Consider the following 115,343-nt stretch of genomic DNA (forward strand, 5'->3'; position numbering starts at 1 on the left):
CCATGCTTGACCACTTCGGCATCAACAATCGCTTCTGCCGCAATCACATCGGTACGCGCCACCTCGACCTGCGCCTGCACTGCCTGGACTTCCACCAATGCCGCATCAATGCCTGCCTGCGCCTCATTCTTGAGCGCTTCGGTCTGTGCTGCCGTCTCCTGCGACGGTTGGCGAACGCTATCCTCGGCAGCAGCGATCTCTGCCGCCAGAGCCTGCTCTGCCTCTTTGGCTTCTTCAGCGATTTCCGTCGCGCTGTCGAACTGTGCCTGCGCCTCTTCCAGCAATTGTTCGCTTACCGGAGCATAGTGGTCAACCACCGCTTCTGCTTCAGTACTCGCTTCCTGCAGTGAACCTTCCATATCGTCGAGCGCCGCGCCTGCACCATCAGCCACAGCTTGCGCTTCGTGCTTCATGCGGGTCATCGACTCTTCAATCTCAGTCACCATCGCTTCGATATTGACCGCAGCTTCGCAAGCGCTTTGTGCCTCTGCGCGCAGATTATCGGATGCCACCCTGACTTCAGCCAATCCCTGTGCCACCTCTGTAGACGCTGTGTCGATACTGGCCGCAATCACGTCATTGCATTGCCGCGCAATCGTCTGCCAGTCGTTCAACGAGCCGGCCTGGCTGGCAACCGTTTTTGCATCGGTCGTAATCTGTGCAGCGAACGTGGAAAATTTGCTGACGGCCGACTGAACTTCGACAGGTATATTCGGAACCTCAATCGTCAGGGCCGCGATCTTCTGCGCGATCTGGTCTACCACTGCCAATACTTTCGCCTCGGCCTGCGAAATCTGCTGTTTTGCGGCGCTGTTCAACGATGTAATACGCGGCTGCCAGGAGGTCATCATTTCCGCGAGCTGATGAATCGGTTTCTGCGCCTGCATTTGCGCACTGGTCAGGGCCGCGTGCAGGGTACGCAGGCTCTCCTGCGCAAGCTCTGCTGCCTGCCCGACGGCTTCCCGCCCCTGCTGCAGGGCTTTCTGCAATGGTGCACTGGCTTCCCTGATCTTCTGGTCCACCGTCGCAATGGTCCGGTCCAGCAAGGCGGATAACTCTTGCTGTAGTCGCTGCACCAGGGTCTCGCACTCCAGTTTTGCCAGACACTCCTGGACCGTGATACGGACTTTGTTCAGCACATCGTGCATGGCGGCAGCTGCGGTGTCGAGCTGTGTTGACAACTCGGGCGGAATTGCACCGGCCATCTCGGACACCTGTTGCAATGCCGCCTGGAGCTTGACCAGCAAAGCGACCAGCTTGTCGATAGCAAGCTGCACTTTGGCAATGGCCTGGTCAAGCAGGGGATTCAACACCTCGACTGCGGAAATTCCCTGGTCCATCAATCCACTGGCCTGCGACCCCGCTGCATCGACCGACTTGCGCGCGGTCGCGATTGCCGTCTTGGCGCCCGGAATCATGGATTTCACACCCATGAAGAGTGTGCGCGCCATCATTAGCGGCGGCGACTTCATCATGTGGCGGGTACAAATCTCGATCGCGCTATTGCACAGGCCCTCCGCCTGGTCGAGTTCGGCAGCGGCGCCATCGAGCGCCCGGTTGGCCTCGGCCACGAAGCCCGGAATGCGGCCTTTTATCTCTTCCAGCAAGGCCACCGCTTCCGCGATTTTGGCTCGCACGGGCGCAAAATTCTCGGGCAATGCAATCAGTGCAGCTTTGGCTTTTTCAGCGTCGTCATCTAGCTCCGCGAGCAATCCCTGTATCTGTTGTACTTCTTCGCCGACAACGCTCACCACATCGTCGAGCGCTTGCTTGATCGTGTCCGCCCGCGCTTCGAGCGCGTCAATCGGCTGCAGCGCCTTTTTAAGCATGGTATCGACGTTCGATGCCGCTGCTTTCAGCTGATCGATAACCGCATCGACCCGCGCCCGCGCCTCCGCCATGGGCTTCAACACGATATCTCCGACCCGGCCCAGTTGCGCTGCGCTGTCGTCAAACAGGGCGTCACAGGCCGCCGCCTCGTTGCTCAGTGCACCTTGCATGCGCTCGACGTAATCGATCTGCGCCTGCAGCGGCGCCATCAGATCCGAGCCTGTCTTGCGGACCAGATCTGCGGCACCGCCGATCATCAGCAAGGCTTTTGAGCTGGCGTCATCGACGCCGAATGTCAGATCGGCGACATTGGCCTGCAGCGTACCGCGCAGTGCCTGGACCTGTGCAAGCGAATCGCTCTGAAGCGCCTTTGCCTGCGTCACCACTGCCTGCGCCATCGTCCGCCCCGTCACATCCTGCGCTCCCAGCTGCGCCAATTGCTCCGACAGCGGAATCAGCATGCGGCCATAATGCTCGAACATTTCGGTGGTGCGGCGGGCCTGGCTCGCCAGGGCGTCGCCACGCGCCGGCAAGCCATGAAAGAACGTCAACTGGGAATCAAAGTCCGGTACCAGTTTCGACAGCGCCGGTATTGTGCCGGGCAAGGACTTTGCTGTTCTGGCGGCTTCGTCGACGACTTGCTGCACGGTGGCGACCTGCTCCAGCAGTCGCTGCGGTATTGCAGCCGCATCCGATCCCAGCTTGCGCAAATCGCTGGCAGCGGTATTGAGCGCCTCGGTGCAGCAGTCCAGGATCGGTGCCGGGTCGATCATCGCAGGAATCGCGGCCATCTGTTCCGCGATGGCTGACACATCGGCTTTGAGCGAATTCGCGCAGCCCACGACGTCGTCCGCAAAAGACTTTCCCTGCTCGGTTACCGTGGTGGCGGCAGTCTCCATGGACGACGCAATGCGCACCGCACTTTGTGGCAAGACCTCAAGGGAGCGTTCGATTACTTTCATTGCATCGTCCCTTTACCTGCCTACAGTTCACTGAGCTCAGTGGTGGTGCGCGTCGTCGCTTCGGCGATAGATGCGGTAATGTCCGCAACTTTGGCCGGTGCAGGCTCCAGTGACAATGAGGCAGACTGGACGCTCGAGATGGAGGCAGTCACCTGCTCCAGCGACTGATTCAGTTCCGGCAAGACTTCGGCACCTTCAATCCGGATATCTTCCAGAATCGGAAGAAGATTTTCAACCACGGGCAGCTTAGGCAGTGCGCTCAGGGCGGGCAGCGCCGACAGTGCTGCAGACGAGGCTCCGGAACTTGGCGGCGCGACCAGGCGCCCCGGCCGCGCGTGGCGTGCATGTTCTTCCAGAACGGCTACCGCGCCCGATTTCAGGCGCCCTGCCAGCGCGTAGAGCCAGCCATCCACGCCGCCGTGCGACGTGACAAGGGATGGGCCGGAACGCTGCAACACCCACTTGAGTTCGGCACGCGCGGCTGGCTCGCTGAGCCAGTACCGCAGATAGTTGAAGGCTTCATCCGCCGATGCGAAACTGCGCCGCGCGCCCAGTACATGCTGCTGACTTGTCAGACCCCGATTCTGGAACAGCGCCTCTGCCGGCTGGCCACCGGATTCGTAAAAGGTCACGCGGCAGGATTGCCGCCAAAGACTGGCCAGAGGATGAAGCATACGTGAGCAACTTGGTTGTGAATTGGATGGTTGTGACTACTAATAACCTCGATGGATAGTAACACTGCATTCAAGGAAATTTTTTGAATTACAGGTCATTGCCAGATGACGCTGTACTTTCACTTTCGCTTGCCGTTTTCATCTTTGCTGCAAGTGCCAGAAGTTTGTCGGTTTCTTCAATCGAGTTAACAGAATTACCTAACCGCTGGCGTGCCTTGCGCCTTATGCGCATAGGCAATGGATAATTTCTGATGAAGATTGCGCATGTAGTTCGAATCCTTGAATTTCCGGATCAACGCGGTAAAAAACATCGCGGTGATCACGAAATACAAACTGCAGTACAAATAGACCGGGATCATCACACTGGAGCCGGTTGCCGCGATCAGCACATTGCAACGGCTGACCAGCTCGCTTACACCGACTAATGATGAAGCGCTCGACGCGACAAATGAAATCAGAAAGGCGTTAATCCAGGTTGGAATAAACAACAACGCGGCGCCAACGTCACCTTTGGACCAGGATCGATAAGCGACCACCAGGCTTTCCGAAGTAAAGGCAAGGGGCGCGGCAGATAGCCCGATCACTGCCTTGATCCATTGGGGAATATGAATGACCATTTCCGTTCCAGGCAATGTGAATTCGGTTGGCAACACAAACACCGCATAGAAAATCAATGCAAGTGTCGGCACGCCGCGCATCAGCTTGGAAAGCTTTTCCGCGACAAAAGCAGGCTTACCCACTTTCTTTACGCGAACCCACGCCAATCCGGCACCGAGAAACGTCCCCAGTACTACAGCGCTCACTGCGATGAAGACGTTCCAGAAAAAGCCTTGCAATAGAAATGGCGTCCATGTGAACAGGAATACGATCGTATCAATGAGCATGGCGAACCCCCTTGAAAAGCAATTTCTTTTCTACATAGTTGAAAATTTGCGTCCATATACTCGTGATCAGATAAAACGTGATCAGCAATACGGTCATAATGAGGAAGATGTTGCCTTTTTCTGCGATCAGCAGGCTGCTGGCGCTAAGCAGCTCCGGAATTGCAATGGCCGATGCGATCATGGTTTGCTTGGTCAGGTTGATCAGGCCCTGCTTGATCGGCCAGTTTGAATATTCTGCGGTTTGCGACAGATTCTGATACGAAAGAACAAAGGTCGGCTCATAGGTCCGGATATGTTTGGCCGCCTCTAAAAATGCACTCATGATGAGGCCGGATGTGTAATACCCCAAACAAAATGCAGCAACGGGAAACGCCGGCACTTTCACGCCGAAGTCACGCATCAGCCAGCCGCCGAATCCAAAGAAAATCAGATACATCATCAATAGCGGCGGCGTCATTCTTCCGTAGGCCATGACCGCCGAGATCGTCCGGCTCATCCATGACGCTTTTCCATCGATCGCGACCGCTACCGCAATGCCAAGCATGAGACTGACAACAACACTGCAGGCAATCAGCAGCATGGTGTAAAACACACCCTGGACGAAATGCTTGCGGTCGTACGGATCATAAATGAAGTTCAGATCAAGCCCGGTCTGCTCCTTTATCCATAAGCCGATTGCCTGCAAGCCCTTTACTTCGGCACTCGATACGTACTCGGCGCTACGGCATTCCGCCGACCAGAGTCCCGAACTGTTCCGGACACAGGTGTACTGTCCTGCTGCATCACGCCGGGACCAGAGGTCTTTTTGTTTCAACAGCCAGTCGGTGGTTTCAATGCCCCATTTTTTATTGGCCTCGATCAGCCATCCGGTCCGGTGCAAGTCCGCAAGCATATCGCCCAGCTTGATATCAAGCTCGGTGCCTCGTTCAGCCCGCGCAATAAATACCGCCAGCGGCGTCACCAGCGCCTGGGCCAGCGGCATCTTGTAACCGGCCCATTCAGGCTGCTTCATGGTGTTTTTCAATGCAGGTGTCGCGTACAAGAAACCGGAACACTGCCCATCTTTTAACGCAAGATGCGCGTCGCGCACTGTTTTATAGTTTTGGAGTTTGAGCAGATAGCGTTCGGCCATCGGCTTATTGAAGTAACTTCCCTGCAAAGCGCAAATCGTATTGCCGCGAATTTTTTCCCAGGTGTCTACCGCCTGGTCTGGCCGGAACAGTACATTGACGCTCGTTTCGTTATAGCCCGGCTCGACTGCCGTCGCGATCTGCCGCCTGGATGCAGTGTCGCCCACGGTGGCAATCAGAACGTCTACGTCACCCAGCTCCAGCTTTTGGAAACGATTTTCCGTCGTAATACTGACCTTTTGCAGTTTCACGCCAAGCTTCGCGGCCATCAGTTCAGCAATGTCGCTCTCGTAACCGATCACTTCGCCCTGGGGATTGATCCAGTTATAGGGTCTGAAATCTGTTTTGACGCCGACGCGCAGTGTCCCTCTTTTTTCGATTTCTTCAAGTGCCTTACTGGGTGGCAACTGCTGCGCAGAAACACCAAACGTAAGGAGCAGCAACGCCAGGAAAGCAATTTTTTCAAAAAGCTTTTTAATTATCATTATTTCGCCTTGCCATGATGTCTCGCTTTATCCGGTGTTTTAGAGCAGATTGCATATCCATTTCTTACTGTTGAGTTGCTGCGCCTCTTTCGCAACTGCAATGTTTATTGCGCAAAATCATGGACAGATTAAAGAATATTAACGTTGCAAAGTTGCTTTTGCCAAACAGTATTTGCGTGTGGCAATAGCAAGCTCTCATAGAGTTGTACTAACTTGTCGAATAGGACAATTGAAAAATATCATGTCAGGTTTGCGGCCGGTTTACCGCGGAATATATTACAGCGCAGCATACAACGCTTCTAAATCATCGGGTTTTCACCCATAGTTGCTTTTTTATAAACGCTCGTGCGCTGTGCATATTTTTAAGGTGACTGCCGGAAATACCTCTGGTATAAGCTGACACTAATGGTTTCCATCCGGAAAAGTATTTTCCGGATGGTTTGTTTCAGACCCATCACATCTGAGAGGCACTTTGGCATGCCCAAGAAGCTCACCGCAGCCTTTGTAACGTCACAGCGCGCACTGGCAGGAAGCAAATTTTCTCTAGCGACATTTCCCGATACCGAAATCACGAGACTATGCGCGTTTGAACCACCGCAGACCTATGAGGCATGGCTGGCGGCGACCAATGTGGACGGCTTTTTGTCGAGCAAACTGCTGCACACGACAAAGGCACGCGGAGAACGCCTGCAAAGGGTAGATCGCGCCTACAAGGCATGGATCGAATACGCGGGTGCCGAAGGAATCACCCATGCCGGCAATGCTGAGAACCTGATGAACGCGCTGCAGACATATATTGGCGTTACATACCGACTCAATGGCACGGTCGCACAGACAAGCGTCATCAGCGGGGATTACCGGGATGCGCGCAATCGCAACAATGTCATCACCGACACGCTCAAGCTGACCCACCTGATTCATGCGCTCAGCAATGCCAGCGCCGCCTCGAATGAGGAAGCGCGAAAGATGACGCGCAAGATGATGCTGACCCTGCTCGCCAATATTCAGGTCGATTGGGATTGGAAAACAGATCTGATCGGCGGTGTGGTGAGCGTGATCCCGGGCGTCAATGACGTTGTCGACAAGTCAGGTCAGGAAATGGCCGCCGAAATCATGCAGGTAGTGGAAGGTAGCGTTGCCGGAACCGCAGGCGCCATCTATGCCGGGTATACGCAATACGAGGAATATAAGACACAGGGCGGCGGGGCAAAAAGGTTTTTGAAACAGCAGTTTGAAAAGTTCAAGACTTGGGTGGTCGAAAAACTGAAAGACAAGTTCCCAGGGAGAGTGTCGGAACTCATTGAACTCGTTGGCAAAGCACTTGGCGTTGTATTCAAGTTCGTGTGTAAAGCCGCCGGGGACTTTGTCGGGGCCGGCGCCGATATAGTGCAAGGTCTCGCCAGTCTGATCGAGGATGCATGGACCCGGCGCAGCATCACGATTCAGCAGTCCGAACTGGTGACCAGTGATGGCGCATTTGCGCTGATCCGTGCAGGCATTGACAGCGGCATCGCGCAGCGTCAGGTCGTAGCGGCATGGAAGATTATCAAAGGCACGATTTCCATCGCCGTGACCGCCACGACCGCTGCGCTGGCAAACAAGATTGCTGATCTGGTGCTCGCTGGTTTTGAGTTCATTTTCAAGATGCTGTACACCTTGTTTGAAGAAAAGCGCATTAAAGCGTTTCTGACAGAAGCGAAAACCCTGTGGCGCAACCTGAGCAATACGCCGGCCACGCCAGTCGCACCTGCCACGAGGGCGACTGCTGCTACGCCGCCAACCGAGGTACCGACATTTGAAGTTCCGCTCGTGTCGCGCGGCACCATGCCGGAGTTCAAGGCGGCGCACTATACGCCAGAAGATTTTCTGCATAATAAGAAAGCAGCTTATCTTAACTTCTTGTACTCCATGACCAAGGCAAGTCCAATCATGGCAGCCATCGTCATGAACTCTGGCGTAATCTCCGAGCCCGATGATGTCTTTCATTCCGCTACGCCGCGCAGCACCGATGATGTGCAGCGTGCTGCAGACCACATCACCAGCCTGAAAATCGAGGCAACGCGGTTGTTCAAGGAATGCAGCTTCAAGGTGACGCCAGCGCCGGTGACGGTGTTGTCAGGCGACTCCAATGAAGTCTATCAGCGGCTCTTGAACAACGCGAGAGGAGCTACTCAGCCAGTGCTGGTTGCCGCCTGACGTTTACCAGGTTCACGCGGGACCTCATGCATTGTGTGACTACCGCACACGACAGCGCTCTCCAGCCACGATTCTCGATACTGGCCTGGATTGGGGAGCGCAAGCGGATCGCCTGTACAAATAGCGTCTGAAGACTTGGGCCGCATGAGGCATGCAGGTATAGTAGGCGCCATATACCGTCGCCATCGCCATCGCCATCGCCGCCAACCTATGTGGACCTGCATAACACGAAGCCTCCTTCTTTCCTTCCTCCTTCTCGGCCTTGCCGGATGCGGTAGCGCTCCGCATGCTCCGACTGGCCGCGGCACCATTGACACATACCAGAATGAACGTGAAGCCTCGCCGGCCGCGCGGGAAGTGGCCATGTATGCCTTGATGCTCCTGAAGACCGGATACCGGTTTGGCGGGAAAAACCCGGAGGCCGGGCTGGATTGCTCGGGAATGGTAACCTACGTGTACCGGGAGGCCGCCGGCATGCCTCTGACAGGAAATGCAGCCTCGTTCATCCGCGAGGGCCGGGAAGTGGCAGTCGACCAGCTTCGGGCTGGCGACCTAGTGTTCTTCAATACCCTTGGCCGACCGTTCTCCCATGTCGGCATTTACCTTGGCAAGGGGGAGTTTATCCACGCGCCGAACTCGCGAGGACGGGTGCGTGTGGATAAACTCACCAACCGATATTGGTCAGAGCGGTTCGAGACGGCCAGGTCGCTGCTGAACTGATCTTCGGACAGCCGGACCAACAGATAAACACGGTGGTCAAGCCGCACTAGGAGTCTGCGCGGCAGAAGGCGTCGAAGCGAAATGAGTGGGAAAAGATCCCAGTTTGATCCCGCTTTCGAGGACTGTAGCCGTAGCTACAGCCGGAGAAACGGGGTCGAAGTGGGACTTTTCTCCGCCCATTGCAGCCGACGCATTTCTGCCGCGCAGACTCCTAGCCTAAGCCGGGCAACGGCCGTCCGCCGAACGGATTGGAACGCATGCTGCGAATCCACTTCCTGCAGCACTGGTTCAACCTGGCGGATCAGGCGTGCGAGGAAGCGTTGTACGACAGCATCAGCCTGCGCCGAAATGCGGCCTCCAATAGGTGTCACTACTTCTTGGATAAATCGCTTTGGCTTATCCAAGCTTACTTGGTTTCTACTGCAACACGTAACTTCCGCTCTTGGAGAAGACGCCACGCTGCCGGAATAACGAAAAGCGACAGCAAGGGTGCGGTAACCATGCCACCCACCATGGGAGCTGCTATTCGTTGCATGACTTCTGAACCTGCACCGCTTCCGTACATGATGGGCAGCAGACCGGCAAGAATCACTGCCACGGTCATCGCTTTGGGGCGAACGCGTAACACCGCCCCTTCACGAATTGCCTCGAGGATCACCTCTTTGCTCAGGGGATGCCCTGCTCGCAGACGTTCATCAAGAGCGTTTCGCAGATAGACCAGCATCACTACACCGAACTCGGCAGCCAAGCCCGCCAAAGCAATGAAACCAACCGCAGTCGCGACAGACACTGCATGGCCTAGACCCCAAATAAACCAAAATCCCCCAATAAGTGCAAAAGGGACCGTCAGCATGAGGATGAGCGCCTCGGACGCTGAGCGGAACGCCAAGTAAAGAAAAAGAAAAATGACAGCAAGCGTCAATGGAATGACCGTTTGCAGCTTGGCCGCAGCGCGCTCCATGTACTCGAACTGCCCTGACCAGCCTATCGAATAGCCTGGTGGAAGCTTCACCTCCTTCTGGACCATGGTCTGCATGGAGCCCACAGCAGAGCGCAAGTCGGTCCCCCGTACGTCGACGTACACCCAGCCGGAAAGCCTTGCGTTCTCGCTACGAATCATCGGCGGTCCATCGGTTACCTGGACTTGTGCCACGTCGCCCAAGCGAATCTGTGCGCCACGCTCCGTCACCAGGGGAAGCTCTCGCAGGTTCTGTACCGAATCGCGGTAGTCCCGCGGGTACCGGACGTTAATCGGAAAGCGCCGTCGCCCATCAACCACCTCCCCAACGTTTTCTCCACCAATGGCAGAAGACACCACGGACTGCACATCCGTCACTGCAAGGCCATAACGTGCCGCCTGCCTTCTATCAATCGTGACGTCGATATAGCGTCCACCACTCAGACGTTCGGCCAGCGCCGACGTTACTCCCGGCACCTTCTTCACAACTGCCTCGATCTGACTTGCTATTTGGTCGATCTGATTCAGGTCGGCACCGGATATCTTCACGCCGACAGGCGTTTTTATGCCTGTCGAGAGCATGTCGATGCGGTTGCGGATAGGGGGTACCCAAACGTTCGACAGGCCCGGCACCCTCACTACTTGGTCCAGTTCCTCGACCAGCTTTTCCGGCGTCATGCCCGGACGCCATTGCTCCCTTGGCTTGAACTGAATGGTGGTCTCGAACATCTCCAGCGGAGCCGGATCTGTCGCGGATTCTGCTCGCCCTGCCTTGCCGAAGACTGTTTCTACTTCAGGCACTGTCTTAATGAGGCGGTCGGTCTGCTGTAACAGCTCACTGGCTTTGGACGCCGACAAACCTGGAAGTGCGGATGGCATGTACAGCAAATCTCCCTCGTTCAACGGCGGCATGAACTCCCCGCCGAGCCGAGAGGCCGGTATCGCAGTAAGGGCGAGCGCGACGACGGCACTCACGATGATAGCGACCGGGTGCCGCAGGCTGCCTTCCAGCAATGGTCGATATGCCGCTATGAGTATGCGATTGATGGGGTTGGATGCCTCGCTTGGAATGCGGCCACGAATCAGGTAACCCATTAGCACAGGAACAAGCGTGATAGCCAAACCAGCTGCTGCAGCCAGCGTATATGTTTTGGTGTAAGCCAATGGCGCAAACAGTTTCCCCTCCTGTGCTTCAAGAGCGAACACTGGCAGGAACGACAAGGTCACGATAAGAAGGGAAAAGAACAGTGCTGGGCCAACCTCAGTTGAGGCGTCTGTCACAATCCTCCACCGTTCATGGGCGGTCAGCTCGTTGTCCGGATGGGCATGCTCGTATGCTTCGAGATGCTTGTGCACGTTCTCAATCATTACAATCGCAGCGTCGACCATGGCTCCGACGGCAATCGCAATACCTCCGAGAGACATGATGTTTGCATTCACGCCTTGGTAGCGCATGATGACGAACGCGGCAAGAATACCCAGTGGCAGGGAGACGATTGCCACGAGCGCGCTGCGAAGGTGGAGCAGGAATATCACGCATACGGCGGCGACGACGATGAACTCCTCAACCAGTTTATTCCGGAGGTTATCGACGGCCGCGTTGATCAGGTTCGAGCGGTCGTAAGTGGTGACCACCTCGACTCCCTTCGGCAGAGAGATCTTGAGCGTGTCGAGTTTCTCCTTCACCGCTTCAATTGTCTGCAAGGCATTTTTCCCTGATCGCATCACGATGACACCACCGGCGACCTCGCCCTCCCCGTTGAGTTCGGCGATACCGCGGCGCATTTCCGGGCCTAGCCGGACAGTGGCGACATGGCGCAATAGGACCGGGGTTCCAGCTTCGTTTGCATTTAGAACGATGTCCCGGAAATCCTCCAGCGAGCGCAGGTATCCACGCGAGCGCACCATGTACTCCGTCTCGGCCATCTCGACCACGGAGCCGCCGGCCTCCTCGTTTGCCTTGCCGAGCGCCTCGAGCACCTGAGCATGAGAGATGCCAAAGGCGCGCAATTTATCCGGGTCCAAGACGACCTGATACTGTCGGACCATTCCTCCGATACTCGCTACTTCCGCCACATCTGGTACGGTCTTGAGCTCGAACCTCAGGAACCAGTCATTCAGCGCCCGCAGTTGGCTCAAGTCATTCTGTCCCGTGCGGTCGACCAGAGCGTACTCGAAAACCCAGCCTACCCCGCTCCCGTCCGGCCCCAATTCGGCGCGCACGCCTTGCGGCAAACGGCCTTGCACCTGACTGAGGTACTCCAGGACGCGGGAACGAGCCCAGTACAAGTCCGTTGCGTCGTCAAAGAGCACGTAAACGAATGAATCGCCAAAGAACGAATATCCACGTACGGTCTTGACGCCAGGGACGGACAGCAGCGCTGTGGTCAGCGGATACGTCACCTGGTCTTCGACAATCTGGGGTGCCTTGCCCGGGTACTGAGCCCGGATAATGACCTGTGTATCGGACAAGTCGGGTAGCGCATCCAGGGGTGTTTTACCCAATGACCACAGGCCCCAGACTGCTAAAATCACCGTCGCAAGCAATACCAGGAAGCGGTTGGCGATGGAGTGCCGAATGATTTGGGCAATCATTTCTTTCCTCCTGCGGCCGGCTTCACATTTTCAAGCATGTAGCTGCCGTCGCTGCCTTCCTTGAACGAGAACTCCACATCCTGCCCCACTTTGGCATCCGCAAAGGCGTTGGAATGCGGCTTGCCAAAATCCATCGTCATCGAAGGCCACTTCAGTTCAGGGATGGGCTTGTGGGATAACGTGAGACTTTCCGGGGAGATCTTCTCTACCTTGCCTACACCGCGATAGATCCGCGCAGCAGCCGATGTCGATTGCGAAGACGCTTGGCCTTCTATCTGCTCGTTACCCGCAAACTTCGGCCAAACTGATTTCAGCTTTGCCTCGGAGTCGATGAGGAATTGTCCCGAGGCGACGACCATTTGGCCTTCCTGCAGACCGCTCAGGATTTCCGTGTCATCGCCGATATCCCGCCCGGTAGTTACCTCAACCGGCTGCATGCTGTTGTTTTCCCCTGCGATTAGAACGACTGAACGTTTGCCGCTGGTGATGACTGCTTCGGTCGGAACAAGCAGGCGCGATACTGCCTTCGCAGCGCCCACCTGGACGCGCATCAGCATCCCCGGGATAAGGCTGCCATCACGATTGTCCAACTCCAGTCGAGCCTGGATAGTTCTGGTCGTAGTGCTTACGCTTGGGAGGATTTCCCGTACTTTCCCCGAATGCTTCCGGCCCGCGTTACCCGCGATCGTCGCTTCCACCTGCATTCCTGGATGGACGGAATTGGCTTGCTGTTCCGGAATTTCGGCCAGGAGCCATACCTTGTTGAGGGCAGCGACTTTCGCGACTGTCATCCCCGGCGACACCATCGCACCGTCCCGGACCGCGAGTTCAGTGATGACACCGGTAATAGGAGACGTGAGCGTGAGCTTGTTTTGTGCTTTTCCGGTCCGCTCTACCTGCGCAACCAAGCTGTCAGGAATTGACAGCGCCCGCATACGGTCACGCGCAGCGGATGCCAAAGCATCGTTACCGCTGCGCTTTAAGGCCAGATACTCCTCTTGTGGTGCAATCCAGTCCGGCACGAACAATGTTGCAACAGGGTCCCCGCGTTTGATTCGCTGCATCGGCGCCCGAGCATGGAGTCGCTCAATATAGCCGGTGACACGGCTTTGCACGACTTCAGCGACGCTTTCGTCGAATTGCGTGGTGCCGACCAGCTCAAATGCATCCCTGGTTTCTTCACGACGGACAGTTGCAAATCGAATGCCCAGATTCTGCTGGATCGTCGGATTAACTGTCACGCCCCCGGCGCCCCCAGCTTCATCCGCATAGACCGGAACCAGTTGCATATCCATAAAGGGACTCTTACCCGGTTTGTCGAATTTCTGGCCAGGCACCATCGGGTCATGCCAATAAAGCACCTTACGCCCGGTCTTTGGGTCAACTTTGTCGCCGGCTACGTCCGAGTTCGCCGCAGTGGCCGATTCTGTATTTCCTTTGTCCTGAGAACCAACCCAGTAACCACCGATCGCCAAGCCGGCGCCAGTCAGTGCCAAGGCAATTGCCTTTGATGCAAACTTTGTTTTCATTGTGCTGCTCCCTCTGCGAATGCCAGTTCGTGCGGTAACACGTGATGCTCGAGCTTCGCCCAAGTCAGTGCAGCCTCTTTCTCCAGATCCATAATCTGTAGCCGCTGCTCCAACAGCATCTTTCTGGCGTTAAACACGGCACTTAGGCTGCCCGTGCCCGCTCGGTATGCAGCAATCGAAAGTTCGGCCTGCTGGGTGGCGGCCGGCAACAGCTCCGCATTAAGTTGCATCAGGCGCTCTTTCAAGCTCTCCAGCGTGAAGGATAGGCTCTGTATCTCGGTCTGCGATTCGCGCACAGCGTCTTCGTACTGAAGACGCGCCTTCGTCCCCATTGCCGCGCGTTCGGCAATATCGCGGTCTTGTCGCTCGGACCGATTAAACGTCAGTGGGATGCTGACGCTGACCGAGAGCATGTTGGAAAATTGTGGCCGCTGGCTGAAACCTGCTTCAATAGTCCAGTCCGGATAACGTTCGCGTGTCGCCACCGTGGTTTCTGCGTCAGCGAGGGTAATGGCGCGTCGAGCCGCGATGACCGTGGGGTGGTACTTTTCCAGGTTCTCCAACGTCAGATGCGGGACGTGGGAGACCAGCGAGAGGGTCTCGTCAGCAATGGATTTCACCGGCATGGTGGTCCATCGAGCCAAGGCCAGTTTGGCGTTCTTCAGTTCTTGCTCACGCTTGCGGGTCGCATCCTTGGCTTGGGACAGGGCCAACTGGGCTTGCACGACGTCCCCGGCGGCCGCTTTAGCTCCCCGGTGCGACGCCTGGACGGCAGACAAGTCTCCGGCAGCCTGTTGCTCCAGTGTCTGCACCAGAGCCAGTGAGCGCTGTGCGTACAGAACATTCACCCATGCTTTGGCAGTTTCTTCTCGTACCCTGGCGACGTCGGCCAGGTAGTTACCTTCTTCCATCTCGGTCGCACGGCGCGCGCGTTCTGACCGTGCAACTCGCTTGTCGGCAGACACCCATTGCTGCTCAATGCCAATTCTGCGCATGCTCATGAAATCACGCGTCGTACTCCAGCGGTCAGCGCCGTTCACCGGGACATTTTCGATGCCGGCCTTGAGCATCGGGTCAGGTAGCTGACCAGCCTTGGCTGCTGCTTCTCGGCTAGCCTGGACTGACGCCTGCGCCGCCTTGGGCAAGGATGAGCGTTGCAGTGACAGTTGCAGTGCCTCATTCAACGTCAGTCCGCCCGGCTGGGCTTGGACCATCGTTGTGCCAAACGCCAGCACGAACATAACGCTGAAGTGGCATAGTGTATGCGCCCGATTAGCTGGGATCGGGCGCACCTTGATATGCGAAAACATGAAAACCCCCGTAGTTGAGACGAATACCGGCCTCGGCTAGATGCCGGCCAGTGAAGCAACACAGGGTCAGGTCAAATACGCAGTCGCTGCGTTCGGAGGTAAGGCGGGTCGCTTACTGGCGCCAAAGGAAAATCGGACCAGAAAGCTGTTAGGAACAGGGGAACAACCGGCGTAACTGCCGGCATTGCAAATAAAATCGTTGGCGGCGTAAGGCTAGGGATTGATGCAAGGTGTTCCAAAGCCAGCTCGTCGCCCGCTTGGAACTCCGCGCAATGGACCGGCTTTTCCTTGTCCATGTCGGCACAAGGCATACCTTCCATCATTTCCGTCATCGGCGGTTTTACCAGCTCCGGACAAACGTACGCAGCCATGGCAATTCCCGACGAAAAAATCGTCACAAGAAGTGCGCGCGCCACGAACAGAAAAATTGATGAAAAGAACTTATGCATCTACTGAGAATAGTTAGTTCACACTAGTTTAGCTTATAAAAGCTAGCCGACGTTAAACCTCATCGAGCCGGACTGCCATTCCATGAGAGTATGTTTCGTTCCAATGGCAAAGTTTGCGACAGGAATCGTTGCTTGAATGTCCATTTAATTTCCAAACCAAATAGGTAGGGGCATGTCGATTGTTTCACTGCTCCCGAGTGCGGCAGCGTCACCAGCGCAGAAGCCTCGGTCCCATGATGGCACCTATTGCAGTTGGAATCATCATTCCACCCACATACCAGATGCCAATAAATGGCGCTGTCATTTCCGGACAATGCAAAGCATAAACTGTGGATGCTGCACCGCCGGCGAGCAGGCCAGCCGCGGCACCTGCCAGCGTCAGCCGTGTCGGGGCCAGTCCCTTAATAGCCCACATGGTGGCGACGAACAGCGGCACCGAAAGAAGCGTGATGCTGAACGGGCAGGTGGCCCATGATTCACCGAAGACCAGTTCGCTACGTTTGGAAACGTCGGCCTGTGCAACGACAAATACTCCCAATAGCCATATCGCGATGAACAGTCCGGCCAGTATGGCGGGTAGCCATCCGAGGCCTGCGCCGGGTCTGGACAGCCTTTGAGCAAGGCCGAAGGATACGAGCGCAACCGCTGTCGGAAACAACACTTTGAGCCAGAACATCGGAATCGTCGCGGCTTGCCAGATGTCAGGGCGAACGCCAAGGATAGTTGCCATCAGTAACAGGGCGCTGGGAATGCCCCACGCCAATGCATAGCGCAATCGGCGCGAGGCAGCGCCGGTTTTAACCGGAACGGCGACAGCGGCGATCATGGCAATCAATTCATCCGTTTTCATTGCTGACCTCTTATCATTGCCGCCAGTGCCTTCAAGCCGCGATGCACGCCAACTTTAATGGCAGACTCAGACATGCCGGTCGCATTTGCGGCCTCGGCGATCGACAGTCCATTCAATTTGACATACTGGATAGGTAAGCGATGTCGGTCCGGTAACTGTTGCAGCAGTTTGGCCATGTCGCGGTGGGCGTCCATCGCTTCCTCATCGCTTCTAGACAGAATTTCCGTCTCGTCGTCCAGCGGGTCGTTCAGTGCATCATGGTGTGCACGACGGCGCAGCATATCGATCAGCTTGTAACGTGCAATTGCATGTATCCAGGCCGTGAGCGGCTGGTTGAACTCATAGGTATGACGCTGGTTGTGCACGGCAAGCAAAGTCTCCTGGACCAGGTCTTCCACTTCATCCGGCAGACGAGCAAGCCGACGCCGGAAAAAAGCGCGCAGATGGGCACTTAGCTCCTTCAAGAACTGCTCATAGACCGCGCGGTCGCCAGCCAGTCCCCTGACCATCAGATTGCGTAAATGCTCCTCGTTCATGCGCGCGCCAGTTGACTATTCATTCGTTGGAGAGGGTTATTCGGTTACAACGCGGAAGAAAAAATATCCAAAAATCTTTTTTGCCATCCGTGTAACCACCTTCTGTTTTTTTACGAATTAGCATGCAGACCGACTAGCTGGAACGATCCCGGCGATGGCGGTCGATATGTCAATTCATTTTACAGGAGCACCAATCATGCAAACCCGTTTTTTCGCCGCAACCGCCATTACCCTCGCTGCACTCTCGTCCGGAATCGCTAGCGCGCAAGACAAAATGGAGAAGGAAAAGCAGATGATGGACAACAAGCCTGCCATGGAAAAGTGCTACGGCGTGGCAATGGCCGGCAAGAATGACTGCGCCGCTGGTGCCGGGACCACTTGCGCTGGCACGTCGAAGGTCGATTATCAGGGCAACGCATGGACGAACGTTCCCGCCGGTACCTGCACGTCGATCAAGACTCCAAAGGGCAGCGGTTCTCTCTCGCCGATCAAGTCCTGACGCATGGACCGCCGCCATGTCGATGTGTCAATCGCTCACCGTTGGCCTCGGCCTCAAGCCCGCCCACTACGAAGAGGCCCTTGCCTGCTCGGTGCAAGGGCTGTGGTTCGAGGTCCATCCGGAAAATTATTTCGTTGACGGAGGACCACGCATCGCATGGCTGCAAGCCATTCGCAGCCGACACCCGATATCACTGCACGGTGTTGCCCTTTCGCTAGCGGCGGATTGCCCGCCTGACCCGGCGCACCTGCAGCGGCTTCTCGATCTTGCGCGGCGCGTCGAGCCGACGCTGATTTCCGAGCATCTGGCGTGGTCGAACTGGCGCGGCACCTATCATCCGGATCTGCTCCCGTTTCCGCGTTCCGGCGAAGCGCTTGGACGCATAGTCGATAACATCGGACGCACGCAGGATGTGCTCGGATGTCGGATCGCCGTTGAAAACCCCGCCCACTACCTGCGTATCGATGGCCACGCTTGGGACGAGATCGATTTTCTAGCCGAGATAGTACGCCGGAGCGGTTGTGGCCTGCTCCTCGATATCAACAATGTCTATGTGGGGGCATGCAACCTTGGTTATTCGGCTGCCGATTATATCGACCGTTTTCCCGCCGAGGCGGTGATGGAAGTGCACCTCGCCGGATACACGGAAGACAGGCAGTTTGGCGCTGACTTGTTGATCGATTCGCATGATGCTCCGGTTGCCGAAACAGTCTGGAATCTATATGAACGCTTTATCGCCCGTGCCGGCAGATGCCCCACGCTAATCGAGCGCGACGACAAGTTGCCCGAATTTTCCGTCATGCTAGCCGAACGCGATCGTGCGCATGCCGTGCTGCAGCGAGCGCTGGAGGAGGCTAATCGATGAACATCCCGATGAACATCCACTACACACTCAGTGGCTTTCAGGCAGCCTTGTCAAATGCATTGTTTGCGTCCGATACGAATACCGAAAACGGTACCGCGCTGGCAGCGCTGACAGAGCAGCCGGGTTTTTCCGTCTATCGCAATACGGTCAACAAAGGCTGTATCGACGCGATGCAAGCCAATTACCCCACGGTGGCGAAGCTGGTGGGAGAGGAGTGGTTCCGTGCCGCTGCCGCGCTTTATCTGCAAGAACACAAGCCACAGGACGCTCGCCTCTTGTTTTACGGTGAGCATTTCCCGCACTTCCTTGAAAACTTTCCGCCCGCGGATGACCTACCCTACCTTTCCGGTGTCGCGCAACTTGATCGCTTTTGGATCGAAAGTCATACCTCCGCGGACGATACGGCGCTCGATCCAGTCTGCCTGTCGTCCCTGAAGCCGGATACGCTGGCGCTTGCCGTTTTGCAACCGCGCGCTTCATGTCGCTGGAAATGGTTTGACGACATCCCCGTCTACACGATCTGGCAACGCAATCGCGAAACTGACGACGCCGGCAGCGATCCTGTCTGGCAGGGCGAAGGTGCTCTACTCGTCCGCCAAGCGGCCGCGGTTCGCTCGACTGCAATCAGCGCAGCCCACTGCTCGTTTCTCGATGCCTGCGCAGCAGGCGAACCACTGGCAAGCGCGGCAGCAGCAGCCCAGGCGAAACAAGGCGATGTCGATCTTGCGAAACTGATCGCGACGCTGCTGGATGCAGGGGCATTTTGTATTCCTGCACCCTATGTACCCACGACGAAAAAGGAGACACCATGAATACGCCGACATTGAACGCAATGCAAACCACGCGACCGGACGGCCTGCCAGCACGATGGAGCGGTATGATAGACCAATGCGAGAGGCTGGTTGGTCACTCCCTGCTGGCCCTCATCAACCGCGTTGCGATCGCGTCGATATTCTTCCTGTCCGGACGCACTAAAGTCGATGGTTTTCTGATGGTAAATGAAAGCGCAATCACGCTTTTCCGGGACGAATACAAACTACCGCTGGTACCTCCCGAGCTTGCCGCACATGCGGCAGCGTATGCCGAAACCGTATTTCCGATCTTACTGATCCTGGGATTGTGCACTCGGTTGTCCGCACTCGCATTGCTCGCCATGACGGCTGTCATACAGATTTTTGTGTATCCGGATGCCTGGCCCACCCATCTTTCCTGGGCCGGCGCTTTGCTGTATCTGCTCGGCCGCGGCGGCGGATATTGGTCCCTTGATCGCTTACTTGTCTTGCATCGGCGATAAGCATAAGCGATTGATCGCTTCGCAATGATGGGGAGCGCTGACAAAGATGCCGGCCTGACCGAGACAGGCCGGCATCCTGTATTTCGGCGAGCCGTTCAGTCCCGTATCCGCTCCAATTATTGCAGCAAGCCGAGATTGCGCAGGATAGTCTTCGTAATCCGGTGCCGTGCCGCTGCATCTTCATCCTTCCGAATTTCGATATTAGTCGCGTAAAAATATACTTGGCCTTCCCGCTCCAGATAGCCGACAAGCCATCCTGTTTGCGGCTTGCTCTTGTCTTCCAGTGCAGCCCATCCGGTCTTGCCGCTCAGCCGGTATTGCGGCGTATTTTCGAGGACCAGGAGATCCTTGACCACGCGCGTCGTGCGTTCCGATACACCCAGCTTTCCGAAATAGAAGCGATGCAGGAAGTGCACTTGTTCCTCTGCCGAGATACCCAGGCCCCCACTAAGCCAGAACTGGTCAATACCGCCGGATATATCCCCGTTGCCATAGCCCATGCGATTCAGGTATGACTGCATGCGTTCTGGACCGACACGCCGTGCGATTTCCTTGTAGAACCAGACCACCGAATTCGGCAGTGCCGTTCGCAGCGTGTGATCCTGCGCCCAAACGGCCGGCCACCACGACTGACGCGGGTCGGCTTGGGCGTTCCAGGTCAGCGCGAAATCAGGCCCGATTGCGACGCCAGATTCCAATGCGATCAAGGTGTTCGGGATTTTGAAGGTGGATGCCGGAAGAAAGCGTTGCCTCGACCTTTCAGGGTTGTGTCGTACGATCTCGCCGTTCTGGGCGTTCAGGAGCACAAAGGTCCCTTCCAGATTTTCCTGCTTGAAGACGGCGGCAATATCGGTTTGCTGCAGTGGGGTTGCCGCATGAACGGCGGACACTGCGAGCGCGATGCAGCTAACTGCGATTGCCCCAAGCAATCGGATCAGTGGTTTCATGGTAAATCCTTTCGGAAGCGGTTCGGTTGATTAAGGCGATTGAGCTCAATGCGAACGAGAGAATAGTTTTTTTCCGGCCCCCGGCCAACTTGCGCACTGTAACCGCTGTAACATTCCGATGCATCAATGCCTTCATTTAAAGATTCCATGACTTCCATAGACGCCACCGACATCGAACTCGCGCCGCCATATCGCGTGAATGGACAGCGGATGCGCTTTCAGTCGCTATGGCTGCTGCTGCGTATTTATTACGCTCAGCGGACTGCCGGTGTCAGCGTTTCTGTCGCCACGGTACAAGCCCGTTTTCCGGGTAATGCCAACGTCCGCATGACGGTTTCGCGCGCTTTCGCGGACTTCAGGAATTGGGGAATTGATGTGGGTTGGGGACATGAGCGTAGCTGTGAACCGGCACTGCTGAACCCGGCACGGCGAAGCCAGGGGCCGTTCTGGATGGATGCCGCGACTGCCGCACGGCTACGTTTGCACCTGAACGGCGTCGAAGCAACGCCGGAGTCGCTTGCCCATTTCCTCGGGCTGGATGCAGCCGAGCCGGTACCGCGCGATCCCGTAACGTATGTGATGCAGGACATCACATACTGGAATCATTTGACCCAGGCGATGCGGGTCGCGCAGGATGGATTTCCGGTAACAGCCAGCGCCAGCGTGGCTGAAAGTTTTCGTGCTGCCCAACATGCCGCGCAAGACGGTTTCCAACTCAGTCTCGCGCTGTTGAAGGAAAGTCTGGCATGGCGCAAGCACGGTCATTCAAGGCAGAGCCAGAAAACCTTGGGACGGCTCGACGAATTCCTCAAACCGTCCGCTTCCGTCGCTTCCATACCGACCATCTCGGCAATGGCGTTCGTCGCACGAGGATGGAACTATTACACCAGTGGTAAAGCGGTTGCCGCACAAGCCGAGCTGGAGCGGCTTGCAACAGATCCGGCATTGCAGCCGGTGGTGAGGTATAACCCGCGCGTGCGTTTTGAGTATTTGAATCTGCGCGCCCTGATTCATAAAGGCATGGCCTTGAATCCGAAAGGACTCAAGCGAACGGACCGCATGCAGTTTGCAACGCAGGCGATCGCCGATCTGTCGGATGCGCTGCAGGCGGCGTATGAAGCGGATTCGATCGACGCAGCGCAGGACGTTGCCGCAAACATAGGATTAACCATGTGGCTATGCTGGCAGAACGGCGTCATCGATCCGAACCGCGAGCAGGACGAGTATACGGTGCAGACCCAGGCGCTACGCTGGCTGGGTCTGTCCGAGTGGATCTGCGACCGCTTCGGCGTAGGAGGAAATTCGGCGTGGAACACGATCTTCCTGCTACGCATTGCGCGCGGCAGTTGCCAATCAAAAGGAAGAAATGATATCGATCACTTTCGCGCCCAGTCGCCATTGAAGGTCGAACAAGTAATTGATGCGGTTCGTCCCTTTCACGCGCCATTCTCCAAGGCCAAGGGATATGGGCGATGGTCTACCGTTGCCGCTTTTGTGCTGGAGGAACACGACACCGGACGGACGCGTTACGGTGCATTGCAAATCGCCAACCTGCTTCTGGAATACGCATGGTTCAGCGCGCATGAAAGAGGATTGTGCAAGGAGGCTTATAGTGCGGCGGAGCGGCTGACACAACTGATGATGACACTGCAGCCCAAGGAGCGATCCTTTTTCCGCCAAAGCATAAAGAGTCTTCCGGAAGAACTGCAACCAATGCAAAGGAAGTAATTCCTAGTCCCGCCCGCAAGGTGAGCCAGATCACCGCTGGCGGACTTGTACTTCTGCTATTTTGAGTTCCTGCTCTTCCGCGATATAATTGCGCCTTCGTCTATGCCATGAAATGGCCGCCGAAGTGGCTCAAATTCGCTAGAGCAGGACCAAAATGAGTGTTCATGCGGATAGCGGCGTGAACTATCAGCCCCCTGCCTTTTTCGATTTTGATTCCACCTGCATATGACGCGAGCATTAGCGCGTACAAATTTCCACAGTTCGAAGCTCATTCGCTGTCTCGCTGACCTGGCCATTGTAGATGCTGGCGGTGGCGGGAATGCATTTGCAGAAAAGCTGGGCCAGTGGATCCACTTTGCCGACGCAATCACCCTGTCTGCCGTGCACAACGACAGCATTGCAAGGCCGCCAAAAACGCAGCCCGAAGCGCAATCTGCGGAGGGTGTCGCCGCCGGTGTCGAATTCGACCGGATACAGGCGATCCTGGTAAATTCGATCACGAAGAGTTTCTCGCCCAACCTGGGCAAGACGCACATACAGTTGCCCACCCCTACACTTGAGCTTCCGATGGACCTCGGGACTGCGTATGTGCCGTATCGTCGGTTTTACGAAGCGCATCAGCGCGACATGGAATTGGGCGTTCAGCCTCTGCGGACCAACGTCCGGGAAGCGCTGGCAAAGGCGTCGCCAAGGCTCAGGAAACTTGCCGACCTGGACGCGACGCTTGAGAAGATACTGCGCGAGCGCGAGAGTAAGTTGCTCTCGAAGGTGCCAGCGCTTCTTAAAAAACGTTTTGAGCAATTGTTCAAAACACATCAACAGAACCTTATTGATACTCAGCAGGCAGACAACCCTGCCGGTTGGACGCAAGCAGGAGGTTGGCTGGCGCGCTTTTGCAGTGACATGCAAATGCTGTTGCTGGCTGAAATAGAGCTTCGCTTGCAACCGACGATGGGCCTCCTTGAAGCATTCAAACAAGATACGCAATGAATAGACATTTATTTACAGTCGCCTTCTTCCTGGGCGCACTTGGGATTGTTTGGGTCGGTGCCGGATTTATCGACTCCAGTTTTCTGGCGCTGGCAATGACAAGCATTATTGGCGCAGTCTATGTATTTGGCGCGCTCGAACTGCGCCAGTTTCGTCAAGCGACATCCACCTTGACAACCGCGCTGGCGGCGATTCCTGCAAACCTCACCGACCTCGCAGGCCTCGATAAGTGGCTGGTCGGCGTGCATCCTTCACTGCAAAATTCCGTGCGATTGCGCATCGAGGGCGAACGTGTCGGCTTGCCCGGCCCCGCCCTCACGCCATATCTGGTCGGGCTGCTCGTAATGTTGGGGATGCTCGGTACGTTTCTGGGAATGGTCGTCACTCTCAAGGGTGCAGTCTTTGCGCTCGAAAAAACAACCGATCTGCAGGCGATCCGCTCCGCACTTGCAGTGCCGGTCTCGGGATTGGGGTTGGCGTTCGGCACCTCGGTGGCGGGGGTTGCCGCATCGGCGATGCTGGGCTTGATGTCGGCGTTCAGTCGGCGCGAAAGAATGCTGACAGCGCAATTGCTGGACACCAAAATTGCCACAGTGTTGCGCCGCTTTTCACTCATCCATCAGCGTCAGGAAACCTTCAGGGCGCTGCAGTTGCAATCTCAGGCCTTGCCCGCGGTAGTGGATAAATTGCAGGCGATGATGACGCAGATGGAAGGCATGAGCAACCAGTTGAACCAGCGCTTGCTCAGCAATCAAGAAGCTTTTCACAGCAATGTCAAAGGCGTCTATACCGACCTGGCATGCGCAGTGGATAAATCCCTGCGCGAGAGCTTGAGCCAAAGCGCGCAGGCTGCCGGCGAAAGCATCAAGCCCGTGGTCGAAGCTGCGATGAGTGGGATCGCGCGTGAATCGACGGCGATGCACGAACGCATGGCCGATACAGTGCAGATGCAACTCGACGGACTTTCTGCGCGGTTCGGCGCTACCGCCGCTACCGTGGCCGAAACCTGGACGGCGGCACTCAATAGTCACGAACAGGCAAGCGCCGGCATCGTCACGGGTGTGGGCCGCGCGCTGGAGGCATTCAACGAAACATTCGAGCAGCGTGCAGGCGCTCTCGTGGCCACAGTTGGCGAGGCCTACGCCAGCCTGCAGACCGATCAGGCAGAACGCGACAAACAGCGACAGCAGGCCTGGGCGCAGTCGTTGGAAGCAGTGACGGCGGCGCTCACTCATGAATTGCAGCAAACGAGCGCGCAAACGCTTTCTCAACAGCAGAAAATCTGCGACACCTTGACCCGGACCGCGCAAGACATTACCGAACATGCGCAGATCAGCGCCAGCAATACGCTGGTCGAAACAACGCGCTTGATCGCGTGCGCCGAAGAATTGATGCGCGCCCGCATTACCTCTGAAACGCAGTGGATGGAGCAACATCGCGAACGCATGGATCAACTGACTAACATGTTGCGTAGCGAACTCGGCGCGCTCAAAGATGAAGAAGCCTTGCGTGGCAATGCAGCGGTTGAACGGCTGGATCAATTGCAAAATGCGTTGCAAACTGCGCTGACAAGTCATTTGACAACCCTTGGCACCGCGCTGGAAGAACCAATCACGCAGCTCATCCAGACAGCCTCGGAAGCGCCACGTGCCGCGGCAGAAGTGATTGGGCAATTACGTCAGGAAATATCCAACAGTGTGGCACGCGACAACGAACTGCTTGAGGAACGCAGCCGTATTATGGAAACACTCAACGCACTGCTCAATGCGATCAATCATGCTTCCCTTGAACAGCGTGGCGTGATCGATTCCCTGGTCGCGTCCTCCGCGGCGGCACTCGACGCGGCCGGCAGCGCGTTTTCAGACAATGTAACCACCGAAGCCACCAAGCTGGCCGACGTTGCCGCACACGTCACCAGCAGCGCTGTCGACGTATCGAGCCTGAGCGAAGCCTTTGGTTTTGCCGTGCAATCGTTCAATGACGCCAATGAAAAACTGATCGCCAACCTGCAGCGCATTGAAGGCGCGATGGACAAATCCATGTCGAGAAGCGACGAGCAACTCGCCTATTACGTGGCCCAGGCACGTGAAATCATTGATCTGAGCATGGCGTCGCAAAAAGAAGTCCTTGAAGAGCTGCGCCAGTTGCCGGCAAAGCAAACCATGGTTGCCGAAGAGGTCAGGTAATGAATGACAGCGTGGATGACAGCGATGCTGGCGTGGAACACGCCGCGCAGGTCTGGCCCGCTTTTGGCGATCTGATGTCGAGCCTGCTGGGCGCTTTTGTGCTGCTATTGGTGGGTGTGGTGGCCGTCCAGATGGAATTGACATCGCATCTTCAAGACGAAGTGAAAAAGCGCCAGCTCGAAGAACAGCGCCGCATGAGCCTGGAAAAAGCGCTGGCGATTCCGTTGGCCACGGGGCGCATCACCTTGAACAATGGGCGCATTGGCATCAGCGGCCAGGTACTGTTCACGCCCAATTCAGACCAGTTGCAGCCTGATGGCCGGCAACTGTTGAATAGCCTTGTCACACCACTGCGGGCTTATCTGGCGGCACGTGATGAAATGCTCATGGTGAGCGGTTTTACCGATGACAAGCGCATACGGAGCGGCCCGTTTGCGGACAATTGGGAATTGTCCGCCCAGCGCGCTTTGACAGTCACCCGTACCTTGATCGAGGAAGGAATGCCGTCTTCCATGGTATTTGCAGCAGCCTTTGGTTCCGAGCAGCCGGTACAGCCAAACACCGATGACGCGGCGCGTGCGCAAAACCGACGAGTGGAAATGGCGCCCGTGCCGAAAACCGCCAATGCCAAAAATGCCGCTACATGAATGAGTCGGATCTCAGAGAAAGCATGGATGCGCCACTGGAATCATCCGTTGATTTCAACGCGCTGATCGCTTCCCTGCGCGCGGCAGGTGCGGACCGGTTTGACCCTGTGCGCTTGCACTATATTGAAGTGCTGGCCAGGCGCGCAAGTGCGCATCGGGGAAGCGTCAAACGCATGCTCGACGCCAAACTGGCGCAAGCGCTGGCGGTGTTTAAAGAACGCTTTGATCAAGCGCAATGCGAAGCCAGCGAAACCGTCGCCCGAAGTGTGCAGCAATATCCGCATGCGGCCGACGATCTGCAGCGTCTCTTTGTCGCCGGTGATTTCAAAGGATTACGGCAATTTATCGCCACTCTGCAGGCCCGCGAACAATCCGCATCTTTGGGCGCGCTGGTGCGCCGGCTTGAGCGACATTCTCCGGAAAATGCGGATGCGCGTCTGAGGGGGAATGCCGGATCGCGTCCCGAACTGAAGACCATACGGGATTTCAGAAACACCTGGTCAAAACTGAGCGTTGACAAACAGGTAGCACAGGCACTTGAGCAAGCGCCAACGAATGCCGGACCGATTAATTCCCACATGCTGGTGCTGCGCTCACTAGCATTGATGCGTGATATCTCACCTGATTATCTCAACCGGTTTATGTCTTATGCAGATACTTTGTTATGTCTCGATCAATATGAGAAGGAAAAGCTGGGAAGTCCTAAAAAACATCAGATAGCGAAGGCGGCAAAAAAATAAACTGTCGTTATGGACGATGATCCGTCGTTATCACGCTGCCCTTGCCTGCCATAGTGAAAGCAGTTGGTTACCCTGCTTTCACTATGGCTAGCTTGTAAAGGGAATCACATTCTCACACCCGACAGTATCTGCATCGCCCGCTGCATCTTTTCCGGTCCGATCTGCGCACGTATGCCGTCGAAGTTCGGCCCACGCGTGGCATCCAGCCCCATCCGCGAGGTCGTGCCGGCACCGGACGCCGAGGGATCCAGCGCACTGCCTGGCAAGCCATCCACGATCACCACATCTAAATGTGGCTGCAGATGGGTTGCGACCGCCCACAGGACTTCTTCGTCGCGCGTAATATCGACGTCGGAATCGACCGCGATAACCGTCTTCAGATACGGGTCCCAGCCAAGCAAACCCAACATCACCTGACGTGCTTCGCCGGCGCGCATCTGCTTCAATGCGACATAGGCATGAAAATGCGTGCCCGAACTCGGATAGTGGACAGCCGTCACGCCCGGGAAGCGTTCCTTGAGCTTTTCAACCATCTCGGATTCGCGCGGCACCCGGCCAAGATTGAGGTGCTCGGCAGAATTGCCTCCGACCACGTCCACCAGGATCGCATCGCGCCGGCGCAGCACGGATTCGACGCGGAACAGGTTATTGGTCGAGCGATCCGACGAATAACCGGTGAATTCTCCGAACGGTCCCTCTTCCACCTTGGCTTCGGGATCGATCACGCCTTCCAGCACGATCTCGGCATAGGCCGGGACGGCAATCCCATATTTCGGCGTGCGGATCACGTCCAGCGGGGCACCGAACAAGCCACCCGCGACATCCCGTTCATCAACACCGAACGGAAGACGGGCCGCGCCGGCCAGCATGAATAAGGGATGCGCCCCGATGACCATCGCCACTGGCAAGGGTTTGCCGCGTTCCTTCGCGATCTGCAACAGGCGCCACAGATGGCCGCGCGAATGCAGACTGGTCGCAATCTCCGTCTTCGAATGCAGCATCGAACGATGGTAGCTGACATTACCGACGCCGGTATCCGGATGTTCCGCTACCAGAATGGAATTGGTGATGTATGGGCAGCGGTCAGTTGCAAAATGCTTGATGATGGGTAGCGTAGTCAGATCGATCTGGCGTTGCTCGACGGTATCGACGATGGGGCCGCTTTGCACCAGGCGCGGCGGCATCATACGCCGGCTGCGTGCCTGATATTCCTGGTGAATGCCGGCGGCGTCGACACCGAGCATGCGGCCTATTCTTTCGCGCGACGCAAAGATATTGGTCACCAGTTGCGCGCCCAGATCCTTCACGTTTTCAAATACGAGCAGCGGATGTTTTCCTTGCGACGCAAGTTCCCACACGACGGCGGTCGCATCCTGGTCGGTACTGATTTCTTCCTTGACGGTGAGTACGTCGTCGGAATGCTTGTCCCGGTAATGCTGCAGGAATTGATGAAAATCCTGGTGGCCTGGAGAAGTTGACAGAGTCATTTTGTTTTCTCTTTAAATCGGCTCGACGGCACGCAATATTCATTTGCGTGCCGTCCACAGCACAGTTACCTAACTTACTTGACGCCGGCGTAAGTGTCGGTCAATCGGACTTGCGCTTCGTCCGCATTGCGTGGCGGCGGCGTGGTCTTGAGACCGATCAGGCGCGCGATATTGTTGCCCATGTAGTCTTCCAATCCATCTTCATCGAGGTCCATGCCCTGCGGCGCGGGGCCGCACAGCATCTCGAGTTCGCGCAGCCACATGCCGGGTTCGTTCGGCGGTGTGTCGGTACCAAACACGATCTTGTTGCGCGGCAGCTGCTTGGCAAACTCGACGATGCGCGACTGGAAGCACCATCCCGATTCGCAATACACGTTAGGCGTATCCATCGCCATCCAGAAGGCTTCAAACGAATAGTTGCCACCGGTCTGGATGCCGAAGTGACCGATGATGAAATTGACCATCGGGAACTCACGGATGATCGGATAGAACATGGTCGGAATGGTGTACGGGCCGTCACCGGTGTGGATCAGCACCACCACGTTGTACTTCGCGCACATCTTCATCGCCGGACGCAGCCAGTCCAACGCGCGGTCGGGACGGTAGCCGTGCATGTTGGCATGCAGCTTCAGCATCTTGAAGCCGTATTCCTTCACATGATGTTCCAGTTCGAGCGCGCCTTCTTCCGGGCCCCAGCGCGGGTTGAAAGTGAAGTTGCCGATGAAACGGTCCGGATACTTCTGGCACAGTTCGGCGATATACGACATGTAGTCGCGAATGCCTTCGCGGCCGCGGCGGTTGCCGTCACGGTAGCCGGTATTGCCCGGCGGGGGTTGGATGAAACCCATGTCGATACGGCGCGGTTTGCCGTTGATCATGTATGGACCGTCCATGATCTTGAGCATGCGTTCGCCAGTAAACGGGGTGCCGGTGTGTCGCCATGCCTCGTCGACGAGATTGGTCGGGTGCAGGTGTGTATCGATAATCATTAAAAATCTCCGAATTCAAAAAGGGAACGCGTGGGACCGAAGTCGCTCACGCCGCTTTCGCGAGGCGGGCTTTCGCTTCGTCGAGGCTGCGGGGTACCGGTGTCGGCTCAAGGCCGATCATGCGGGCGACGTTGTTGCCGAGGTAGTCCTCAAGCGTGTCCTCATCGAGGTTCAAGCCTTGCGGCGGCTCCATGCAAAGCACTTCAAGCAGACGCAGCCACATGCCGGGTTCATTCGGAGGCGTATCGGAACCGAACAGGATCTTGTGCGTCGGCAGGACCTTGGCGAATTCGACGATACGCGATTGCAGGCACCAGCCCGATTCGCAATACACATTCGGCAGATCCATCGCGAGCTGGAACGGTTCGAAGCAATAGACGCCGCCGGTCTGCACGCCGAAGTGCGCCATGATGAAATTCACCGTTGGGAATTCCTTGATCATCGGAACCCATTCGGTCGGAATGCTGTATGGGCCGTCGCCGGTATGCAGCTTGACCAGCACGCCGAGCTCTGCGCATTTCTGCAATGCCGGGCGCAGCCAGTCCAGCGCGCGGTCCGGGCGATATGCGTGCATGTTGGCCTGGAACTGGACCATCTTGAATCCGAGCGTTTTGACGTAGTATTCAATCGCGTTGACGCCGTTCTGCACGCCGCAGCGCGGGTTATAGACGAAGCAGCCGATGAAGCGATCCGGATACTTTTTCACCATCTCGACCGTATAGGCCATATAGGCATCGATCGATTCGCTGCCGGATTTTTCGCCGTCGGTATAGGTGTAAATCGTGTTGCCTTGCGGCGGCTGGATGAACGCCTTGTCGATGCGGCGCGGCTTGCCATTGATGGTGAATGGACCGTCCATCATCTGGATCAGGCGTTCGCCTGTGAAGGGTTCGCCATCGTGGCGCCATGCCAGATCGACGAGATTGGTCGGGTAACAGCTGGTGTCGATAATCATGAGGGTTTCTCCTCGCAGTACTTCAGGTTAGGGAGGCGCATGTCTCTGGCGAGACCTGCGTTCTGCTTTCTGGAGGACTGTCAGGAGTGTCGATATATCGTTGAAACCCACTGACGAGTACTCCGCCAGTGAGCAATCTCCAACTGAACTGATGTGGCATTGCACCACGGATTGTTCAATCGACCGCTTCTACCCACTTACAGTTTCAATTTATACAGGCCAACGCAGAACACTGTCAATACCTGCCTTGCAGTTACATATAAGCGAAACCGTATACCCGCATTCAGCATTTGCACATATTGCAATGAATACTCGTGTGCAGTTTGCTTTGTATCGACGCCTTCACCCACACCATTTACCGACGAGGAGAGCCCAGGTATGCGACAGGAAGACCTAACATGCAAGCCGCATTTTAACGCGCGATCTCGATCAATCAAGGCCGCTGCTTGTCGTTGACTCCATCCTGTATACCAGATATAAATGCCGACGTGAGTGGGTAGAAGCGATCAGCTTGGCATCTATCGACGGCGCAACGCCGTTGGTGCCTGGTGGGAGATTGCTCACTGTAAAGCCGCCGTTCGATACGCATGCGTTAGTGATGCATCGGACGTCCTACAGTGACGCAAACTTTCGGCCGGACCTGCGATGCAAACACCATTCTCCTGCTTCGGTAGTTTTCCCGTTGGAGCCCATACCTTGAAGGGCTCTTCCGATGTTGGCGTCGACACTTCACCAGTAGTTTGTTCTTGTCTCGCAATATTCAGAGACGACTCGTTCCCAGCCCTTGCCTTCCGCCCTACCCGCAGCCTGCATCCGCACGGCGGCGGTGCTATTTCCTGATTCCCTCGCTTCGACATTTACATGAGGAGTTCGACATGCAATACAAGTTTGACGTCAATGGCGCCCCGCACACGGTGGACGCCGATCCGGACATGCCGCTGCTTTGGGTGCTGCGTGATTACCTGGGTTACAACGGCACAAAGTTCGGATGCGGCGCCGGACTTTGCGGCGCCTGCACTGTGCACGTGGACGGCAAGGCCGCTCGTTCCTGTATCACGCCGGTCGGTTCAATAGGCAAGGCAAAGATCACCACGATAGAAGGACTGTCTGCAGATAACAGTCATCCGGTGCAGCAGGCATGGATCGCCGAACAGGTGCCGCAGTGCGGTTACTGCCAGTCGGGCATGATCATGGCCGTTGCCGCGCTGTTGAAGGAAAAGCCCCAGCCAAGCCGTAGCGATATTGCGGAGGCGATTACGAATATCTGCCGCTGCGGCACCTATCCGCGCGTCGAGCGCGCAATCCAACGCGCGATACCAAAAATCTAAGGAGCGGACCATGCAAGAAATCACAATGGACCGCCGCAGCTTTCTCAGGGCCGGCAGCGTACTCGCCGGCAGCCTGGTGCTCGGCTTCAAACTGCCCACCGCGCTTGCGCAGGCTGCGCCCGCCCAGGACCCGGACAACGTCAACGCATGGCTGCGTATCGCGCCTGATGGCACCGTGACCATCATGGTGCCTTCCGCTGAAATCGGACAGGGCGTGTATACCTCCGCTCCGATGCTGGTTGCCGAAGAACTTGAGTGTGACTGGAAACAAGTCCGCGCGGAGCTGGCGCCAACCGATCCCGTCTATGCGAATCGTATGTTCAAGGTGCAGGCCACTGCCAGCAGCACCTCGGCGCGCTGGTCGTTCGAGCCGCTGCGTCGCATCGGCGCGGTTGCTCGGATCATGCTGATTGACGCCGCTGCGCGTACATGGAACGTGCCGTTGGCCGAATGCCATGCGCAGCTCGGCAAGGTCGTGCATTCACCGACCGGTCGCGCATTGGGATATGGCGAGCTCGCACCCAAGGCGGCGCAGTTGCCCCGCCCCACCGAGGTGAAACTCAAGGACCCGGCACAATGGACGCTGATCGGCAAACCGGTGGCACGGCTCGATATCCCTCTCAAGACCAATGGCAGTGCAGGCTTTGGTGTGGACGTCCGGGTGCCCGGCATGCTGATCGGCACGGTTGCATCATGTCCCGTACGCGGCGGCAAGCTGAAGCGCGTCAACGGCAAGCCGGCACTTGCCGTGCGCGGCGTCAAGCGGGTCGTGCCGCTGGAAAGTGCAGTGGTTGTGCTCGCCGACAGCTATTGGACAGCCAAGCAGGGATTGACTCGCCTGAAGCCGGAATGGCAAACGCAGACCGGCTCAATGCTTGACAGCAAAACTCTGATGGCGGGATTCAAGAATGCCCTCGCTGACGCCGCTGTTGCCAAGCGCGTCGGCGCACCGGAGACTATCCTGTCCGGTAGCGGCACCCGTGTTGAAGCGGACTATGAAGTTCCCTATCTCGCGCACGCCACGATGGAGCCGATCAATGCGACTGCCGATGTACGCAGCGATCGTGCGGAAATCTGGGGACCGACCCAGGTATGCGGCGAAATCGCGCACAAGCTTGCGCCCTACCTGGGTTTGCCGGAAGAGCGGATTGTGGTGCACTCCACATTCGCCGGGGGCGGGTTCGGTCGACGCGAAGAGTTCGATGTTTTCATTCAGGCGGCGCTGGCATCGAAAGCCGCGCAGCGACCGGTCAAGCTGATCTGGTCGCGCGAAGAAGATATCCAGCAGGATTTTTACCGCCCCGCCGCAGCAGCGCGCTTTGCCGCGGTCCTGGACGAGCGCGGACACATCGCTGCATTGGAGACGCGGCTTGCCTGTTCATCGATCTACATCCGCAATTTTCCTGCTCGCGTAAAGGATGGCATCGATCCTAAATCGGTGGAAGGCACGGTAGACGTGCCCTACGCGTTGCCGAACTTTGCCGTGCGTTATGCGATGGTCAATACCTCGGTTCCGGCCGGCTTTTGGCGTGGCGTAGGGTATACGCAAAACTGCTTCTTTTTCGAGAGCTTTGTAGACGAAATCGCTCATAAGGCCGGACAGGACCCGGTCGCGTTCCGACAGTCGCTGCTCAAGGACAAGCCCCGCCATGCCGAACTGTTGTCACGGCTTGCCAGGCGTTCCCGATGGGGCAATGTGCCGGCCGGACATCATGTTGGCGTCGCGTTGTCCGAAGCGTGGGGTTCGATTTCCGGCGCAGTGGTCGAACTATCGGTAAAGGATAAGCGCATCACAATCCACCGCATCGTTTGCGCGGTGGATTGCGGCACGGTCATTAATCCCGCCACCGTCGAGCGCCAGATGGAAGGAGCTACGATCTGGGCGCTGACCGCCTCCATGTTCGGCGAGATCACCATCGATCAGGGGCGCATACTGCAGTCCAATTTCCACGACTATCCCATGCTTCATCTGGCCCAGACGCCGCCCATAGAATGCGAACTGATCGAAAGCGGCGCGAAGATCGGCGGGGTCGGCGAATCGGGCGTTCCGCCGTTGGCGCCCGCCCTGTGCAATGCATTGTTTGCTGCCACGGGTGAACGCCTGCGTTCCCTGCCTTTGGCGCGGCATGGGTACGTGCTCGCGTAAATTGCCAGCGGCCCGGCTACATCCTCACGTAGCCGGGCACGAGATGATGCGGGAAATACAGGCTGATTGCATGACAGGTATACGGTTTCTCGCATAGACACCTCGATAAAAAGCCGTAAGCTTGATAGCTCGTTATGCCGGAACTTTAGTATCCAAAGGAGCACATCATGTCCGCAGGCAGCCGCAGTGAATGGTCTCAGTTGTCCCGCATCGCCCCGTCCGTCGAAGCGGCGCTCATTGCACTTGGAAAGGCCGCAAGCGATAAGGACATGGAGCCGGCGTTACTCGAACTGGTCAGCCTGCGTGCGTCGCAGATCAACAATTGCGCGTTTTGTGTGCAGTACCACCTGAACGCGATTCGCCAGTGGAGACTGGCTGTGCCGCGCGAAAAGATTGATTTGATCTCGGTATGGAAAGAAGTGGATATCTATTCCGAGCGAGAGCGGGCCGCACTCCAGTGGACTGAAATCATTACTTCCTTGCGGGAAAATTCCGTCACCGATCGTGACTATGCTGCGGCGCTTGAACACTTCAGCGAGAAGGAACTATTGCTGCTGACCGCCGCAATCGGCGCGGTCAATGTATGGAATCGGATTGGCGTGGCCTTCAGGTTTTCGCCGCCGATTCCAAAGCCGGATGTGGAAAGCTGACTTCCGCAAAGCAGTATCGGCCGGATTGCTGTGCGAGGTGGACGAGCTGGGCGAGACCGTGAAGGCTTGCTTCAGGCCTCGCCTGGGAGTGCGCTACTTCGCCGCGTAAGTTGCCGGGTCGCCGGAATCGGTCGGCTTGGCGATCACCGCCTTCAATGCCTCGCTCATCGGAATATTCAGGTTGACTCCCTTGGGCGGAATCGGCGACTGGAACCATTTGTGATAGATGCGATTGATTTCGCCGGATTTCGACAGCGCGACCACGGCATCGTCCACTATCTTCTTGAACTCCGGATCGTCACGCCGCAGCATGATCGCGTACGGCTCGATCGACAGTGCTTCGTCGGTAATCGTGTAGTCGGCAGGCGACTTCGAGCTGCTGGCAAGCGAAGACAGCAATACGTCGTCCATCGCGAACGCGACCGCGCGTCCGGTTTCGACCATCAGGAAGGCTTCGGCATGGTCTTTCGCCGCCTGGATGTTCATGCCGAGATTACGCTCCGAATTCAATGCGGTCACCTGTTTGATATTCGACGTGCCCGAGGTGGACACCAGGGTTTTCCCCTTCATGTCATTCAGGGTCTTGATCCCAGCCGATTTCTTCGCAAGTAGCCGGTTGGCGGTGACGAAGGTGGTAGGAGCAAATGCCACCTGCTTCTGGCGTTCCAGATTGTTGGTGGTGGACCCGCATTCAAGGTCGATCGTACCATTTGCCATCAGGGGGATGCGCGTGGCCGAGGTCACCGGGTTCATCCTGACGTTCAGCGATGTCAGACCGAGGTGCTTCTGTACGGCGTTGACCACCTTCATGCACAAGTCCACCGAGTAGCCCTGATAGGACTGCTTGTCGTCGAGATAAGAGAAGGGAATGGAAGAATCGCGCACGCCAAGCGTTATGACGCCAGTGTCCTTGATTTTTTTCAGTGTGCCGCTTTCCTGCGCATGGACGCCGCCGGTTAGGCACGCGGCGACCAGCACTGCCGTCATCGTCTTTTTCAGTTTCATGCTATCTCCTTGACATTGTTTTTCATTGTTAAAAGGACTTTCTGCGTGACTTGCTGCGCCTGCTCCAACATTCACTACATTGTTTCTTCTTCTCCACCGTTAAAAAAGTCATGCTGCCAGCTGAAATGCGCGTGTATCCAGTACCGTCGTGTCGCCACCAATCTGCTGCGCGAGCAGAGACGCGCTTCCGCAGGCGAGCGTCCATCCGAGACTGCCATGTCCGACATTCAGATACAGTCCCTTCAGCGGCGATGGCCCGATGATGGGAAGGCCGGTCGGTGTCGCCGGGCGAAACCCTGTCCACGGCGACAGTGCAGTGGACACAACGCGGTCTGCGGCATGCGGAAAAAGTTCGCCCGTACTGGTTTTGAGTTCCTCGATGGCGCGCGCCGGGATATGCTTATCGAACCCGACCAGCTCTACCCGGCCGGCAACGCGCAAGTCGTCACCGATGCGCGCATACACGACTTTCCTGGAAAAGTCCGTGATCGAAATGCTCGGCACCTCGCTTACCGATAAGCCGGCCACCGGAACCGTGATGCTGTATCCCTTTAGCGGATAGACAGGCAGGGAAAAACCTGCCTGCCTTGCAAACCCGGCACTGCGGGCTCCCATCGTCAGCACGAAGGCATCGGCATCCAGCTTGCCCTTGCGGTTGATTTCTACGGCAGCCAGTCGCCCGTTGCGCACACTTGCCCCGGTCACCGTGGTTCCGCTCTGGAAACTAAAGCGCGCATTCTTCCGTAATTCATTCAACAATTCTTGACAGAACAGCGCACAGTCGCCGACTTCTTCGTCGGCGGTATAGACGCCGCCGGCCCAATCCCTTTGCGAAGCTCCGAGCGCGGGCTCGAGCCGGATGCATTCATCAGCGCCAAGAATCTCCTGATGGCAGCCGTGGCGTGCCTGGATGGCGACTTGCCGGCGCGCGGCGTCGAGAGAGGATTTTTCCGTATACATGACCAGCTTCCCGGAGGTCCGATGCTGAAACCGGAGCGGAACGGCGGCGCGCAGCCGCGCCATTTCGTCCCGGCTTAAGAACGCAAGCCGCAGCAGGGAGACGGTGGTCTGCCTGACGCATTCGGCATTGCACGCCTGCAGGAAATGCGCCAGCCATGTCCATTGCGCAAGCTCTGTGGTCGGCTTCACCGCCAATGGCGAATTGCGACCGAACAGGTAGTGCGGCCATTTGGTCCAGACCGAGGGATCCGCAAGCGGCGCGACATAGGAATAGCTGAGCTGTGCGCCGTTACCGTAGCTCGCGCCAAGTCCCGCGTCGTCCATCGCATCGACCAGCGTAACTTCATGACCTGCTGCCAACAGAGAATAAGAGGTCGTGACGCCGATGACGCCGGCGCCTAGAACGCAGATATGCATTGTTTCCCTTCATGTTCCTTGACAGGCTGCCGGGCGGCATTGCGCAACAGATGATTCCAGACACGCTCTACTGCCGGTCTATTGTTTTCGCGGTCGCGATAGATGCGGATATCCATTTCGCCGCACCAGGAAGCGGAGCCGGGTTCTGCGCCCTGCTCCGGCGGCTCGGCCGCAAGCGCAAGCACGCCATCCTTCAATTCTCTTCTTACCGTGCTCTCCGGCAGCCAGGCTACGCCATGTCCGTGGATGGCCATCATCTTCAAGCCTTCTGCCAGGTCTCCCTCGAAACGACGGAAAAGATGAACCTGCGCCGGCCCGTCTCCCAAGATCTTCTCGACGATGCGTCCGAGCGAGGTGCTGGACGAATAGCAGAGAAAAGGCACCGGCCTGGCCTCCGTTCCCGGCAAACCATGCACAGGCTTGCCGGATGCGTCGGCCTTCGCATAGGGCCGGATAAATTCGGTGCCGAGCTTCAGCGTTTCATAGCGCTGGCTGTCCAGCTCCACAGACTGGAACGCATGGTGGTAGCACATCAGCAGATCGCAATTGCCGCCCACCAGCTCCATCACCGAGTCATGGACATTGGTCGCCACCATCCGCACCGCCATCATGCCGACGGTATGCTCCACATCGCTAAGCCATTGCGGGAAATACGTCAGCGACAACGTATGCGGCATCGCGAACGAGACGGCCGACTGCACATCCGCCGTCTGTCCCCTGAGGACGGAGCGGGACTGGATCGCCTGCGCCAGCATGTCGCGTGCATGCACAAGAAAGGTCTCGCCGGCCGGCGTCAAGCGCGTGGGATAGACGGCGCGGTCGAATAATTCCGCCCCCAGCCAGTTTTCCAGCGCCTTGATGCGTCTCGAGAAAGCGGGCTGGGTCATGTTGCGAAGCTTGGCTGAACGACTGAAGTTCAAGGTTGCAGCGACGGACAAAAAATCTTCGATCCACTTGGTCTCCATGTGCTTCCTCTTTTGTCGCTAACGCTGCGTTTGGCATGTAGAAACTATACAAAATAGCAGACTACATGTCGCATGCTGTTTTGGCACCGGCCGGAAGATAAAATCGGGCAGGTTTTTCCGAAAATCGCGTGGCTTCCCCTGAGACTGAAGAACAGCCAACAGGTCTCGGCAGGACCGGTGCTTTTATTGCATAAGGCCGGCTGAAAATCGGAAAGCCGCGTCTGGCTTGATGCCATACGATCCAATGAACCAACAGGCAATTGAGCGCCGATTCCTACTTACAATCTCATTTCTCAGGGTATATGATGAACTCTGCGCCCGCTTGAGGCAGCGTCTTCATGGTAACTTGCTCCACTACGATGACTTTAGAGTAATAGGGCCAACAGGGATTAGGGCGCTTGGAAGACCGGCCCATCTTTATCAACGCCGATGCTTATAAGAAAGAACGGGATGAGCATTTCATCAACCGAGAAGGGCGATCCCGGGGAGGGAAAAGAAAGAATCCTGATTATTGACGACACGCCTGCCAACCTGCAACTGCTCGTGCGAATGCTGACCGCGCACGGCTATATAGCCCATCCCGCCTCTAGTGTCCTGAGTTAGAAGTTCGTTGAATTATTCTGCGTATCAGTTGTCCGACGCCTATTGGTTTTCATGGCGAGGACGGCATGGCAGGCAGACCGAAAGCGGAACTGGTGTTGAGCGCGGCGGAAAAAGAGCAATTGCATGCCTGGGCGAGACGGCGTAAGACGGCGCAAGCACTGGCTTTGCGTTCGCGCATCGTCCTGGAATGTGCCGGCGGAGCGGAAAACAAGGCGGTGGCGGTCAAGCTGGCGGTGACGCGCCAAACGGTATCGAAATGGCGCGCCCGCTTTGTTCACATGCGCCTGGATGGTTTGCTCGATGCGCCGCGCACGATTGATGATGCGCGTGTTGATGTTGTGATCGCCAAGACGCTGGAGGAACAACCGTCGAATGCCACACACTGGAGCACGCGGGCTATGGCGCGCGAAGCGAAGCTGTCGCAAACGGCGGTCAGCCGCATCTGGCGCGCCTTCGGTTTGCAACCGCATCGTCAGGAAACGTTCAAGCTGTCCACCGACCCGCTGTTTGTCGAGAAGACCCGCGACATCGTCGGGCTTTATCTCGATCCGCCGCTCAAGGCCATGGTGCTGTGCGTTGACGAGAAGAGCCAGATTCAGGCGCTGGACCGGACCCAGCCTATCTTGCCGCTGGCACCCGGTGTTCCCGAACGGCGCACGCATGACTACCAGCGCCATGGCATGACGACCTTGTTTGCTGCACTCGACATTGCCACCGGTGAAGTCATTGGGCAACTGCATCGACGTCATCGCAGCAGCGAGTTTCTGAAATTCTTGCGTACGATCGAGGCGTCGGTGCCGAATGACCTGGACATTCATCTGGTGATGGATAACTATGGCACGCACAAGACCCCCACCATCCGCAATTGGTTCGCCCGCCACCCGCGTTTCCACGTGCATTTCACACCAACTTCGGCTTCGTGGCTCAACCAGGTCGAGCGCTGGTTCGCCACGCTGACTGAAAAACAAATTCGCCGTGGAACCCATCGTTCGACCCGTCAATTGGAGGACGCCATTCGGCATTACCTGAAACTCAATAACGCCGATCCCAAACCGTTTGTCTGGACCAAATCGGCCGACGACATCTTGGCCAGCATCGAACGCTTTTGTCTGCGAATTTCTAACTCAGGACACTAGCGGAGAATTGGCTTTGCAGTCCACTCAATACGTCCTCCCCGATCTTGTATTGCTTGACGTTCGCATGCCAAACATGAATGGCTATGAAATTTGCGAGCGCTTAAAAAAGAACGAGCGCACACGTAACATTCCCGTCATTTTCATCAGCGCGGCCGATCAGGAACTCGACAAGCTCAGGGCGTTCGCCAGCGGCGGCATTGATTACATCGTCCGCCCGCTGTTTGAAGAAGAGGTGCTGGCGAGAATCAGGACGCATTTATCCTTGCGCAAGTTGCAGAAGAACCTGGAGGAACTGGTACAGGAGCGGACCGCTGAACTCATCGAAGCCAACGCCAAGCTGAAGGCGGAAAACCGGGAACGGCAACAAGCCGAAGAACGCATCCGTTACATGGCGCACTACGATGCGCTTACCGGACTGCCCAATCGCATATTGCTGCAAGACCGTATTGCTCAAGCCATTGCTTATGCGCACCGCAACAGCTGGCAAATGGCTGTGCTGTTGATTGACCTGGATTATTTCAAGCATATCAATGATTCGCTGGGCCACTATACCGGCGATCAATTGTTAAAACTGGTTTCACAGCGGCTGCGGCAGTCCATGCGCGAAGGCGACAGCCTTGCTCGGCTTGGCGGTGACGAATTTGTCCTTTGCATCAGGGGTGACAGCAAGGACGCTGCACATGTCGCGGGCAAGATCATCAGCGTGCTGGATCAAGCTTTCATTGTCGACGACTGCGCATTGCATGTCGGCGCAAGCATAGGGATAAGCCAGTACCCGAATGATGGCGACAATGCGGAAGCGCTGATGCGCGCCGCCGATAGCGCCATGTATCACGCGAAAGAGAACGGCCGCAAAAACTATCAGTTTTTCAGTCAAGAACTCAACCAGCGCGTGCACCAACGCTTGCATTCCGAAAATCTGTTGCGCCAGGCATGGGCCCGCAGAGAATTTTCCGTGCATTACCAACCTCAGGTCGACATGGAAAGTGGAAAAATATTTTCGGCTGAAGCGCTGTTACGATGGCATCCTCCCGGCAAATCGCCGATGTCCTGCGGACCGTACATGACGATCGCGGAAGAAACCGGGCTGATACTGCCTATTGGCGAATGGGTCCTGCATCAGGCATGCCGAGATCTGAAGCGGTGGCATTCATTGGGGTACCCGGATTTGCATATCGCGGTCAATTTGTCACCACGTCAATTCACGCAAGGCGACCTGGTGGATACCGTTGCAAAAATTCTGCAGGAATATGACATTCCCCCAGGCGCGCTTGAACTTGAAATAACTGAAAGCGTGCTTTTGCAATGCAATGACGGCAATACGTCAATGCTCAAGCAACTGAGCGATCTGGGAGTGCAACTCTCAATCGATGACTTTGGGACCGGATATTCCAATTTGGGCTATTTGCAGCGATTCCCGGTGCACGCGCTCAAGATCGATCGGTTATTCGTGAATGGAATCGGACAGAATGCCAACGACACGGCACTGATTTCAGCCATCATCGCGATGGCCCATAGCCTGCAACTGAAGGTGCTGGCCGAGGGAGTGGAGACCGCCGAGCAAACTGTCTTTCTGCTTCAACATGGCTGTCTTGCGGCGCAAGGTTTTTACTACAGTGAAGCGGTATCCGCGGACGTATTCCCGGAATTGCTGCGCAAGCAGACGCCAAGCTTTTCCGGATACGAGAGCGATCGTTAAGGCAAAGGAGTTCATCGTTGATTCCGCCCTGCCGGGATCACGTGTCACTCAAACGAAAAGAATCCCTATGCACTCTCAGCCGAATCAATTATCAAGCAGAGGTCACAAAATACCCCCTTCGTGCTGACGTTAACCATCCATGAACCATGCCCCATATCGTAAGTGAAGATCGGTAGAATTTGTTCGTCAGCAAAGAACCGATGAAAGCAGTTCCTTTCATATTCCGTCCCACGCCATCATCAAGAAGTTGCTCGATTATGCGGAACGCTACACCGACGACGCGAACGAGCAAAGCCGCGTCGGACTGCGAAATTCGGCATGCAGCTTGGGCATTTTCATCTTCCTTACCTTTCTGGCAAGCTTCGGCGGATGTGTGGTGATCGAGCGTGCGTGGGGCAGCAACCGCAACCTGACGATGCAACTCAAGCAGGACGCACTGCATGATCAACTGACAAAGCTGCCGAACCGCCGTCTGCTGATGGAGCAGCTTCCTGCACACTCCGACGCCTCGGCGCGGCATCAACAGAAATTCGCGGTTATGTTTCTGGACCTCGACGGATTCAAGACGATCAATGACCAGTGCGGCCATGACATCGGCGACAAGGCGATGTACTGCGCAAAACGTGCCGGCAAGGGAAATGCCCGTGTTTCGCGCGACGATCAGTTGAACACTGAACTTCTTTCCGCCAGATTTTCCGGTCCGAGGACTGGGCACATCGGAGAACGTCGAATGTGATCGGTTCGACATTCGCCACCATTCCTTGCCTGTCCATTCACACAATTTGATGAAGCCTCCCGCTCTCGTCTTAGGGTGCCACGATGTAGACTGGCCAGGACATTCCCATTGACGAAAATTATTATAACTGGCATATCGTCAGTTAGAGCATTACACTGAACGGAGATTACCCTATGCCGATATCGCTTCAACTTGAAACGAGCAGGTGCAGTCGGTGTAAGCAACTGAAAAAATAGTCCGCACAGACGCTTAAAGGACATTAATGAAGACAGAAAATAGCAAGCCTTGGAGCATGGGACACCAGGACACGGTTAATGCGGTACTTCGCCGCGCTGCGGAAAAGCATGGCGAACGAACTTTCCTTGACTTTCTCGGCGATGAATACTCGTTTACGGAAGTCAACCGGCGCGCCTGCCGACTGGCGCATGGCTTGAGTGCGCTCGGTGTCGCCAAGGGGGACACGGTGGTGACCGTGCTCGACAATTCCGCCGATGCGGTATTTATCTGGCTGGCAATCAATAAGCTGGGAGCCGTCAGTGTACCGGTCAACACAGCGCTCAAGGGCGAATTCCTGCGCCATCAAGTCGGCGATGCCGGCGCCACCGTCATCATCGCGGAACACGATTATGCAGAACGTGTCGCCGCCATTGCCGAGCGTCTTCCCGAGTTCCGGACGCTGGTTTATCGCGGACCGCAGCCTGCGATCAATGGCCTGCGGCAAGATCTGCTTCCATGGGCAACTCTGCTCTCCGACAACACCAGCGAGCCCGATGTCGAGATCAAACCATCCGACCTGGCGATGCTGATCTACACCGGCGGCACTACCGGCCCCTCCAAGGGTTGCATGATCAGTCACAATTATGTGTGCACCATGGCACATCAGATGGTGCGCCTGACCGGACGCACCGAAGAGGCCATCACCTGGACCCCGCTGCCGCTGTTTCACTTCAATGCGATCGGGTCGACCGTGCTTTGCAACCTGATCGTTGGTGCGCGCGTCGCGCTATACACCCGCTTTTCGGTCAGCAACTTCTGGCCGGAGATCGAACGCACCGAGGCCACCGATGTCGCCCTGCTCGCAGCGATGTTCCCCATGCTGGCCAAGGCGCCGGACAACGATGCGATGAAGTGTTGCCATGGCCAGTTGTTCGCCGCCTGGGGTGCGCCATTTCCACCCGATATCCAGGCGATCTGGAAAGAACGCTTCGGCTTGAAGTACACCGTCGCCGGCGGTTTCGGCTTGTCGGAATGCTCGTTGCTCACGCTGCTGCCCTTCGGCACCGAGGCCAAGCCGGGCAGCTCCGGCCTGCGCAATGAATGGTTCGATGTGCGTATCGTCGACGAGAACGATCTTGAACTGCCGCCAAACACGCCCGGAGAGATCATCGTCCGCCCACGCATGCCGCATATCATGTTCGAGGGCTACTGGCGAAGGCCCGACGACACGCTCAAGGTGATGAAGAACCTGTGGTTCCACACCGGCGACATCGGCAAGTTTGACGAGGACGACTATTTCTACTTTGTCGACCGCAAGAAGGATTACCTGCGCCGTCGCGGTGAAAACATTTCCAGCTTCGAAGTCGAAAACGCATTTCGCGCACATGAGGCAATTGAAGATGTCGCTGCCCATGCGGTGCTCGACCCGATGGGAGAAGATGAACTGAAAGTGACCATCGTACTCAAGGCTGGCGCGCAGCTGAGCGAGGAATCCCTGTGCAACTGGTCGATCGACCAGTTGCCCTATTATGCGGTGCCGCGCTATATCGAGCTCCGTAGCGATTTTCCACGCAGTCCGGTGGGACGCATTCTCAAGTACGAATTGCGCGATCAAGGCGTCACCCCGATGACCTGGGACCGGGAAAAATCGGGCATCGTGCTGAAGAAGCGTTAATGCTGCGATAGCGGCGTGACCGGCAAGGGAGCATGGCTGCATGCGCCCTTTTTTGTGCCAGTCGGGACTATCGCAACGTTCCAATGTCTGCAAAAACAATGCGGCCGGGCGCTTGTGGCACCCGGCCGCATTACTCCTGGCCGATCCGGTCGAGAGTATTTTGAGTCGTAGTATGTGATTAACGCTTGAGCACGGTTACCACGCAAGCCCCGCCCAGGCCAAGGTTATGCTGCACGCCGAGTTTCGCATTTTCGACCTGACGTTCGCCGGCGAGGCCGCGCAGATGCCATGCAATCTCGGTGATCTGCGCAAGACCGGTGGCACCGAGAGGATGTCCCTTGGACAACAGACCACCCGATGGATTGGTGACGATCTTGCCGCCGTAAGTGTTGTCGCCGTCGTGCACGAATTTCTCTGCGCCGCCTTCCGGGCACAGGCCCAGCCCTTCATAGCACAGCACTTCGTTCGGCGAGAAGCAGTCATGCAGCTCCACCACATCGATGTCGGCCGGGTCGATACCGGCCTGCGCGTACGCCTGGGTGGATGCATAACGTGTCATACCGCCGCCCACCACATTGATCATGCTGGTCTCGAAGCTCGACGCACTGTCTGTGGTGAGTGCCATGCCGGCGATCTCGACGGTGTTGTGCAATCCGTTCTCGCGCGCGAATTTCTCTGATACCACGACGACCGCTGCGGCGCCACATGTCGGCGGGCAGCACATCAGGCGTGTGAGCGGACCGAAAATCTTTGGCGAGTCCATCACTTGTTCCAGCGTGAGCGGCTCGGTGAACAAGGCATAGGGATTGCGCAGGGCATGGCTGCGCGCCTTGACCGACACGCGGCCAAACAGCTCGGCGGTGACGTTGTACTTTTCCAGGTATTCCGCGCCGGCGCCCCCGAAGTATTGCGGGCCTTGCGGTGCATTGTCGTCCCAGCCGCGGATATTGCGGGTCGCCTGGTCGATACGTACCGTGATCGGCGTGCGTCCGGAATTGTCCGCGACCAGCGCGCCCGGGTTCATTTGCTCGAAGCCGAGCGCGAGGGCGACATCGACAGTGCCGCTCATCACCGCCTGGCGGGCGAGGAAGAGCGCGGTCGAACCGGTCGCGCAGGCGTTATTGACGTTGATTATCGGGATTTGGCTCGTGCCGAGGTGATACAGCGCATTTTGGCCTGAGCATGTATCGCCACCGACGAAACCGACATATGCTTGTTGCACCTTGTCGTAGCCGATGCCCGCGTCTTCGAGCGCAGTACGCGCGGCCTGCGCGCCCATCACGTCATATTGTTCGCTCTTGCCCGGCTTGGTGAACTTGACCATGCCTACACCGGCAATCAGTGCTTTGTCACTCATATTGATCTCTTTCAAAAAGGCCCGAAGGCATTCAGTGGATGAGGTGCGGCTTACTTGGCGAAGTCCATCACCGTCAGTGCGGGCTCCGGACGGTACAGTGAATCTTCGCCCGCAGCGATCGCGCGGGCGTCGAGCTTGGTTCCGTAGGCAATGCCCTTCAGTCCCTCGGACGGCAGCAGCTTGACTTCGCGAACACTCTGGCCGGAAGCGAAGAGACAATGGCCAGTGCGTTTGCCGGACAGATCGCTGACCATGTACAGCACTACCTCGGCCACATGCTCGGGGGCGAGCTGGTCTCGCAGTTCGGCCGACATCACCGGCGCGGTCAGTGCGGATGCGGCAGCGGGTGCCAGCGTCCAGACGCGGATGCCGAACTTTGCGCCTTCCAGCGCCAGCACATGCGAGAAGCCCCATGCGCCCGCTTTGGATGCGGCATAGTTGCTCTGTCCGAAATTGCCGACGATGCCGGAAATCGATGTGGTATTGACAATCACACCGCCGCGGTTGTTCTCCTTCATCCAGGCGAACACCGGTTTTGTGACCGTGTACATGCTTTTCAGATTGACCTTTACCACAACGTCCCAATCCTGCTCCTCCTGCTTGAGCAAGGTTTTGTCCCGCAGGATGCCGGCATTATTGACGAGGATGTCGACCGCGCCGAAGTTATCGAGCGCAACCTGGAGAAGGCTGGTGCCGCCTTCAATGGTGGAAATATCTTGGGTATGCGCCGCTGCGCGCCCGCCTGTCTCGCGGATCGAAGCCGCCACCGCTTCGGCGGTGAAACTGCCGTCTTCGGCCTTGCCGATGTCATTAATGACGACCGATGCACCCTCCTTTGCCATCAGGCGCGCATAAGCTTCGCCCAGCCCCCTACCGCCGCCAGTGATAATTGCAACTTTCCCCTCGAGCAATGCCATTTAATTCTCCTTTACTCTTTATGAAAATGTGCGCGTTCGACGGCGCGTCCTTCTAAACCTGTGAAACCACATTGTCGGAACCGGCGATACGTGCAGTACGCAGGCTCAAAGCAAAAACCAATACATATTCAGTTTTAGCATTGGATCATGATAGCAAAAAAGCTGATGGATCGACAGTTTTTTAAGGAGCATGCATAAGTAGTCATGCCCGAACAGAATTGGACGCGGATCGCTGCAATGGCTACTACTTACATGAACGCCGCATCGGACCGCATCCTGTCCAAAAACAATTCAGGCAGAGTGAAGCGCGGCCCATAGTGGCGGGCCAATTCCATGGCGCGCGAATTGAAAGCCTGCATGTTATAGGTATTGACGACCTGGATATATCCGCCGGTCCATGCCGGCGCCCCGACAGCCAGAAGCGAAGCGATATTGGCATCGGCGACGGAGGCGACAACCCCTTGCTGCAGGCTGAAAATCGCTTCGATCACCGGCCGGAACAGCAGCCTGTCCTTGGTATCCTGGGGAAGTATCGATCCGGCGGAACAAGCAACATCTTCCTTACCATAGCTGCGGTCGTATGTCCCCAGTGGACCCGCCAGCATTCCGAGCTGCCATGCCAGCGCCTGTACGGTGTTGGCCGGCATCCCTTCCGCGACGAGTCTCCTGCCTTCATCGCGATACGCATCGAATACTCTCTGCGAGAATCCGCGCGGACTGCCATTGACAACGATTGCCAGTTTGCCAATGCGGCGCAGGAGGTCCTTTGTCAAAGCAAGCGCTTCGCCAGACAGGTCGGAGACGAGCTCGCCGAGCGAAAATTCTCCTGTGGCGGAAAAGCAATGCAGTCTCGCGAAATCATGCTTTGCCGCTGCACCTTGCTCGGCAAGTCCAGGAGATCGATTACCTGCCATTACAACAAAGTGAGTACCGGGGAAGATTTGCTTTTGCAGCGAGTCGAACCATTGGAGGCCCGCCTCATCTTCCGAAGGCAGTGCAACCAGAACCAGTTCGCATCGCCTTGTATCCATGGTGCGGTCAGACACCAGAGCTTGCGCCGCTTCGATAGCTGCCAAACTTTGGCCCGCCTTTGCGCAACGTTTCAAAATGACGTCCGCGACGCTTGCCCTCATGCGGCTCGCACTGCCAGAGGCTGCTACATCGTCACCATGCAAAAGAACCTGGATACCTGCAAGCGCCGCTGCGGTGGCGATCTCGATTGCGGCCTCGCCGTTGCCGATAATGCCGAGGGTCCCGATCCCATTGGCGGCATGCTTGTCCTGCGCAGTATTCCGCCTGACCTGGTTCATTTGATCGAACATCGAGGTCATGATGTTCTTCGCTTGCGGTGAAAGAGTAAGATCGGCAGCGATGCGGCTCTCAAGATCGAGTGCGGTGTCCAGATCGACCAGCGTCGAACACGCAGCCAATGCCAGCAACTGCTCCGGCGCAGGCAGCAAACCGCGTGTGCGGCCGAGAACTTCTTCCATTTTTTTGGCAAGCAGGACAGCGTTATGAGCTTCATTTGCAGCACCGCCAGGAATCCGGTAATTCTCCCGTTGCCATGGCTGCCGACATGCCTGCGGGTGATTGCGGATCCATTCCTTCGCGGCTGGCAACAACTCTTCCACAGTGCCGACACAGGTATCGACCAGACCGGCCTGCAGTGCTTCCGCTGGTTTGCACTGCGTACCGGCCAGCAGCAACGGCAAGGCCCTTTCCAGCCCCAGCAGCCGAATCAGCCGGACGGTGCCTCCGCCGCCAGGCAGCAATCCGAGACGTATTTCGGGCAAGCCGACGATTGCCTTTGGATTGTCGACCACGATGCGATAGTTGCAGACCAGGCATATCTCGAATCCGCCGCCAAGCGCCGCACCATTGATCGCGGCCACGACAGGTACCAATAGGTTTTCGAGACGCCGCAATTGCGCCTTAGTTTCGACCAGGCGCTTGAAGAATGCCTCCTTTTGCGACAGTTTGGCGGCGATCATGTCGCGGATATCGCCGCCCGCAAAGAACGTGCGCTTGGCCGATGCCAGTACCACGCCGCTCAGGCCATTTTCGTTTTCCAGACGGCCAAGCGTTTCTTCCATCGCGGCAAGGTATTCATCGTTCATGGCATTGACCGGGCCCGTCATGTCCATCGTGACGGTCACAATGCCGTCGCCGTCCTTCTCGTACTTGAAGCCGATCATGCGAACATCCTCCGCTGCCGCCACTGTATTGATGAAGACTCAGACGTATTGGTAAAAACCGGATCCTGTCTTGCGGCCAAGAGTGCCAGCGTCCACCATTTCTCTTAGCAGCGGCGCCGGCCGGTACTTCGGATCGTTGAAATCCCGATAGAACACTTCCATCACCGTCAGGCAGGTGTCGAGGCCGATGAGATCGGCCAGCGCCAGCGGACCAATAGGATGATTGGCCCCCAGCTTCATTCCTGCGTCGATTTCTTCGGCTGTCGCAAGCCCGTCCTGCAGCACGAATACCGCCTCATTAATCATCGGGACGAGGATGCGATTGACCACGAAGCCGGGCGAATTCCTGACCGAGATCGGGGTCTTGCCAATTTTTTCCGCAAGCATGCGCGTCGTGTCGGATGTGCTATCGCTGGTACGTATGCCACGAATGACTTCGACCAGCGACATCACCGGCACCGGGTTGAAGAAATGCATGCCGACGAAACGCTCCGGCGACGTCAGCGATGCGCCCAGTTTAGTGATTGACACGGAAGATGTGTTGGAGGCGATGATGGCGCTCGATTTGACGACCGCTTCTGTTTCCTTCAGGATGCGCTGCTTGAGTTCGAGCTGTTCGGTCGCCGCTTCGATGATGAAATCGGAGCTCGCCAGTGCGCCGATTTCGGTACTAGTCCGTATACGTCCGATGATCCCTGCTTTTTGTTCCGCATTGATTTTTCCGCTTTTGACTGCACGGTCGAGACCGGAAGAGATGACGGACAGGGCGCGCTGCAGCGCTTCGTCGCTGACGTCGCGCAGGGTAACGTCCAGGCCGGCGGACGCACAGATTTGGGCGATACCGCTGCCCATCTGTCCGGCACCGATAATGCCTATATGCTGGATGTGCATTGCTGATCCCTCCCTTTACATATTTGGATAGTTCGGGCCACCGCCACCTTCTGGCGTCACCCACACGATGTTCTGCGTCGGATCCTTGATGTCGCAAGTCTTGCAATGCACGCAGTTCTGGGCATTGATCTGCAAGCGATCCTCGCCCGCATCGTTCTTCACGAACTCGTACACGCCGGCCGGGCAATAGCGCGACTCCGGTCCCGCATATGTCGCCAGGTTGATGTTGACCGGTACGCTCGCATCCTTGAGCGTCAGGTGCGCCGGCTGTTCTTCCGCATGGTTGGTGTTGGAAATGAACACCGACGACAAGCGGTCAAAGGTCAGCTTGCCATCCGGCTTCGGATACACGATCGGTTCGAACTCCGCTGCCGGGCGCAGGCATTCATGGTCCGCATGCTTGTGCCGCAGCGTCCACGGCGCCTTGCCGCGGAACACCGCCTGGTCGATGCCCACCATCAGCGTGCCGGTGTACAGACCCTTGGCCATGAAGGGCTTGAAGTTACGCGCCTTGTGCAATTCCTCATGCAGCCACGAGGTCTTGAAGCTGTCCGCATACGCAACCAGCTCGTCATGCTGGCGATTCGCGCCCAGCGCCGCAAATGCCGCTTCAGCGGCCAGCATGCCGGTCTTCATCGCCGCATGGCTGCCCTTGATGCGCGACGCATTCAGGAAACCGGCATCGCAACCGATCAGCGCACCGCCCGGGAACGTGAACTTCGGCAGGGACTGGATACCACCAGCCACCAGTGCCCGTGCCCCATACGACAGGCGCTTGCCGCCTTCGAAGAACTTGCGGATTTCCGGATGGGTCTTGTAGCGCTGGAATTCTTCATACGGCGACAGGTAAGGATTCTGGTATGCCAGGCCCACCACATAGCCGACCGCGACCTGGTTGTTTTCCAGGTGGTACAGGAACGAGCCGCCATAGGTATCGGCATCCAGCGGCCAGCCGGCGGTATGGATCACCAGGCCAGGCTTGTGCATCTTGGGATCGATTTCCCACAATTCCTTGATGCCGATCGCATAGGTTTGCGGATCGCTGTCCTTGTTCAGGTGGTACGTCGCCATCAGTTGCTTGCCCAGGTGGCCGCGCGCGCCTTCGGCAAAGAAGGTGTATTTCGCATGCAGTTCCATGCCAAGCTGGAAGGCATCGGTGGGCTTGCCGTGACGGTCCACGCCCATGTTGCCGGTCGCCACGCCGCGCACCGACCCGTCGTCGTTGTACAGCACTTCAGCCGCCGGGAAGCCGGGGAAGATTTCCACGCCCAGCGCTTCGGCTTGCTGACCGAGCCAGCGCACCACGTTGGCCAGCGACACGATGTAGTTGCCATGGTTCTGGAAGCAGGCCGGCAGCATCCAGTCCGGGGTCTTGGTGGCTTTCTTTTCGGTCAGGAACAGGAAGCGGTCTTCGGTGACTTCGGTGTGCAAGGGTGCACCGAGTTCTTTCCAGTTGGGGAACAACTCGTTCATCGCGATCGGGTCCATCACGGCGCCGGAGAGGATATGGGCGCCGACTTCACTGCCTTTTTCCAGCACGCAGACCGACACCTCGCTGCCTTGTTCGGCGGCCAGCTGCTTGAGGCGAATCGCGGCCGACAGGCCGGCCGGGCCGCCGCCCACGATGACCACATCGTATTCCATCGCTTCGCGCGGGCCGTATTGTTCTATCAGGTTTTGCATGGTGTTTTTATGATTGAATTCGTTGGCGCATAACTGCTCAAAGACATTTTGCCTGGATCACGTGGACGTTCTCCACGCGTATGCGCCTGCCAAGCCGTGTCTGGTTTTTCCGGAAAAAATGGGACGACCGGGATTTATCCTTTTACATTCCCGCTGCCAGATATCCCCCATCCACAGGCAGCACGATTCCCGTAATAAACGAAGCCATCGGCGAGCAGAGGAAGGTAATACCCGCGGCCACTTCTTCCGTGCGACCCCAACGCTTCATCGGCGAGCGCGCCATTACGCGGCCGTTACGCTCAGGGTCGTTCTGAAGAATTTGAGTCATCGGCGTATCGATCCAGCCCGGAGCGAGTGCGTTGACACGAATTCCTTCCTCCGCCCATGACACGGCGAGACTCTTGGTCAGCTGCACTACTCCGCCCTTGCTGGACGAATAGGCAGGCGCGGTGGCGCTCCCGAAGAAACTCATCAGCGAAGCTATATTGACGATAGCCCCGCCCTGCCGCGCCAGTAGCGGACGCGCCGCAGTGCAGACACGCAGCGTTCCGGTGAGATTGATGTCCAGTGTACGTGCAAAGGATTCGGCCTCGAACTCGACCGGACCCTGCCCTCCTACGCCTGCAGCATTGACCAGAATGTCGAGGCGCTCGAACCGTGAAAACGCTTCCCGCACGCCCGCGTCGTCGGTCACATTGAGGACATGTGCGTCAATACCGGCAAATACCGGATCGGCCAGCGCCGCTTGCACTTCTTTTTCCGATACACCGGTGGCGATCACCTTGGCTCCTGCTGCCTTGAGCGCAAGCGCGGTGCCGCGACCTATGCCGCTGGTTCCTCCGGTCACAAAAGCAACCTGTCCGTCCAGCATGTTTGTAAGGTTCATTGACGTTTCCATTTAAAAAAGATTGCGCAACTCAGCTCAGACCGACAACCGGTACCACCGCGCCATGCACGGCCCGTGCTCTATCGGACGCTAGAAAACCGATTACGGAAGCAAGGTCGACGAGCGACACCCATTTCCCAGGATCGGCATCCGGCATGGCAGACCGATTGGCCGGTGTATCGATGATGCTGGGCGCAACTGCATTGACATTGATGCCGGCATCGCGCAGTTCCTGCGCCATCGACTCGGTAAGACGCGCAACTGCGCCCTTGGATGCGCAGTAGGCGCCCATGGCGCCCTTTCCGCTCGATGCCGACGCTGCCGCGACGTTGACAATCTTGCCTTGGCCGGCGGCTTTCATGCCAGGAACGATGGCGCGCGACGCATTGATTAGCGTTGCCACGTTCAAGTCAAGCATCCGGCGCCACATGGCGTCGTCGGTTTCATGCACCGCGGGCCCCATGTCGAAGCCGCCGGCGATATTGCAGAGTACATTTGCCGCGCGTCCCGCCAGCGCCGATTCCAGCGACTCGACGGTCTTTCCGGCATTCGTGAGGTCGACCGCAACCGGTTGCACGCGTCCGTTGTCGGGATACGCGGCGCGCAATGCATCAATATTTACGTCGACTGCAATGATGGACGAACCTAGTGAAAGAAATTCTTCGACCACGGCTTTACCCAGGGCGCCTGCAGCGCCGGTAACAACAACGACAGAGGACATCGGTTCTTCCTTTCTATTAAACGCTCTCGGTAAACTAACATAACGTCAGTTTTAGCTCAACAAAAACGAATATCCATCATTTTATTGACGCACCCATAGAACTGACATATAGTTAGTTTTCAGAGCGAGGTCGCTCAACCTTTTTCGACGCGAGGAGCACAATGACCGCTGTGACTTACCCCATCTATGACGCGGACCGTCATTTCTACGAACCGCCGGAGGCGTTTCTTCGCCACCTGCCGAAGAAATTCAAGAAAGAATTTCAATATGTGCAGGTCAACGGCCGTACCAAGCTTGCGGTCGGCGGCATGCTTTCAGACTACATTCCCAATCCAACTTTCGAAGTTGTTGCGGCACCCGGTGCGCATGAAAAGTGGTATCGCGGACAGAATCCGGAAGGCTTGTCACTGCGCGAGATCACCGGTGAACCGATTGCATCACAAGCTGCGTTCAACAATGGTGACGCGCACTTGAAAGTCATGGATGAGCAGAAGATCCATGCCGGACTGTTCCTGCCGACGCTGGCTTCCGTAATCGAAGAGCGACTTGCGCAGCGTCCGGAAGTGATCCATGCCCTCTTGCACTCCGTAAATCAATGGACTGCAGAAGAATGCGGCTTCGCACGGGATAACCGGCTGTTCCCGGTGCCGATGATCAATCTCGCCGATGTCGATGAAGCCTGCAAGGAACTCGACTTCCTGCTCGCGAGCGGCGCACGGGTCATTGGTATCCGTCCTGCTCCCGTGTCGGGGCTCAAGGGCGGTCGCTCGATGGGATTCGAAGAATTCGACCCGTTCTGGGCACGCATCAATGAAGCGAAAGTTTTCGTGGTCCTGCACGTATCCGACTCAGGCTATGACAAGGTTTACCAATGGTGGACCGCTGGCGGCAAGGGCGAATTCCGCCCATTCGAGAAAGATCCGTTCGGCGAAATCCTTGACTGGATGGGCCGCCCGATCGCCGATACGCTTGCCGCTTTAATATGCCACGGCGTATTCGATCGCTTCCCCAACGTGCGCGTCGCGTCGCTGGAAAACGGCTCATCCTGGCTGGAGCCTCTGCTCCAGCGCATGGAAGCGACGTATCACAAGATGCCGAAGACCTTCCGCCGCAACCCGGTCGAAACTTTCCGCCAGCATGTGTACGTGGCACCGTTCTATGAAGATCCGATCGACAAGGTGATCGAATTGATCGGTGTCGAGCGCGTACTGTTCGGCAGCGATTGGCCGCATCCGGAAGGACTTGCCCATCCGCTCGACTTCTTCAAGGATATTTCCAATCTCAATGCGACGCAGACGCAACGCATCATGAGCACGAATCTGAAGGAATTGCTGGAAGGCGTACGTTAATCGTTCGTTTCACTGGTCTGCCGGCCGCTACGGTTGGCAGACGCAAAGTTTGTGTTGTTTGTCTCTACCTTCTCTAAGGAGATGGGTTGCCTCATGTCGGCGTTCAGCGCCAGCATGAGGCTTTTTTATTGATGGAGTGGATTCTTTTAGCCGGGTCGTTACCGCACGCTCAAATCAATTCGAGTACATGCTTGTAGTGAAATGAAACTGGCGATTCACACTTCCAGGTTATCAATCAGCCTGGTCGATCCCAGCCTTGCCGCGGCGACGATCACTAGCGGTGTACCTTGGGCCATGTCACCGGCCGAAGGCGGCTCCAGGTCGATGCGCTTGCGGACCGAAATGTAGTCAGGTTTCCATTTTCTCTCGGAGAGTTCGGCCATGGCTTTGCGTTCAAGCTCGAATACATTCAGATGGCCGGACCGGATCGCGGCGGCCACTTCATTGAGGATTCGATAGAGTTGCGGCGCTTCTTCGCGCTCGGCCGCCGACAAATAAACGTTGCGGGACGACAGCGCCAGGCCGTCGGCAGCGCGCAAAGTTTCCGCTGCAATGATCTCGGTTGGCATGGCAAACTGGCGCGCCATGTTCCGCACGATCATCAGCTGTTGATAGTCTTTTTTTCCGAAAACGGCCACACGTGGCTGCACACAGGAAAACAGCTTCACCACAATGGTCGATACGCCGCCGAAGAAGCCTGGCCGGAATTCACCTTCGAGTATGTTGCCGAGGCCGTCAGGCGGCTGTATCCGGTATTCCTGCGGCTCCGGATACATATCCTTTTCGGTCGGCGCGAACAGGATGTAAACGCCCTCCTTCGCCAGTTTTTCGACATCGGCCTGAAAGGTGCGCGGATACTTGTCGAAATCCTCGTTCGGCCCGAACTGCAGCCGATTGACGAAGATCGAGGCCACCACCGGATCGCCATGTCGGCGCGCCAGCCGCATTAGGGAGAGATGACCCTCATGCAGGTTGCCCATGGTGGGAACAAAGGCGGTACGGAGCTGGCCGTGCAAGTGATCGCGCAGCTCATCGATGGTGGAAATGATCTTCACGCGGTTCCCGTGTAACTATATGAATCGTGGATATCAGCCTTTTGACTGAAGGCCGGCGTGCCTGGTCAGTCACGTACCAGCAGCATTGCGCCGGCAATCGGGCCACCGCCATTGGAGGCAACCGCGACTTTCGGATTCCCCGCCACCTGCCTTGCTCCGCCTTCGCCACGCAACTGCGTCACTGCCTCGACAATATGGATCATGCCGTGCAGACGTCCGCCCGAAAGCTGACCGCCGCCGGTTGCAAGCGGCAGCTCGCCGTCGAGCGCGATCCGCTTGCCGCCTTCGACAAACGCCGCGGCCTCGCCGCGTCCGCAAAATCCCAGTCCTTCCAGCCATAGCAGAGACAAGATACTGAAGCCGTCATAGAGCTGTGCGACATCGACATCGGAAGGCTTGAGGTCGGTGCGGCTCCACAGTCGCCGGCCGCATTCGTCGGCGGCGAAACGCGTCAGGTCTTCCAGCTGGTCCCAGGTATCCTTTGTTTCCAGGCCGCCGGAAATCGCCTCCACCCTGATCGGCGTGGACTTCAGGTCGCGCGCGGTATCCTTGTGCGAGACGATCACTGCGATCGAACCGTCGATCGGCACGTCGCAGTCATACAGGCATAGCGGCGTCGAAATCATGCGCGCATTCATGTAATCGTCGAGCGTGAGCGGATCGCGGTATACCGCCTTGGGATTGAGGCCGGCATTGCGGCGCGCATTCAGTGCTATCTGCGCAAGTTGTTCACGCTTGACGCCGAACTCATGAAAATAACGGCTGGCGATCAATCCGATCCAGTTGGCACCCGACGGTGCAAGGAACGGTGCCTGAAATTCGCCGAAACCGCTAATGCGCTGGCTTCCGGCACCGACCAGGCTGGGCCGGGTGCCGGGAGGTACGGAGGTTTCGGTCACCGTGCGGAAACAGAGCACATGCCGGGCCTGGCCCGATGCAACCGCCATGCAGGCATGCAGCACACCGCTCATCTGCGTGGCTTCACTGCCGGCGTTGTACCAGTTGAGCTTGAGTCCGAGCGCATCCTTGAGCTGACCGATCGACACCGGTGAAAAGCCGGGTGAATCCGCTTTGTAGCCCGGCCAGCTGGAAATGCCGTCGATTTCCCTGCGGTCGATGCCGGCGTCCTCAATCGCCGCCATCACGGCGTCGAGCGTCAGGTCCAGCCCGCCCCGCCCCAGCCTGCGGCCGGCGGCGGATTGACCGACACCCGAAATGACGGCTTGCCTCTCTGGCACTTGAATAGTCATCTGCGTTCCTTACCGGTGCTGCGCTTACGCGAACAGCTTCATGACTTCGCCATTGGTGACCGGACGGCCATCGCGGTTGGACGGATTGTGCCCGCCCATATTGGCCACCGGACGCGTGTCCACATGCGTAGCCAGCGCCCGCAACACCCCCACCGTGCACTGCTCGCGCGGCAAATGCTTGAACGGATCGAAGCCGAATTCGCGCATCGCGTTCAGGTGCGTGATCTTGTCGATCGTCTCCGTCGGCAAGTGCTTGATCGTCGGCCACAGGTGTTCCGGCGCATCCGGCCACAGCGAATCCGAATGCGGATAGTCGGTTTCCCAGGTGATCTTGTCCACATTCATGAAGTGCGTATTGTGCAAGCCGAACACGTCATCGATGAAGCAAGTGATGAAGTTGCGCTTGAACAGTTCGCTCGGCAACAGGTCGCCAAAGCTGCAATTGGTCCATGCCTTGTGGTGCTTGTAGGTGAAGTCGGCGCGCTCGAGCAGGTACGGAATCCAGCCGATGCCGCCTTCCGACAAGGCCAGCTTGAGATTCGGAAACTTCTTGAATACCGGCGAAAACAGCCAGTCCGTGGTCGCATTGGCAATGTACATCGGCATGTTCACGATCCAGGTATCGATCGGCGCATCCAGCGACGAATACGGCACCTGTGCGCCCGAGCCGATATGGATGCTGACCACGATGTTGTTGTCTTCCAGTATCTTCCACAACGGATCCCAATGATCGCTATGCACGCTGGGCAAGCCCTTGGGTACCGGATTGTCCAAAAAGCTGATGGTGCGGCATCCCTTGGCCGCCACCCGTTTGGCTTCAGCCACGCAGGCATCGATATCCCACAGCGGCAGGATCGCCAGCGGAATGAAACGCCCCGGCGCCGCACCGCACCACTCGTCGATGTGCCAGTCGTTGTAGGCGCTGATGATCTTTTTGGTGAAGTCCTTGTCGGTGGCTTGCAGGAAGAAGGTGCCGCCAAACGATGGGAAGGTCGGGAAATTGATCGATGCCAGCACGCCGTTGACATTCATGTCGTCGATGCGGTCCTGCACCTGGTAGGTGCCCTTGCGAATCTGGCTATACGATGCCGGCTCCATGCCGTACTCTTCCGGCGGGCGGCCCACCACCGCATTCAGGCCGAAGTTGGGTACCCGGCGGCCTTCGTAAATCCACGAATCGGACCCGCTTTTCATGGTGTCCATCTTTGGCGCGCGTTCCAGGTCCGCTGCCGACAGGTGATTCTTGAACAGGTCCGGCGGCTCGATCACGTGATCGTCCACGCTGATCAGAATCATGTCATTCATTTCCATCGCTATCTCCTTGATTGAATTTGCCGCCGCCTGTCGCGATTTCGGCTGGCGCCGGTTCGCGCGGACGCCTCTGTAAAACTGTTATCGTATCAGTTAACTTCTGCTCGCGTGCTCATGCCGAAAATTCGACATAGCAGTTATTTAATACCAGCGCCTTGCGCCCGACTGACCACATCCGGAATACCGCCATACCTGGCTGCACATGCCAGAGTTCGATGCGCATCACTTCATCGGTGTACATCGGCCCTGCATAACGGACCCCAAGCCGCTTGAGGCGTTCCGGCTGGTTATCGCAGGCAAGCTGCAACACGCCGCGGCCGGCGAGCCCGAAGCAGCCGACGCCGCGCATCATCGATTTGCCGTTGCCGGCACTGGCCGCTGCCTTGATCTCCGCACTCAAGCGAAAGATGGCGTCGCGTTCCGAGGGGGTCACTATTTCGACCGTTGCATCCGGCGCCCTGTCTTCTGGCAACCGCACCTTGGCCGGCTCATAGCTCTTGCCACCGAAGCCGCCATTGCCGCGCAATACGGTCGTGACATCGATGCTTGCCAAAGGCACATTGTTTTCGTCATGCAAAAATTGCTTCTGCAGCATGACAGCGCCCTTTTCGGTACCGCGGTCAAAGATTTCTTCCACGCGCTGCGTGATCACCACGCCACCCTGCGCAGGCAGGGGACGATGCATCGTGAGCGCCTCTTCCGCGTGAATGATCTGCCGCCAGTCGATGCCCGTCTCCGGATTCTGTTGCCAGAATTCGCCATCGGTCAGCGGCACCGCAATAACCGGCAATGCCTTCCGGCCGCTCAGGTACGGTGCATCCGACTCGTGCAAGGGACCGGACAGACCGGCACCGAACCCTCTGGCAAAACGCACCGCATCCTCGGCGGTGTAATGACGGGTGACGGCCGGAAAACGCCAGTTGATCAGCTTTTGATAATCGAGCGACACGAAATGCAATCCTTGTCCAATGCGTTAGCCGTTGCTGGCAACCTTCTTCGCCTTCTCCATCGACGCATTCATGCCAGCCGACGCGACGCTGTAATGTTCCTTGGTCGAGGTGCTGAGAATATGCGTATCGAAGTGGGCCATGATCGAATTGCGGAAGCCCATGATGTCGGCGGAGCGGTTCAGCGAACGCTTCATCATGCGGATGCCAACCGGTGGCGCGAGGGCGATATGGTTCGCCAACTTGAGGGTAAATTCTTCCAGCTCGGCGCGCGGTACCACATGATTGACCATGCCCCATTCCTTGGCTTCGGCTGCCGGCAGCTTCTGTCCGGTGTACAGGAATTCCTTCGCCTTGCGCACACCCATCACCCATGGATGAACCAGGGTTTCGACGGATGCGGCGGCAAGACTGTGCACCACCGGATCGCTGAAATAGGCATCATCGGACGCGACCATCAGATCGCACATGTTTGCAACCATGAAGCCGCCGGCGATGCAGGCGCCCTGCACCTGCGCGATGGTGGGCTTCGGGAAATCCCAGATGCGCATCGCGTTGCCAAGGTAATGTTCCGATTCCCACAGCCAGTGCTGTTCGGGCGAGAAATTTCCGCGCGTTTCCATGCCGCCGATCAGGTCGTGGCCTGCCGAAAAATGCTTGCCTACGCCACCGATGATCAGTACGCGGATATCGTCGTCGCGCTTGGCGCGCTCCAGCGCATCGTCAAGTTCGGCGAGCAGATTTTCCGATTCGGAATTGGCCTGCTTGGGGCGGTTGTGATAAACGCGCAGCACCGGGCCCAGCACTTCATAGGTGATTTCACTGTAATCCATTGTCTGTCTCCTGATTTTGCTGATGTTGGTTATGCCGCGAACTCGGCGTAACCGTTGTTAAGGACGATCACGTCACGCTCGACCACGCGTATGCGAAACGCCAGCTTGCCGGGCTCGAGGTCCCACACTTCGGTACGCAGCGTCTCGCCCGGAAATACCGGGCTTGCAAATCGCAGATTCAGTTTGCGCAGGCGGCTTGCATCGCTGCCGCAGCGCAGCTTTATCACCGCGCGGCCGGCGATGCCATAGCTGCACATCCCGTGCAGGATGGGTTTGTCGAACCCGGCCATCGTGGCGATTTTCGGATCGATGTGAAGTGGATTGAAGTCGCCCGACAGACGGTAGATCGTCGCCTGCTCGGGGCGCGTCACCATGTCAATCGATGCGTCTGCCGCACGTCCCTCAGGCATCGCGAATGGAGCCGGCTGACCGGTCGCAATTCCGCCGAAGCCGCCATTGCCGCGCATGAATACCGACCATCCCGAGGTAGCGATCAGTTCACCGCTTTCCGCATCGAGGATCTTGCGCGTCATGTACATGACCGCGCCCTTGTCGGCGCCCTTGTCATAGATTTCGTCCACGCTATCCACGCCGATTACCGAACCTTCAGCCGGAAGCGGTTTGTGAATGGTCAGAAACTGCTCTCCGTGCAGCACCTTGTTGAGATTGATGCCAGCCTTGGGATCGGCCATCCATGCACTGTCGCCCGCCAGCAGGCAGGCAAATGTCGGCAATGCCTGCAGCTTGCGCTCGTACACGAACTTGAGATCTTCCAGCGCCAGCGGATTCTCTGTCGCGGCGCCGACCCCGAGCGCATATAGGATGGTGTCCTTCGCGGTATAGCGCTGGCTTGCCTGAGTTATTGGCCAATTCTTGATGGCTTCGTAATTGAGGGACACTCCCGTTTCCTTCCGTTGACTTTGTTCTGGTCGGCGCGGCGGACGCGATCACTACGATGCAGCAACCCGCGATCCTTGCGCTCCCACGCACCTCACTTTAAAACTGTTGAATCGTCAGTTTTTATAATAACAGAATATCTGCGTGCGTTGTCAACCTGTTTGTACACGGTTCAGACACGTGGCTTTGCACCGCCGAATGCACGCAGCACCTGCTGTTGCGCCTCGTCACATGTCGCATTGATCTTGCGTGCGCCAAAGTCCATGGCCCCGGCGACAGTGCGAAACGGACGTTGACCGAAGGGCATGTTGGCTAGCCCGGCAACCAGGTTGCCGATTTCCGAGGTATCGGGCGCGTGTTTTGTCTGATGCCACGCACGGGTAAACGGCATTTGTCACGCTTCGCGTACCAGCGAAAGGAACTCCGTGCGCAACGCCAGATTGGGCTGCAATTCACCGAGCATTGCCGAGGTGAGCGTTTCTTCACCTGCCGTCTGGATACCGCGGCTCTCCATGCACATGTGCCGGCAGTTGACGACTACGCCTACCGCTTTCGGCTCCAGATGCTCCATCAGCGCTTCCGCGATCTGCGTGGTCAGGCGCTCCTGCACTTGCAGGCGACGTGCGAAGCAATCGACCAAGCGGGTCAGCTTCGACAAGCCGACAATCTTGCCATTCGGCAGATAGCCGATGGTGGCCTTGCCAAAGAACGGCGCGAGGTGATGTTCGCAATGGCTGTACACCGGGATCCCGCGCACCACGATCAGTTCGTTGTACTGCTCGGCGCCGTCTTCAAACACTTTCAGCACTTCGGCCGGATCCTGTGCATACCCGGAGGTCCAATGCTTCCAGGCCTTTTCTACCCGCAGCGGCGTTTCCAACAGTCCCGGGCGATCCGGATTCTCGCCCAGGTGAGTCAAAAAGCGTCGCCAGTCCTTTTTACTAAAATGCTCATCGCACATGTTTACTCTTATCCCGTTTGATGACTTTTAATCAGGTGCGCGATTTCGGCATGCCCAATCCCTGCTCGGCGATGATGCTCCGATGCACTTCGCTCGTGCCACCATAGATCGTCATCCCTATCGATTGCCGATATCCGATCTCGACGTGGCCAAGACCATCCTTGCCCGCAAACAGCGAGGTCGGCGCGGCAAGGTCCATCAAATCCATTGCATCAGCCAGGTAATACTCAGTCGAAAACAATTTCGACATTGGTCCGTATGCAGCCCGCCCCGGAGTCGCGTTTGCCGTCGCCCAGATGCAGCGATAACACAGATCCTTGGCGATCGTCGTATGCACCGCGACCCGCGCGAGCCGGCGCCGTACGTCCGCCTGCTGGAGCAGAGGCTGGCCCCCGCGCATGGTGGTGGCCGCCCAGCGCACCGCATGCCGGTACATACTGGAAAAGCTGATGCGGTACTGGTCGCCGCCGTGTTCCAGTTCCAGTGTGGCCGCCATGACGGCCGTACCGCCATTTACTTCCCCGATGCGATAGCGGTCATGCACGCGCACATGGGACAAATAGACGATGTTGGTGCGCTCGTCCTGGACGGTATGTACGGCCTGCACTTCGATTCCTGGTAGGTTCATCGGCACCAGAAACAGCGTCAGGCCGGCATGCTTGGCCGCGTCCGGATCGGTACGGGCCAGCAGAAACAGATAGTCGGCAAGGTTGGCCGCCGTGGTGAAAATTTTCTGGCCGTCGATAACCCATTCATCGTTATCACGTTCGGCGCGCGTCTGTGCGGCAAACACATCCGATCCGCTCGACGGCTCGGTGAAACCGAGACAGGCCAGTGATTCGCCTGCGGCGAAACGCGGCAACACCTCCGCCTTGACCTCTTCCATGGCAAACCGCATGACGATTTGCGCCACCTGATTGGTGATCGGTCCGGTAATGCGCTGCCAATTGAATTCCTCGAACACTTCGCCCAGCGCCGCCATATCGAATGGCGTCTTGCCCCTGCCGCCATATTCCTTCGGCCAGTGCGGAAACAGCAGTCCCGCATCTGCCAGCTTGCGGTGAAATTCCGGATGGTATCCGGCGACGGAATGATGTGCGTGCGCTTTCAGCTCAGCGGTCAGGTGCTGCATGAAATAGCGTCTGACTTCTTCGCCGAAGGCTTCGGCATCCCTGCCGCAACCGAATCGGACGCTGACGTCCCCCGCATCCGGCAGCGGGACATCCGCCTCTCCGTTCCACAAGCGGTCGGCGACGACATAGAGTTCCTGCTGAGGATCGCCGGCAAGCAGCGCCCATGCCTTGCCGCGCCGATAATAAAGCTGGATATCGTATTCAAGTGAGACGCCATAGCCGCCGAACGCATGCAACGCACGTGCAACTGCGTTTCCGCTTGCCTGTGTCGCCCACCACCATGCCATCGATATGTTTGCCGCGGCTTCGCGATCGGCGTTGGCAATGGCCCATACCGCGTGCCAGACCAGCAGCCGCGCGCCCTCTACTTCGGTGAGCGCGTCGGCCAACGGATGGGCGATACCCTGGAACGATCCGATTGCGCGTCCGAACTGTTTTCTTTCACGCGAATACGCCGCAGCCATCTGAAGCGCCTGGTCGGAAAGGCCAACCAGCATCGCAGCCTTCAAGAGCTTCCATTCTTCCACCGCCGCGAGAAAGGCCGCACGGGCCGCCGGGCCTTTGGCAACGATCTGCTTGTCGACAGCTGCACCATCACCACAGGCGATCAACAGGGAGGACGCGTCGGCGCCCAAATTGGATTGCGGGGAGGATGGGATATTGCGCAAAGCTACTATTTCATCGCCATGCAATGCGATCACGGCGCTGGCTGCGGTAAGCAAGGCTTCGTGTTCCGCGTCCTGCAATTCACGTGGATGCAGAACCACCACCTCGCCTTCCAGCAAGTCGGCAAGGTAGCGCGCGGCTGCCTGACCGTCGAGCTGCGCAAGCAGGCGCGACACCGGCAGCGCTTCGGCCAGCGGCACCGAGGCGAGATGCTTTCCCGCCTGTTCCGCCACCAGCACCGCGTCGAACAGGCTCATTCCGCCGCCGCCCGATGATTCCGGCACACGCATGGCGGTGATGCCCATGTCTAGCAATTGCTGCCAAAGTTCAGGGTCGAAACCCGTCGCTTCCGCTGCCCTTACGCGTGCCGGATTCGACTCCGTCTGCAACAGCTTGGCGACCGATTCGCGCAGCATCTGCTGTTCCTCGGTCAGTTCAAGATTCATATCGTATTCCTGTGTCCACGGCGGTAACGCCGTTCAGTCCTGCCTAAACGATCGCCCAAAAATATTGTTAACTGACATAACGTCAGTTTTATTGTATCGGCCATTTGGAAAGCTGTCGAATGAATTTACATGCGGCATTGCGTCAAACCAAAAGCATAACTAATGCTTTATCAGTTTTGTGATATTCTACGTTTTCCGAATTCGCCGCATCGTTCGCGGCTCCGACAAGTCAGGAGAATTGCATGGCAAGGTTTGCAGAAGATAAAGTCGTCATCATTACCGGATCGGGGAGCGGCATCGGGCGCGAATTCGCGCTTGCCTTTGGCAAGGCCGGCGCCAAGGTCGTGGTCAATGATCTGGCGCGCGACGCTGAAGGCCGTTCCGCCGCAGGCAAAGTAGCGGAAGAGATTGCCGCGGCCGGCGGCACTGCGATTGCCAATACCGACAGCGTGTCGGAGTGGGATTCCGCGCACCGCATCATGCAGACGGCGATCGACGCCTACGGGCGCATCGATTGCGTGGTCAATAACGCGGGTATCCTGCGCGACCGCTTCTTTTTCAACATGAGCCTGGATGAATGGAAAGCGGTGATCGATGTTCACCTGAACGGCTCCTTTTATATTTCACGCGCCGCCGCTCCCTACTTCAAGAGCCAGGCTTCCGGCAGCTATATCCATCTGACATCGACGAGCGGCCTGATCGGCAATACCGGGCAGGCGAACTATGCGGCCGCCAAGCTCGGACTCGTGGGCCTGTCGAAGAGCATTGCACTGGACATGGCCCGTTACAACGTGCGTTCCAACTGCATCGCGCCGTTCGCATGGACGCCGATGACCGCGTCGGTCCCGACCGATACGCCGGAAGCGGCTGAACGCATGGAAAAGCTCAAGCGCATGGAACCGCGCCTGATCGCGCCGCTCGCGGTATTCCTTGGCAGCGATGCCGGCGCAAGCGTCTCAGGCCAAGTGTTCGGCGTGCGTGCCAATGAAATCTACCTTTACTCGCAGTCACGCGTGATCCGCTCCGTTCACCGCAGCGAGGGCTGGACTCCGGAAAGCATCGCGGAGCATGCGATCCCGGCGATGCGCACCTATTTCTATGACAACGTGCCGTCCCCGACCCTGACCACCTGGGATCCAATCTAAGCATCGGCGGCACCGTAATCATGGAAGACACGCCGCTGCGCCTGGTCAAGGGCAAGGATTACAAGAAAGCATAGAAACGGAAGCCGCCATGTCCAACGGTGTATCGAACACGCTTGCTTCGCACGGCCACGAATCTGATGTCGCGTCGCAAGACTCGCATCCGCAATGGTTCCGCCAAGCGCTCGCCAAGCCTGGCTTATCCAATTTCGTACAGATCGACGGCGTTCGTATCCACTATCTGTCCTGGAACATGGAGCAGACCGAAAAACCGGCCTTGCTCTTCATTCACGGCTTTCGCGCGCACGCGCACTGGTGGGATTTCATCGCGCCGTTTTTCACCGAACAGTATCGCGTTCTGGCGATGGATTTCTCCGGCATGGGCGACAGCGAACATCGCGCAAGCTACGATGTCGACACCTTTGCCAATGAAATCATCGGTCTGATCGAGGCCCTTGGCCTTGCGCCAATAACTGCGGTTGGCCACAGCTACGGCGGCTCGCGCCTGCTGCGCGCCTGTGCGGAACGCCCGGACCTGTTTCGGCATGCGGTCGTGGTCGACAGCTATGTGCTGTTCCAGGGAGAGCCCGGTCCTTCGCTGCCGAAGAAGCTGCTCGGCACCCGTACCTACCCTGACTACGCATCAGCCCGCACCCGTTATCGCCTGATGCCGGAGCAGCCTTTTGCACACGACTTTCTCGTTGCGCATATTGCACACCATGCGATGCGCGAGCTTGAAGGCGGCTGGCGCTGGAAGTTCGACCCCGACATGCCGACGACCGGTTATCGCGAACCGGACGGTGAAGCGGTGCTGGCGCGCATCGATACGCCTGTCGACTACATCTGCGGAGAAAGAAGCGCAGTGGTCGACGCCAAACGCGCTCTACGCACGGTGCAGGCACTACGCACGGTACGCGGTCCCATCATGATACCGGACGGACAGCACCACCTGATGCTCGACCAGCCAATTGCATTGATTACCACCCTGCGCGCGCTTCTGGCCGATACGCGCCAGCCCAACCAGAGCCAGTCCACACAGACTCCGAGGAAAGCACAATGAATACCCTGGTAACAACCGAAATGGTCGGCGCGGTCGCCGTCGTCACACTCAACAACATCAAGACACGCAATGCGCTTTCACGCGACATGCTGACGGTACTGGCCGAACGCCTGGACGAATTGGGCAACCATCCCGACTGCCGGGCGATCGTGCTGACCGGCGCCGAGGGACATTTCTGTTCCGGCGGCGACATTTCCGGCATGTCAGCAGAGCGTCCGCTGATGGTCGGACGCGGCCGCATGGAACTCGGGCATCGTGTGGTGCGTGCCGTTTCCGGCGGTGCCAAGCCAGTGATCGCCGCCGTCGAAGGCTATGCGGCGGGTGCCGGTCTGTCGCTGGCAGCGGCAGCCGACTACGTCGTGTCGTCGACCACCGCAAAGTATGTCTCCTCGTTTGCCAAGGTCGGCCTCATTCCGGATCTCGGCCTGCTATGGACACTGCCGCAGCGAATCGGCCTGAGCGAGGCCAAGCGCATGTTTGCAACTGCCCGCGTCGTCGCGGCTCCGGAAGCATTGCAACTGGGGCTCGCGGATAAAGTCGTCGAGCCGGGCGCACTGATGGCGACCGCGCTCGAAATCGCGCAGAGCTATACCAGCGGCGCACCATTGTCGATGGCGCTGGTCAAGGCGGCATATGAGAAAGGCTTGCCGACATTCGAATCGGCATTGCGCTACGAAGTCGACAATCAGGCTGCGCTGTACCTGACTGCGGACCATCGTGAAGCAGTCGCGGCTTTCCTGGAAAAGCGCCCCGCCGTCTTCAAGGGCGTCTGACCATCATTCAACAGGACTAACACATGGCAATCGATTACGAAAAGCTCCTGGCTCTGGCCATTCCCGATACGCAGCAAAGCTATACCCGCAAGGACGCGATCCTGTATGCGCTCAGCCTCGGCTACGGCGCCGACCCGATGGATGCGGCGCAATTGCCGTTCGTGTTCGAGCCTGACCTGCAGGCGGTTCCGACCATGGGGGTGGTGCTTGCGCATCCCGGCTACTGGCCGAGGTTGCTCGATACCGGCCTCAACTGGGTGAAGATCGTGCACGCGGAACAGGGCCTGGTGCTGCACAAGCCCCTGCCGCCGGAAGCCCATGTGATCGGCAAGTCGCGGGTGGTCGATATCATCGACAAGGGAGCGGAAAAGGGTGCGCTGATCAGTTATGAGCGCCGCATTCTTGAGCGCGACACCGGCGAACCGCTATGCACCATCTCGCAAACCATGCTTGCGCGCGCCGACGGCGGTTTTGGCGGCCCGGCACGTTCCGCACTGGCGCCCCATGCGATTCCTGACCGGCCGGCGGATTTCTCCGTCGAAATGAAGACGCAGGACAATGCGGCACTGCTCTACCGTCTCAACGGCGACTGGAATCCATTGCATGCCGATCCGGAGGTGGCGCGCAATGCTGGCTTCGAGCGCCCTATTCTCCATGGCCTTGCCACTTGGGGCATCGCCGGGCATGCGGTGCTGAAAACCGCATGCAACTATCACCCTTCCCGCATCAAATCCATTTTCGGCCGGTTTACCGCACCGGTATATCCGGGCGAAACCTTCCGCACCGATGTCTGGGTGGACGGCAACATTGCGAGCTTCACGGTACGTGCGGTAGAACGCAATGTCATCGCAATCAACAATGGTAAGGTGGAACTGCGCGACTAGCCGGAGACCGATATGCACGATCACTTCAACGGCGTGCGCAGCCTGTGGGACTTGCTGCTGCGTCGTGTCGAGCTTTCGCCCGACGCACCGATGCTCGTCGAGCCGGATGGCTGCGTCTGGAGTTTTGCACAAGCGGCGCGCCAGGTGGAACGGATCGCCGCCGGGCTGTATGCCAGAGGCGTTGCGCCGGGCACCCAGGTGACGTGGCAATTGCCTTCGCATGCACAAACCGTATTTTTGTCTTTTGCCCTGGCAAGACTTGGCGCGATCCAAAATCCCGTCATCCATCTGTACGGCAAAAAGGAAGTATTGGCGATCCTGAAACAGAACCGCTCCGCCTTCCACATGGTCCCTGTCTGCAGGCCGGGCGAACGCGATTATCCTGCGCTGGCCGCATCGATCTGCGCCGAACTGCCTTCGCCGCCACAACTGATTGCCTTCGATGACAGCCTGGCATCGGACGATGTCGGTCATCTGCCGCCGCCGGCTGCGGCGGACGAGGTACCGCGCTGGATCTATTACACCTCGGGCACCACTTCCGATCCCAAAGGGGCATGCCATACCGACGCCACGCTGATCGCCAGCGGCCGCGCGCTTGCCAAAGCCCTCAATGTCGGTCCCGGTGATGTCGGATCGATCACTTTTCCCTACGCGCATGTCGGCGGCTCGATGTACGCCATCATGCTGATCGTGTCCGGCATGTCGGCACTGGTGCTGTCCAAGTTCGTCGCTGACGAAGCTATCGCGCTGTTTCGCCGTTTCGGCGTCACCGCCAGCGGCGGCAGCACCGCGCACTACCAGGCATTTCTGGTGGAACAGCGCAAGCATCCACAGTCCCCGATTGCGCCCACCCTGAAGCTGCTGTCGGGCGGCGGCGCGCCGAAACCTCCCGAGCTGTATTTTCAGGCCAAGACTGAAATGCGCTGCACCATCGCGCACAGCTATGGTATGACTGAAGTACCGATGATCGCCGGCGGCTCGCCCCTGCATGAGGACGAGCAGCTCGCGCATAGCGACGGCATGCCGGTGGAAGACATGGATATCCGCATCGTGCATGCCGACGGCCGCCGCGCTGCGCTGGGAGAATCCGGAGAGATTCGGGTCAAGGGACCGACGGTGTGCAAGGGCTATGCGAATGCGGCGCTGAATGCCGACGCTTTCGATGCGGACGGTTACTTCCGTACTGGCGACATCGGCATGCTGCGGCCGGATGGCCACCTTGCAATCACGGGACGCCTGAAGGACGTCATCATCCGCAAGGGCGAAAATGTTTCCGCGCGTGAAGTGGAAGACATTCTCTTTTTACATCCCAAGGTCGCCGCCGTGGCCGTCATCGGCGTGCCTGATGCTGAACGCGGCGAACGCGTGTGCGCGGTTGTTGAACTCAAGGATGCCGGTGCACCGCTGGCATTTGATGAAATGGTCGGCTTTTTCGAGGCATCCGGCGCCATGCGCCAGAAAATTCCGGAGCAGCTGGAAATCGTCGACAGCCTGCCGCGCAATGAAACTTTTAACAAGATCCTGAAGTTCAAGCTGCGCGAGCGTTTTGCCGCAAGCGTGCTGCAATCAGGCGGAGAAACCGTATGACCCAGCAATACGTTCTTGTCATCAGCGACTGCAAGCCCGGTCGGGAAGCGGAGTACAACGAGTACTACGACAACCGTCATATCCCCGATATTCTCGAACACCAGCCGGAAGTGGTGTGCGCGCAGCGGTTCAGTGTTGCTTCCCATTTCGCGCCGGAGGGTTTGCCCTCATGGCGATTCTCGACCTTGTATACCGTTGAAACGGACGATATGGACGCCTATCTGCAACGCTCGACCGATTTGATGAAAGCCGGGAAAATTCCACCATCCGACGCCGCTGAACCGTCCACAGCCGCGGTATTCCGCCTGATCCCGCTGGGACCGGCGATCATTCGAACCAGGGAAGAGCAATGAGCACAATGCCCCCAGTCAATGAGCAAAACATCCGCCTCGACGGCAAAGTGGCGGTCGTCACTGCCGGCGCCAACGGCATCGGTGAAGGCGCGGCCATGAGCATCGCGCGCTTCGGCGGCAACGTCGTCGTCGCGGACAACGATGCAGAGAATGGAGAGCGCGTCGCCGCGGCGATTCGCGCGCTGGGACGCGAAGCGCTCTATATCCCTACCGACGTTACCCACACCGAACAGATCGAAGCGATGATTGAAAAAGCTGCCGCGCATTTCGGCCGGCTCGACATTCTTGTCAACAATGCCGGTGGTTCGCGTCGCATCAGGTTCATGGACCAGAGCGAGCGCAGCTGGCGCCGGCATATCGACCTGAATTTCATCAGCTTGCTGGCAGCGACACAGGCGGCGGCCAAGGTCATGATCAGCGCCGGCAACGGCGGCACGATCATCAATGTCGCCAGCAGCGAAGCCTTGCGCGCCGCGCCGGGGTATGCCGTCTATGCCGCCTGCAAGGCGGGCATGGTCAGCTTCACCCGTTCCATGTCGCTGGAGCTGAGCGATCATGGAATCCGCGTCCATGCGTTGGCGCCGGACATGATCGAGACGCCGGGGCTCAAGCCATATTTCGACAACGCCAGCGAGGAAATGAATGCCGCGCGCGACCGCTATATTCCGCTCAAGCGACTCGGATCGATCGACGAGATCGGCAGCGTCGTTGTGTTCCTTGCATCAAGCATGTCGTCCTACCTCAACGGCCTGACGATTCCGGTGGACGGCGGCGCGCTTGCTTCGAGCGGATGGACACGATCGCCGGCTGACGGCAATTGGAACCTGTACCATGGATAACAGCATGATGAAACAAAGGAGACAGCAATGAAACAAGTAAGACTGTATGGACAGAACGATTTGCGCATCGATGAAGTGAGCCGGCCCACGGCGGGACCGCGCGACGTCATTGTCAAGGTCGCGGCCTTCGGCATCTGCGGCAGCGATCTGAATTTTGCGCATGTCGGTTATGTCGGTCGCCCGACGGGCGCTGCAGTACCGCTCGGCCATGAACTGGCCGGCACGATTGCAGAGATTGGCAGCGACGTGCAAGACATCAAAGTAGGCCAGCGCGTCGTCGTGCATCCGATGAAAGAAGGAAATCGCATCGGCACAGGCGATCCCGATCACGGCGGTTTCGCGGAATTCCTGCTGGTGCGTGAAGCCAAGGTCGGCGATTCCATTTTTCCGATTGCGGATGACCTGCCTTTTGAACGGGCAGTACTGACCGAGCCGATCGCTGTCGGCATGCATGGCCTTAACCTGGGCGAGATCAAGAAAGGCGATCGCGCGGTGGTGCTGGGAGCGGGTCCGATTGGACTCGGCGCGATTTCGGCGCTCAAGTATCGTGGCGCGAAAAAAATCGTCGCAGTGGATGTCGTCGAGGAACGCCTCGAGCGCGCCCGCAAGCTCGGCGCGGATTTCACGATCAATCCGGCGAAGGCCGACGTGCGCGCCGAACTCGAAAAGTATTACGGCACTGTGCCGCGTATCGTCTCCGGCGAACCTCTCATCGATTGCGAGTTATACGTCGACTGCGCCGGACACGGCCCGCTTCTGCAGCAAACCGTGGTCATGGCCAAGGATGCCGCGCGTATCGTTATCCTGGCTCGCCACAAGGATGTGGTGCCGCTCGATGTGGTGCATCTGATGACCAAGGAATTGACGGTGCGCGGTGCGCTGTCCTATCCGACCGAGTTCCGCGAAGTCCTCGACATGCTGAGCGACAAGTTAGTCGACATCGATCCGATGGTCAGCCACGTGTACGACTTCGATCAGTTCGATCAGGCGTTCAAGATCGCGCAGGATCCGAAGCAGTCGGCAAAAGTCATCGTACGGGTCTGATGCCGTATTGACCCGCAGGCCCGGCACGAATCGGGCCATGGCTTGCCAAACAGGCTGAAAATAAAAAAGGGCGTCGCGCCCTTTTTTATTATGTCGGGACGGATATTACTCGCGGCCCCAGGCGCGCATCTCGTCAATGAACCATTGCGGCGATTCCATCGCAAGGAAATGCCCGCCTTCCGGAGGATTGCTCCAGCGTGTCAGCTTGTAGGTCAGTTCCACCCGGCTGCGCGGGGGCGAAGGCTGCAATGCGTCGCCGGAAACATCCGCATAGGCGGTCGGCGTCTCACATCGTTCGCCGTGCGGCATTAGCGCGAAGCCATCCATTGCCACGCCAGGGTAATAGCACGCGGCAGAAGCAAAGCTTTCGGTCATCACGTAAATCATGATGTTGGTCAGCAAATGATCCATGTTAAACACCTGCTCGAAGCCACGACGGCGCAGGTCTGCCCAGTCATGGAAACGCTCGGTGATCCATGCGGCCTGGCCAAGCGGATTGTCGGCCGCGGCCCAGGCAATGGAATGCGGCTTAGTGGTCTGCACCGCAGCATAAGCGCCGAATTTGCCGCGCGCCATCTCGGCTTGTTGCGCCCAGACTTTTTCGGCATCGTCGCGCGGCGGGTCCATGGAACGGAAGCCGAGCATGTTCAGGTGAATCGCCTCGACCGCATCGGCGTGGTTTCGCCCCAGCCATGAAGTGACCAGCGATCCCCAGTCGCCGCCTTGCGCGCGATAGCGCTTGTAGCCGAGCACTTCCGTCATCAACTTGTTCCACAGCGCGGCGGTGGCACGCTGGCCGATCACCTTTTGCGGCTTGCCGCTGAAGCCGAAACCCGGCAGACTGGGAATCACGAGATCGAATGCGTCTTCCGGCTTGCCGCCGAAGCGTGACGGAAAGGCCAGCGCTTCAATCACATCCCAAAATTCATAGTGCGACCCTGGCCAGCCATGCGTCAGCAGCAACGGACGCCGGCCCTGGGACTCGCCGACAACATGCACGAAATGGATAGCGAGGCCATCGACCTCCTCCAGAAACTGCGGATAGCGATTCAGTGTTTCCAGCGCCGCCCGCCAGTCATAGCTTTCTACCCAGTATTGCTGCAACTGTTTCAGAAATTCAGCATCGCAACCCAGCGCCCAGCCGACACCCGGCATCGAAGGCGGCAGACGGCAGTCCTTTACCTTTTGCAATACCCGGCTGACTGCCGGCTCGGACCATTCGACTTTAAAAGGAACCACATTGATCTCCTCAATGAACTTCGCGCGGAATCAGCCGCCGCAGAAGCATTTTCATGATTGAAATTTCTACTACTTGTTCACTACCTGTTTTGCCGGCAGCGCAACCACACCTTGCGCAACCAGCGTATCGATTTCCTCGGTGCTGAAGCCCAGTTCCAGAAGCACTTCCGACGTGTGCTGCGCAAGCACCGGCGGAGCCCGATCCAACGCAAGCGTCAGATCCCCGAAATCCCAGAATGCGCCGATCTGCTCATAGGTTTCATAGACCGGATGCGGATATGATGCCAGCAAGCCGGCGGCCTTGTTGGCCGGAGCATCGAAATATGCATCACGGTTCGCCAGGGCGACACGCACGCAAGGTATGCCGGCGGTGCGAAACAAGGCAATCGCTGCCTCGGTGCTCAATGCCTGAAGCCGTGCTTCCAGTTGCGCCACGTGCTCGCATTGACTGGCCGCCAGCACCTGTGCAGGCGCGTGCACTCCTTCAAGCGCGACGGCGACCCAGCCATCGGCGCAACGATATAGCCGGTTAGCGGCGGAGATGCCCATCTGGCCGGCATCGAGTTTCGGGTATGGCAGAAGGCTCCCATCGGCGGCAACCGCAGTCTCCACCGTGAACAGGCTGGCGCCGAGCAGCGATGCGGCGACTGCCTGCCCTTCGCCGGATTGCTGTCTGGTGTACAAGGCGGCTATGGTGGCCAACAGAGAGGCAAGCGCAGCCAGATGATCCATCATTCCGAAACGCAGCCATGTGGGCTGCGTTGCATCACCCGACGCCTCCTGCTCCCAGCCTGAGGCAGCCTGAAACAGCTGATCATATCCGGGCCAGTCCTTGCGCGGCCCTTCCGGGCCATAAGCACTGACATGTGAATACACCAGTCGTGGATTCAATTTCAACAGCGTTTCCTGGTCGATGCCGAGCTTGCGCGCGGTCGGAATACGCTGATTGTGATGCACTACGTCCGCGTCGCCTACCAGTCTTTTCAGCACAGCTGTCGCACCCGGATGCGAAAGATCGATGGCGATGTTGCGCTTGCCGCGTTGACATGCATTGAATGCCCATTCAGCAGGCCGGAGCGGTTCTCCACCGATCGCTTCGACCTTGATGACGTCGGCACCGAGATCGGCCAGCAGCATCGCGGCCAACGGTCCCGCAAGATAGCAACCGAAATCAATGGCCTTCAGTCCGGACAACGGTCGCTGGCCGTGCGTAGTGGAGGCCGGTAACGGGTGCTTCACCGAAGGGCGAGGTGACGCACTGGCGGTCACGCGATCGCTTCGCCGCGCAATGCGTACCGGCGGCGAGAGCGTGATCGGTACCGCCGCCTGCAGAACCGCTCCGTATTCAGCACAGTGTACGGTCTGCACATGGCCGTTCGACCGGGTTTGTTCGTCCAGAAACAGTTCGCCGGTTGCCAGCACGGGCTGCACCGGGACATCAGCCGCCCACAACGCGTTCAGCCAAAAGTCACGCGGCCGTGTCGCGAATATCTCGGTAAACGCCCCGATGTTTGGATAAACCCGGGGCCGCGTGCCGGCATGAAGGTCATTCGCAGCACGCACATTGTCTTCTCCCATTTGTGCCAGCATCACACGCACCGCTTCCGCCTTGGCGGGATTGCCCATCACGTGCATCCACTTGCCATCGCCGCATCGATACATCGGTTGCGGTGTCTGCTTCGGCATGCCGGCGGACAAAGCTGCGGTCGGCTTTGCCGCCCGTGACCAGTACAGCATCATCGGCAACATTGCGCCCTGTACCAGACTGGTCGCCACCGTACCGCCAGTTCCCGTCTGCCGCATGCGCACGAGCCGTGCAATGATGCCGATTGCGCAAAGATAGGAGGCATGCGCGCTGCCGAGCGGAAAATTAAGGTACGCTGGACCATCGCGCGCGACGGGCTCCTGTTCGTCCAGCAAGCCGGCCTCTGCCAGAACCAGCGTATCGTCCACCGGACGGTCGCATAGCGGATGAGATGCGGGCCAGCTGCCGATGGTGGCAAAGACGACATCGTCGCGACCCGAACACAGGCTTGCCTGATCCAGCCCCAACGCCGACATTTCCGCCGGCGTTCTGTCCTGTATCACTACAGCGGCGCCCTGCATAAACTCATGCAGAGTACGCCGCTGATGTTCGTCGTCGAGATCAATGTCGACGATGGCCTTGCTGCGGTCGCGCAGTGCCGAAAGCACCGGCGACAAGCTGCGATCACAGTCCTGGACGAGACGCAGCTTGACCACATCGGCACCGAGTTCCGCCAGCAGCAATGCGGCGGTTGAGCCGGCGCGGTGTCTGCTCAGATCGACCACACGAATGCCGTCAAGGCAATCGACTGAAGCCTGCATCCTTACTCCTTCGGAACAACGGAACACGTCTGGATAAAAATCGGATAGCAATCGGCAAACTTAATGCTCGATGCTGTCGTAAAAGCCGCCGCTGGTAATCGTACGGGTTTGCGCGATGAAGCTTTGCGGATAGGGCTGTTCGCGCGCGCTTGCCTGGCTGAGCGCCTGCAGGTGCGCTTCATCGATGCTGAACTCCAGACAGCCGAGATTGTCTTCAAGCTGAGCGACAGTGCGCGCGCCGATCAGCGGTATCACGCCGCGCTGGGCGCGCAACCAGTTCAACGCGACCTGCGATGCGGGACGTCCAATTTCCCTTGCAACCTTCATCAGCATGTCGGCAATGTTCAGCGAGCGCTCGTCCACTTTCTTCATTATCTTGCTGATGTCGAGCCGGCGTTGGCCGACTTCGGTGTTGGTGTTGTACTTGCCGCTGAGGATGCCTGACGCCAGCGGCGAATAGGCGAGCACGCCCAGGCCGAGGCTTTGGGCCATGGGCAGCAGTTCATGTTCGACATCGCGCTCGGCCAGGTTGTACTCGACCTGCAGACCGACGAACGGCGTCCAGCCGCGCAGCTCGGCCATGGTGTTGGCCTGTGCGACCAGCCATGCAGGCGTGTTGGAGACGCCGGCGTGCAGGATCTTGCCTTGCCGGACAAGATCCTCGAAGCCGCGCATGATTTCATCGACCGGCGTCATCATGTCCCAACCGTGCATCCAGAGTATGTCGATGTAATCGGTATCGAGACGACGCAGGCTGCGTTCGACCGAACGCATCATGCTCTTGCGATGATTGCCGGCGATATTGGCATTGCGCGTGCCCGGCACGTGCAGACTGTACTTGGTGCCGATTACCACTTCATCACGGTGTCCAGCCACCAGCTTGCCGAGGAATTCTTCGGAACGCCCCTCGCCATACACTTCGTTCGCCGTGTCGATGAAGTTGCCGCCGGCATCGCGATACAGTCGGTACAGATCGCCGCATACATCCGCGTCCATCGTGCCCCAGGCTTTCATGCCGAAATTCATCACGCCATAGGCAAGTTCCGAGACCCGCAGCCCTGAACGCCCCAGCAGGCGATAGCGCATCACGACCAGCTCCAGTCCGGCTCCCGCTTCTCCATGTACGCGGTACGGGCTTCCTTGGAGTCGTTATAGCGGGTGACGCGGCCGGTGTAATCCTGTTCCAGACGGTAGCCGTCCTTCAGTGCCATATCTTCGACACGGTTCATCGCTTCCTTGCCGAGGCGCAGACCGAGTGGGCTGTGCTTTGCGATTTTCAGCGCCAGTGCGCGGGCGGCTTCCTGCAATTGATCCGCAGGTACCACGGATTCAACCGCGCCAAGACGGTAAAACTCCTGCGCCGGCACCGGCTCTCCGGTCAGGTACATCACGCGTGTCTTGTGGGTTCCGACCAGGCGTTGCAAATGGCGGGCGCCGCCCAGCACACCGGCCTTGATTTCCGGCACCGAGAACGACGCGTTTTCGGCAGCGACGATGATGTCGCAGCAGGCAATCAGCACCAGGCCTGCACCGATGGCCAGCCCGTTGACGGCGGCAATCACCGGCAGCGGGCAGTCAAGCACCGCATTGAAGCAATCGCGCGGCGTGGCGCCTGGATCGAGCAGGTCGATAACGGTATCGCCCTCGGCCAGTTCCCGTGAATGGCGACGCGCCGAATCCTTCAGGTCGACGCCGGCGCAGAACAGGCGATCGCCGGGTGCGGTGAACACGATCACGCTTGCATCCTTCGAGCGGCCAAGCTCGGTGAAGGTTTGCGTAATCTCCCGAAACATTTCGGCGGTGAGCGCATTCACCGGCGGACGGTTCAGCGTAACGGTGGCGACGCGGTCGCGGATCTCGGTCTGCACGAATTTCATGATGCCTCCTTGTTATGCATTGTTCTTACAGCGTGGCGGCTGAGCCCAACACCATCGTCGCCTGGCTGGAAAGGGTGCCGCCGTTGGCATGCGCCAGCGCGAGTTCAGCACGATTGATCTGGCGTTCACCGCCCTGCCCGCGCAACTGCACGCATGACTCGACCATGGTGAACAAGCCGTACATGCCGGGATGGCAACAGGACAGGCCGCCGCCATTGGTATTGACAGGCAGCACGCCATCGGGACCGATGCCGACTTCCTTGACAAAGCGGCCGCCCTCACCCTTGGGACAGAAGCCGAGGTCTTCAAGGAACAGAATCGTGTTGATCGTGAACGCATCGTAAAGCTGGACCACATCGATATCCTTGGGTTGTACGCCCGCAATCTCGAACGCGCGCCGCCCCGATTCCTTGGCCGCAGTGGTCGTCAGGTCGGTCGCCTGATCGACGCCGGAATACCAGGTGGCTGCCGCTGCGCCCAGCAGGTAAACCGGTTGCGCATGCAGCTCGCGCGCACGATCCGCACGTGTCATCACAATGGCTGCCGCGCCATCGGTAACCAGGCAGCAATCGCGCACGCCCAGCGGGTCGGACACCAGCCGCGCCTTGAGACAGTCTTCCACACTCAATTCGCCCTTTGCGAATGCGTCGGGGTTGAGGTTGGCCCACTTGCGTGCGGCCACTGCCACTTCGGCAAGCTGTTCGCGGGTAGTGCCGTATTCATGCATGTGGCGCGCCGCCGCCAGCGCATAGGACGACAGCGGGGTGAGCGGCTTGTAGGGCTTCTCATAAGGCGATGCGACCCGCATCGACATCAGGCCGCCGGAAGCGGTGCGCTGGTTGCTGCCGTAGATGATGAGCGCGGTATCGATATAGTCTGCGTCCAGCATCATGGCCGCGACGATCGCATGCGAATGAAAGGCGGAGCCGCCGGTGCGGTTGTTTTCGGTGAAGCGCGGATGGATGCCGAGATATTCGGCAGCGCTTAGGCCCGACAGCGCATCGTCCGGCGTGCACACGAATAAGGCATCGACATCGGCCAGCTTGAGGTTGGCATCGGCCAGCGCAAGCAAGCCGGCGCGCGCCGCAAGATCGAGTGATTTGAGGCCCGGCGACTCGCCGATGCCATAAGTTGCCGCACCTACTATGGCGCTGCGGCCGCGCGGAAATCGCTCCATGCCAGGCTCACGAAAAAGACTACGACCATCGGAGACATGTCAGCCATAAAACTAACATGTATTCAGTTTTGTGCTACTCTAACCCAGTACCCGGAAAGTCGCAAGCGACCGCAATCCCGAATCGCGCCTTGTGCCGGCTCGTCGGGTCCACGACAAACAATTCATTTCGGAAAGAACGACCATGACGCTCGCACTCAAGCAGATCGCACCCGCGCCCGGCGCACCCGTTAGCGTCCCGATACCGGAATGGTTCCGATGGGCGACGGTGCAAGAGCCTGCGTCCCGTTTCGTGAATGCCAACGACAGCCGTTTGCATTATCTGAGCTGGAACATGCAGGACACGAGCAAGCCGGTATTGTTGTTCGTGCATGGCTTCCGCGCGCATGCACGCTGGTGGGGGTTCATCGCCCCCTTCTTCACAGAGACCCATCGGGTGATCGCGATGGATCTGTCGGGCATGGGCGACAGCGCCTGGCGCGACTGTTATTCGACTGAAACCATAGCGGATGATATTACCGGCCTGATTGAGACGCTCGGTCTTGATCAGGTGACAATCGTCGCGCACAGCTATGGTGGACTCTGCTCGTTCCGCGCAGCGTCGCGCCGTCCCGAGCTATTCCGTCACATGATAGTGATCGATACCTTCGTCATCTTCGAAGACATTGCGCTCCCGACCGATCCGGCGCCGATCACTGGCCGTACCTATCCTGATTACGTGGCCGCCCGCAAACGCTATCGCCTGCTGCCGGAACAGCCTCCGGCTGCCGACTACGTCATGGATTACGTCGCGCACCATTCGATGCGCGCAGCCGACGGCGGTTTCCGCTGGAAGTTCGATGGCAGGCTGCAGGCACAGGATACCCACTTGTGCGACGGCGAAGCGATGCTGTCCGCCGTGACCGCGCCGGTAGATTACGTATGCGGCGAGCGCAGTGCGCTGGTCTCGCGCGAACATGCCGAACGCGTGGTTGCCAATCTGCGCGAAGCACGTGGCCCCATCGCCGTACCGGACGGTCAGCATCACCTGATGCTGGATCAGCCGCTCACCGTTATCAGTACCTTGCGCGCACTGCTTGCTTCCCGAAGAAAATAAAATGACTGAATACCACGCTCCGTTACTGCAATCGCTCAGCATCCGTTCCACCAGACTGCGCAGCCGCATCGTCATGTCGCCCATGACACGCGGCTTCTCCCCCGACGGCGTGCCGGGAAGCGACGTCGCCGACTACTACCGACGCCGCGCGGAAAACGGCGTCGGATTGATCGTCACCGAGGCGGTCGGCATCGATCATCCGGCCGCCGTGGGCAGCGCCGGCTTCGACGAGCACGACGTACCGCATATGTTCGGTGCCAAGGCGCTGGATGGATGGAAACGCGTGGTCGCCGATGTCCATGCCGCGGGCGGCGCCATCTTTCCACAGCTATGGCATCAGGGGGTCATGCGCGAGCCGGATACCGGTCCCTGTCCCGCGGCACCTTCATGCCGTCCATCGGGCGACTGGGGACCGACCGGACGCCCTACCTCGCTCAGGCCCGATTACATCTCGCGCATGGCGCCTGCCACACAGGCGATGACGGAGAGCGACATTCAGGAAGTCATTGATGCATTCGGCCGCAGCGCTGCCCACGCCAGGGAATGCGGATTTGACGGAATCGCGATCCTTGGTGCCCACGGCTACCTGATCGATTCCTTCCTGTGGGCGGAGACCAACCGGCGCAGTGACCGATGGGGCGGCGGCCTGAAGGAACGTACCCGTTTCGCGGTGGAAGTTGTGAAAAGCATCCGCCGCGCCGCAGGTGAAGACATGCCCATTCTGTTCCGCTTTTCGCAATGGAAGCAGCAGGACTTCAGCGCCCGCCTGGTCAACACGCCGCAGGAACTGGAACAAATGCTGGGCCCGATCGCCGATGCCGGTATCGACGTATTCGATGCCAGCACGCGCTTCTTCGCCAAGTCGGCGTTCGAGGGATCGGACATGACACTGGCCGGATGGGCCAAGAAAGTCACTGGCAGGATGTCGATGGCGGTCGGTGGGATCGGCATGCAGGCCGATGGCCGCGATCCTGCCGCAAACGCGAAGCCGGACAATCTCGACCGGGTACTGGAACATATCCGGCGCGAGGAATTCGATCTGGTAGGCCTGGGCCGGCCTCTGATTGCCGATCCTGGGTGGCTGGGCAAGCTGTTGTCCGGTTCACCGGCGAACCCATACACGCAGAGCCTGCTGGACAAGCTGTGCTGATGCGCCTTTCCGACCGGCGTGCATGAACTAGCCGGGTCGTTTTTAAAAAATGGAGAAGACAAGATGATTCATGAAAGCCTCAGCATGAAGCTGACCGGCTGGTTCCAGGTAGGCTGGTCGGCGGATTTGTCCGTGGGTACCGTCAAACCGCTGCGTTATTTCGGCGAAGACCTTGTCGCCTTCCGCTGCAAGGCCGGCAAGGTACGCATCATGGAAGCGCATTGCAAGCACTTGGGCGCGCATCTTGGCCATGGCGGTTGTGTTGTGGATCAAGGCATCCAGTGTCCGTTTCACGGCTGGGTATGGGGTACCGACGGCCGCAATGCGCTGATTCCGTACAAGGAAGGATCGATCAACCGCACGCGCCAATTGAAAGTCTGGCATGTCGCGGAAAAGAACGATTGCATCTATCTGTGGCACGACGCAAAGGGCCGAAACCCGTTGTGGGAAGTCCCGGATGCCTTCAAGGATTTCGGCGCGCATGTGAAACGGTTTCACTTCGAGCCCCCGGGTCCCGAGGCGCGCAGCCATTGGCCGAACCTTCACCTGCACCCGCAGATGCTGATCGAGAATATTGTCGACCCTCACCACTTCAAATACACCCATTTGACGAAGGATTCGCCCAAGGTACTGTCCGAAGAGATCGGCAAATGGGAATGGCGCGCCACGGTCGGCTTCGGCCGCCGTTGGGCGCAGGGACTCATGCCGCCGACAGAGACGCTCAACACCATCATCATCCACTGGTCTGGCCCCGGCATCAGCATCAATGTCGAACATACGCCGGCCGGCATGCGCGTGGTCTGCATCAACTCGACACCGGTCGACGACGACTCCGCGGAAATTTTTGCAACCTACTGGATCAATCGCACCGAGGACGATGCGCAATCCTATGCGGCCCGGCTCGACGAAGCGAAGATCGCTCTTCCGCAAGACGTCAACATCTGGCACAACCAGCGCTTCAATCCGAATCCGGCGCTCACCGCGGAAGAGTGGCCGGGCTGGCGCAAAGCGCGCACGTGGACGAAGCGCTTCAATCCCGATGCGACGCAGGAAGATGAAAACTGGTTGCCGGAACAACCGGCCAATACTTGATCGCGGACCGCTATTACAATGAAAAAACTTCGCGTCATTGTTTGCTATACCGGCGGCGTCGGCCGCCAGGTCATTCGACTTCTGGCGGACCACCCCGGAATCGAGCTCGCAGGCGTCCTCGTGCACGATGAAAGGAAGGAAGGCGTCGATGCGGGCATACTGAGCGGCATCGAACCCCTTGGCGTTTTCGCCACGCGTGATTTGGAGAAATTGCTGGCCCTGTCCGTCGATTGCGCCTTATGGCATGGCAAATCCTGGAAATCGGAAATCGTGGAGCGCTTGCTTAACCGGGGAATCAATGTGTATTCCGGTATCGGCGGCTGGTATTTGCACGGGGAACCGGAACGATCGGCGCTGGAGAAGGCATGCCGGAGCGGCAATGCCACGCTGGTGGCAGGAGGCAATATTCCCGGCCTGATCAGTGATGTGCTGCCGCTCTTTGTTTCCGGCTACGCCGGCCGGGTCACCGCGATCCGCGCGAGGCAACGCGGCTATAACGCGCACTATCCCTCCGCAATCCAGTTGAGCCAGGGATGCGGATTCGGCATTCCTGTCGACCAGCAAAAAAGCGCGGCAATGATCGATGAACTCTGGTTATGGGGGATGCGGCAGTCGGCGCACATGGTGGCAGATGGTTTGGGACTGCCGCTGGACGAAGTGAAGATCACCAATAAGGAATACGCGATGGCGCCGGAAGACATGGTGCTTGAGGCAAGCGGTTTGCACATTCCTGCAGGTACGCCTGCGGGTGTGCGCTGGACATTTACCGCCTATTCCGCCAGTCATCCATTCCTGCAGATCGTGAACGAGCAAACGGCGCGGCTCGAGCTTGGCCCGGACTGGCGACAGCGTGCGGACGAACCGAACTGGCGTGTCGACATCGATGGGTCGCCCCGCATTTGCTGCGAATTTTCCGCTTATCCGGGCGACGACGGAACCGATCACTCGGCCGCGCTCAATGCTGCACGGGCGGTCAACTTCGTGCCGCGCATTGTCGAAGCGGCGCCCGGCTGTCTGTCCATCCTCGACCTGCCGGCACCGCGCGCCACGCACTTTGCATTCCCGGCTCAAACGATGCGGCGCTAGGCTAATCTTTTCCGGTCAAGAAACCTGATCCGGCATCATGTAATTCAGAGCAAGCCGTCCGCCGTCGGCATAGACGGTTTGACCTGTCATGAACCCAGCATCCGGACCAGCAAGGAAAATCACCGTTCCGGCGATTTCTTCCACCGTGCCGAATCTCCCCAGCGGCGTGCGCGACAGTACTTGCTTCAGCAACGCCGGCTGTGATTGCAGTCCCGCCGTCAGCTGCGTCTGTACCGGTCCCGGCCCCACTGCGTTGACCCGTATGCCATGCGGCGCCAGCGCCACCGCCATCACCTTGGTCAGCATGTCGAGTCCGGCCTTGCTGATGCAATAGGCTGCCTGCATGTCGACCGCCAGCTTGCCGCCGACCGACGATACATGGATGATGGATCCCTTGCGCCTTGTTTCCCGCATATGCCTGCCGACCAGCTTGCCGAGGACAAACGGGCCGCGCAGGTTGACCGCAAGTACGCGATCGAAATCGTCATCGTCAAGATCCCAGTAAGCCGAAGGCGGGCCGCCGATGCCGGCCGCGCAGACGCAGATATCGATTCCGCCGACACTGTCGAGCACGGTCTTGACCAGCGCGCGCATTGCGTCAGCGTTGCCTGCATCGGCCTGCACATAGCCGCAGGCAAAGCTGAGGTCATTGCCGTTGCGAGCACTCTCTTCATCGAGCAGGTCCACGATCACCACGCGGGCTCCCGCCTGCGCAAAGCGCGATGCGCAGGCATGACCGATACCGCGCGCACCGCCGGTGATCAACACCACTTTATCCAGGAACGACATCGCGGCGCTCATGTCGCCAACTGCCGCGCCTTGGCCATCAGCCACAACGCATAGTTGTGCAGGAAATCGCCCATTTCCTTCGATGCCTTGCCGGCGCAGGCACGGGCATAGGTTCCTTCCAGCAGGCAGGCCAGCTTGAAGCAGGCGAGCACAAAGAACCACGGCATGTCCGACATGTCGCGGCCGCTGAGATCGCCGTACAGCTTGACCAGCACGTCGCGCGATACAAAGCCGTCCCACGGCTCCACCGCGGGCTTGCGGCCGCCGACGTCCGGGTCCCCCGGTTCGGTCCAGCTGGTGAGGATCCATCCGAGATCGAGCAGAGGATCTCCCAGCGTCGATAGCTCCCAGTCGATGAGTCCGGCCATGCGCGGTGCATCTTTGTGGAACATGACATTAGCGAACTGAAAGTCGCCATGAATGATCCCGATACGACATTGTGCAGGCCGATGACGCTCCAGCCAGGCGCTGATTTCATCGACATGCGGCAGCGAGGCGCCGGGATAGTTGGGGAGGTCGCGGTAACTTTCCAGCTGCGTGCGCCAGCGCGACACCTGTCGCTCCAGCCAGTTGTCCGGCTTGCCGAAGTCGCGGAGCCCAACGGTCTCGTGATCGACGGCGCCCAGCGCCGCTGCGGCGGTCACCATCTCGATGCCCATTGCGCGCCGCCATTCGGGCTCGCTCGCATAACCGCCCGGCAACTTGCCGATTGGAGTAAAACCATCAAGCGGAGCCATGACGTAGAACGCAGCGCCGATCACCGTTTCGTCGGCGCAGGCGGCAAAGAACTCCGGATGCGGTACTGCGCTCCCCTTGAGCGCCGACAGCACGCGCGCCTCGCGCAGCATGGTCTGGTTGCTGTTGGCGCGCAGGTGCTTGGGCGGACGCCGCAGCACGAAACGCGCGTCCTTGCGACTCAGAAGAAAAAGGTTGTTCTGCGATCCGCCGGACAGGCGTTCGATCGCGGTGACCGGTCCGCTGCCGGGCAGCGGCTGGGCGATTATCCATTCCTGCAGCCGCGGCCAGTCGAGCAGGCCGTCGAAGTCGGGAAGCAAAGTGGTCATGATTTGCCTTTCTTTGAAAAGTGCCGGTCAGTACATGCCTTCGTATTTCCTGCGCGCCGCTTCCCTCCGCGTCAGCAGGTGCGCGCTCGGGAACATGCCTTCAGCCGGTCTGGCTTGCTTGAGCAGATTCTTTGCGACAGTGCCTTTATGAACTTCGGTCGGCCCATCCATGATGCCCATCATCGCCGCATAAATCCACATGTGGCCCAGCGGCATTTCGTCCGATACGCCAAGTGCGCCATGCATGTGGATCGCACGCTGCACGATGTCATGGAACACCTTGGCCGACGCGACCTTGATGCCGGCGATATAGAGCTGATTGGCTTTGTACTCATGCCCCTGGTCGATCAGCCATGCGGTATGCAGCACCTGCAGACGGAATTGCTGCAGTTCTATCCATGAATCGGCGATATAGCCCTGCACTGCCTGCTTGTCGCCAAGCAGCGAACCCTTGGTGGAGCGGCTCACTGCACGCTCGGTCATCATTTCAATCGCGAGTTGGCATTGACCGACAGTGCGCATGGCGTGATGCACACGGCCGCCGCCGAGCCGGGCCTGCGCCACGGCAAATCCCTGCCCTTCTTCTCCAAGCAGCGCATCGGCGGGAACCCGCACGTTTTCATAGCGGATATAGGCATGGGCGCCCTCGCCGACTGGCTCGCCATGTACGCCGGTATTGCGCAGAATATTGACGCCGGGCGTATCGGCCGGCACCAGGAACATCGAAGCGCCCTTGTAGATGGGCACGTCAGGATTGGTCACGCACATCACGATCAGGACTTCGGCGTAGCGCGCATTGGAAGAGAACCACTTCTCGCCGTTGATCACCCATTCATTGCCTTCGCGCACGGCAGTACATTCGAACACGCCGGGGTCCGCGCCGCCCTGCGGTTCCGTCATCGAATAACAGGACACGATGTCGCCATCGAGCAGCGGCTGCAGATAGCGTTGCTTCTGTTCCTCGGTGCCGAACATTGCAAGAATCTCTGCATTTCCCGTATCCGGCGCGGCCGTCCCGAAAATGGTCGGTGCCCACAAAGAGCGTCCGAGGATTTCATTCATCAGCGCCAGCTTCACCTGGCCATAGCCCTGACCGCCGAGTTCCGGCCCGAGATGGCAGGCCCACAGCCCCTGGCGCTTCACTTCTTCCATCAGCGGCCTGGCGATAGCCCTTGCTTTCTTGTTGCCGATGTCATAGCAGTCGCCGGCGTGCGGGAACAGCATGTCGAGCGGTTCGCATTCCTTGCGGACGAATTCCTTCATCCAGTCGAGCTTGCTTTGGAATTCCGGGTCGGTTGAAAAATCCCACATGTGATCGTCTCCTTGAAGATGGTTGGCACGACAGTGCTGTCGGGCTACGGGTTTGCGCAGGCAGCGAGTCAAACGCGTCTCGCTTTGACAGCAATGTGACAGATTGACAGTTTGCTGTCAATGTTTGAAAATGTCTTGGTCGCGGCGGTTTTCCCTATGCCGCATGAATCGGAGAGACAAACATGACGGAAAAACAGACAGGCAAGGCGCTGGTGACCGGCGCAAACCGTGGGCTGGGCAAGGCCATTGCGCTGGAGCTCGCGACGCGCGGCTTCGATGTGATTGCCGGCGTGCGCGATCCGGCGTCAGCGGTGCAGCTCTTGGAGGAATCCCGCACGCTGAAGGGAAAGATCGAGGTCGAGGCGCTCGATGTGGCAGCACTCGGCGATTACCGTCCGCCCGAAGATTTACAGCTTCTGGTCAACAACGCCGGCTATCGCGGCCCTTATCTTCCAATCGAGGAAGCGGCCCTGGACGAATGGCGCAAGACCTTCGAAACCAACTTCTTTGGCGTGATCGACCTGACGCGGCGCGCCATACCGGCGTTACGCAATGCGGGCGCAGGCATCATCTGCAACATCGGTTCGCTGGGGGCGTATACGCCGCTGCCGTTCTACTCGATCTATCGCGCCAGCAAGGCGGCGATCGCCGCGCTGTCGGAGGGCTTGCGCATCGAGCTTGCCCCCTTCGGCATCCGCGTCATCGAAATCCCGATCGGCGGGGTCGATACCGACATGCTGCGTTCGAGCATCGCGCATCGTCCCCCGGATGCGATCGCCTACGAGCTTTACCGCCCGATGGCGCAGGCCCAGGCAGCGATGTCGGAGTCAGCCCGCGTCAACGCACTGGCGCCGGAAATCGCGGCGCGAAATGTGGTCGATGAAATATTTCGCGTCGGGCCCTTGCGCCGCGCCTGCGATCCGAATGCGGTGAAGGGCTTGGAGTACATTGATTCCACTACCGAAGAAGAGCGCATGCAGGCAATGCTCGAGCGCTTTGGCGTGAAAGCCGGCTGAGGGTTTCTAAGTACATGCCGAGCGCATCGATGCCATCGTGCAGGCGAACGCGCTCGCATAGCCCAGCGTAGCGCTACTTCTTCGCTTTGTTCATGCGCGGATGCAGGTCGGCGAACTCGGCGTCGACCGCTTCGGGATGCTCGAGGTATTGCCTTATGCGGCGTAGCACCGCAACCGCATGTTCGACTTCGTCCCTGCCGATGGCAGCACCGATACGGTCGGTCCATTGACCGCGCGAGTCGGCATTGAGCGCATGCGCGGCCAGACCCGCTTCCGTGGCGACCAGCTGCTTTGCGCGCTTATGATGCGGATTGTCTTCGAAACTGACCAGCCCTCTCTCAGCCAGTTCATTGGCGGTGCGCTGCACCGATTGGCGTGTCAGGCCGAGGCTGCGTGCGATCTTCGCCACCGTGGGAGGCTCGGCGGCGCGCACCACCGCGGTCAGCAGCAATCCTTCCGAATGGCTCTGGAGCCCGCGCGTCTCGTTCAATTCACGCGATGCGGAAAGAATGCGCCCGCGCAGGCGCAGCACCTCGTCGACCAGCACCTCGACAGCGCCCCCTGCCTCTGTATGAAACTTTTTTTGCATAAGACCAGAGGGTGCCAGTCTGACAGCATGTTGTCAATTGAGGAAAAGGCGCGATTCCATGTCACGCTATGGGTTGGGATTGGTATTAAAGCACTTCGAACAGGCCGGCGGCTCCCATGCCGCCGCCGACGCACATGCTGACCACGACATACTTGACGCCACGGCGGCGTCCTTCGATCAGCGCATGGCCTACCAGACGCGAGCCCGTCATGCCGAAAGGATGGCCAAGCGCAATCGCACCGCCATTGACATTGAAACGTTCGGGGTCAATACCGAGAAAATCGCGGGAGTACATCGCCTGACAAGCGAAAGCCTCGTTCAGCTCCCACAATCCAATGTCGTCCACCTTCAGGCCGTGCTTGGCCAGCAGCTTGGGAATCGCATAGATGGGACCGATGCCCATTTCTTCCGGTGCCAATCCGGCCACCATGAATCCGCGATAAGCACCCAGCGGCGTGAGCCCGCGCTGTTCGGCCAGTTTGGCTTCCATCAAGACGCAAGCCGATGCGCCGTCCGATAGCTGGCTGGCATTGCCGGCCGTAACGCAACCGCCCGGCACGACCGGTTTCAATGCGGCCAGGCCTTCGGCGGTGGTATCGGCGCGGGGTCCCTCATCCTTTGTCAGTGCGACATCCTTGTAGCTGACTTCCTTAGTCTCCTTGTTGACCAGTTTCATGGTCGTTTCCAGCCCGACGATCTCCTGGTCGAAGCGCCCGGCCGCGAGGGCGGCGGCAACGCGTTGCTGAGACACCAGGGAAAACGCATCCTGGCTTTCGCGGCTGATGCCGTATTTCTTTGCCACGAATTCCGCAGTGTCGATCATTTGCATGTAGGCATGCGACACCATCTCGACCAGGCGCGGATCCTTTTCGCGCAGCGACCATTCACCGTAGGCTGGCGCGAGTTCGCTGACATTTTCCGCGCCGCCGCCGATGACGATATCCATGCCGTCGCTAATGATTTGCTTGGCGGCAATCGAAATCGCCATCAGGCCGGACGCGCACTGGCGGTCCACCGTCGAGCCGCCGGCCGTCACACCGAGGCCGGCCCGGAGAGCCGACGCGCGCGCCAGGTTGCGTCCCGCGCTGCCTGCAGTCATCGCGCAGCCGATAATGACGTCCTCGACTTCCACGCCGTCGATCCCGGCACGCCGTACCGCGTGCTCGATCGCGTGCGCAGTCATCGTCGGCGACTTGATGTTGTTGAGTGCGCCGCGGTGTGCTTTTGCAATCGGAGTACGTGCGGTGGAAACAATAAGGGCTTCACGCATGATCAGGTTCTTTCTCGAAAAGTTGTAAGGTGCACAATTGGCAGCGGGCATCTGAGGCGCATTGGCTGCTGCCGGCAACGAAGGAAACATAGCCGGCGTGAAAATTTTCCGCGGCCTGCCGGTGAAAAACACCACCCCTTCTCAAAAACTGGTAAAGTGTCAGTTATTCGAAATTGAACTATGAGGCCGTTTAATCCCGCCGTCAAGAGCGGTCCCGGCGGCAATCGCTCCGGTCAGGCCGCAGTCAGGCATTCCCGGCATTACCCGATAAAACCCAAGGAGATTCAGGATGGATATGAAGCAGTTGGCCCCATGGAAGGCCGGTGAGCAGGACACGATCAACGCCGTACTGCGCCGCGCTGCAGAGCGGCACGGTGATCGCATTTTTCTGGAATTTCTCGGCGACGAATATTCATTCGCCGAAGTCAGCCGCCGTGCCTGCCGGCTTGCCAATGGCTTGAGCGCGCTGGGAGTCAAGCAAGGCGACACCGTCGTCACTATCCTCGACAACTCGGCCGACGCCGTCTTCATCTGGCTGGCGATCAACAAGCTCGGTGCGATCAGCGTACCGATTAATACCGCGCTCAAGGGCGAATTCCTGCGACATCAGGTCGGCGACGCCGGCGCCGGCGTCATCATTGCCGAGCATGACTATGCAGAGCGCGTTGCCGCCATCGCAGACCGTCTGCCGGAGTTGCGTACGCTGGTCTACCGCGGAGACATGCCGAACCTTCCCGGCTTCAAGCAATCCATGCTTCCATGGTCTGAAATCCTCAGCACCAATACCGCAGACCAGGACGTCGACGTCAAGCCGCGCGACCTTGCGATGCTGATCTACACCGGCGGCACGACCGGTCCCTCGAAGGGCTGCATGATCAGCCATAACTACGCAGTGACGTTTGCGCATCAGATGATCCGCCTGACCGCGCGTACCCAGGATGCGATCACCTGGACGCCGCTGCCGCTGTTCCACAAGAATGCAGTTTGCTCCACGGTGCTGGTCAATCTCATGATCGGCGCCCGCGTCTCCATCTATACGCGTTTCTCGGTATCGAATTTCTGGCCGGAGATCGAACGCACCAAGGCGACCGATGTCGCGATGCTGGCCGCGATGTTCCCGATGATTGCCAAGGCACCGGACAACGATGCGATGAAACGCTGCTACGGCCAGCTGTTTGCTGCCTGGGGCGCGCCCTTCCCGCCCGACATCCAGGCGATCTGGAAAGAGCGCTTCGGCGTCAAGCATACGGTGGCCGGCGGTTTCGGCCTGTCCGAATGTTCGCTGATGACGCTGCTGCCGTTCGGGACGCCGGCGCGTCCGGGCAGTTCGGGCCTGCGCAATGAATGGTTCGATGTGCGCATCGTCGACGACAACGATGTCGAACTGCCGCCAAATACGCCGGGCGAAATCATTGTGCGTCCACGCATGCCGCACATCATGTTCGAAGGCTACTGGCGCCGTCCGGAAGATACGCTGAAGGTGATGAAGAATCAGTGGTTCCACACCGGCGACATCGGCATGTTCGACGAGGATGACTATTTCTACTTTGTCGACCGCAAGAAGGATTACCTGCGTCGCCGAGGGGAAAACATTTCCAGCTTCGAGGTCGAGAATGCATTCCGCGCGCATGAAGCGATCGAGGATGTCGCCGCCCATGCGGTGCTGGATCCGCTTGGCGAGGACGAACTCAAGGTCACCATAGTACTCAAGGCTGGCGCGCAGCTGGACGCGGAAACCTTGTGCAAATGGTCGATCGAGCATCTGCCCTACTATGCCGTGCCCCGCTATTTCGAGTTCCGCACCGACTTCCCGCGTAGTCCGGTCGGGCGCATCCTGAAGTACGAGTTGCGCGATCAGGGCGTCACGCCGACCACCTGGGACCGCGAGAAGGCCGGTATCGTAATCAAGAAGCGTTGAAACAGTTCACCGAGAACTGGTCACAACCCGGTAGCGCAGGCAGCCAGCCCTGCGCTACCGAATCGTACTAGCCCCGTCACGCCAACCACCCTCGATTCTCCATACCGAACCCATGAGCCACGACATTGCAAAACGCACTTTTACCGGTACCGGGAATTACCGGCTGGTGGCCGATGCGGGTGGAGATCCGTCCGCGCCGGCCGTCGTGCTGCTGCATGGCGGCGGTCAGACGCGCCATTCCTGGGGCAAGGCGCAGCGCGACCTGATCGACACCGGCTATTACGTCGTCTCGGTCGATGCGCGCGGCCACGGCGAATCTGATTGGATCAGCAACGGCGATTATTCGCTCGAAGCACAAGTCGGCGATGTAGTCGCAGTGGTCAATTCTATCGGCGGCAAGCCGGCGCTGGTCGGCGCGTCAATGGGCGGCGTGAACGCATTGATTGCCTGCGGCACGCATCCGGATCTGGCGAGTGCCCTCGTGCTGGTCGACGTCACGCCCCGGCTGGAACCACAGGGTGTGGCCCACATCCATAATTTCATGTCGGCGAATCCGGACGGGTTCGCCAGCGTCGCCGAAGCCGACGATGCGGTGGCAGCCTACAATCCGACGCGGCCGCGTCCTCGCAATCTCGATGGCTTGAGCAAGAACTTGCGCCTGCGGGACAACGGTCGCTGGTACTGGCACTGGGATCCGAATTTCATTGCCGGCGACCGCCACCTGAAGCTGGCACGCATCGCCGACCGCATGCGAAAGGCAAGTGAAAATATCAAGCTGCCGGCACTGCTTGTGCGCGGTCAGCAAAGCGATGTGGTCAGCCCGGAGGGTGTCGCAGAATTCCGGACACTGATGCCGCACCTGGAATTCGCCGACATACAAGGCGCAGGACACATGATCGCGGGCGACAGGAACGATGCTTTCAATGCGGCAGTCCACGACTTTTTGCTGCGCCATCTGCCGCCGGCCTGAGCCTTTACAACGACGTCATCCAACCCGTACCAGATGCTTGCCGGTGCCCCGGCCGGCCAGCATATCGATGAAAGCCTGCGGCGCATTCCGGATTCCATCGGTCACCGTTTCGCTATGGCGCAATGTATCGCTGCGCAGGCAGGAGGCCAGCTCGCTGGCCGCGGCATCGAATTCGGCTGCGTAGTCGCTGACATGGAAACCCTGCACGCGAATCGCCTTGTCGAGCAGATTGCGGAAATGCTTCAGGCATACCGGATTTTCATCCTGATAGTGCTGGAACAATCCGCACAATGCCACGCGCCCTCCCTTGTTCATTCTCTGCAGCACGGGGTCAAGGGTATTGGCGCCGACGTTTTCAAACAATGCATCGATGCCATCCGGCGTCGCCGCAGCGAGAGCCGCAGGAAAGTCGCTGCCGCGATGGTCGACACACGCATCGAAGCGGAGATGTTCACGCACATAGCGGCATTTCTCCGCGCCGCCGGCAATTCCGATCACACGCGCACCAGCAAGCCGGGCGAGCTGGCCAGCCACACTGCCAACCGGGCCGCTTGCCGCCGAGACCACCAGGGTCTCGCCGGCGCGCGGCGCGATGATTTTGCGCACTCCGGCCCAAGCGGTAATGCCTGACGATCCCAGCACTCCGAGCCAGGCCGAAGCTGCAATGCCGGTCACATCGACGCGGCGCAGTCCGGCGGCATCCAGCACCAGCCGATCCTGCCATGGTGCTTCAGCGAAGACGATGTCCCCGTTATGAAAGTGGGGCGAAGCCGAGTGCGTCACTTCAGCGATCATCCGTCCCACGATCGCGCCGGCTTGCGGCCCGTCCCAACTGCACATGCGACGCGCCAGGTAGGGATCGAGCGATAGGTAGCGTGCTCGCAGAAGAACTTCGCCTTGGCAAGGTGCTTTCACTGTCACCTGCTCGACGAGGAAATCCTGCACGCAAAGTTCATGCGCCGGACGCCTTGTCAGACGGATACGGGTCGCTTCGGCAGTCATCGCCTTACCAGGCCGAGCGATGAAGCCCGCCATCCACCGCAATCAGATTGCCAGTGATGTAAGACGCCTGTGCCGAGCAGAGAAACACCGCAAGCGACGCCATCTCCTCGGGCTTGCCCGGACGGCCGACGGGAATCAGGCCTTTTAGCATCTGCATTGCGCCTTCGCGGGTGATCCCTTTCTCTTCCGCCACGTGATCGAGATAGGCATACATCCGCTCGCTGCCGATCCACCCTGTAGCCAGCGTATTGACCGTGATACCGTACTGGCTGAACTCGTTGGCAAGCGACTTGTTCAAGGACACGACCGATGCACGCGCGGTATTGGCAAGAATGTGCTTCAGTTCCGACGGCGGTTCCTTCGCCGCGCCGCTGCCGATCGTCACCAGCCGTCCCCAGCCACGCTCCTTCATTTGCGGCAGGGTAGCGCGTGCAAGAAAGATCACGCTCAGCGCGAGGTCGCGGAAAGCATCGACGAAATCCTCGCCGCTGTGATCGAAGAAGTCGCCGGGTCCCGGACCATGAACATTGGTGATCACGATATCCGGCGCGCCGTAGGCGTCGCGCGCGGCCTGCACCGCGCCCAATACGCCACTCTCGCTGGTCAGATCGGCCGAGATGCCGGTTGCTTCGCCGCCTGCCGCCCTGATTGCCTTGACTGTCTCGTCAATCGCTTCCTGACCGCGGGCGGCGACGATAACCTTGCAACCGTCGCGTGCCAGCATTTCGGCGCACTGGCGCCCGATGCCTTTGCTGCCGCCTGATACGAAAGCTACTTTTCCTGCAATGCCCAAATCCATGATGGTCTCCTTGATGTTGTTGCGTTATTGGATTACTGCTATTGCTACTTGGACGTTTTAATATCTGTTGCTCAAGCCGCCTTGCGCGGCTCCGACGGCATCTGCAGCACCGCCTTGGCGAGAATGTCGCGCTGCACTTCATTGGCGCCCGCATAAATGGTCACCGGACGCGCCATCATCAGCTGCCAGTGCAGATCGGTCAGCATGCTGCCGATCTGCACGTCGCCCATCACGCCGCCATACTCGGATGCGATCTCGACGTTGAATTCGGTAATTCTCTGCAGCAGTTCGGAGATGTATACCTTGAGCACCGATACTTCCGGCCCCGGCTGCTGCTCCTTCTCGGCAATGCTGTTGCAGATGTCCGCGTACAGCAGGCGATAGTCGTGCAGGTCCGCCTGCAGCGCTGCCAGGCGGTCCGTCACCCCGACGTCCGCCGCGAAGCCGATCTCGGTCACCAGGCTTTCGGCAAGTTCCAGCGCCTTGGCGGCCAGCGCGGGACTACCGAGCCAGACGCGTTCATGTCCGAGCAAGGCCTTGGCCACATTCCAGCCCTGATCCAGTTCGCCGACAAGATTGTCCGCCGATACCCGCACCGCATCGAAGAACACCTCGCAGAATTCATCCTCGCCTGCGATGTTGGGAATAGGCCGGATCGTCACGCCCGGCGCTTTCAGGTCGATCAGCAGGAAGCTGATGCCCTGCTGCTTTTTTTCATAGCGTCCAGTGCGCACCAGCGTAAAGATATGCGTGCCCTCGGTCGCATGCGTAGTCCAGATCTTTTGTCCGCTTACCACGAAGCTGTCGCCGTCGCGTACCGCTTGCGTGCGCAGACTGGCCAGATCGGAACCTGCGCCGGGTTCGGAATAGCCCTGGCACCAGACGTCATCGCAGTCCAGAATGCGCGGAAGGTAATATCTGCGCTGTTCTTCCGTGCCGCAATGGATCAGCGTCGGGCCGAGTTGGGTCTCGCCATTGTCGATGATGCGCGCCACGCCGATGCGTTCGGTTTCCTGGTAATAGATAAGCTGCTTGCGAAAGCTCAGCCCCATGCCGCCATATTCGCGCGGCCAGGCCGGTGCTCGCCAGCCATGTTCATTCAGCAGGCGCAGCCAGTACCTCAGGTCTTCCCCGCGCAGGCGCAGGAATGGCCGGCGGTGGTCCTGTCGCCACTCTTGCGGATAGTGTTGTTCCAGCCAGGTTCGAAAGCGCAGACGGAATGCCTCGTCCGGCATTTCGGCAAGCGCCTGCCGCTCTATCAGGTCAAGCATGCGATTCCTCCAATTTCGTGGTCATCAAGCGTGGGTCAGCAAATAGCCGGCGGTGCTGCAGCGCATTGCCCAGGTAAGATGCGGCGTGCATCGCCGCCCGAAGATAGAACCCGACATCGACTTCTTCGGCAAAACCCATCGCGCCATGCATCTGTACCGACTGTCGCGCCACCTTCATGGCTGCATCGCCACAGCGCGCCTTTGCGGCACTGATGGCGGCTTCCGTTGCTGGATCGTCTGGTCTGGTCTCCCACAAGCGCAGAGCGTTGCGCCAGCTCGAACCGGCAAGCAGCGTGTCGATGTGCAGATCGACGCAGCGATGCTGGATGGTCTGGAAACTGCCGATGGCGCGGCCGAACTGGATGCGTTCATTCACATACCGGATATTCTTTTCAAGGCAGCCTGAGGCCAACCCGGCAAGTTGCGCAGAGAGCACGATGCGTCCGGCGGCAAGTGCGTTGCGTACCGCAGCGCTCGCCGCTGGCCCCTGCAATACCGGCTGCTCCTGCCATAACGGCGCCTCATTGAAAGTGACGGTGGCAATGCTGCCCAAGCCCGCAGCGGCCTGCTCGACGGTCACGCCGTCGGCGTCGCAGGCGACCGCAACCACCGCTGGCCCCTCCGGGGTGGACACAGTGACCAGCAGAATCGAATCGTTCTCTACCGCGGGCACAAAAATCTTCTTGCCGGATACTCTGCCGTTGCGCAGCACCGTTGCCGCATCGCCGGCTTGCATTTGGCCCGCCTGTTCCTGCCATGCCAGCGCGAGGAGCCGTTCGCCGCCGATCACCAGCGAGGCCAAGGATTCGCAAGCGGATTCTCCACCTGCATCAAGGCCGGCCCGGAGAATCTCGGACGGCATGCATACTGCGCCAGCGAAATGCGGCGAGAACAGCGTTCGACCGAAAACTTCCGCCAGCACGGTTGCTCCCTGCAATCCGAGGCCGGAGCCGCCGACCGATTCGGGGAGGCATAAGCCGAGCCACCCTATGTCAGCCATCTCGTTCCAGAGTTTTCTATCGACCGGTCGCGGCTTGAGGGAATTCTCCTGCAGCAGACTTGCGTCGTAGCGTCCCTCGATGAAGCCGACTGCGGCGTCGCGGAGCATAACCGCGACATCGTCCATATCCTCCATGCACATTCCTCCAGTATCGCGAGCAAAGCCGTTATCCCCGATGACACCAACCGCTCATAACTGACACTATATCATTTATTGATTTTCTGTGGCATGATTCATCCAACCGCAAGCGCATTGCTCGAAGAAGCGGCGACGGGATGTCGTTGAAGACTTGCAGCTGCCAAGAAAACAATTCGGAAAAGGGGCAACATGCTGCCTTCACCCATGACTGTTCATTGCATTTAGGAGACGCTGCAGATGAAACTGAACGATACGATAGTCGCCGGCAGCGCCAAGGCGCCGGCAACCGAAGAGGCGGTACCGGCATCAAGCTGGTATGCACTTGCCATTCTCACATTGATCTATTCCTGCCACTTCCTCGACCGCACCATGATTTCGATCATCGTCGAGCCGGTGCGCGCGGAATTCAAATTAAGCGACAGCCAGCTTGGACTATTGACCGGACTGGCCTATGGCGCAACGTTTGCGCTGGCCGGCATTCCGATCGGTCTGTTGATCGACCGGGTCAACCGTATCCGCCTGATGGCGGTGCTGGTAACCATCTGGAGCGCCATGACGGCGCTTTCGGGTTTGGCGCAGAGTTATATCCAGCTGCTGCTGGCGCGCATGGGCGTAGGCGCATCGGAAGCCGGCGGATCGCCGACCAGCCTTTCGCTCATTTCGGATTTCTTCCCTGCCAGCCGGCGCTCGACTGCGGTCGGATGCTTCTTCCTGAGCAATGCCATCGGCGCCACGCTCAGCATTTTCATCGGCGGCTTCATCACGGCGAAATACGGATGGCGTGCTGCCATGCTGGTGGCCGGCTTGCCCGGCATCGCGCTGGCCGTGGTACTGATACTGACCGTACGCAATCCAAAGCGCGGCGCAACCGATACAGGTGAAGTCCAGCAAAAGGCCGCGACCCTGAAGGAAGTTGCCGGTTACCTGTCTCGCAACAGCGCGATGCTGCATTTGCTGGCCGGCATTTCGATCATTACCGCCGCGATTGCTACACTCGGAGCCTGGCTACCGTCGTTCGGCATGCGTTTCCATGGTTTGAGCATTAAGGAGGCCGGCATGGTGTCGGCACTGGCCGGAGGTTTCTTCGCCGCGGCCGGTTCGGTGGTCGGTGGATTACTGAGCGACAGGCTGGGCAAGAAGCATCCCCGACGCCGCATCGATCTCTGTTTCTTTATCTGCTTCGCCACCCTGCTTCTCGCGGTCGGCGGCACGCTGGTGTCGAAGACGCCCGTCGCGATCGGCATGATGTGCTTCGCGATGTTGGTGTCATTTGCAACATTTCCGGCATCGTTCGGCAGCATGCTGAGTCTTGCCGCGCCCAACATGCGGGGCGTCACATCGGCGACAATGCAGGTGTGCACCAATCTGGTCGGCTACGGTCTTGGCCCTTTCATGGTCGGCGTCCTCAGCGACCTCTATGGCGGCGATCAATCGCTGCGCTACGCGATGGCGACCGTGATGTGCATCTGCTGCCCATGGGCGGCCCTCCACTTCGCGCTGTCGGCGCGGGCGCGGGGCAGAATGGCAGTCGGCGCCTGAAGCGCGATATCAATCATCTTTACAAAGTATTATCGAAGGAGAGCGCAGTGAAGAAGTGGCAATGCTTTTTTTGCGGATTTTTTTACGACGAAGAGTTAGGGTTTCCGAATGAGGGCATTCCAGCGGGAACGCGCTGGGAGGATATCCCTGAGGATTGGATTTGCCCGGAATGCGGCGCAGCCAAGAATGACTTTGCAATGATCGAGGTCGCATGAGCGCCGATACTGCGGCAGTCGTTGTAGTCGGTGCCGGTCATGCCGGCGCCGAGGCAGCGACCGCGGTCCGTCAGGCCGGCCATGTCGGCCGCATTGTGCTGGTCGGCGACGAACCACGCCTGCCCTATCACCGTCCGCCCCTTTCCAAGGCGTATCTGGCCGGCACAACGACGCTGGAAGCACTTCTGCTCAAGCAACAGACAGTCTATGACAAGGCCGAAGTCGAGCTGCGTACGGGTGTCAAAGTCGAGCGCATTGAGCGCGAAAACAAGCGCATGGTCCTGTCGGACAGGACGACGCTCGCTTATTCGCGCGCAATACTTGCCACCGGCAGTCGCCCCCGGCCCTTGCTTGCGGTGGGACTCGACGCGGGCAATATTCCCTCCAACCTTTGCTACCTCCGCACGACAGACGATGTGGAGCGTATGCGCGGACGTTTTGTCGAAGGCGCGCGCCTGCTGATCATCGGTGCCGGCTATATCGGTCTTGAAGTCGCCGCAGTCGCGCGCAAGGCTGGACTGCATGTCACCGTGCTGGAAGCGCAGCCGCGTGTCCTGGCGCGCGTAGCGGCTCCTTCAGTTTCCGCATTTTTTGAATCGCTGCACCGAGAGGCCGGCGTCGACATCCGTGTCGGCGCGAATATTGAGAGCATCACGCTCAACGCCGCCGGCGACGTCGAAGCTGTGATAACGAACGACGGCACACAGATCGAAGCGGATCTGGTACTCGCCGGCATCGGCGTGATTCCGAATGTCGAGCTTGCCTCCGGAGCCGGGCTGGTTGTGGACAATGGCATTGTCGTCAACCAGTTCACGCAGAGCTCGGACCCTGACATCCTTGCCATCGGCGACTGCTCGAATCATCCGAATCCGATTTATGGCCGCCGAATTCGTCTCGAATCGGTGCCGAACGCTCTGGAGCAGGCGCGTATTGCAGCAGCATTCATTTGCGGCAAGCCGCAGGCGTATGCATCCGTGCCATGGTTCTGGTCCGATCAGTATGATGTGAAGCTGCAAATGGCCGGATTGTCGCAGGGTTACGACCTTGCGATCACGCGCGGTTCGCCGGCGAGCAAATCCTTCACTACTTTCTATTTACAGAACGGCATCGTCATTTCGGCCGACTGCGTCAACCGCGCGCCGGAATTCATGCTGGTCAAAAAACTGGTTGCCTCCCGCCGCCCAATCGATCCGGCGCTGCTGGCGGACGAGAGCGTGACATTGAAGTCGCTGGCGGAAGCGGCGGCGGTTTAGTAAGAGAAAATCAATGAGACGGCGGACACCTGAAGCATGGCTGTCCGCCCGTCGCATCGCGTTGCAGGAAGGGAAATGGAGATAACCTGGCAATGACGCGGCGCCTTAATCCTTGCTGCGCCCCGCAAGCAGTTCAATCACTGCATTCCCACTGGTAACCGTCGCATAAAGCGGCAATGCTTCCTTCATCATAAAGGCGTGCGACTCGGCCGTCGCACCGGCCGTGCAATCTTCTGGAATCACGACCTGATAGCCGAGATCCGAGGCGCAGAGCGCCATACCGTTCACGGCGACGTTGGACGACACGCCGGCAATTACCAGCGTTCTCACGCCCATGTTGCGCAATGTCTGATCGAGATCGGTACCATGAAAGCCGACCAGGCTAAAACTGCGCGCATGCAGGATATCACCGGGTTGCACCGGCAGTTCAGCCACCGAATCAACATCGATGGTGCCGGCCTTCATGCGGCCGTTCCTGACCGACAGACCAACGATGACGCTGGTCACCGGCAGGTCGGCATAATCGGGCCGGTGAACGACATGCGCATGCAGCACGGGAAGCCCTGCAGCGCGAAAGGACTCCGCCAGACTGCCGATCCTGCTGACGATGCCGCGCGACTTGACCTGTTCCGCAAGCGAAGGAAATGGCGAAAGCCCTTCCTCGATCACGCCGCGCTGGCATTCGCTGATGATCAGCGCCGCTTTTTGTCCCTTATCGAGGCCTCGTACCATCTATCCGTTCTCCTTGTCGTCTAGTCAATACTGTTGCCAGTAGAGCTCCATCCCTGCAGGCGGCACTTTCTTTGCCGGGTCGTAGAACGGGCTGAGTGCACCGAGCATGCGCGGCAGCGAAGCCTTTGCAACCTTCTTGGCAATGACTTTCTGACGCTCGATCGAGCGCTGCACTTCTTCCGGGCTCATCGACTTGCGATCCTGATTCATCAGAAATTCTTCGAGTCGCGCGGTATGCGTGCGGATGTGCTTGACCGCGTAGAACAGGCCATATACACGATACAGCCAGCTGAAAAAGCCGCGGCCGCAAATCGCCTGATAGACCTGGAACGCCACCTCGCGATGTTCGAACTCTTCGGCAAGATGCCATTTCCACAAGTCCACGGCATCCTGGTCGGCGCCTTCCAGCAGATCGTCGAGGTCCTCGAAAAAGACCAGCGCCGAGGCCGAGCCCATGGCTTCGAACCCTTCGGCGTACGCCAGATTGAAGCGCAGCGACTTTTCCTTCAGGAAGCGGTCATAGTCCTCGCGGTATGGATCCTCGATCGCCTTCATGCCTTCGTAGCCCTGTGCATACAGCGCCCTGTTGAAGGCAAGGTGCTGCTTGCAATGCTGGACTTCCTGCTTGATAAAAATATCAAGATCTTCATGCAGCTTCGTGTGCTTGGGATCTAGTACCTTCTTGGCTTGCATCATGACTTTGACAAGATACGGCTCGATATGTGCAGGAACCGTCGATGCAGCGTTGTAGCGCTGCGAAAATTCGATGGAGGGAGCCCAATGAGCGCGGACCTTGGAAAAGTCCCACTTGGGAAAACGTACTTTCATCTTCGTCTCCTGCAAGAGCCGTCCGCGGGGAGTCGCGTTGGCATGCGAATGGATAGTCACCTGTAGATTCATCCGGCAAGCGTCGGTTCAACGCCAACATCGATAAATCTCGCAATAAATGATAAATCGTTATTTTTTAATTTAATCATACGGACCTGCCGCTGTCAAACCAGACTTGATGCTTGTCGATTTGTCTGCGCGCAGGTCCCTGGGGGGTTACTGTCCCTGGAAGTTCGGCTTGCGCTTGCCGCGGAAAGCCGCAATCGCCTCAACGTGGTCGGCGGTACGCGCCGCGACGTTTTCGTACGCCATGCCAGCGTCCATCATGCTGGCTGCCATCTGGCGCAGCGGTACATTGATGGTCGACTTGCTCCAGCGCAGGGATTGGGTCGGCAATGCGGCCAGTTTCTGCGCATACTCGTCAACGTAGGCGTCGAGTTCCGCGGCTGGCATCGCGGCATTGATGAGACCAATCTGCGCGGCTTCCTTGGCGCCGATCTTCTCGCCTGTCAGCAGGTAATGCTTGGCGCGCGCATAGCCGATCAGATAAGGCCAGATGATTTGTCCGCCGTCGCCCGATGTCAGGCCGACGTTGTTGTGCGGATCGCCGAAGCGTGCATGGTCGGCGGCGAATGTCATGTCGCAGAACAGGGCAACGGTAGAACCGAGACCGATTGCGTCGCCGTTGATCTTGCCGATAATCGGCTTGTCGCATTCCAGCATGCCCATCACAACGCGCTTGGCTTCGCGCACGCAGCGGTAGAACTCTTTTGGATTGTCATACAGCCACTGCATGTATTCGATATCGCCGCCGGCGCTGAAGGCGCGTCCTGCGCCGCTCACGACGATGATTTCGCTTTCCGGATCTTCCACGACGTCATAGAAGATGTGCGACAGCTCGGTGTGCGAGAGTCCATGGAAGCTGTTCAGGGTGTCAGGCTGGTTGAACGTCAGGTGCAGAACCTTGCCGCGGCGCTCAAAGCTAATGGTCTTGTATTCAGATAATTTCATCGTGGGTTCCCAATTGAAAAGTATGACAACGAAGCTTTTGCCGCGTGCGGGTTACAGCGCCGTGCAATTGCAAACGCGCAAAACGCCTATCGGCACAGCCGGCTGCGCCCATGAATCAGCGAGGCCGCAGTCATTATAACTGACGTTTCATCAGTTTTTATACTTTAACCGAGGCGTGTACGCAAAGCAAGCAAATCCCTGCCGGTTGCAAACAAACGAATTCGGTCTACATCTGCCGATGAACACGACAGCCGCGGAGCAATAATGACAACCTGATAAAATGCCGTTTTTTACCCTGACGGCGAAAGAGATGGCCAACCGTGACTCGAAGGCAGCACAGGAAAGACCGTCGCTGCGCCAGGAACAGAAGCGTCTAACCTATGAGCGCCTGCTCGCATCGGCGATCGAGGTGTTTGAAGAGACGGGATACCGGGCGGCGACGATTGCTCAAATCGCTCAGCATGCGGGTGCCGACCGCACTACCTTCTACCTGCATTTCAAGAATAAGTCGGATGTCGCGACAGGCATCGCGCGGCGCCATACTTCAGCAACCGCCAAGCATTTTCATGCGCTTGATAACCTGTCCAATCCGAGCCTCAAGGATGTGCGCGCCTGGGTCAAGCTGATCTTCAATTACTGGACAGGGTTTTCGACCGAGCTTGAGGTACTGTGCGAAGCAATCGCAAGCGACGCCGAGTTGAGTTCCCTGACGGCCGACTACAATGCGCACCTGGCGAACATCGTGACCCGCAACAGTAGTCATGGCATGTCGGCCAAGGAGCGCCGCATCATGCGCGCAAAAGCCATGTTGCTGATTTCAACCCAGCGGGATGCAATGTTTTCGATATTGTGCCGCAAGCAAACCGCCATATCGCTTAACCACATCGTGGATGCCCTGGCCAGCCTGTGGTGGGAGTGCCTGTACCAGCACGTCTCTGCGACAGATACCAAAAAAAACTAGCGGCACAAGATTATCTGCCGCAGGAGTGGTTCTCCACTTCTGCGGCGCGGTACACCCTCTAGCCGTTCGCCACGGAACGCGCAGGCATGCTTTCGATGGCTTCAGACGCGTCCTGAGGATCGTCCTGCTTGAGACGACTGTCCTGATCGGCTTCGGTGCGCAACAGGAAGTAGGAAAGCGCCGGAATCAGCAACAGTGCGCCGATCATGTTCCACAGGAACATGAACGTCAGCAGGATGCCCATATCGGCCTGGAACTTGATCGGCGACCAAGCCCAGGTAATAACGCCGGCGGCCATGGTCACCCCTACAAGGCCAACGATCTTGCCGGTGAAATCCAGCGAATGCGTGTAGGCCTCGGCCAGCGTTGCGCCTCGCCGCTGCAGCGCAAGTTGAATGCTGAGCAGGTATAGCGCATAGTCGACGCCAACACCCACACCAACTGCAATCACAGGCAGCACCGCGACCTTGATGCCGATATTGAGCCACACCATCAGCGCTTCGCAAAGTATCGAAGTCAGGATCAGCGGAATGATGGCGACCACGGTCGCGCGCCAGCTGCGGAAGGTCATCAGGCAAAGCAGGATCACTGCACCGTACAGCACGAAGTGCATGGTCCAGAAGCTCTTCTTGACCACGATGTTGGTGACCGCCTCGATGCCGGCGTTGCCGGCGGCGAGCTGGAATTCGCGATCGGGGGCATTATGTTCGGCCGCAAACGCTTCGACCTGATCGACGACGCTGGTCAGGGTGCCTGCCTTGTGGTCGCTCAGATACGCGATGATCGGAGTGACTGCGCAGGTCCGCTCGGCAAGGTCGGGACGATCGCCTTGGAAAATGTTGAACGCTTGTGCGCGATTGTTCGCGTTGCGCGACAGCGCTTGCCACTTGGGATTTCCCTCGAACATGCCGGAGGTGCCGCGCCGTATGCCGTCGGCGAGCGAAAACGTGGTTTGCACGCCGGGCACCTGGCGCAGTGCGGCGCCCAGACGGTCCGCCTCGACCAGATTGCTGTAGGAATAGCATTCACCATGCTTGGTGCGGAGCATGACGACGAACTGGTCGGTCGACAGCCCATAGTTGCCGGTGATGAAGGCTGTATCGCGGTTATAGCGGGATTCGGAACGCAGCTCCGGCGCTCCGGGGTTAAGATCGCCGATCTGTATATCCTTGCGTACCACCATTGCCATCGCTGCCAGTGCGGCGGCGATGCAGAGGACGATAATGGCGTTGCGCCGTTCGCAGAGATGAATGAGTCCGGCGCGGACCATGCGGAACGCACCGGGAACTGAAACGCTCTTATCTTCATTCTGCACGCTGCGCCGGGCTGCCTTTTCGCTCACGCCGATATAGGACAGCAGCACTGGAATCAGGACTAGCTTGGTGAAGATCAGCACGGTGACGCCGATGCTGGTGGTAAGCGCCATTTCGCGAATCGCGGGAATGTCGATGATGACGAGGACGGCGAAACCGACGATATTGGTCAGCAGAGCGGTCAATCCCGCCATGAACAAACGGCGAAAGGTATAGCGCGCAGCAACGTATTTATGCGTTCCGCGGCCGACGTCCTGCATGATGCCATTCATCTTTTGCGCGCCGTGCGACAAACCGATTGCGAAGATCAGGAACGGCACAAGGATGGAGTAAGGATCAAGCACATACCCCATGAGACGCAGCAGGCCGAGCAGCCAGACCACCCCCAACGTCGCCGTAAACACCAGCAGCAGCGTGCTGCGAACGCAGCGGGTGTATAGGAACACAAGCAGTGCCGCGATTGCGACCGACAGGGCGAAATACTGCATCACGTCGTACAGGCCGTCGATCAGATCGCCGACCAGCTTGGCGAAGCCAACGATATGCACCTTGAAGCGGTCGGTTTCCATCGAGCGGACTTCGGCTTCCAGCTTGCGCGAGAATTCCGCATAATCGAGCTGGGCGCCGGTCTGCGGATCGCGTTCGACCAGCGGCACGAAGATGACAGTGGACTTCATGTTGTCGGCCACAAAGCTGCCGACGATGCCTGCGCGTCCGATATTGATCTGTAACTGTCTGGTCGATTCAGGTCCGCCATCCCAGCGTTCCGGCATGATCGGACCGCCGCGATAGCCCTCTTCCGTGATCTCCGTCCAGCGCAGGCTGGAAGTCCACAGGCCGCGCATGAATGCGCGATCGACGCCTGGCATCAGGTAGACCTTGTCATTGATCTTCCTGAGCGTTTCCAGATACTCCTTGTCAAAGATGTCACCGCTGGTATTTTCCAGCGAAATCCTGATCGAATTGCCCATGCCGCGCAGCGACTCGCGGTTTTCCATGTAATTCTTGATGTATGGATGCGAGCTCGGAATCATCTTGTCGAAGCTCGCATTGACCGGCAGTTTGCTGGCGTGCCAGCCAAGGAACGCCGTCATTGCCACGCAGATGAGCACCATGATGGCGCGGTGGTTGAAGATGAATCGTTCCAGCCATGACCCGCTGTTCCTGTCGAAGTTCGCAGGGTCGGTAATGACTGGCAGGTCTATTGACCGGTCCGATACTGCCATGAATGTGCTCCGTATAGATTGATGCTGGGTACGTCAGGCCGCTATTTGAGCGTGACCTGTTGCACCCCGGTGAGACCAACGACCACCGCCTTGTTGCGGCTTGCCTGCACGACGCCGGACAGCAGCGTCGGGCGCGGAACGCGGAAGGTCTTGAACGCCTTGCCACCATCGTCGCTCACTAAAAGATTGCCGGACTGGCTGACCAGCAGCACCTTGCCACCTCCCGCAGTGGCGGCACTAGTGAGCGTCGATATCACGCCGGTATCCAGTTTTTCCCAGGATTTTCCGGCGTCTGCCGAACGATAGGCGGTACCCCTCAGACCTGCTGCGATAACCATATCGCCTTCTGCCGCGAGGCTGAAAAAGCTGCCGTTATAGCCGGTCTGGCTCGGCACAAAACGCTTCTTGTCATGATCCAGGCGGAAAACGATGCCGCGCTCGGACGCGACAAACACGTTGCGCCCGCTGACGCGGATGGCGTTGAAGTGCAGCAGCGCGTCGTAATCCACCTGCTCGATGCGCGAGGTCCATGTCTTGCCGCCATCCGACGTGGACAACAGCGTACCGAAGGAACCGCAGACGTAGCCGTTCTTCTCGTCTTCGAACCAGACATCGAGCAACGCCTGCTCGGGCCCGTTTTCATAGTTGAGCTGCATTTCCTGCAGCAAGCGTGTTGCGTTGGCGTCGCCCCTGTCGGCAAGCTTTTTGAAATGCTCGACCAGCTGCTTGCCGGCCTGGCGCCCGTCGAACTGCCGGGCCCATGTCTTACCGCCGTCCTGCGTATGCAGGACCACGCCGTCATGGCCGACTGTCCAGCCATGGCTGGCGCTGGGAAAATGCACTGCCAGAAGATCGGACGATACCGGGGACTGGCGCTGCGTCCAGGTTTCGCCGGCGTCATCCGAAGTGATGATCAGGCCACGGATGCCGACTGCGACAAGGCGGCTGCCTGCTTGAGTGACTGCGGAAAGCTGGGTGTTTGTCGTGAGGCGCGTAACCGGCGCCGGCACATCGAGAGGATCCTTGAATGCGTCGCCGGCAGCGCAGGCATTCCCGATACAAAGGGCGAAAGCGAACGCCGGTATGACTAACTGACGCAATTCCGATTCTCCTTGGTGGACAAAGGCAGTGGGAGCACACCTTGTCCTATGTAATTTTTATAACAAATAAGCAAATGAGTCGTTGCATGTTTGTCTCCTACACGACTACTCTACCGCCAAACCATGCAATGCGATACTTGACCGGATCGCTCCGTGTAACTTTTGAAATATTGCGGAAAGCCGCTTGCGCCGCCTTCCGCATGAGGACACTTAACGAACGCCGCTGCCGGCCAATGAATCTGGTGTGAAGTAGTTGGTCGCGCGCGCTGGAACCTTGAACCAACCGGTGTTCTCGGCACCTGGACCCCAAGGCTTGGACTGGTTGCCATAGATGCCGCGGTTCAGGTCATACAGCACATAGTTGCCGCCGCGTGGTCCCGGCCAGTCATACTGCTGCCACACTGCGAGATGCATCAGGTGGTGCGGTTTGCCGGCGTGATCGACGCTGTAATAGATCACCGGAATCCAGCTGTCTTCGTCGACGTAGAACACCTTCTTCTGCTGCACATGGCGTTCGCCCTGCTTCAGCGTCGCCTCAACTACCCAGGTGCGGTGCAGTTCCCAGCGATAGATATCCGGATTCGCATGGTTCTTCTTCATCGTTTCTTCAAGACTTGCGTTCTGGAATTTGTATGCGTTGTAAGGCACATACATTTCTTTTTTGCCGATCAGTTTGAAGTCGAACTTGTCCATCTTTCCGTCGAAGCCGTTGATCTCGTCGAAAATCAGGATGCCGCCGGACGTGGTGGAAACCGTGTCGTATTTAAACTCCGGTGCAAGACGAACCCGACGCTGGCCGGGAACGTAACTCCATGCCATGGAATCTTTCAGGTCGGGGCGCAGAAACTGATAGCGCAGCTGTTTGCCACCGGCTTGCGAGGCCGGATATTTGTTCGAAGCGATCAGCGCCCAGAACGGCTTGTCTTCGGGCAGAGAAGTAAGCGTGTTATCCCAGTACGGGGTCCAGTTCTCGATAGTCTGAAATGATGTGCGGGTATAGGTGCCCGAGGCATCCATGAGGCCAGCATCGATATGCCCAGTCATGTGTACCGGCTCGTACTTCGTGTTGGCGTTCCACATCACCTCGTAACCGGATTTCGGAATCGGAAATGGAATCTGCGCATGCGCACCGGCCAAGCCGGGTGCGCTGCCTACCAGTTTGGGATTCATCACACGCTTGACGGTGTTCTCATAGACCCAGTCGGGGTAGCAGACCGACCGGCGTGTTGGGTACACATCGATCGCCATGGTGGAATAGCGCTTGAACAACTCTTTTGTGCCTTCGTCAAGCTTGTCGGCATACTGGTTGTAATTGGCTTGCGTGATTCGGTACAGCGGCTTGTCGCTGGCAAACGGATCGACGAAAGGCGTACCGCCTGCGCTGCCTCTCGTCGGATTGTAGCCGGCCGGTGTCTTGCACAGGCCGCCGTCCCATGCAGGGATCGTACTATCCTTGTTGCCGGCCTTTTCGGCCCCGATCGGCGTGAGGGTCGTGCCCAGCTGCTTTGCTTCTTCCGGGGTTGGAGCGGCGTACACATGGCCGGCCATCAGGGCGCTTGCAGCGATGACCATGAAATGCTTTGCGTGATACATGGACTGTCTCCTACTTGTCTAACGTAAGGACGGGCGAAACTGCCGCCCGCTGTAATCGATTATTGCAACTTTTTTAGAAAGTTGTCTTGAAAGTGAACGACACCCAGCCGTGGTCGTTCTGCACGGCGTTACCGTTGGTGGTCGTGGCAACGCCGGCTGCATTGGTATTGTGTTGAGCGCGTGCGTCGACATAGCGCAGCGCAAAGTCGTAACGCGAATACAGTGTACCGGCGATGCCGATTGACCAGGCGACAGCGCCTTCATTGCCGCCGCCGAGCGCCGAGCCGTTACCCTTGATCTGATAGGCCAGCGTTGTCGGCATCGAGATGTCCCACCCCGGGAAAGCCTGCGGCCAGGACGGCGTGAAGCTGATGTTCATGCCCCAGGCATCCTTGGTCGAACAGCCGTCGACCTTGCCGCGTCCCGCCGGGCAGGCATAGCCGATCGCATTGAAGCGCTGCGCATTGCGGGTTACCGACAACAGCCGGCTATAGTTGAGCTCGGCGTTGAGCGAACCGCCGCGCCACAGTGGCGTTTCAGGCAAAAGATAAATTGCATTGGCCAGTGCGTGGAAGGTATTGCCACGCGCACCTTCGATTTCTTCATACGTCGGATCGATGCGATTGGCCGGCAGCACCGATATGGTGGAGTTCAATGCCGTATTGCGGCGATAAGAAATTTCGGTACCGACGCTCAGGCTGCTCAGGTTCTTCGACAAGCTCAGGCCATACAACTCGGTGTCCCGTGCGAAGGCAAGACGGATGGCCGACGGCGCAGCGAACGGCGCGACGGGCAGTGCCCTCAGCTGGGTAACACCCCAAGGCAGCTTCTCATCAAACTTGCGATAGTAGAAACCGGCGGTGCCGTTCAGCCATTCCGGGCTCCAGCGCAGGTTGACGCCGAAGTCGCCGCTATTGCGTGGACGGATATCGCCGCCGTTCGGAATGACGATCGGCGTAGTCGTCGCGAAATCGGAGCGCGTCGCGTCGCCAGTTCCGAAGTAAGTGCCGCCGGGGACCAGACGATATGGATTCCATTCGAACGCATAATGCGCGCCGATAGAGACCTCGTTGCTCAGCTGCGCCTGCGCGGAGACTTGCTTCTGCGGCAGGAAGGTTTCCTTGGCTTCTACACCTGGACTCGTCGCGGCCTTGATGGTATCGACCGGCCCCTGACTATAGGCGATGCTGTTCCCAAGCGAGAACAAGGACTCGCCCCAGTAAACATTGTGTTGACCCAGTTTGACATTGAGCGTGGTTTCGCCGAGGTTGAACCCGCCAAAAATGAAGGCGTCCAGGATTTCGCCGGAAGGACCGACGATGTAACGCTTGGTGTAATCGTTGTATTGACCGTTGCGGTAGTTGCTCGCTGCGGGAAGCGCAGGATTGGTCAGAGAATTGTTGCCATATGCACCGTCAGCCCATGCTGCACCGCTGACGCGAAAACCGTATTTGCCCTGATAGGTGAAGTCGAGTTCCGACAGAAGGTCGACGCGATTGGTCACCATCTCGCCGCGCTTAAAGCGACCTTCCGTCTCGTCAAATCCGGGATTGTTATAGAACGCCGGATTACGGCCTTCCGCGCGCCATCCGCCGTTGTAGCGAACAGTGTTATCCCAACGCATCTCGATATCCGGGTTCCCGGTATTGATCGTATCGGCATGGACATGTCCGCCCATGGCCAAACATGCCAGTGCAATGGAAGCAGCGATCTTCGTCGGCACCATCCCGGTTTCGATTTTCTTACTCATTCTCCGTCAACTCCTTTTTTATGGTTGTAAAGCGCATTCACTGCTTTGTCCTGCTGCGTCGCCTTTTTAAAGGCCCCCGTTACTCACCCCTATTACTGACATATCGTCAGTTTTTAATAGTAGGCCACAGATAGACTTTTGCGTCAACAGGAACGGTGCAATATTTTTTCGCTGACTCGCGTCGACAAAACTCAAATTGAACGCGTCGCAGACGACGAGAACGTCCTGCGCATGCCAGCAGAGAGAAAAGGAAAGGAAAGGCGCGCGTTCGAGCCGAGCGATGCCCTTGTCGGAAGGAAGTACTTGCGGTCTGGTGGCGCAAACGCCGTTTGGTTCAGGCTTGCTGCATGCCCGGACTAATGACGATTGAACAAGGCACTGAATGCATCAACGCTATAGTGCGCCGCTAAATGTTGCCAGGGATGCGAGTCATGCAATGCCGGATATTCCCATACCAGCGATGCCAGCGCGATGCATAGCAGCAGAAGCACGAGCACGGAATCGATGGCGTCTTCCGCGCGACTGCGGCCATGAAATTCTTTCCGGTTCAAGTGATCGTGACGGATGCTTGCGTCGGGTATCGATCCCTGACCTTCCGGCTCCTTTGATGAGAGCGCCCCATGCTTGCTCCGATACCGCTTCTCCAACTCATGCCAAAAATGCGTCATGGCAGTGCTGTGCGCGGACTTTCCGGGGACAGAAAGCAGGTGATATTTCATGATCGTCTCCTCGCGGACTGACAACGTTTCCACATTGGCACCCTGAGTGGTCTCTCACTTCAGAATGAAGCTTCGCGACTCTTTTCATGAAGAAGAATAATCAATCAACACGTGTGGTGTCAACTTCCATTTGTTGTCTTAATCTGGAACTACTTCAACGAAATGAGATTCATCAAATCAAAATTTCACATAGGAAATGTTATTGACGCCCGAAGGCGTCGGACTGCGGCCCACGATGGCGATGCACGTGGAGCGCCACCCATGAAAACCGCTTGCCCGAAGACCAACGATCTTCGATAATCCAATAACTGACATTTCATCTGTTATTGGATTTTTAGAAGGATCGATCAATGCCAATCTTTGCCGCAACCCCAAGGTATGTACAGGGAGCAGAAGTTCTATCCAGCCTCGGGCGGCATACTGCTGTGCTTGGCGAGCGCTCTGTTCTGGTCGCCGACGGCATCGTCCTGGAGTTGCTCGCGGGGAAAATAAGTACAAGCTTTGCGGAAGCAAACATGCCGCTGGAGATACTGCGGTTCCAGGGCGAAGTAACACATGCTGAAATAGCCTCGCTCGCAGCACGCGCTAAAGCCAGCAAGGCGGATGTGATCATCGGCGCCGGCGGCGGCAAGGCACTGGACGCTGCGAAGGGTGTTGCCCGGACACTGAATCTCCGCATGGTGAGCGTGCCGACCGTGGCGTCCAACGACGGTCCGGCAAGCGCTTCGATCGCGGTGTACGACGCCAACCATGTGATGGTCGAAGTACAGCAGATGAAGCGTCATCCCGATCTCGTGCTGGTCGATACCGCGGTGATCGCGAGCGCACCGCTGCGTTTTTTCCTGGCCGGCATTGGTGACGCCATTTCAAAGAAATTTGAAGCCGAAGCTTGCGCCAAGGCCGGAGCGCTTACGCTGTTCGGTGCGCCGGTGTCCTTTACCGGCATTGCATCGGCAAACGCATGCTATCAACTCCTTCGCACGCATGCCAAGCCGGCGGTTGACGATGTACGGCAACAGCGCGTCTCGTCGCACGTAGAGGCCGTAGTGGAAGCAACCGTACTGCTCAGCACACTCAGTTTCGAGAACGGCGGATTATCGATTGCGCATGCCATCGCGCGCGGCTTTTCCCATCTTCCGCGGGCTGCGAACACGCTGCATGGCGAACACGTCGCCTACGGCCTGCTCGTGCAACTTGTGCTGGAGCAGCGCGATGCCACACTGGTCGAGGACTTACTCGCTTTCTACGACGATGTCGGCTTGCCTTCCCGGCTTGTACATTTTTTGCGGGATCAGCCTACGCAAGAGGAAATTTCCCTGCTCGCAGAGCAGTCCGTGCTCAGTCCCAGCGCCGCGCGCTTTTCACCACAAGTCGATGCGCAGTTGCTATGTAACGCCATCATTAGCGTCGAGGCCTTGAGCAAATGAAGCAGACGCCATCCCCCGATGCCGGCGGGGCTTACCGGCGCCGTATCGCTTTCATCCTATCCGAAGGCTGTGTATGCGCCGCCCTTGAGGACGATTATCATCATTTCACGCTCGAGCTTCGACATGGCAATGGTTTGGTCACCGGCATCGATGCACAAGCCATGCGCACGCCCTGGTCGACCTGTCCTTCGGCGTCGACGCAACTGACCGGACTGATTGGTGCACCGGTTTCTTGCAATATCCTGGCAGACAATGGGGGACTCGACGCCAGCACTCAGTGCACGCATCAGTTCGATCTTGCGCTGCTTGCGATCGCTCATGCCGCACGCGGCGCAGGCGGAAGATACGATGCGATGGTGACAGATCCGCATGGGGGCACCGTCAGCGCCAGTTTGCATGTCGACGGCAGGATGCTGCTCGATTGGGTCCTTCAGGGCAGTACCGTCGTCTCACCCGGCGATTATCACAACGTTAATCTGCGGACCATCAATATGCGCGAACTTGCTGCACGCGATACCGCGGCAGCCGAAGCTGTGCTGCTCCTGCGCAGAGCCGTGATGGTGGCCGGTGGCCGGGCATTCGACTTCGATCAATACGATGATCTAACCCCCTTTGCCACGCGGATGAAGGGTGCCTGCTATGCGTTTCAGCCTGAGCAGATTCCGCTGTCAAAACGGAGAAAAGGAAGCGTGCGCGATTTCACGACTGCACCGCAGTTGTTATTGAAAGATTTTTACTGATTCACGATGCCAGGGCAGCGCCGAGCCATACCAAGTGTTACAAGACACCGCGCCTAAGGACAAGGTTCCGAAACGAAATGAGAGATAGCCGGCGGCGTAGGCCCGCTGTGCAGCGTCCATAATTGCCGCTCCGCTTCCAGGTCGGCTACTGTGGCCCGCCCACGCTGACGCAGATACTGGTCCCAGGATTCGACGATAAATCGTTCGACGTAGCAGTTCTCCTGCTCGAGATCACGGTACGCTCGCCAGAAACTTGCGCCATCGCGCCGCCTTACCTTGCCGATCGCATATAGCTGCCGCAGAAATTCCTTCCGTTTTTCTGCTGCAACCTGGTACACGATCTGGATCGCCACCGACGCATCCGATGGTACCGCTTCGGTGACAAATCCGGCATGGAGTGCATCGGACGATTGCGTCGCCTCGGACTCGTGTCCAAGACGCGCCGGAACTCGATACATGACCACCAGTACGATGCTCATCAGCAGCGCACTGGAGAGCAAAGTGTTCGTCATACCGATTTCAGTGGCGATCACACCCCAGAATGCGCTGCCGGCCGCCATCGCTCCCTGAAACACCAGCATGTACACCGCCACTGCACGGGCCCGGATCCAGGCTGGCACCGACGACTGCAATGCGATCATATTGGTGTTGCCTACTGCCAGCCATGCGGCGCCGCCGATGAACAATGCGCTACACACGGCAACAATATTGGGCACAAAAGCAGCGACAAGGATCGATGCTGCGTAAAGCATGGCGGCAATGGCCATCATGCGATTCATTTCAATCCAGCTTCGCAGGCGAGGCAGAATGAGCGCACCGGCAACGGAGCCGCACCCCATGCTGCCGAGCAGCAAGCCGTAGCCCCTCGCCCCGCTATTCAGCTGCAACTCCGCAATCAGCGGTAGCAGCGCCCATAGCGAACTGGATACGCCGACGAACATAGAGGTGCGCAGTACCTGCGCCTTCATGATTTCCGAATGGCGCACATAACGCACTGCGCTGCGCATGCCGGAAAACAGGTCTTCCGGCGGAAGATGCGCGTTGCGCGGCGCATTTTTCCAGCGGAACAGGACAACCAGCGCCCCGCCCAGCAGTACAGCACTGCAGACGAATACTGCAAGCACGCCGAACGAGGAAACGACAGCGCCGGCCATGGCCGGCCCGATGGCGCGCGCGGAACTATAGGACACCGACGACAGGGCCATGGCAGAAGCCAGCTGCAGTCGCGTCACGGCATCCGTCTGGGCGGTGTACCAGGCCGGTCCCTGAAGCGCGAAGCCGGTGCCGAGGCAAAAGGTCAGAAATAGCAGCATCCAGGGACCGAGTCCGCCGGAAGCCGACAACATGCACAGCACCGCCGCGATACAAATCATGAAGCCGATCACCGCAATGAGATAGCGACGCCGGTCGAGCAGATCCGCCATCACCCCTGACGGCAGGGCAAAGATGAACGAAGGCAAGGCGCTTGCGGTCTGGATCAGCGCGACCATCAGCGGTGAGGTGGTTAGTGAAACCATAAGCCACCCCGCTGCAACCCCCTGCATCCAGATCGTCAGATTGATCGCGATACTGGCCAGCCATAACCAGCGGAATGCCGGCGTAGCAAACGCCGCCCAGATACGTTCAGCGCCGGCAGTCATACCCGCCGTGCCAAGTGTGCTGCCCGATTTTGGTGCCCATGGTCTCTCCCTGTAATGGCGGCCGCGCACCGCGTTTAATAACTGACAGTTTAACAGTTTACGGGAGTTGGGAGACTCTTGCCAGTCGCGGGTGAAACATCGTGCGACCCGCACATATCGTCCGCTTCAGCCCGCCGGACTTGCCATCAGTTTCACAATGAGATATAAGTGAATAGCTATCAGCTTCGCTCCAGCGGGCTGCCAACGACGGACTGAAATCGCCTCTCATCTAAGCGGAATTGCAATGAACACTGAAGTGACAAAGAACAAACAGGGCCAGACCCTAGGCCGTAAAGGGCAGGAAACGCGTGCCAAATTGATGGAAGCCGCAAGGCAGCTTCTGGACACGCACTCGCCGGTTGAACTTACCGCCGTTTCGATTGCGGCCGAAGCAGGCACATCGCCGGCCAGTTTTTACATGTATTTCGACGATACCAAGGACATCCTGTTTGCGCTGAGCGAGGTTGCCGGTGAGGATATGGCGGCGATTCATGCGATTTTCGACCAGGCCTGGACCAGCGACGACATCGAAGAACACGCGCGCAAGGTCATCGACGCGCTGAACGAAGTCTGGGCCAGACACCGTCAGGTCTTGCGCTTTCGCAACATGGAAGCCGACCGCGGCGATCCGCGCTTCGAGGAGTTGCGGATGAACACCTATGTGCCGTTCATTGAACGTTTTGCCCAGCGTATCCTGGCCATCAGTCCACCGAGTGCCACGCGCAAGCGCGCGGACGTGTATTCCGAAGCAACCATCCTGCATGCGGCAATGGAACGGCTTGCCGCTACCGAGCCGTCGGTGATGGAAAAAGGCCTGGGGCTGAAGCGTATTACCAATAACCTGGCTCGAGTGGTGAAAATGGTCGTACTGGGCGGCCAGGCGGTCGCAAAGGTTGAAGCCACTGCGCCAGCGACCAAGGCGGCTGCCGTGCAAACGAGGAACGAAGTTGCGCCAGGCGTCGTCAAGACCAAGCCGCGTTCGCGTGTTGAGCGGACCGGTACGACAAAAACCGCGAAAGCCGCCTGACGATCTCGCGCAATCCCGACCGGACTGCCATAAAAAAACCGCCTTTCAGGCGGTTTTTTGTTTTATGAGCCGGGATATTTGTCGTGCCGGTCACGTCAAGCTACTCGTTTGCGTTCCATTGCTGCAAGCTGCTCAAGATGAAAATGGGAACTGCCCAACGCATACTCAATAGTTGTCATCCTTTTGAAATGATGCCCGATGACATATTCCTCCGTCACGCCGATTCCGCCATGCAGCTGAATCGATTGTCCGCAGACGAATTTGCCGCTGCGGCCAACATGCACCTTCGCCGCCGACAATGCAAGTTGACGCACTTCGGGCGATGCATTCATCGTCGACAGCGCCTTGTGGACCATACCGCGCGACAATTCAAGTTCGATCAGCATTTCGCTCATGCGGTGCTGGAGTGCTTGAAAGCTGCTGAGCGTGACGCCAAACTGCTTGCGCGTTTTCAGGTAGTCTCGGGTGATCCAGAGCGCCTTTTCCATCACGCCGACGGCTTCGGCACACAAGCCTACAGTCGCATGCGCGTGACCGGTGTCGAGCGCCGCATAGCCGCCGCCGACCGTACCGAGCACATCGGCCTCAGCCACCTGCACGTCGGCCAGATCAATGTCAGCGCACCACCGGTTGTCGATCAGCCGCACGTCATGCAGCTTGACGCCAGGCACGCTACGATCGACGAGGAACAAGGTAATGCCAGTTTGATCAGAGGGTGCGCCGCTGGTGCGTGCGGACACGATAAAACGGTCGGCGACGTTGCCGCCAATTACCATCGACTTGTTGCCCTTGAGAGTCCAGTTACCCGGTCCGGCCGGTACGGCGGACGTGGTGACATAGGAAAGCATGCCGCGTGCATCGGGTTCGCCATGCGCCACCACC

Annotated in this window: 99 protein-coding genes and 1 pseudogene (1 of these 100 running past the window's edge); 43 read left to right on the forward strand and 57 right to left on the reverse strand. The window is 58.3% G+C overall.

All coding sequences use genetic code 11. From position 1 onward, the window contains the following. The 4 genes from D3871_RS23280 to D3871_RS23295 form a co-directional block, all read right to left on the reverse strand. Positions 1-2,792, reverse strand: a 2,792-nt coding sequence (locus D3871_RS23280) for a coiled-coil domain-containing protein (protein WP_119771522.1), incomplete at its 3' end; no start/stop codon positions are given. Between the two features lie 20 nt (positions 2,793-2,812). After that, a complete protein-coding gene (locus D3871_RS23285; RefSeq protein WP_119771523.1) occupies positions 2,813-3,466 on the reverse strand; it encodes a hypothetical protein in 654 nt (217 codons plus the stop codon). 194 nt (positions 3,467-3,660) lie between these two features. After that, positions 3,661-4,350 (reverse strand): ABC transporter permease subunit, encoded by a 690-nt coding sequence (locus tag D3871_RS23290; protein WP_119771524.1) that lies wholly within the window; start codon positions 4,348-4,350, stop codon positions 3,661-3,663. Continuing rightward, positions 4,340-5,965 carry a transporter substrate-binding domain-containing protein gene (locus D3871_RS23295; protein ID WP_119771525.1) on the reverse strand — a complete coding sequence of 542 codons (1,626 nt, stop codon included), beginning with the start codon at positions 5,963-5,965 and terminating at the stop codon, positions 4,340-4,342. The genes D3871_RS23290 and D3871_RS23295 overlap by 11 nt, the downstream gene beginning before the upstream one ends. 477 nt (positions 5,966-6,442) lie before the next feature. Here D3871_RS23295 and D3871_RS23300 point away from each other — a divergent pair, with 477 nt between their 5' ends. The 3 genes and pseudogenes from D3871_RS23300 to D3871_RS23310 form a co-directional block, all read left to right on the forward strand. Continuing rightward, positions 6,443-8,161, forward strand: a complete 1,719-nt coding sequence (locus tag D3871_RS23300) for a hypothetical protein (protein ID WP_119771526.1) — start codon at positions 6,443-6,445, stop codon at positions 8,159-8,161. 363 nt (positions 8,162-8,524) lie between these two features. Beyond that, a complete protein-coding gene (locus D3871_RS23305) occupies positions 8,525-8,881 on the forward strand; it encodes a C40 family peptidase (RefSeq protein ID WP_338016866.1) in 357 nt (118 codons plus the stop codon). A 215-nt stretch (positions 8,882-9,096) separates the two neighbouring features. Next, a pseudogene (locus D3871_RS23310) lies at positions 9,097-9,225 on the forward strand (transposase); the annotation flags it as partial. A gap of 62 nt (positions 9,226-9,287) precedes the next feature. Here D3871_RS23310 and D3871_RS23315 read toward each other — a convergent pair. The 6 genes from D3871_RS23315 to D3871_RS23340 all read right to left on the reverse strand — a co-directional run bounded on the left by D3871_RS23315 (position 9,288) and on the right by D3871_RS23340 (position 17,108). Next, positions 9,288-12,434 carry an efflux RND transporter permease subunit gene (locus D3871_RS23315; protein WP_119771528.1) on the reverse strand — a complete coding sequence of 1,049 codons (3,147 nt, stop codon included), beginning with the start codon at positions 12,432-12,434 and terminating at the stop codon, positions 9,288-9,290. Continuing rightward, positions 12,431-13,963: an efflux RND transporter periplasmic adaptor subunit gene (locus D3871_RS23320; RefSeq protein WP_119771529.1), complete on the reverse strand. Its 1,533-nt coding sequence runs from the start codon at positions 13,961-13,963 to the stop codon at positions 12,431-12,433. Before D3871_RS23320 ends, D3871_RS23315 begins: the two co-directional genes overlap by 4 nt. Further along, positions 13,960-15,273, reverse strand: coding sequence for a TolC family protein (locus D3871_RS23325; RefSeq protein ID WP_119771530.1), 1,314 nt, complete (start codon positions 15,271-15,273; stop codon positions 13,960-13,962). The genes D3871_RS23320 and D3871_RS23325 overlap by 4 nt, the downstream gene beginning before the upstream one ends. A gap of 71 nt (positions 15,274-15,344) precedes the next feature. Then, entirely contained in the window at positions 15,345-15,722 is a 378-nt protein-coding gene (locus tag D3871_RS23330) for a hypothetical protein (RefSeq protein ID WP_119771531.1), read from the reverse strand. Positions 15,723-15,930: 208 nt separating this feature from the next. Next, the gene (locus tag D3871_RS23335) at positions 15,931-16,572 is read right to left on the reverse strand and encodes an NrsF family protein (RefSeq protein ID WP_119771532.1); all 642 of its coding nucleotides are present in this window, start codon (positions 16,570-16,572) and stop codon (positions 15,931-15,933) included. Continuing rightward, positions 16,569-17,108, reverse strand: a complete 540-nt coding sequence (locus tag D3871_RS23340; RefSeq protein ID WP_119771533.1) for a sigma-70 family RNA polymerase sigma factor — start codon at positions 17,106-17,108, stop codon at positions 16,569-16,571. The genes D3871_RS23335 and D3871_RS23340 overlap by 4 nt, the downstream gene beginning before the upstream one ends. A gap of 196 nt (positions 17,109-17,304) precedes the next feature. On the opposite strand from D3871_RS23340, the gene D3871_RS23345 reads away from it, so the two are divergent. Genes D3871_RS23345 through D3871_RS23360 form a run of 4 tightly spaced genes read left to right on the forward strand, consistent with a single transcriptional unit; the run spans position 17,305 to position 19,766 of the window. Beyond that, positions 17,305-17,607, forward strand: a complete 303-nt coding sequence (locus D3871_RS23345; RefSeq protein WP_119772731.1) for a BufA1 family periplasmic bufferin-type metallophore — start codon at positions 17,305-17,307, stop codon at positions 17,605-17,607. Between the two features lie 16 nt (positions 17,608-17,623). Continuing rightward, positions 17,624-18,472: an MNIO family bufferin maturase gene (gene bufB, locus D3871_RS23350; protein ID WP_420799680.1), complete on the forward strand. Its 849-nt coding sequence runs from the start codon at positions 17,624-17,626 to the stop codon at positions 18,470-18,472. Continuing rightward, on the forward strand, positions 18,469-19,284 hold the full coding sequence (locus D3871_RS23355; RefSeq protein WP_233575796.1) for an HvfC/BufC N-terminal domain-containing protein: 816 nt from the start codon (positions 18,469-18,471) through the stop codon (positions 19,282-19,284). The genes bufB and D3871_RS23355 overlap by 4 nt, the downstream gene beginning before the upstream one ends. Further along, entirely contained in the window at positions 19,281-19,766 is a 486-nt protein-coding gene (locus D3871_RS23360; protein WP_119771534.1) for a DoxX family protein, read from the forward strand. Before D3871_RS23355 ends, D3871_RS23360 begins: the two co-directional genes overlap by 4 nt. 116 nt (positions 19,767-19,882) lie before the next feature. On the opposite strand, the gene blaOXA is transcribed toward D3871_RS23360, so the two are convergent. Beyond that, positions 19,883-20,713, reverse strand: coding sequence for a class D beta-lactamase (blaOXA, locus tag D3871_RS23365; protein WP_119771535.1), 831 nt, complete (start codon positions 20,711-20,713; stop codon positions 19,883-19,885). Between the two features lie 147 nt (positions 20,714-20,860). Here blaOXA and D3871_RS23370 point away from each other — a divergent pair, with 147 nt between their 5' ends. From D3871_RS23370 to D3871_RS23390, 5 genes are all read left to right on the forward strand, one after another. Next, positions 20,861-22,441 carry a hypothetical protein gene (locus tag D3871_RS23370; protein ID WP_119771536.1) on the forward strand — a complete coding sequence of 527 codons (1,581 nt, stop codon included), beginning with the start codon at positions 20,861-20,863 and terminating at the stop codon, positions 22,439-22,441. Between the two features lie 225 nt (positions 22,442-22,666). Next, positions 22,667-23,431 (forward strand): DUF3348 domain-containing protein, encoded by a 765-nt coding sequence (locus tag D3871_RS23375; RefSeq protein ID WP_119771537.1) that lies wholly within the window; start codon positions 22,667-22,669, stop codon positions 23,429-23,431. Beyond that, entirely contained in the window at positions 23,428-25,617 is a 2,190-nt protein-coding gene (locus tag D3871_RS23380) for a DUF802 domain-containing protein (RefSeq protein ID WP_119771538.1), read from the forward strand. The genes D3871_RS23375 and D3871_RS23380 overlap by 4 nt, the downstream gene beginning before the upstream one ends. Continuing rightward, positions 25,617-26,264 (forward strand): OmpA family protein, encoded by a 648-nt coding sequence (locus D3871_RS23385; protein ID WP_199724899.1) that lies wholly within the window; start codon positions 25,617-25,619, stop codon positions 26,262-26,264. Before D3871_RS23380 ends, D3871_RS23385 begins: the two co-directional genes overlap by 1 nt. 23 nt (positions 26,265-26,287) lie before the next feature. Next, positions 26,288-27,004 (forward strand): DUF2894 domain-containing protein, encoded by a 717-nt coding sequence (locus D3871_RS23390; RefSeq protein WP_158598029.1) that lies wholly within the window; start codon positions 26,288-26,290, stop codon positions 27,002-27,004. A 104-nt stretch (positions 27,005-27,108) separates the two neighbouring features. On the opposite strand, the gene D3871_RS23395 is transcribed toward D3871_RS23390, so the two are convergent. The 3 genes from D3871_RS23395 to D3871_RS23405 form a co-directional block, all read right to left on the reverse strand. Further along, positions 27,109-28,491 (reverse strand): UbiD family decarboxylase, encoded by a 1,383-nt coding sequence (locus D3871_RS23395; RefSeq protein ID WP_119771540.1) that lies wholly within the window; start codon positions 28,489-28,491, stop codon positions 27,109-27,111. A 74-nt stretch (positions 28,492-28,565) separates the two neighbouring features. Beyond that, positions 28,566-29,480: an amidohydrolase family protein gene (locus D3871_RS23400; protein WP_119771541.1), complete on the reverse strand. Its 915-nt coding sequence runs from the start codon at positions 29,478-29,480 to the stop codon at positions 28,566-28,568. A 46-nt stretch (positions 29,481-29,526) separates the two neighbouring features. After that, positions 29,527-30,435 carry an amidohydrolase family protein gene (locus D3871_RS23405; RefSeq protein WP_119771542.1) on the reverse strand — a complete coding sequence of 303 codons (909 nt, stop codon included), beginning with the start codon at positions 30,433-30,435 and terminating at the stop codon, positions 29,527-29,529. Positions 30,436-31,310: 875 nt separating this feature from the next. On the opposite strand from D3871_RS23405, the gene D3871_RS23410 reads away from it, so the two are divergent. The 3 genes from D3871_RS23410 to D3871_RS23420 all read left to right on the forward strand — a co-directional run bounded on the left by D3871_RS23410 (position 31,311) and on the right by D3871_RS23420 (position 34,559). Next, complete coding sequence (locus D3871_RS23410; protein WP_119771543.1) at positions 31,311-31,763, forward strand: (2Fe-2S)-binding protein; 453 nt, start codon at positions 31,311-31,313, stop codon at positions 31,761-31,763. 10 nt (positions 31,764-31,773) lie between these two features. Beyond that, the gene (locus D3871_RS23415) at positions 31,774-33,909 is read left to right on the forward strand and encodes a xanthine dehydrogenase family protein molybdopterin-binding subunit (RefSeq protein ID WP_119771544.1); all 2,136 of its coding nucleotides are present in this window, start codon (positions 31,774-31,776) and stop codon (positions 33,907-33,909) included. Positions 33,910-34,076: 167 nt separating this feature from the next. Next, positions 34,077-34,559 carry a carboxymuconolactone decarboxylase family protein gene (locus D3871_RS23420; RefSeq protein WP_119771545.1) on the forward strand — a complete coding sequence of 161 codons (483 nt, stop codon included), beginning with the start codon at positions 34,077-34,079 and terminating at the stop codon, positions 34,557-34,559. A 93-nt stretch (positions 34,560-34,652) separates the two neighbouring features. Here the strand turns inward: D3871_RS23420 and D3871_RS23425 are convergent, their stop codons facing one another. The 3 genes from D3871_RS23425 to D3871_RS23435 all read right to left on the reverse strand — a co-directional run bounded on the left by D3871_RS23425 (position 34,653) and on the right by D3871_RS23435 (position 37,906). Further along, on the reverse strand, positions 34,653-35,564 hold the full coding sequence (locus D3871_RS23425; protein WP_119771546.1) for a transporter substrate-binding domain-containing protein: 912 nt from the start codon (positions 35,562-35,564) through the stop codon (positions 34,653-34,655). A gap of 108 nt (positions 35,565-35,672) precedes the next feature. Further along, entirely contained in the window at positions 35,673-36,941 is a 1,269-nt protein-coding gene (locus tag D3871_RS23430; protein WP_119771547.1) for a D-amino acid dehydrogenase, read from the reverse strand. After that, positions 36,923-37,906, reverse strand: a complete 984-nt coding sequence (locus D3871_RS23435; protein ID WP_119771548.1) for a LysR family transcriptional regulator — start codon at positions 37,904-37,906, stop codon at positions 36,923-36,925. Before D3871_RS23435 ends, D3871_RS23430 begins: the two co-directional genes overlap by 19 nt. Before the next feature lie 450 nt (positions 37,907-38,356). Here D3871_RS23435 and D3871_RS23440 point away from each other — a divergent pair, with 450 nt between their 5' ends. From D3871_RS23440 to D3871_RS23460, 5 genes are all read left to right on the forward strand, one after another. Then, positions 38,357-38,509, forward strand: a complete 153-nt coding sequence (locus D3871_RS23440) for a response regulator (protein WP_147376883.1) — start codon at positions 38,357-38,359, stop codon at positions 38,507-38,509. Positions 38,510-38,574: 65 nt separating this feature from the next. Next, positions 38,575-39,645, forward strand: a complete 1,071-nt coding sequence (locus tag D3871_RS23445; RefSeq protein ID WP_119771550.1) for an IS630 family transposase — start codon at positions 38,575-38,577, stop codon at positions 39,643-39,645. Between the two features lie 49 nt (positions 39,646-39,694). Continuing rightward, on the forward strand, positions 39,695-41,344 hold the full coding sequence (locus D3871_RS23450) for a putative bifunctional diguanylate cyclase/phosphodiesterase (protein WP_233575885.1): 1,650 nt from the start codon (positions 39,695-39,697) through the stop codon (positions 41,342-41,344). 325 nt (positions 41,345-41,669) lie between these two features. Beyond that, positions 41,670-42,080 (forward strand): diguanylate cyclase, encoded by a 411-nt coding sequence (locus D3871_RS23455; protein ID WP_147376885.1) that lies wholly within the window; start codon positions 41,670-41,672, stop codon positions 42,078-42,080. A 262-nt stretch (positions 42,081-42,342) separates the two neighbouring features. Further along, a complete protein-coding gene (locus D3871_RS23460) occupies positions 42,343-43,971 on the forward strand; it encodes an AMP-binding protein (protein ID WP_119771553.1) in 1,629 nt (542 codons plus the stop codon). 178 nt (positions 43,972-44,149) lie between these two features. On the opposite strand, the gene D3871_RS23465 is transcribed toward D3871_RS23460, so the two are convergent. From D3871_RS23465 to D3871_RS23495, 7 genes are all read right to left on the reverse strand, one after another. Next, complete coding sequence (locus D3871_RS23465; protein WP_119771554.1) at positions 44,150-45,328, reverse strand: lipid-transfer protein; 1,179 nt, start codon at positions 45,326-45,328, stop codon at positions 44,150-44,152. Positions 45,329-45,378: 50 nt separating this feature from the next. Then, positions 45,379-46,245, reverse strand: coding sequence for an SDR family NAD(P)-dependent oxidoreductase (locus D3871_RS23470; RefSeq protein WP_119771555.1), 867 nt, complete (start codon positions 46,243-46,245; stop codon positions 45,379-45,381). Positions 46,246-46,493: 248 nt separating this feature from the next. Next, entirely contained in the window at positions 46,494-48,440 is a 1,947-nt protein-coding gene (locus tag D3871_RS23475) for an enoyl-CoA hydratase-related protein (RefSeq protein ID WP_119771556.1), read from the reverse strand. A 39-nt stretch (positions 48,441-48,479) separates the two neighbouring features. Then, a complete protein-coding gene (locus tag D3871_RS23480) occupies positions 48,480-49,331 on the reverse strand; it encodes a 3-hydroxybutyryl-CoA dehydrogenase (protein ID WP_119771557.1) in 852 nt (283 codons plus the stop codon). A gap of 15 nt (positions 49,332-49,346) precedes the next feature. Then, positions 49,347-51,014, reverse strand: a complete 1,668-nt coding sequence (locus tag D3871_RS23485; RefSeq protein ID WP_199724900.1) for an electron transfer flavoprotein-ubiquinone oxidoreductase — start codon at positions 51,012-51,014, stop codon at positions 49,347-49,349. A gap of 142 nt (positions 51,015-51,156) precedes the next feature. Further along, positions 51,157-51,900: an SDR family NAD(P)-dependent oxidoreductase gene (locus tag D3871_RS23490; protein ID WP_119771558.1), complete on the reverse strand. Its 744-nt coding sequence runs from the start codon at positions 51,898-51,900 to the stop codon at positions 51,157-51,159. Positions 51,901-51,931: 31 nt separating this feature from the next. Next, entirely contained in the window at positions 51,932-52,621 is a 690-nt protein-coding gene (locus tag D3871_RS23495; RefSeq protein WP_119771559.1) for an SDR family NAD(P)-dependent oxidoreductase, read from the reverse strand. A 161-nt stretch (positions 52,622-52,782) separates the two neighbouring features. On the opposite strand from D3871_RS23495, the gene D3871_RS23500 reads away from it, so the two are divergent. Next, on the forward strand, positions 52,783-53,970 hold the full coding sequence (locus tag D3871_RS23500) for an amidohydrolase family protein (RefSeq protein WP_119771560.1): 1,188 nt from the start codon (positions 52,783-52,785) through the stop codon (positions 53,968-53,970). Positions 53,971-54,185: 215 nt separating this feature from the next. On the opposite strand, the gene panC is transcribed toward D3871_RS23500, so the two are convergent. From panC to D3871_RS23545, 9 genes are all read right to left on the reverse strand, one after another. Beyond that, positions 54,186-55,025 (reverse strand): pantoate--beta-alanine ligase, encoded by an 840-nt coding sequence (panC, locus tag D3871_RS23505; RefSeq protein WP_119771561.1) that lies wholly within the window; start codon positions 55,023-55,025, stop codon positions 54,186-54,188. Positions 55,026-55,090: 65 nt separating this feature from the next. Further along, positions 55,091-56,275, reverse strand: a complete 1,185-nt coding sequence (locus D3871_RS23510; RefSeq protein ID WP_119771562.1) for a thiolase family protein — start codon at positions 56,273-56,275, stop codon at positions 55,091-55,093. 24 nt (positions 56,276-56,299) lie between these two features. Next, on the reverse strand, positions 56,300-57,586 hold the full coding sequence (locus D3871_RS23515) for an amidohydrolase family protein (protein ID WP_119771563.1): 1,287 nt from the start codon (positions 57,584-57,586) through the stop codon (positions 56,300-56,302). Between the two features lie 112 nt (positions 57,587-57,698). After that, complete coding sequence (locus tag D3871_RS23520) at positions 57,699-58,535, reverse strand: hotdog fold domain-containing protein (protein WP_158598031.1); 837 nt, start codon at positions 58,533-58,535, stop codon at positions 57,699-57,701. Positions 58,536-58,559: 24 nt separating this feature from the next. Then, positions 58,560-59,366: an enoyl-CoA hydratase gene (locus D3871_RS23525; protein WP_119771565.1), complete on the reverse strand. Its 807-nt coding sequence runs from the start codon at positions 59,364-59,366 to the stop codon at positions 58,560-58,562. Between the two features lie 29 nt (positions 59,367-59,395). Then, positions 59,396-60,265: a MaoC/PaaZ C-terminal domain-containing protein gene (locus D3871_RS23530; RefSeq protein ID WP_119771566.1), complete on the reverse strand. Its 870-nt coding sequence runs from the start codon at positions 60,263-60,265 to the stop codon at positions 59,396-59,398. A gap of 170 nt (positions 60,266-60,435) precedes the next feature. Next, positions 60,436-60,654 carry a hypothetical protein gene (locus tag D3871_RS23535; protein WP_119771567.1) on the reverse strand — a complete coding sequence of 73 codons (219 nt, stop codon included), beginning with the start codon at positions 60,652-60,654 and terminating at the stop codon, positions 60,436-60,438. A 3-nt stretch (positions 60,655-60,657) separates the two neighbouring features. Further along, positions 60,658-61,224, reverse strand: a complete 567-nt coding sequence (folE, locus tag D3871_RS23540) for a GTP cyclohydrolase I FolE (RefSeq protein ID WP_119771568.1) — start codon at positions 61,222-61,224, stop codon at positions 60,658-60,660. Between the two features lie 31 nt (positions 61,225-61,255). Beyond that, positions 61,256-63,469: an acyl-CoA dehydrogenase family protein gene (locus D3871_RS23545; RefSeq protein ID WP_119771569.1), complete on the reverse strand. Its 2,214-nt coding sequence runs from the start codon at positions 63,467-63,469 to the stop codon at positions 61,256-61,258. A 242-nt stretch (positions 63,470-63,711) separates the two neighbouring features. Between D3871_RS23545 and D3871_RS23550 the strand changes: the two genes are divergently transcribed. The 8 genes from D3871_RS23550 (at position 63,712) to D3871_RS23585 (ending at position 71,151) form a co-directional block, all read left to right on the forward strand. Then, positions 63,712-64,614 (forward strand): SDR family NAD(P)-dependent oxidoreductase, encoded by a 903-nt coding sequence (locus tag D3871_RS23550; protein ID WP_119771570.1) that lies wholly within the window; start codon positions 63,712-63,714, stop codon positions 64,612-64,614. Positions 64,615-64,702: 88 nt separating this feature from the next. After that, complete coding sequence (locus tag D3871_RS23555; RefSeq protein WP_119771571.1) at positions 64,703-65,671, forward strand: alpha/beta fold hydrolase; 969 nt, start codon at positions 64,703-64,705, stop codon at positions 65,669-65,671. Further along, a complete protein-coding gene (locus D3871_RS23560) occupies positions 65,668-66,444 on the forward strand; it encodes an enoyl-CoA hydratase/isomerase family protein (RefSeq protein ID WP_119771572.1) in 777 nt (258 codons plus the stop codon). The genes D3871_RS23555 and D3871_RS23560 overlap by 4 nt, the downstream gene beginning before the upstream one ends. Before the next feature lie 23 nt (positions 66,445-66,467). Next, complete coding sequence (locus D3871_RS23565; protein WP_119771573.1) at positions 66,468-67,328, forward strand: MaoC/PaaZ C-terminal domain-containing protein; 861 nt, start codon at positions 66,468-66,470, stop codon at positions 67,326-67,328. 12 nt (positions 67,329-67,340) lie between these two features. Beyond that, complete coding sequence (locus D3871_RS23570; protein ID WP_119771574.1) at positions 67,341-68,915, forward strand: class I adenylate-forming enzyme family protein; 1,575 nt, start codon at positions 67,341-67,343, stop codon at positions 68,913-68,915. After that, positions 68,912-69,268, forward strand: a complete 357-nt coding sequence (locus D3871_RS23575; RefSeq protein WP_119771575.1) for a hypothetical protein — start codon at positions 68,912-68,914, stop codon at positions 69,266-69,268. Before D3871_RS23570 ends, D3871_RS23575 begins: the two co-directional genes overlap by 4 nt. After that, positions 69,265-70,107 carry an SDR family NAD(P)-dependent oxidoreductase gene (locus D3871_RS23580; RefSeq protein ID WP_199724901.1) on the forward strand — a complete coding sequence of 281 codons (843 nt, stop codon included), beginning with the start codon at positions 69,265-69,267 and terminating at the stop codon, positions 70,105-70,107. The genes D3871_RS23575 and D3871_RS23580 overlap by 4 nt, the downstream gene beginning before the upstream one ends. A 27-nt stretch (positions 70,108-70,134) precedes the next feature. Then, the gene (locus D3871_RS23585) at positions 70,135-71,151 is read left to right on the forward strand and encodes a zinc-dependent alcohol dehydrogenase (protein ID WP_119771577.1); all 1,017 of its coding nucleotides are present in this window, start codon (positions 70,135-70,137) and stop codon (positions 71,149-71,151) included. Between the two features lie 105 nt (positions 71,152-71,256). Here D3871_RS23585 and D3871_RS23590 read toward each other — a convergent pair whose 3' ends face one another. The 5 genes from D3871_RS23590 to D3871_RS23610 all read right to left on the reverse strand — a co-directional run bounded on the left by D3871_RS23590 (position 71,257) and on the right by D3871_RS23610 (position 77,790). Next, complete coding sequence (locus tag D3871_RS23590) at positions 71,257-72,390, reverse strand: epoxide hydrolase family protein (RefSeq protein WP_119771578.1); 1,134 nt, start codon at positions 72,388-72,390, stop codon at positions 71,257-71,259. 69 nt (positions 72,391-72,459) lie between these two features. After that, a complete protein-coding gene (locus tag D3871_RS23595; RefSeq protein ID WP_119771579.1) occupies positions 72,460-74,736 on the reverse strand; it encodes a CoA transferase in 2,277 nt (758 codons plus the stop codon). A gap of 60 nt (positions 74,737-74,796) precedes the next feature. Continuing rightward, positions 74,797-75,822, reverse strand: a complete 1,026-nt coding sequence (locus tag D3871_RS23600) for an aldo/keto reductase (protein ID WP_119771580.1) — start codon at positions 75,820-75,822, stop codon at positions 74,797-74,799. Then, complete coding sequence (locus D3871_RS23605) at positions 75,822-76,613, reverse strand: enoyl-CoA hydratase-related protein (RefSeq protein WP_119771581.1); 792 nt, start codon at positions 76,611-76,613, stop codon at positions 75,822-75,824. The genes D3871_RS23600 and D3871_RS23605 overlap by 1 nt, the downstream gene beginning before the upstream one ends. A gap of 25 nt (positions 76,614-76,638) precedes the next feature. Next, complete coding sequence (locus D3871_RS23610) at positions 76,639-77,790, reverse strand: acetyl-CoA acetyltransferase (RefSeq protein WP_119771582.1); 1,152 nt, start codon at positions 77,788-77,790, stop codon at positions 76,639-76,641. 181 nt (positions 77,791-77,971) lie between these two features. Between D3871_RS23610 and D3871_RS23615 the strand changes: the two genes are divergently transcribed. The 4 genes from D3871_RS23615 to D3871_RS23630 all read left to right on the forward strand — a co-directional run bounded on the left by D3871_RS23615 (position 77,972) and on the right by D3871_RS23630 (position 82,211). After that, on the forward strand, positions 77,972-78,883 hold the full coding sequence (locus D3871_RS23615; protein WP_119771583.1) for an alpha/beta fold hydrolase: 912 nt from the start codon (positions 77,972-77,974) through the stop codon (positions 78,881-78,883). Position 78,884: 1 nt separating this feature from the next. After that, a complete protein-coding gene (locus tag D3871_RS23620) occupies positions 78,885-80,033 on the forward strand; it encodes an oxidoreductase (protein ID WP_119771584.1) in 1,149 nt (382 codons plus the stop codon). Positions 80,034-80,096: 63 nt separating this feature from the next. Beyond that, positions 80,097-81,125: a Rieske 2Fe-2S domain-containing protein gene (locus tag D3871_RS23625; RefSeq protein ID WP_119771585.1), complete on the forward strand. Its 1,029-nt coding sequence runs from the start codon at positions 80,097-80,099 to the stop codon at positions 81,123-81,125. Between the two features lie 18 nt (positions 81,126-81,143). Next, the gene (locus tag D3871_RS23630; RefSeq protein ID WP_119771586.1) at positions 81,144-82,211 is read left to right on the forward strand and encodes a dihydrodipicolinate reductase; all 1,068 of its coding nucleotides are present in this window, start codon (positions 81,144-81,146) and stop codon (positions 82,209-82,211) included. A gap of 15 nt (positions 82,212-82,226) precedes the next feature. Here D3871_RS23630 and D3871_RS23635 read toward each other — a convergent pair whose 3' ends face one another. Genes D3871_RS23635 through D3871_RS23645 form a run of 3 tightly spaced genes read right to left on the reverse strand, consistent with a single transcriptional unit; the run spans position 82,227 to position 85,375 of the window. Next, on the reverse strand, positions 82,227-83,012 hold the full coding sequence (locus D3871_RS23635; RefSeq protein ID WP_199724903.1) for an SDR family NAD(P)-dependent oxidoreductase: 786 nt from the start codon (positions 83,010-83,012) through the stop codon (positions 82,227-82,229). Next, the gene (locus D3871_RS23640) at positions 83,009-84,064 is read right to left on the reverse strand and encodes a phosphotransferase family protein (RefSeq protein ID WP_119771587.1); all 1,056 of its coding nucleotides are present in this window, start codon (positions 84,062-84,064) and stop codon (positions 83,009-83,011) included. Before D3871_RS23640 ends, D3871_RS23635 begins: the two co-directional genes overlap by 4 nt. Positions 84,065-84,091: 27 nt before the next feature. Beyond that, on the reverse strand, positions 84,092-85,375 hold the full coding sequence (locus D3871_RS23645; RefSeq protein WP_119771588.1) for an acyl-CoA dehydrogenase family protein: 1,284 nt from the start codon (positions 85,373-85,375) through the stop codon (positions 84,092-84,094). A 182-nt stretch (positions 85,376-85,557) separates the two neighbouring features. Between D3871_RS23645 and D3871_RS23650 the strand changes: the two genes are divergently transcribed. Continuing rightward, complete coding sequence (locus D3871_RS23650; protein ID WP_119771589.1) at positions 85,558-86,391, forward strand: SDR family NAD(P)-dependent oxidoreductase; 834 nt, start codon at positions 85,558-85,560, stop codon at positions 86,389-86,391. A 73-nt stretch (positions 86,392-86,464) separates the two neighbouring features. Here D3871_RS23650 and D3871_RS23655 read toward each other — a convergent pair whose 3' ends face one another. Next, a complete protein-coding gene (locus D3871_RS23655; RefSeq protein ID WP_119771590.1) occupies positions 86,465-86,980 on the reverse strand; it encodes a MarR family winged helix-turn-helix transcriptional regulator in 516 nt (171 codons plus the stop codon). Positions 86,981-87,065: 85 nt separating this feature from the next. Continuing rightward, a complete protein-coding gene (locus D3871_RS23660) occupies positions 87,066-88,250 on the reverse strand; it encodes an acetyl-CoA C-acyltransferase (protein ID WP_119772737.1) in 1,185 nt (394 codons plus the stop codon). A 289-nt stretch (positions 88,251-88,539) separates the two neighbouring features. Here D3871_RS23660 and D3871_RS23665 point away from each other — a divergent pair, with 289 nt between their 5' ends. Then, complete coding sequence (locus D3871_RS23665; protein WP_199724904.1) at positions 88,540-90,168, forward strand: AMP-binding protein; 1,629 nt, start codon at positions 88,540-88,542, stop codon at positions 90,166-90,168. Between the two features lie 112 nt (positions 90,169-90,280). Continuing rightward, positions 90,281-91,138 (forward strand): alpha/beta fold hydrolase, encoded by an 858-nt coding sequence (locus D3871_RS23670; protein WP_119771591.1) that lies wholly within the window; start codon positions 90,281-90,283, stop codon positions 91,136-91,138. A 15-nt stretch (positions 91,139-91,153) separates the two neighbouring features. On the opposite strand, the gene D3871_RS23675 is transcribed toward D3871_RS23670, so the two are convergent. From D3871_RS23675 to D3871_RS23690, 4 genes are all read right to left on the reverse strand, one after another. After that, complete coding sequence (locus D3871_RS23675; protein WP_158598032.1) at positions 91,154-92,140, reverse strand: NADP-dependent oxidoreductase; 987 nt, start codon at positions 92,138-92,140, stop codon at positions 91,154-91,156. Positions 92,141-92,144: 4 nt separating this feature from the next. Continuing rightward, positions 92,145-92,939 (reverse strand): SDR family oxidoreductase, encoded by a 795-nt coding sequence (locus tag D3871_RS23680; RefSeq protein ID WP_119771593.1) that lies wholly within the window; start codon positions 92,937-92,939, stop codon positions 92,145-92,147. Positions 92,940-93,010: 71 nt separating this feature from the next. Beyond that, complete coding sequence (locus D3871_RS23685) at positions 93,011-94,210, reverse strand: acyl-CoA dehydrogenase family protein (protein WP_119771594.1); 1,200 nt, start codon at positions 94,208-94,210, stop codon at positions 93,011-93,013. Beyond that, positions 94,203-95,345: an acyl-CoA dehydrogenase family protein gene (locus D3871_RS23690; RefSeq protein WP_158598033.1), complete on the reverse strand. Its 1,143-nt coding sequence runs from the start codon at positions 95,343-95,345 to the stop codon at positions 94,203-94,205. The genes D3871_RS23685 and D3871_RS23690 overlap by 8 nt, the downstream gene beginning before the upstream one ends. Before the next feature lie 240 nt (positions 95,346-95,585). Between D3871_RS23690 and D3871_RS23695 the strand changes: the two genes are divergently transcribed. From D3871_RS23695 to D3871_RS23705, 3 genes are read left to right on the forward strand one after another with little or no spacing between them, the layout of a single operon-like run. Continuing rightward, positions 95,586-96,887 carry a spinster family MFS transporter gene (locus D3871_RS23695; protein WP_119771596.1) on the forward strand — a complete coding sequence of 434 codons (1,302 nt, stop codon included), beginning with the start codon at positions 95,586-95,588 and terminating at the stop codon, positions 96,885-96,887. Between the two features lie 47 nt (positions 96,888-96,934). After that, positions 96,935-97,102, forward strand: a complete 168-nt coding sequence (locus D3871_RS31060) for a rubredoxin (RefSeq protein WP_119771597.1) — start codon at positions 96,935-96,937, stop codon at positions 97,100-97,102. Then, positions 97,099-98,355: an NAD(P)/FAD-dependent oxidoreductase gene (locus tag D3871_RS23705; protein WP_119771598.1), complete on the forward strand. Its 1,257-nt coding sequence runs from the start codon at positions 97,099-97,101 to the stop codon at positions 98,353-98,355. The genes D3871_RS31060 and D3871_RS23705 overlap by 4 nt, the downstream gene beginning before the upstream one ends. Positions 98,356-98,460: 105 nt before the next feature. On the opposite strand, the gene D3871_RS23710 is transcribed toward D3871_RS23705, so the two are convergent. From D3871_RS23710 to D3871_RS23720, 3 genes are all read right to left on the reverse strand, one after another. Beyond that, positions 98,461-99,087 (reverse strand): cysteine hydrolase family protein, encoded by a 627-nt coding sequence (locus D3871_RS23710; RefSeq protein ID WP_119771599.1) that lies wholly within the window; start codon positions 99,085-99,087, stop codon positions 98,461-98,463. Between the two features lie 24 nt (positions 99,088-99,111). Continuing rightward, positions 99,112-99,915 carry a metal-dependent hydrolase gene (locus tag D3871_RS23715; RefSeq protein ID WP_119771600.1) on the reverse strand — a complete coding sequence of 268 codons (804 nt, stop codon included), beginning with the start codon at positions 99,913-99,915 and terminating at the stop codon, positions 99,112-99,114. Positions 99,916-100,131: 216 nt separating this feature from the next. Continuing rightward, positions 100,132-100,926 carry an enoyl-CoA hydratase/isomerase family protein gene (locus tag D3871_RS23720; protein WP_119771601.1) on the reverse strand — a complete coding sequence of 265 codons (795 nt, stop codon included), beginning with the start codon at positions 100,924-100,926 and terminating at the stop codon, positions 100,132-100,134. A 310-nt stretch (positions 100,927-101,236) separates the two neighbouring features. On the opposite strand from D3871_RS23720, the gene D3871_RS23725 reads away from it, so the two are divergent. Then, on the forward strand, positions 101,237-101,887 hold the full coding sequence (locus D3871_RS23725; RefSeq protein ID WP_158598034.1) for a TetR/AcrR family transcriptional regulator: 651 nt from the start codon (positions 101,237-101,239) through the stop codon (positions 101,885-101,887). 58 nt (positions 101,888-101,945) lie between these two features. On the opposite strand, the gene D3871_RS23730 is transcribed toward D3871_RS23725, so the two are convergent. From D3871_RS23730 to D3871_RS23750, 5 genes are all read right to left on the reverse strand, one after another. Then, positions 101,946-104,426 carry an efflux RND transporter permease subunit gene (locus tag D3871_RS23730; RefSeq protein WP_119771603.1) on the reverse strand — a complete coding sequence of 827 codons (2,481 nt, stop codon included), beginning with the start codon at positions 104,424-104,426 and terminating at the stop codon, positions 101,946-101,948. 41 nt (positions 104,427-104,467) lie between these two features. Then, positions 104,468-105,526 (reverse strand): WD40/YVTN/BNR-like repeat-containing protein, encoded by a 1,059-nt coding sequence (locus tag D3871_RS23735; protein WP_199724906.1) that lies wholly within the window; start codon positions 105,524-105,526, stop codon positions 104,468-104,470. A gap of 210 nt (positions 105,527-105,736) precedes the next feature. After that, the gene (locus tag D3871_RS23740; RefSeq protein WP_119771604.1) at positions 105,737-107,119 is read right to left on the reverse strand and encodes a DUF1329 domain-containing protein; all 1,383 of its coding nucleotides are present in this window, start codon (positions 107,117-107,119) and stop codon (positions 105,737-105,739) included. A 73-nt stretch (positions 107,120-107,192) separates the two neighbouring features. Continuing rightward, a complete protein-coding gene (locus D3871_RS23745; protein WP_199724907.1) occupies positions 107,193-108,869 on the reverse strand; it encodes a DUF1302 domain-containing protein in 1,677 nt (558 codons plus the stop codon). A 356-nt stretch (positions 108,870-109,225) separates the two neighbouring features. Continuing rightward, positions 109,226-109,588 carry a hypothetical protein gene (locus tag D3871_RS23750; protein ID WP_119771605.1) on the reverse strand — a complete coding sequence of 121 codons (363 nt, stop codon included), beginning with the start codon at positions 109,586-109,588 and terminating at the stop codon, positions 109,226-109,228. A gap of 350 nt (positions 109,589-109,938) precedes the next feature. On the opposite strand from D3871_RS23750, the gene D3871_RS23755 reads away from it, so the two are divergent. Both D3871_RS23755 and D3871_RS23760 read left to right on the forward strand, forming a co-directional pair. Further along, positions 109,939-111,015 (forward strand): glycerol dehydrogenase, encoded by a 1,077-nt coding sequence (locus D3871_RS23755; protein WP_119771606.1) that lies wholly within the window; start codon positions 109,939-109,941, stop codon positions 111,013-111,015. Further along, entirely contained in the window at positions 111,012-111,755 is a 744-nt protein-coding gene (locus D3871_RS23760; protein WP_119771607.1) for a hypothetical protein, read from the forward strand. Before D3871_RS23755 ends, D3871_RS23760 begins: the two co-directional genes overlap by 4 nt. Before the next feature lie 53 nt (positions 111,756-111,808). Here D3871_RS23760 and D3871_RS23765 read toward each other — a convergent pair whose 3' ends face one another. Then, positions 111,809-113,395 carry an MFS transporter gene (locus D3871_RS23765; RefSeq protein ID WP_119771608.1) on the reverse strand — a complete coding sequence of 529 codons (1,587 nt, stop codon included), beginning with the start codon at positions 113,393-113,395 and terminating at the stop codon, positions 111,809-111,811. A gap of 283 nt (positions 113,396-113,678) precedes the next feature. Between D3871_RS23765 and D3871_RS23770 the strand changes: the two genes are divergently transcribed. Further along, the gene (locus D3871_RS23770) at positions 113,679-114,461 is read left to right on the forward strand and encodes a TetR/AcrR family transcriptional regulator (protein ID WP_119771609.1); all 783 of its coding nucleotides are present in this window, start codon (positions 113,679-113,681) and stop codon (positions 114,459-114,461) included. A 95-nt stretch (positions 114,462-114,556) separates the two neighbouring features. Here D3871_RS23770 and D3871_RS23775 read toward each other — a convergent pair whose 3' ends face one another. Continuing rightward, on the reverse strand, positions 114,557-115,343 hold the 3' portion of the coding sequence (locus D3871_RS23775; RefSeq protein ID WP_119771610.1) for an acyl-CoA dehydrogenase family protein. The gene runs 359 nt beyond the window's last position; 787 of the gene's 1,146 nt are visible here — the last part of the coding sequence; its start codon lies beyond the right edge, outside the window; the stop codon is at positions 114,557-114,559.

This window comes from Noviherbaspirillum saxi (assembly GCF_003591035.1).
Lineage (GTDB): Bacteria > Pseudomonadota > Gammaproteobacteria > Burkholderiales > Burkholderiaceae_D > Noviherbaspirillum > Noviherbaspirillum saxi.

What these genes read in the sequence shown, in the direction of transcription:
- D3871_RS23285 (WP_119771523.1), bottom strand. Translation starts at nt 3,466, where the DNA reads ATGCTTCATCCTCTGGCCAGTCTTTGGCGGCAATCCTGCCGCGTGACC.
- D3871_RS23290 (WP_119771524.1), bottom strand. Translation starts at nt 4,350, where the DNA reads ATGCTCATTGATACGATCGTATTCCTGTTCACATGGACGCCATTTCTA.
- D3871_RS23295 (WP_119771525.1), bottom strand. Translation starts at nt 5,965, where the DNA reads ATGATAATTAAAAAGCTTTTTGAAAAAATTGCTTTCCTGGCGTTGCTG.
- D3871_RS23300 (WP_119771526.1), top strand. Translation starts at nt 6,443, where the DNA reads ATGCCCAAGAAGCTCACCGCAGCCTTTGTAACGTCACAGCGCGCACTG.
- D3871_RS23305 (WP_338016866.1), top strand. Translation starts at nt 8,525, where the DNA reads ATGTATGCCTTGATGCTCCTGAAGACCGGATACCGGTTTGGCGGGAAA.
- D3871_RS23315 (WP_119771528.1), bottom strand. Translation starts at nt 12,434, where the DNA reads ATGATTGCCCAAATCATTCGGCACTCCATCGCCAACCGCTTCCTGGTA.
- D3871_RS23320 (WP_119771529.1), bottom strand. Translation starts at nt 13,963, where the DNA reads ATGAAAACAAAGTTTGCATCAAAGGCAATTGCCTTGGCACTGACTGGC.
- D3871_RS23325 (WP_119771530.1), bottom strand. Translation starts at nt 15,273, where the DNA reads ATGTTTTCGCATATCAAGGTGCGCCCGATCCCAGCTAATCGGGCGCAT.
- D3871_RS23330 (WP_119771531.1), bottom strand. Translation starts at nt 15,722, where the DNA reads ATGCATAAGTTCTTTTCATCAATTTTTCTGTTCGTGGCGCGCGCACTT.
- D3871_RS23335 (WP_119771532.1), bottom strand. Translation starts at nt 16,572, where the DNA reads ATGAAAACGGATGAATTGATTGCCATGATCGCCGCTGTCGCCGTTCCG.
- D3871_RS23340 (WP_119771533.1), bottom strand. Translation starts at nt 17,108, where the DNA reads ATGAACGAGGAGCATTTACGCAATCTGATGGTCAGGGGACTGGCTGGC.
- D3871_RS23345 (WP_119772731.1), top strand. Translation starts at nt 17,305, where the DNA reads ATGCAAACCCGTTTTTTCGCCGCAACCGCCATTACCCTCGCTGCACTC.
- bufB (WP_420799680.1), top strand. Translation starts at nt 17,624, where the DNA reads ATGTCGATGTGTCAATCGCTCACCGTTGGCCTCGGCCTCAAGCCCGCC.
- D3871_RS23355 (WP_233575796.1), top strand. Translation starts at nt 18,469, where the DNA reads ATGAACATCCCGATGAACATCCACTACACACTCAGTGGCTTTCAGGCA.
- D3871_RS23360 (WP_119771534.1), top strand. Translation starts at nt 19,281, where the DNA reads ATGAATACGCCGACATTGAACGCAATGCAAACCACGCGACCGGACGGC.
- blaOXA (WP_119771535.1), bottom strand. Translation starts at nt 20,713, where the DNA reads ATGAAACCACTGATCCGATTGCTTGGGGCAATCGCAGTTAGCTGCATC.
- D3871_RS23370 (WP_119771536.1), top strand. Translation starts at nt 20,861, where the DNA reads ATGACTTCCATAGACGCCACCGACATCGAACTCGCGCCGCCATATCGC.
- D3871_RS23375 (WP_119771537.1), top strand. Translation starts at nt 22,667, where the DNA reads ATGACGCGAGCATTAGCGCGTACAAATTTCCACAGTTCGAAGCTCATT.
- D3871_RS23380 (WP_119771538.1), top strand. Translation starts at nt 23,428, where the DNA reads ATGAATAGACATTTATTTACAGTCGCCTTCTTCCTGGGCGCACTTGGG.
- D3871_RS23385 (WP_199724899.1), top strand. Translation starts at nt 25,617, where the DNA reads ATGAATGACAGCGTGGATGACAGCGATGCTGGCGTGGAACACGCCGCG.
- D3871_RS23390 (WP_158598029.1), top strand. Translation starts at nt 26,288, where the DNA reads ATGGATGCGCCACTGGAATCATCCGTTGATTTCAACGCGCTGATCGCT.
- D3871_RS23395 (WP_119771540.1), bottom strand. Translation starts at nt 28,491, where the DNA reads ATGACTCTGTCAACTTCTCCAGGCCACCAGGATTTTCATCAATTCCTG.
- D3871_RS23400 (WP_119771541.1), bottom strand. Translation starts at nt 29,480, where the DNA reads ATGATTATCGATACACACCTGCACCCGACCAATCTCGTCGACGAGGCA.
- D3871_RS23405 (WP_119771542.1), bottom strand. Translation starts at nt 30,435, where the DNA reads ATGATTATCGACACCAGCTGTTACCCGACCAATCTCGTCGATCTGGCA.
- D3871_RS23410 (WP_119771543.1), top strand. Translation starts at nt 31,311, where the DNA reads ATGCAATACAAGTTTGACGTCAATGGCGCCCCGCACACGGTGGACGCC.
- D3871_RS23415 (WP_119771544.1), top strand. Translation starts at nt 31,774, where the DNA reads ATGCAAGAAATCACAATGGACCGCCGCAGCTTTCTCAGGGCCGGCAGC.
- D3871_RS23420 (WP_119771545.1), top strand. Translation starts at nt 34,077, where the DNA reads ATGTCCGCAGGCAGCCGCAGTGAATGGTCTCAGTTGTCCCGCATCGCC.
- D3871_RS23425 (WP_119771546.1), bottom strand. Translation starts at nt 35,564, where the DNA reads ATGAAACTGAAAAAGACGATGACGGCAGTGCTGGTCGCCGCGTGCCTA.
- D3871_RS23430 (WP_119771547.1), bottom strand. Translation starts at nt 36,941, where the DNA reads ATGCATATCTGCGTTCTAGGCGCCGGCGTCATCGGCGTCACGACCTCT.
- D3871_RS23435 (WP_119771548.1), bottom strand. Translation starts at nt 37,906, where the DNA reads ATGGAGACCAAGTGGATCGAAGATTTTTTGTCCGTCGCTGCAACCTTG.
- D3871_RS23440 (WP_147376883.1), top strand. Translation starts at nt 38,357, where the DNA reads ATGAGCATTTCATCAACCGAGAAGGGCGATCCCGGGGAGGGAAAAGAA.
- D3871_RS23445 (WP_119771550.1), top strand. Translation starts at nt 38,575, where the DNA reads ATGGCAGGCAGACCGAAAGCGGAACTGGTGTTGAGCGCGGCGGAAAAA.
- D3871_RS23460 (WP_119771553.1), top strand. Translation starts at nt 42,343, where the DNA reads ATGAAGACAGAAAATAGCAAGCCTTGGAGCATGGGACACCAGGACACG.
- D3871_RS23465 (WP_119771554.1), bottom strand. Translation starts at nt 45,328, where the DNA reads ATGAGTGACAAAGCACTGATTGCCGGTGTAGGCATGGTCAAGTTCACC.
- D3871_RS23470 (WP_119771555.1), bottom strand. Translation starts at nt 46,245, where the DNA reads ATGGCATTGCTCGAGGGGAAAGTTGCAATTATCACTGGCGGCGGTAGG.
- D3871_RS23475 (WP_119771556.1), bottom strand. Translation starts at nt 48,440, where the DNA reads ATGATCGGCTTCAAGTACGAGAAGGACGGCGACGGCATTGTGACCGTC.
- D3871_RS23480 (WP_119771557.1), bottom strand. Translation starts at nt 49,331, where the DNA reads ATGCACATCCAGCATATAGGCATTATCGGTGCCGGACAGATGGGCAGC.
- D3871_RS23485 (WP_199724900.1), bottom strand. Translation starts at nt 51,014, where the DNA reads ATGCAAAACCTGATAGAACAATACGGCCCGCGCGAAGCGATGGAATAC.
- D3871_RS23490 (WP_119771558.1), bottom strand. Translation starts at nt 51,900, where the DNA reads ATGAACCTTACAAACATGCTGGACGGACAGGTTGCTTTTGTGACCGGA.
- D3871_RS23495 (WP_119771559.1), bottom strand. Translation starts at nt 52,621, where the DNA reads ATGTCCTCTGTCGTTGTTGTTACCGGCGCTGCAGGCGCCCTGGGTAAA.
- D3871_RS23500 (WP_119771560.1), top strand. Translation starts at nt 52,783, where the DNA reads ATGACCGCTGTGACTTACCCCATCTATGACGCGGACCGTCATTTCTAC.
- D3871_RS23510 (WP_119771562.1), bottom strand. Translation starts at nt 56,275, where the DNA reads ATGACTATTCAAGTGCCAGAGAGGCAAGCCGTCATTTCGGGTGTCGGT.
- D3871_RS23515 (WP_119771563.1), bottom strand. Translation starts at nt 57,586, where the DNA reads ATGGAAATGAATGACATGATTCTGATCAGCGTGGACGATCACGTGATC.
- D3871_RS23525 (WP_119771565.1), bottom strand. Translation starts at nt 59,366, where the DNA reads ATGGATTACAGTGAAATCACCTATGAAGTGCTGGGCCCGGTGCTGCGC.
- D3871_RS23535 (WP_119771567.1), bottom strand. Translation starts at nt 60,654, where the DNA reads ATGCCGTTTACCCGTGCGTGGCATCAGACAAAACACGCGCCCGATACC.
- folE (WP_119771568.1), bottom strand. Translation starts at nt 61,224, where the DNA reads ATGTGCGATGAGCATTTTAGTAAAAAGGACTGGCGACGCTTTTTGACT.
- D3871_RS23545 (WP_119771569.1), bottom strand. Translation starts at nt 63,469, where the DNA reads ATGAATCTTGAACTGACCGAGGAACAGCAGATGCTGCGCGAATCGGTC.
- D3871_RS23550 (WP_119771570.1), top strand. Translation starts at nt 63,712, where the DNA reads ATGGCAAGGTTTGCAGAAGATAAAGTCGTCATCATTACCGGATCGGGG.
- D3871_RS23555 (WP_119771571.1), top strand. Translation starts at nt 64,703, where the DNA reads ATGTCCAACGGTGTATCGAACACGCTTGCTTCGCACGGCCACGAATCT.
- D3871_RS23560 (WP_119771572.1), top strand. Translation starts at nt 65,668, where the DNA reads ATGAATACCCTGGTAACAACCGAAATGGTCGGCGCGGTCGCCGTCGTC.
- D3871_RS23565 (WP_119771573.1), top strand. Translation starts at nt 66,468, where the DNA reads ATGGCAATCGATTACGAAAAGCTCCTGGCTCTGGCCATTCCCGATACG.
- D3871_RS23570 (WP_119771574.1), top strand. Translation starts at nt 67,341, where the DNA reads ATGCACGATCACTTCAACGGCGTGCGCAGCCTGTGGGACTTGCTGCTG.
- D3871_RS23575 (WP_119771575.1), top strand. Translation starts at nt 68,912, where the DNA reads ATGACCCAGCAATACGTTCTTGTCATCAGCGACTGCAAGCCCGGTCGG.
- D3871_RS23580 (WP_199724901.1), top strand. Translation starts at nt 69,265, where the DNA reads ATGAGCACAATGCCCCCAGTCAATGAGCAAAACATCCGCCTCGACGGC.
- D3871_RS23585 (WP_119771577.1), top strand. Translation starts at nt 70,135, where the DNA reads ATGAAACAAGTAAGACTGTATGGACAGAACGATTTGCGCATCGATGAA.
- D3871_RS23595 (WP_119771579.1), bottom strand. Translation starts at nt 74,736, where the DNA reads ATGCAGGCTTCAGTCGATTGCCTTGACGGCATTCGTGTGGTCGATCTG.
- D3871_RS23600 (WP_119771580.1), bottom strand. Translation starts at nt 75,822, where the DNA reads ATGCGCTATCGCCTGCTGGGGCGTTCAGGGCTGCGGGTCTCGGAACTT.
- D3871_RS23605 (WP_119771581.1), bottom strand. Translation starts at nt 76,613, where the DNA reads ATGAAATTCGTGCAGACCGAGATCCGCGACCGCGTCGCCACCGTTACG.
- D3871_RS23610 (WP_119771582.1), bottom strand. Translation starts at nt 77,790, where the DNA reads ATGGAGCGATTTCCGCGCGGCCGCAGCGCCATAGTAGGTGCGGCAACT.
- D3871_RS23615 (WP_119771583.1), top strand. Translation starts at nt 77,972, where the DNA reads ATGACGCTCGCACTCAAGCAGATCGCACCCGCGCCCGGCGCACCCGTT.
- D3871_RS23620 (WP_119771584.1), top strand. Translation starts at nt 78,885, where the DNA reads ATGACTGAATACCACGCTCCGTTACTGCAATCGCTCAGCATCCGTTCC.
- D3871_RS23625 (WP_119771585.1), top strand. Translation starts at nt 80,097, where the DNA reads ATGATTCATGAAAGCCTCAGCATGAAGCTGACCGGCTGGTTCCAGGTA.
- D3871_RS23630 (WP_119771586.1), top strand. Translation starts at nt 81,144, where the DNA reads ATGAAAAAACTTCGCGTCATTGTTTGCTATACCGGCGGCGTCGGCCGC.
- D3871_RS23635 (WP_199724903.1), bottom strand. Translation starts at nt 83,012, where the DNA reads ATGAGCGCCGCGATGTCGTTCCTGGATAAAGTGGTGTTGATCACCGGC.
- D3871_RS23640 (WP_119771587.1), bottom strand. Translation starts at nt 84,064, where the DNA reads ATGACCACTTTGCTTCCCGACTTCGACGGCCTGCTCGACTGGCCGCGG.
- D3871_RS23645 (WP_119771588.1), bottom strand. Translation starts at nt 85,375, where the DNA reads ATGTGGGATTTTTCAACCGACCCGGAATTCCAAAGCAAGCTCGACTGG.
- D3871_RS23650 (WP_119771589.1), top strand. Translation starts at nt 85,558, where the DNA reads ATGACGGAAAAACAGACAGGCAAGGCGCTGGTGACCGGCGCAAACCGT.
- D3871_RS23655 (WP_119771590.1), bottom strand. Translation starts at nt 86,980, where the DNA reads ATGCAAAAAAAGTTTCATACAGAGGCAGGGGGCGCTGTCGAGGTGCTG.
- D3871_RS23660 (WP_119772737.1), bottom strand. Translation starts at nt 88,250, where the DNA reads ATGCGTGAAGCCCTTATTGTTTCCACCGCACGTACTCCGATTGCAAAA.
- D3871_RS23665 (WP_199724904.1), top strand. Translation starts at nt 88,540, where the DNA reads ATGGATATGAAGCAGTTGGCCCCATGGAAGGCCGGTGAGCAGGACACG.
- D3871_RS23670 (WP_119771591.1), top strand. Translation starts at nt 90,281, where the DNA reads ATGAGCCACGACATTGCAAAACGCACTTTTACCGGTACCGGGAATTAC.
- D3871_RS23675 (WP_158598032.1), bottom strand. Translation starts at nt 92,140, where the DNA reads ATGACTGCCGAAGCGACCCGTATCCGTCTGACAAGGCGTCCGGCGCAT.
- D3871_RS23680 (WP_119771593.1), bottom strand. Translation starts at nt 92,939, where the DNA reads ATGGATTTGGGCATTGCAGGAAAAGTAGCTTTCGTATCAGGCGGCAGC.
- D3871_RS23685 (WP_119771594.1), bottom strand. Translation starts at nt 94,210, where the DNA reads ATGCTTGACCTGATAGAGCGGCAGGCGCTTGCCGAAATGCCGGACGAG.
- D3871_RS23690 (WP_158598033.1), bottom strand. Translation starts at nt 95,345, where the DNA reads ATGGAGGATATGGACGATGTCGCGGTTATGCTCCGCGACGCCGCAGTC.
- D3871_RS23695 (WP_119771596.1), top strand. Translation starts at nt 95,586, where the DNA reads ATGAAACTGAACGATACGATAGTCGCCGGCAGCGCCAAGGCGCCGGCA.
- D3871_RS23705 (WP_119771598.1), top strand. Translation starts at nt 97,099, where the DNA reads ATGAGCGCCGATACTGCGGCAGTCGTTGTAGTCGGTGCCGGTCATGCC.
- D3871_RS23710 (WP_119771599.1), bottom strand. Translation starts at nt 99,087, where the DNA reads ATGGTACGAGGCCTCGATAAGGGACAAAAAGCGGCGCTGATCATCAGC.
- D3871_RS23715 (WP_119771600.1), bottom strand. Translation starts at nt 99,915, where the DNA reads ATGAAAGTACGTTTTCCCAAGTGGGACTTTTCCAAGGTCCGCGCTCAT.
- D3871_RS23720 (WP_119771601.1), bottom strand. Translation starts at nt 100,926, where the DNA reads ATGAAATTATCTGAATACAAGACCATTAGCTTTGAGCGCCGCGGCAAG.
- D3871_RS23725 (WP_158598034.1), top strand. Translation starts at nt 101,237, where the DNA reads ATGGCCAACCGTGACTCGAAGGCAGCACAGGAAAGACCGTCGCTGCGC.
- D3871_RS23730 (WP_119771603.1), bottom strand. Translation starts at nt 104,426, where the DNA reads ATGGCAGTATCGGACCGGTCAATAGACCTGCCAGTCATTACCGACCCT.
- D3871_RS23740 (WP_119771604.1), bottom strand. Translation starts at nt 107,119, where the DNA reads ATGTATCACGCAAAGCATTTCATGGTCATCGCTGCAAGCGCCCTGATG.
- D3871_RS23745 (WP_199724907.1), bottom strand. Translation starts at nt 108,869, where the DNA reads ATGAGTAAGAAAATCGAAACCGGGATGGTGCCGACGAAGATCGCTGCT.
- D3871_RS23750 (WP_119771605.1), bottom strand. Translation starts at nt 109,588, where the DNA reads ATGAAATATCACCTGCTTTCTGTCCCCGGAAAGTCCGCGCACAGCACT.
- D3871_RS23755 (WP_119771606.1), top strand. Translation starts at nt 109,939, where the DNA reads ATGCCAATCTTTGCCGCAACCCCAAGGTATGTACAGGGAGCAGAAGTT.
- D3871_RS23760 (WP_119771607.1), top strand. Translation starts at nt 111,012, where the DNA reads ATGAAGCAGACGCCATCCCCCGATGCCGGCGGGGCTTACCGGCGCCGT.
- D3871_RS23765 (WP_119771608.1), bottom strand. Translation starts at nt 113,395, where the DNA reads ATGACTGCCGGCGCTGAACGTATCTGGGCGGCGTTTGCTACGCCGGCA.
- D3871_RS23770 (WP_119771609.1), top strand. Translation starts at nt 113,679, where the DNA reads ATGAACACTGAAGTGACAAAGAACAAACAGGGCCAGACCCTAGGCCGT.